This is a genomic window from Prevotella sp. TF12-30, assembly GCF_003436715.1.
Classification (GTDB): Bacteria; Bacteroidota; Bacteroidia; order Bacteroidales; family Bacteroidaceae; genus Prevotella; species Prevotella copri_A.
In genome coordinates this window covers 1-95,470 of sequence record NZ_QSQJ01000009.1, presented here as the reverse complement: position 1 = coordinate 95,470, position 95,470 = coordinate 1, and the positions used below count along the sequence as shown (strand labels likewise).

Annotated in this window: 78 protein-coding genes, 2 pseudogenes and 1 riboswitch; of the genes and pseudogenes, 39 read left to right on the top strand and 41 right to left on the bottom strand. The window is 45.4% G+C overall.

Going from position 1 to position 95,470, the window contains the following annotated elements; genetic code table 11:
• Positions 1-466: 466 nt before the first annotated feature.
• Both DXD25_RS05585 and DXD25_RS05580 read right to left on the bottom strand, forming a co-directional pair.
• Positions 467-2,422, bottom strand: a complete 1,956-nt coding sequence (locus tag DXD25_RS05585; RefSeq protein WP_158556302.1) for an ATP-binding protein — start codon at positions 2,420-2,422, stop codon at positions 467-469.
• On the bottom strand, positions 2,419-3,189 hold the full coding sequence (locus DXD25_RS05580; RefSeq protein WP_117662155.1) for a two-component regulator propeller domain-containing protein: 771 nt from the start codon (positions 3,187-3,189) through the stop codon (positions 2,419-2,421). The genes DXD25_RS05585 and DXD25_RS05580 overlap by 4 nt, the downstream gene beginning before the upstream one ends.
• 296 nt (positions 3,190-3,485) lie before the next feature.
• Here DXD25_RS05580 and DXD25_RS05575 point away from each other — a divergent pair, with 296 nt between their 5' ends.
• The 6 genes from DXD25_RS05575 to DXD25_RS05550 all read left to right on the top strand — a co-directional run bounded on the left by DXD25_RS05575 (position 3,486) and on the right by DXD25_RS05550 (position 16,456).
• Positions 3,486-6,551: a SusC/RagA family TonB-linked outer membrane protein gene (locus DXD25_RS05575; RefSeq protein ID WP_370453403.1), complete on the top strand. Its 3,066-nt coding sequence runs from the start codon at positions 3,486-3,488 to the stop codon at positions 6,549-6,551.
• Between the two features lie 13 nt (positions 6,552-6,564).
• Positions 6,565-8,748, top strand: a complete 2,184-nt coding sequence (locus tag DXD25_RS05570; protein ID WP_117662161.1) for a RagB/SusD family nutrient uptake outer membrane protein — start codon at positions 6,565-6,567, stop codon at positions 8,746-8,748.
• 95 nt (positions 8,749-8,843) lie between these two features.
• Positions 8,844-10,958: a rhamnogalacturonan lyase gene (locus DXD25_RS05565; protein ID WP_233522203.1), complete on the top strand. Its 2,115-nt coding sequence runs from the start codon at positions 8,844-8,846 to the stop codon at positions 10,956-10,958.
• A 106-nt stretch (positions 10,959-11,064) separates the two neighbouring features.
• Positions 11,065-12,681: a rhamnogalacturonan acetylesterase gene (locus DXD25_RS05560; RefSeq protein ID WP_370453401.1), complete on the top strand. Its 1,617-nt coding sequence runs from the start codon at positions 11,065-11,067 to the stop codon at positions 12,679-12,681.
• 34 nt (positions 12,682-12,715) lie between these two features.
• A complete protein-coding gene (locus tag DXD25_RS05555; RefSeq protein WP_117662152.1) occupies positions 12,716-13,972 on the top strand; it encodes a rhamnogalacturonan acetylesterase in 1,257 nt (418 codons plus the stop codon).
• Between the two features lie 15 nt (positions 13,973-13,987).
• Entirely contained in the window at positions 13,988-16,456 is a 2,469-nt protein-coding gene (locus DXD25_RS05550; protein ID WP_117662151.1) for a glycoside hydrolase family 2 TIM barrel-domain containing protein, read from the top strand.
• Positions 16,457-16,600: 144 nt separating this feature from the next.
• Here DXD25_RS05550 and DXD25_RS05545 read toward each other — a convergent pair.
• The 5 genes and pseudogenes from DXD25_RS05545 to DXD25_RS05530 all read right to left on the bottom strand — a co-directional run.
• Positions 16,601-17,356 (bottom strand): annotated as a pseudogene (locus DXD25_RS05545) (ATP-binding protein); the annotation flags it as partial.
• A 63-nt stretch (positions 17,357-17,419) separates the two neighbouring features.
• Positions 17,420-17,590, bottom strand: coding sequence for a hypothetical protein (locus tag DXD25_RS16645; RefSeq protein WP_158556301.1), 171 nt, complete (start codon positions 17,588-17,590; stop codon positions 17,420-17,422).
• 234 nt (positions 17,591-17,824) lie between these two features.
• Complete coding sequence (locus DXD25_RS05540) at positions 17,825-20,302, bottom strand: leucine-rich repeat protein (protein WP_147327860.1); 2,478 nt, start codon at positions 20,300-20,302, stop codon at positions 17,825-17,827.
• Positions 20,303-20,340: 38 nt separating this feature from the next.
• Positions 20,341-20,925, bottom strand: a complete 585-nt coding sequence (locus tag DXD25_RS05535; protein WP_233522204.1) for a UpxY family transcription antiterminator — start codon at positions 20,923-20,925, stop codon at positions 20,341-20,343.
• A gap of 313 nt (positions 20,926-21,238) precedes the next feature.
• The gene (locus DXD25_RS05530; protein WP_117662159.1) at positions 21,239-21,838 is read right to left on the bottom strand and encodes a hypothetical protein; all 600 of its coding nucleotides are present in this window, start codon (positions 21,836-21,838) and stop codon (positions 21,239-21,241) included.
• Positions 21,839-21,978: 140 nt separating this feature from the next.
• Between DXD25_RS05530 and ftsZ the strand changes: the two genes are divergently transcribed.
• Complete coding sequence (gene ftsZ, locus DXD25_RS05525) at positions 21,979-23,382, top strand: cell division protein FtsZ (RefSeq protein ID WP_117662147.1); 1,404 nt, start codon at positions 21,979-21,981, stop codon at positions 23,380-23,382.
• Positions 23,383-23,510: 128 nt separating this feature from the next.
• Here ftsZ and DXD25_RS05520 read toward each other — a convergent pair whose 3' ends face one another.
• Positions 23,511-25,643, bottom strand: coding sequence for a cation:proton antiporter (locus DXD25_RS05520; protein WP_117662158.1), 2,133 nt, complete (start codon positions 25,641-25,643; stop codon positions 23,511-23,513).
• Between the two features lie 201 nt (positions 25,644-25,844).
• On the opposite strand from DXD25_RS05520, the gene DXD25_RS05515 reads away from it, so the two are divergent.
• Entirely contained in the window at positions 25,845-26,996 is a 1,152-nt protein-coding gene (locus tag DXD25_RS05515) for an MFS transporter (protein ID WP_117662146.1), read from the top strand.
• A gap of 512 nt (positions 26,997-27,508) precedes the next feature.
• A pseudogene (locus DXD25_RS05510) lies at positions 27,509-28,022 on the top strand (PD-(D/E)XK nuclease domain-containing protein); the annotation flags it as partial.
• Between the two features lie 253 nt (positions 28,023-28,275).
• Here the strand turns inward: DXD25_RS05510 and DXD25_RS16640 are convergent.
• Entirely contained in the window at positions 28,276-28,416 is a 141-nt protein-coding gene (locus tag DXD25_RS16640) for a hypothetical protein (RefSeq protein WP_158556299.1), read from the bottom strand.
• Positions 28,417-29,021: 605 nt separating this feature from the next.
• Here DXD25_RS16640 and DXD25_RS05505 point away from each other — a divergent pair.
• From DXD25_RS05505 to DXD25_RS05465, 10 genes are all read left to right on the top strand, one after another.
• Positions 29,022-29,168: a HepT-like ribonuclease domain-containing protein gene (locus DXD25_RS05505; protein ID WP_233522202.1), complete on the top strand. Its 147-nt coding sequence runs from the start codon at positions 29,022-29,024 to the stop codon at positions 29,166-29,168.
• Positions 29,169-29,348: 180 nt separating this feature from the next.
• Positions 29,349-29,690 carry a hypothetical protein gene (locus DXD25_RS05500; protein ID WP_147327859.1) on the top strand — a complete coding sequence of 114 codons (342 nt, stop codon included), beginning with the start codon at positions 29,349-29,351 and terminating at the stop codon, positions 29,688-29,690.
• A gap of 520 nt (positions 29,691-30,210) precedes the next feature.
• On the top strand, positions 30,211-31,059 hold the full coding sequence (locus tag DXD25_RS05495; protein ID WP_117662143.1) for a VWA domain-containing protein: 849 nt from the start codon (positions 30,211-30,213) through the stop codon (positions 31,057-31,059).
• 2 nt (positions 31,060-31,061) lie between these two features.
• Positions 31,062-32,012 (top strand): hypothetical protein, encoded by a 951-nt coding sequence (locus tag DXD25_RS05490; RefSeq protein WP_117662142.1) that lies wholly within the window; start codon positions 31,062-31,064, stop codon positions 32,010-32,012.
• A 4-nt stretch (positions 32,013-32,016) separates the two neighbouring features.
• Positions 32,017-33,084 (top strand): AarF/UbiB family protein, encoded by a 1,068-nt coding sequence (locus tag DXD25_RS05485; RefSeq protein WP_117662141.1) that lies wholly within the window; start codon positions 32,017-32,019, stop codon positions 33,082-33,084.
• Between the two features lie 3 nt (positions 33,085-33,087).
• A complete protein-coding gene (locus DXD25_RS05480; RefSeq protein ID WP_117662140.1) occupies positions 33,088-34,998 on the top strand; it encodes a hypothetical protein in 1,911 nt (636 codons plus the stop codon).
• The gene (locus tag DXD25_RS05475) at positions 34,988-36,217 is read left to right on the top strand and encodes a DUF4407 domain-containing protein (RefSeq protein ID WP_117662139.1); all 1,230 of its coding nucleotides are present in this window, start codon (positions 34,988-34,990) and stop codon (positions 36,215-36,217) included. Before DXD25_RS05480 ends, DXD25_RS05475 begins: the two co-directional genes overlap by 11 nt.
• A 6-nt stretch (positions 36,218-36,223) precedes the next feature.
• The gene (locus DXD25_RS16935; RefSeq protein ID WP_182000894.1) at positions 36,224-36,394 is read left to right on the top strand and encodes a hypothetical protein; all 171 of its coding nucleotides are present in this window, start codon (positions 36,224-36,226) and stop codon (positions 36,392-36,394) included.
• 6 nt (positions 36,395-36,400) lie between these two features.
• Entirely contained in the window at positions 36,401-37,186 is a 786-nt protein-coding gene (locus tag DXD25_RS05470; protein WP_117662138.1) for a hypothetical protein, read from the top strand.
• A 162-nt stretch (positions 37,187-37,348) separates the two neighbouring features.
• Entirely contained in the window at positions 37,349-37,780 is a 432-nt protein-coding gene (locus DXD25_RS05465; RefSeq protein ID WP_233522201.1) for a DUF1810 domain-containing protein, read from the top strand.
• A 479-nt stretch (positions 37,781-38,259) separates the two neighbouring features.
• Here DXD25_RS05465 and DXD25_RS05455 read toward each other — a convergent pair whose 3' ends face one another.
• Complete coding sequence (locus DXD25_RS05455; RefSeq protein WP_147327858.1) at positions 38,260-38,538, bottom strand: hypothetical protein; 279 nt, start codon at positions 38,536-38,538, stop codon at positions 38,260-38,262.
• Between the two features lie 222 nt (positions 38,539-38,760).
• Between DXD25_RS05455 and DXD25_RS17430 the strand changes: the two genes are divergently transcribed.
• Both DXD25_RS17430 and DXD25_RS05450 read left to right on the top strand, forming a co-directional pair.
• The gene (locus tag DXD25_RS17430) at positions 38,761-38,883 is read left to right on the top strand and encodes a hypothetical protein (protein ID WP_255415682.1); all 123 of its coding nucleotides are present in this window, start codon (positions 38,761-38,763) and stop codon (positions 38,881-38,883) included.
• Complete coding sequence (locus DXD25_RS05450; protein ID WP_117662134.1) at positions 38,868-39,131, top strand: GH25 family lysozyme; 264 nt, start codon at positions 38,868-38,870, stop codon at positions 39,129-39,131. The genes DXD25_RS17430 and DXD25_RS05450 overlap by 16 nt, the downstream gene beginning before the upstream one ends.
• 199 nt (positions 39,132-39,330) lie before the next feature.
• Here the strand turns inward: DXD25_RS05450 and DXD25_RS05445 are convergent, their stop codons facing one another.
• From DXD25_RS05445 to DXD25_RS17125, 4 genes are read right to left on the bottom strand one after another with little or no spacing between them, the layout of a single operon-like run.
• On the bottom strand, positions 39,331-39,810 hold the full coding sequence (locus DXD25_RS05445) for a DUF4186 domain-containing protein (protein WP_117662133.1): 480 nt from the start codon (positions 39,808-39,810) through the stop codon (positions 39,331-39,333).
• A gap of 38 nt (positions 39,811-39,848) precedes the next feature.
• The gene (locus DXD25_RS05440; RefSeq protein WP_117662132.1) at positions 39,849-41,381 is read right to left on the bottom strand and encodes a Na+/H+ antiporter NhaC family protein; all 1,533 of its coding nucleotides are present in this window, start codon (positions 41,379-41,381) and stop codon (positions 39,849-39,851) included.
• A 33-nt stretch (positions 41,382-41,414) separates the two neighbouring features.
• Positions 41,415-41,936 (bottom strand): methylated-DNA--[protein]-cysteine S-methyltransferase, encoded by a 522-nt coding sequence (locus tag DXD25_RS05435; RefSeq protein WP_117662131.1) that lies wholly within the window; start codon positions 41,934-41,936, stop codon positions 41,415-41,417.
• A gap of 47 nt (positions 41,937-41,983) precedes the next feature.
• Positions 41,984-42,184, bottom strand: a complete 201-nt coding sequence (locus DXD25_RS17125) for a helix-turn-helix domain-containing protein (protein WP_040553377.1) — start codon at positions 42,182-42,184, stop codon at positions 41,984-41,986.
• A 513-nt stretch (positions 42,185-42,697) separates the two neighbouring features.
• Between DXD25_RS17125 and DXD25_RS05425 the strand changes: the two genes are divergently transcribed.
• Genes DXD25_RS05425 through DXD25_RS05410 form a run of 4 tightly spaced genes read left to right on the top strand, consistent with a single transcriptional unit; the run spans position 42,698 to position 47,216 of the window.
• Positions 42,698-43,711: an aspartate-semialdehyde dehydrogenase gene (locus DXD25_RS05425; RefSeq protein WP_117662130.1), complete on the top strand. Its 1,014-nt coding sequence runs from the start codon at positions 42,698-42,700 to the stop codon at positions 43,709-43,711.
• A 4-nt stretch (positions 43,712-43,715) separates the two neighbouring features.
• On the top strand, positions 43,716-45,032 hold the full coding sequence (locus DXD25_RS05420; protein WP_117662129.1) for an AAA family ATPase: 1,317 nt from the start codon (positions 43,716-43,718) through the stop codon (positions 45,030-45,032).
• Positions 45,033-45,078: 46 nt separating this feature from the next.
• Positions 45,079-45,579, top strand: a complete 501-nt coding sequence (locus DXD25_RS05415) for a C-GCAxxG-C-C family protein (RefSeq protein ID WP_117662128.1) — start codon at positions 45,079-45,081, stop codon at positions 45,577-45,579.
• A 56-nt stretch (positions 45,580-45,635) separates the two neighbouring features.
• The gene (locus DXD25_RS05410) at positions 45,636-47,216 is read left to right on the top strand and encodes a kinase (RefSeq protein ID WP_117662127.1); all 1,581 of its coding nucleotides are present in this window, start codon (positions 45,636-45,638) and stop codon (positions 47,214-47,216) included.
• Between the two features lie 98 nt (positions 47,217-47,314).
• Here DXD25_RS05410 and DXD25_RS05405 read toward each other — a convergent pair whose 3' ends face one another.
• Positions 47,315-48,304, bottom strand: a complete 990-nt coding sequence (locus tag DXD25_RS05405) for a TerC family protein (RefSeq protein ID WP_117662126.1) — start codon at positions 48,302-48,304, stop codon at positions 47,315-47,317.
• A 421-nt stretch (positions 48,305-48,725) separates the two neighbouring features.
• Between DXD25_RS05405 and DXD25_RS05400 the strand changes: the two genes are divergently transcribed.
• Positions 48,726-49,568 carry a family 16 glycosylhydrolase gene (locus DXD25_RS05400; protein ID WP_370453402.1) on the top strand — a complete coding sequence of 281 codons (843 nt, stop codon included), beginning with the start codon at positions 48,726-48,728 and terminating at the stop codon, positions 49,566-49,568.
• A gap of 102 nt (positions 49,569-49,670) precedes the next feature.
• Here DXD25_RS05400 and DXD25_RS05395 read toward each other — a convergent pair whose 3' ends face one another.
• From DXD25_RS05395 to DXD25_RS05385, 3 genes are all read right to left on the bottom strand, one after another.
• Positions 49,671-50,135 carry a copper resistance protein NlpE gene (locus tag DXD25_RS05395; protein ID WP_117662124.1) on the bottom strand — a complete coding sequence of 155 codons (465 nt, stop codon included), beginning with the start codon at positions 50,133-50,135 and terminating at the stop codon, positions 49,671-49,673.
• Positions 50,136-50,235: 100 nt separating this feature from the next.
• A complete protein-coding gene (locus tag DXD25_RS05390) occupies positions 50,236-50,529 on the bottom strand; it encodes a hypothetical protein (RefSeq protein WP_117662123.1) in 294 nt (97 codons plus the stop codon).
• A 2-nt stretch (positions 50,530-50,531) separates the two neighbouring features.
• A complete protein-coding gene (locus DXD25_RS05385; RefSeq protein ID WP_187360437.1) occupies positions 50,532-52,187 on the bottom strand; it encodes a carboxylesterase/lipase family protein in 1,656 nt (551 codons plus the stop codon).
• 239 nt (positions 52,188-52,426) lie between these two features.
• Here DXD25_RS05385 and DXD25_RS05380 point away from each other — a divergent pair, with 239 nt between their 5' ends.
• From DXD25_RS05380 to DXD25_RS05370, 3 genes are all read left to right on the top strand, one after another.
• Entirely contained in the window at positions 52,427-52,810 is a 384-nt protein-coding gene (locus tag DXD25_RS05380) for an L-rhamnose mutarotase (protein ID WP_187360439.1), read from the top strand.
• Positions 52,811-52,821: 11 nt separating this feature from the next.
• Positions 52,822-54,858 (top strand): family 20 glycosylhydrolase, encoded by a 2,037-nt coding sequence (locus DXD25_RS05375; protein ID WP_117662121.1) that lies wholly within the window; start codon positions 52,822-52,824, stop codon positions 54,856-54,858.
• A gap of 212 nt (positions 54,859-55,070) precedes the next feature.
• Complete coding sequence (locus DXD25_RS05370; RefSeq protein WP_158556298.1) at positions 55,071-56,045, top strand: FimB/Mfa2 family fimbrial subunit; 975 nt, start codon at positions 55,071-55,073, stop codon at positions 56,043-56,045.
• 58 nt (positions 56,046-56,103) lie between these two features.
• Here the strand turns inward: DXD25_RS05370 and DXD25_RS05365 are convergent, their stop codons facing one another.
• The 4 genes from DXD25_RS05365 to DXD25_RS05350 all read right to left on the bottom strand — a co-directional run bounded on the left by DXD25_RS05365 (position 56,104) and on the right by DXD25_RS05350 (position 62,363).
• The gene (locus DXD25_RS05365) at positions 56,104-57,144 is read right to left on the bottom strand and encodes a carbohydrate porin (protein WP_117662119.1); all 1,041 of its coding nucleotides are present in this window, start codon (positions 57,142-57,144) and stop codon (positions 56,104-56,106) included.
• A gap of 273 nt (positions 57,145-57,417) precedes the next feature.
• Complete coding sequence (gene mgtA, locus DXD25_RS05360; RefSeq protein ID WP_187360438.1) at positions 57,418-60,087, bottom strand: magnesium-translocating P-type ATPase; 2,670 nt, start codon at positions 60,085-60,087, stop codon at positions 57,418-57,420.
• A gap of 160 nt (positions 60,088-60,247) precedes the next feature.
• Positions 60,248-61,624 carry an ATP-binding protein gene (locus DXD25_RS05355; RefSeq protein ID WP_117662117.1) on the bottom strand — a complete coding sequence of 459 codons (1,377 nt, stop codon included), beginning with the start codon at positions 61,622-61,624 and terminating at the stop codon, positions 60,248-60,250.
• Positions 61,625-61,676: 52 nt separating this feature from the next.
• Complete coding sequence (locus tag DXD25_RS05350; protein WP_117662116.1) at positions 61,677-62,363, bottom strand: response regulator transcription factor; 687 nt, start codon at positions 62,361-62,363, stop codon at positions 61,677-61,679.
• A gap of 188 nt (positions 62,364-62,551) precedes the next feature.
• Here DXD25_RS05350 and DXD25_RS05345 point away from each other — a divergent pair, with 188 nt between their 5' ends.
• A complete protein-coding gene (locus DXD25_RS05345) occupies positions 62,552-63,025 on the top strand; it encodes a PaaI family thioesterase (RefSeq protein ID WP_117662115.1) in 474 nt (157 codons plus the stop codon).
• A gap of 69 nt (positions 63,026-63,094) precedes the next feature.
• Here DXD25_RS05345 and DXD25_RS05340 read toward each other — a convergent pair whose 3' ends face one another.
• From DXD25_RS05340 to DXD25_RS05295, 10 genes are all read right to left on the bottom strand, one after another.
• Complete coding sequence (locus tag DXD25_RS05340; protein ID WP_158556297.1) at positions 63,095-63,931, bottom strand: CPBP family intramembrane glutamic endopeptidase; 837 nt, start codon at positions 63,929-63,931, stop codon at positions 63,095-63,097.
• Positions 63,932-65,227: 1,296 nt separating this feature from the next.
• Complete coding sequence (locus DXD25_RS05330; RefSeq protein WP_117662112.1) at positions 65,228-66,103, bottom strand: Rpn family recombination-promoting nuclease/putative transposase; 876 nt, start codon at positions 66,101-66,103, stop codon at positions 65,228-65,230.
• A gap of 87 nt (positions 66,104-66,190) precedes the next feature.
• Positions 66,191-68,176, bottom strand: a complete 1,986-nt coding sequence (locus DXD25_RS05325) for a cation-translocating P-type ATPase (RefSeq protein ID WP_117662111.1) — start codon at positions 68,174-68,176, stop codon at positions 66,191-66,193.
• 37 nt (positions 68,177-68,213) lie between these two features.
• Entirely contained in the window at positions 68,214-69,029 is an 816-nt protein-coding gene (locus tag DXD25_RS05320) for a Fic family protein (RefSeq protein ID WP_117662110.1), read from the bottom strand.
• The gene (locus DXD25_RS05315) at positions 69,022-69,702 is read right to left on the bottom strand and encodes a hypothetical protein (protein ID WP_117662109.1); all 681 of its coding nucleotides are present in this window, start codon (positions 69,700-69,702) and stop codon (positions 69,022-69,024) included. The genes DXD25_RS05320 and DXD25_RS05315 overlap by 8 nt, the downstream gene beginning before the upstream one ends.
• A gap of 21 nt (positions 69,703-69,723) precedes the next feature.
• Positions 69,724-70,023, bottom strand: a complete 300-nt coding sequence (locus DXD25_RS17120; RefSeq protein WP_233522199.1) for a hypothetical protein — start codon at positions 70,021-70,023, stop codon at positions 69,724-69,726.
• 42 nt (positions 70,024-70,065) lie between these two features.
• Complete coding sequence (locus tag DXD25_RS17115) at positions 70,066-70,608, bottom strand: hypothetical protein (RefSeq protein ID WP_233522197.1); 543 nt, start codon at positions 70,606-70,608, stop codon at positions 70,066-70,068.
• 136 nt (positions 70,609-70,744) lie between these two features.
• Positions 70,745-71,638: an AraC family transcriptional regulator gene (locus DXD25_RS05305; RefSeq protein WP_117662108.1), complete on the bottom strand. Its 894-nt coding sequence runs from the start codon at positions 71,636-71,638 to the stop codon at positions 70,745-70,747.
• Positions 71,639-71,962: 324 nt separating this feature from the next.
• Complete coding sequence (locus tag DXD25_RS05300) at positions 71,963-72,400, bottom strand: Hsp20/alpha crystallin family protein (RefSeq protein ID WP_089544284.1); 438 nt, start codon at positions 72,398-72,400, stop codon at positions 71,963-71,965.
• Positions 72,401-72,678: 278 nt separating this feature from the next.
• Positions 72,679-74,727 (bottom strand): outer membrane beta-barrel protein, encoded by a 2,049-nt coding sequence (locus DXD25_RS05295; protein ID WP_117662107.1) that lies wholly within the window; start codon positions 74,725-74,727, stop codon positions 72,679-72,681.
• Between the two features lie 194 nt (positions 74,728-74,921).
• Here DXD25_RS05295 and DXD25_RS05290 point away from each other — a divergent pair, with 194 nt between their 5' ends.
• From DXD25_RS05290 to DXD25_RS05255, 8 genes are all read left to right on the top strand, one after another.
• Entirely contained in the window at positions 74,922-75,665 is a 744-nt protein-coding gene (locus DXD25_RS05290) for a hypothetical protein (RefSeq protein WP_147327857.1), read from the top strand.
• Between the two features lie 40 nt (positions 75,666-75,705).
• Positions 75,706-77,226 (top strand): sensor histidine kinase KdpD, encoded by a 1,521-nt coding sequence (locus tag DXD25_RS05285; protein WP_117662105.1) that lies wholly within the window; start codon positions 75,706-75,708, stop codon positions 77,224-77,226.
• Between the two features lie 16 nt (positions 77,227-77,242).
• Positions 77,243-77,974 carry a response regulator transcription factor gene (locus DXD25_RS05280; RefSeq protein ID WP_117662104.1) on the top strand — a complete coding sequence of 244 codons (732 nt, stop codon included), beginning with the start codon at positions 77,243-77,245 and terminating at the stop codon, positions 77,972-77,974.
• 20 nt (positions 77,975-77,994) lie between these two features.
• Complete coding sequence (locus DXD25_RS05275; RefSeq protein ID WP_117662103.1) at positions 77,995-79,164, top strand: glycerate kinase; 1,170 nt, start codon at positions 77,995-77,997, stop codon at positions 79,162-79,164.
• A 64-nt stretch (positions 79,165-79,228) separates the two neighbouring features.
• Entirely contained in the window at positions 79,229-79,867 is a 639-nt protein-coding gene (locus DXD25_RS05270) for an HAD family hydrolase (RefSeq protein WP_117662102.1), read from the top strand.
• An 85-nt stretch (positions 79,868-79,952) separates the two neighbouring features.
• Positions 79,953-80,209, top strand: a riboswitch (cobalamin riboswitch).
• A 74-nt stretch (positions 80,210-80,283) separates the two neighbouring features.
• Positions 80,284-82,275, top strand: a complete 1,992-nt coding sequence (locus DXD25_RS05265; RefSeq protein WP_117662101.1) for a TonB-dependent siderophore receptor — start codon at positions 80,284-80,286, stop codon at positions 82,273-82,275.
• 5 nt (positions 82,276-82,280) lie between these two features.
• Positions 82,281-84,341, top strand: coding sequence for a YncE family protein (locus DXD25_RS05260; protein ID WP_117662100.1), 2,061 nt, complete (start codon positions 82,281-82,283; stop codon positions 84,339-84,341).
• A 38-nt stretch (positions 84,342-84,379) separates the two neighbouring features.
• The gene (locus DXD25_RS05255) at positions 84,380-85,171 is read left to right on the top strand and encodes a DUF4465 domain-containing protein (protein WP_117662099.1); all 792 of its coding nucleotides are present in this window, start codon (positions 84,380-84,382) and stop codon (positions 85,169-85,171) included.
• A gap of 155 nt (positions 85,172-85,326) precedes the next feature.
• Here DXD25_RS05255 and ettA read toward each other — a convergent pair whose 3' ends face one another.
• On the bottom strand, positions 85,327-87,024 hold the full coding sequence (gene ettA, locus DXD25_RS05250) for an energy-dependent translational throttle protein EttA (protein ID WP_117662098.1): 1,698 nt from the start codon (positions 87,022-87,024) through the stop codon (positions 85,327-85,329).
• Positions 87,025-87,197: 173 nt separating this feature from the next.
• Here ettA and DXD25_RS05245 point away from each other — a divergent pair, with 173 nt between their 5' ends.
• Positions 87,198-87,851: an MgtC/SapB family protein gene (locus tag DXD25_RS05245; RefSeq protein WP_089544999.1), complete on the top strand. Its 654-nt coding sequence runs from the start codon at positions 87,198-87,200 to the stop codon at positions 87,849-87,851.
• Between the two features lie 200 nt (positions 87,852-88,051).
• On the opposite strand, the gene DXD25_RS05240 is transcribed toward DXD25_RS05245, so the two are convergent.
• The 8 genes from DXD25_RS05240 to DXD25_RS05210 all read right to left on the bottom strand — a co-directional run.
• Entirely contained in the window at positions 88,052-88,777 is a 726-nt protein-coding gene (locus DXD25_RS05240; RefSeq protein ID WP_117662097.1) for a bifunctional 2-polyprenyl-6-hydroxyphenol methylase/3-demethylubiquinol 3-O-methyltransferase UbiG, read from the bottom strand.
• Between the two features lie 148 nt (positions 88,778-88,925).
• The gene (locus DXD25_RS05235) at positions 88,926-90,164 is read right to left on the bottom strand and encodes an ABC transporter permease (RefSeq protein WP_117662096.1); all 1,239 of its coding nucleotides are present in this window, start codon (positions 90,162-90,164) and stop codon (positions 88,926-88,928) included.
• An 11-nt stretch (positions 90,165-90,175) separates the two neighbouring features.
• Positions 90,176-90,949, bottom strand: a complete 774-nt coding sequence (locus tag DXD25_RS05230) for an ABC transporter ATP-binding protein (RefSeq protein WP_117662095.1) — start codon at positions 90,947-90,949, stop codon at positions 90,176-90,178.
• 24 nt (positions 90,950-90,973) lie between these two features.
• Positions 90,974-92,155 (bottom strand): efflux RND transporter periplasmic adaptor subunit, encoded by a 1,182-nt coding sequence (locus DXD25_RS05225; RefSeq protein WP_117662094.1) that lies wholly within the window; start codon positions 92,153-92,155, stop codon positions 90,974-90,976.
• Between the two features lie 87 nt (positions 92,156-92,242).
• Positions 92,243-93,577 (bottom strand): TolC family protein, encoded by a 1,335-nt coding sequence (locus DXD25_RS05220; RefSeq protein ID WP_117662093.1) that lies wholly within the window; start codon positions 93,575-93,577, stop codon positions 92,243-92,245.
• Between the two features lie 210 nt (positions 93,578-93,787).
• Positions 93,788-94,453, bottom strand: a complete 666-nt coding sequence (locus DXD25_RS05215; RefSeq protein ID WP_117662092.1) for a DUF4476 domain-containing protein — start codon at positions 94,451-94,453, stop codon at positions 93,788-93,790.
• A 312-nt stretch (positions 94,454-94,765) separates the two neighbouring features.
• Positions 94,766-94,861, bottom strand: coding sequence for a smalltalk protein (locus DXD25_RS16635; protein WP_153090088.1), 96 nt, complete (start codon positions 94,859-94,861; stop codon positions 94,766-94,768).
• Between the two features lie 132 nt (positions 94,862-94,993).
• Positions 94,994-95,470, bottom strand: a 477-nt coding sequence (locus DXD25_RS05210) for a DNA-binding protein (protein WP_117662091.1), incomplete at its 5' end; no start/stop codon positions are given.

Below are 95,470 nucleotides of genomic sequence, written 5' to 3'. Positions count from 1 at the left end.
ATAGCGCAAAGTTACGACTTTATTTTCAAACCTGCAAGAGAATTCTGTGAAAAGTTTCAGAAAAAGTTAGGATCCCATATTTTTAAGGTAAAGATCTGTGTAAATCTGATATGCCCGTCCTCCGTTAGGCGTCCCCGCAGATATGTTATCTTATACTATCTCGGAGAGCCGGATGGAGTGGGGCTATAGTATTGGTAGTGGTAAATAACTTTACAAGTTAAATGAGGCGGGAAAAACTCTTAAAAGAAGCTGTCATTTTCCTTAAGGAAAAATATATTTTCCCTTAAGGAAAAAAATAAAAATCCTTAAGGGAAAATTCTCCATCTCTTTTTTCCCCATTTTCCGGGCGTTTCTTCCTGATTCTCTCTTTTGGGAATTTTATTTACATAGGTCAATTCCCTCACTTGCGAAACTATCGGCAGACCATCTGGGGCACTGAAGAATACAAATCACTTGCCTGCAGACTTTACTTGCCATACTTGCTCGGTGCGATTCCAAACTTGTTCTTGAAGCACTTATAAAAATAGGTGGAATCGGAGAAACCGACCTTTTCGCTGATTTCGCTTACGGTGTATTCGCCTTCCAGCAGGAGCTTGGCGGCAATACGCAGACGCTCGTTCTGGATATAGATGTTTGGCGAAACACCCATGATGCTCTTGGTGCGGTTATATACCGTGGTACGGCCCAGACTGAGCAGCTCGGCAAGGCGATCTACATTGAAGTTGTTGTCGCCGATATGCTGTGCCACGATCGCCTCCAGCTTATCCTTGAACTTCTTGTCGAGGGTGGACATCAGGAGGGTAGGCTCATTCTTCTTGAGCTCCTTCACTGGCTTGACCAGGATTACTTCTCCGCAGGAAGACTGCTCTGCTTTCTCTAGTGGAGCATTTTCCTTAAGAGTCGTTTCCTGACCAAGTGCTTTCTCCTGCTGCGCCTTCTCTTCAGCCTGCTGCTTCGCTTTCAGTTCCATAGCCACAAATTGTAGGGCTCGGGCGATCATCTCCGGCAACTGGATGTCGCTGATGAGCAGGGCTGGCTTGATTTTCCGGATGTTCTCGTACCCCGTCTTGCCATTCATGAATGTTTCTACATGGAAATAGACAGACAGCTCCGACTTGATCTGATCCAGCATGTCCGGATCATCTTCTATCACCATCACGGTAACGTTGTTGATGGCTTTCGGAGTCATCTCCTTTACAATCATCTCTATCTCGTCCTTGTCGATGCTGTGGTCATCCAGCGCCTTCTTTTCGATGATATCCTCCGGCTGATACTTGCCGGCATCATTTGGCAGGGCAAGGCAGAAACGGCTGCCTCCGAGATCCAGGGAACGCTCATAGGTGAGCGAACCCTTGTGGATTTCCGCCATCTGATGCGCCGTATAGAGACCGATACCCATACCGCCCTTGGAAGCATAGCCGTGCATGAATGGCTTGAAGAGATCAGCCTCTCTTTCCGGCTTGATACCCGGACCATTGTCTTCTACCGAGAAGAACACGATGTTGTTCTCCAGATAGAGTTTCACGCTGATAATACCCTTGTCTGGGGTATATTTCACGGCATTGCTCAGCAGGTTATACACGATGGTTTCCACCTTTTCCTGGTCGAAGAGCATCTCGTGGTTGCTGGTCCAAGGAGTGAAATTCATGGTGACGTCCTTCTGCTTGGCCACGGTATAGAGATCATTGAAGATGGCGCGCACGAAACCGATGATTTCGCCCTTTTCTACATTCAGCTTCATATTGCCCGTATTGATCTTGCGGAACTCCATCAGCTGGTTGATGAGTCGCTGCAGTCGCTTGGTTCCTCTGGAGAGGGTATTGATGTTGTTCTTGGAAGCATAGCCTTCTCCCTTGGTCATCATCTTTTCCACGGCACTCTGGATGATGGCGAGCGGGGTGCGGAACTCATGAGAGATATGGGTGAAGAAGTTGATTCGGAAATCAGACATCTGTTTCTCCAAAGCAATCTGCTGGTTCAGCTCGAAGTTTCTCAGCCATGAACGGTAGTAGAGTACTCCTGCTCCGCAGATGATGCGCAGATAGATGCACCACGCCCATACCGTATTGTACCAAGGCTGGCAGATGGTGATGTGCAGCAAGGTTTCCTCGCTCCACTGGTTGCTGCCTATACGGGTACGGATATGTAGGGTGTAGCTGCCTGGGTTCAGGTCGCTGAACTCGGTATGGTTGATGCTGGTCATCGGGCGCCAGGTATTGTCTATTCCCTCCAGATAGTATTGGTACATCGCATTCTGGATGTGCGGATAATCGAAGTTGGAGAAGTGGATGTTGAGCGAATTCTTGTCGTGTGGCAGGCTGATTTCCCGTGTATAGTTCAGCGCCTTGGTCAGGAATTGCTCATTTTCTGCTTCGTATATCGAGATACCATTGATGGCGAGGTCGGTGATGACTGCTCTCATGTGGGCTGGTGGCATGCCCGGACGAGTTTGCCCGAGTTGTCATAAAGGAAGGCATCGCCCTTGTCGGTCAGTACGGCGATATGATTGCCGTCAGTAGTCAGGGTGATGATATGCTGGTTCTTGAGCATCAGATGGCTCTTGCCATCAGGGGTGATGCGGTTAAGACCTTTATCGGATGCGATCCATACATTCAGTTTGGCATCTTCTGTCATCTGTAGCTGACGGTCGCCTATCAGCTTGCCGTTCTTTGTAGTATAGTCTGTGGCGTGAAACTTTCCGTTGCTATAGGTCAGGTATCTGGCTCCGAAATCCCCGGAAAAGAGCCACATGCCATTCTGGCTCTTGAATCGGTTTTTCAAGAGCGTAGCATTCTCCTTATCGAAATAATTGGAGAAATGAGCTGTTTCCAGGTCGAAGCAGCAGAGGATGTTGGATGGATTGTAGCCCCAGATGAGTCCGTGTTTCTCGTCGTTGATGAGCTGTGAGATGGAGTGGTGGGTCTTTTGTCCGGAGTTCTTGCTGAGATTGGTGAAGTTGATAAATTGATAGCCGTCATATCTGCTCACTCCGTTCGGCGTTCCGAGCCAGATGAATCCGTCTCTGTCCTGGATGATGTCGTTCACCGTATTGCACGACAGGCCGTCCTTAGCCGAGAGTCGTTTCCCGTTCAGTTTGATGCTGCCGGATGCCTGTAGAGGCATCAGCCAAAAACAGATGAATCCTACTATATATAATAAGGTGTAGAATGTCTTTATGTTTCTTTTCATTGATAGGTCTTTTATTTTTCTGCAAAAATACGATAAAATCCTTAGAATACAAAACAAAAAGAAAGAGAAAATGTAATGTGAAAAACAAAAAATGGGCAAAAGTCAAAAAATAAAGGTGAATGGTCAAAATATAAAGTATAGTCGGCAAGAATAAGTGTATTTTTGCACCCGAAACAATAAACATATAAACCAAAACGTAATAAGACATGGACAACAAACTATTTTTTAAGGAGTCTGTTTTGCCTGTTACTCTTTTTTGCTCAGCATTGATGTTTTCTCCTAGCGGAATAGCTCAGATGAATGCAGCAACGAATGTAGTACAGCAAGCTAAAACAGTAAAAGGTACAGTTGTAGATAACATGGGCGAGCCAGTCATTGGCGCCAGTGTTAAAGTAGTAGGCACAACCAATGGTGCCGTAACTGATCTTGATGGAAACTTTGTTTTGACCAACGTGCCAAAGAATGCTACCGTGGAAATCTCATATATCGGTTATACAACCCAGAAATTGAGTGTAGCCGGAAAGAGCGATCTGAAGGTAACATTGCAGGAAGATAACAAGGCTTTGGATGAAGTCGTGGTAGTAGGTTATGGTGTACAGCGCAAGAGCGATGTGACCGGTGCCTTGGCTCACCTGGATTCAAAGGACCTGACAGCGATGCCTGTAAAGGATGCCCTGGAGGGTATGCAGGGTAAGACTGCCGGTGTGGATATTACCAACTCACAGCGTCCTGGTACTGTAGGTAGCATCACCATCCGTGGTCAGCGTTCCATCGGTGCCAGCAGTGCTCCGCTCTATGTAGTGGATGGTATGATTATCCAGAACGGTGGTATCGAGAATATCAACCCTCAGGATATCGAGAGCATCGAGGTGTTGAAGGATGCTTCTGCTACCGCTATTTATGGTGCCCGAGGTGCCAACGGTGTTGTGCTCGTTACTACCAAGAAGGGTAAGGAAGGCAAGGTTACCTTGAACTATGCAGGTACAGTTACTTTCTCTACGCTCCATGATGTAACCAAGATGATGAACGCTGCACAGTGGATAGACTATGCCCGTCTGGCAGCATATAACCAAGGCAATTATGGCGATAAGACACAAGACTTTGCTCCTAATTATGAGAGAGATGTGAAGCTTTTCGGAGGTCAGGCAGACAGCTGGGCTAATATCAATCAGGCTTGGGTAGATGGTACTTATCATCCGGAATTAGTGGGTTCTTACGACTGGGCTTCTCATGGTAAGCAGACTGGTATTACTCATGAGCATACACTCAGTGCTTCTGGTGGTTCAGACAGATTCAAGGGTTATGGTTCTTTTGGTTATTTAAATCAGAAGGGTGTACAGCCTGGTCAGAGCTATCAGCGTTTTACCTTGAATACTTCTTTCGAGGCAAGACCTGTTGATCCATTGACATTGGGCTTCACCATGAATGCTTCATACGGTACCCAGAACTATGGTTATAACTTCTCTAAGTCTGTAACGGGACCTGGTGATTATTATAATGCATTGAACTCCATGATTCCATGGACCGTTCCTTACGATTCTGACGGCAACTATATACGTAATCCTTGGGATTACAATGTGAACATCATCAATCCTATTGATGAACTGAAGTATAATACCAACAAGCGTACCAATTTCCGAATCAATGGCAGCGCATATGCCCAATTTGACTTTGGCAAGGTGTGGAAGCCATTGGAGGGTCTGCAGTATCGCATTCAGTTTGGTCCGGAACTCCAGTATTATCGCCTGGGTATTGCCAATGCAGCCGATGGTATCAATGGAGATGGCAGAAACATAGCTCAATACAATCCATCCAATAAGGTGTCTTGGACGCTCGATAATCTGGTTTACTACAACAAGACCATTGCCAAGAACCATCGTATTGGTGTTACCCTCCTGCAGAGTGCATCTAGCTATCATTCAGAGAATGGTAATATCAAGGCTTTTGTAGCGAGTGCAGATGAACTTTGGTGGAACACAAGTTCATTGGGAAATCCACAGGCTTATTCTACTGGCCTGACAGAAACTTCGCTTGCTTCCTACATGGCTCGTGTGAATTATACTTATGCAGACAGGTATATGTTGACAGCCAGTGTTCGTTCCGATGGTGCTTCTCAGTTGTCTGATGGTCATAAGTGGGCATCATTCCCATCTGTAGCTCTTGGTTGGCGTATTGATCAGGAGAAGTTTATGCAGAAGGCTGATTTCATAAGCAATTTGAAACTTCGTCTGGGTTATGGTATTTCCGGTAACTATGCAGTTAGTGCTTATGCCACACAGGGTGCTGTACAGAGCAACTACTATGCATGGGGTAGCATGGATCCTACAGTGGGTTACTTGCCTTCTGATGCTTCTGCCAAGAATCCGAACAAGATGGCGAACCTCGACCTCGGTTGGGAGAAGACCAAGCAGTGGAACGTAGGTCTCGACTTCGGCTTCATCAACAACCGTATCAGCGGTAGTGTTGACTACTATCACAACAAGACTACCGATCTGATTCTGGCTACTACCATACCTTCACTTACAGGTTATACCAGCACATTTGCCAATGTAGGTGAGACTTCCGGTTGGGGTGTTGATTTGCAGTTGAATGCCATTCCTGTGAAGACTAAGGATTTCGAATGGAACACCAGTTTGACCTGGACCATCGACCGCAACCGCGTGGATAAGTTGAATAATGGTGTAGAAAAGAATGTAAACGACCGTCTCTTCGTAGGTGAGGAAATTGGTGTTTACTACGACTATGTATATGATGGAATCTGGAAGTCTTCGGAGGCTGATGAAGCTGCCAAGTTTGGTCGTAAACCTGGTCAGATCAAGGTGAAGGATGTAAATCCTGATGGTAAGATTGATGCAAATGACCGTCAGATTGTAGGTAAGGTTCGTCCTCGTTGGTCTGGTGGTTGGCATAACACATTCAGCTACAAGAACTTTGAACTTTCCTGCTTCATCTATGCACGATGGAAGTTTACTGTAGCCAAGGGTGCTGAGACTCTTGGAGGTATGTATGCTATGCGTGATGTGGATTATTGGATTAAGGACATCAATGAGGATGCTGAGTATTACTCTCCTGGCTCTCAGGGTCAGAACGCTGATACTTTTTCTGGCTCAATGAATTATCAGGATGGTTCTTACATCAAGATGCGTAATATCTCTCTGGGTTATACATTCCCTAAGAAGATCACAAGCAAAATGGGTATGAGTAACCTAAAGGTTTATGTTCAGGCCATGAACCCATTCACCATTTACAAGAAGTGCAAGTGGCTTGATACCGACCTCTTGAGTTATGATAACAACTCAACTTCTTACGGTTCAGGTACAACCATCAAGAGCTGGGTTATCGGATTAAACATTGGATTCTAAATACAGATACATCATGAAGACAAACAAAATATTATATGCAGCACTGATTGCCGGTGCAACTTTAGGAACAGTCACTTCTTGCAGCGATTCGTTCCTTGACGAGAAGCTGATTACAGAGAAGGGTACGGCATATTTTCAGACCAAGGAAGGTATTGACGACTTGGTTAAAGGTGCTTACCAGAAGTTGAAGTTTAAGTATAACTATATCTGGGGTATTTATCTCTATGGTATGGGTATCGATGAGTTTACCAGTGGTGCCAACAACATCACCTCTTATAATGCATACAGCACCGACCTGAACTCGGGTGAAACTGCTGCCAACCAGCCATTGTGGGACAATATGTATGGTCTTGTAGAACCAGCCAATCTTGTCATCCAGAATACTCCATTATATTATGGTGAGAAGGTGAGCACTTACAACAACCGTTTGGGTGAGGGGTACTTCCTCCGTGCTTTTGCTTATTTCGAACTGGTAAAGCAGTATGGAGGTGTGCCTTTGAAGCTGGAGCCAAGCAATGGTAAGATTAATTATACTTATACTCGTAATAGCGAGGAAGAGTGTTTTGCCCAGATTATTTCTGATTTTCAGAAGGCATACGAATTGTTGCCTGAATCTCCTGAAGGAAAGCAGGTTGGTCGCCTTACTAAGTCGGCTGCTGCCCATTTCCTGGCAAAGGCTCATCTGTATCGTGCCTCTGAATTGCATGATGGCTGGAATGCTCAGTACAAGGATGCCGACCTGGATGCTGTCATCAAGTATGGTAAGGAAGTAATTGCTGCCCACCCATTGTGCCAGAACTTCCAGGAACTGTGGGATTATACAGAGCCTAATGGTGCCAATGAGCAAGTTAGCGAGGTGGTTCTTGCTGCACAGTTCTCCAACGATGGTGCCAGCACACGAGGTCGCTTTGGCAACCAGTTCCACCTCTACTATCCATCCATTTATCAGAATATGGCTGGTTGTAAGCGTGACATTTCTGGAGGTCGTGAGTTCTCATACGTCAGTGCTACAGAATATTCTATGCAGGTATTTGACCGTGTGAATGATTCCCGTTTCTGGAAGTCATTCATCACCAAGTATGGCGCTAATTATACAGATGGTGCTCCTTACTGGATTACCACCAAGAAGAATAAGGAAACTGGTAAGTTGGAGATTACAGATGATATATACAAGGCACACCCTGAGTATTATCCTGACGATGTGAAGGTTCCTACTGAATCAGATCCTGGTGAGCATCGTTTCAAGGGAGGTGAGATTGGTATCAAGTATATCGTCAATAATCCTGGTGACACTCGTTTCACTCCTGCATTGAATGCTGATGGCACAGAGAATAAGTCTGAGGATTATGTATTGAAGAATGGCAAACTCACCCCACAGCATACCTTCGTACGTTATTATGCCGGTCAGCCTTTTAGCTTCAATACACAGAGCAATGCTGCCGAACGTTCAGGCAACTATTACACTTTGGGTAGTATTCATAACAGAAGTGTGGCTTTGAGCAAGTTCCGTGACGGTGCACGTGAATCTATCGCGTCACAGTTCGGAACCCGTGATGCCATCATTGCCCGTTCTGCCGACGATGTCCTGATGGTAGCTGAGGCTTATATCCGCAAGAAGGATTATGGAAATGCCATCACTTACCTGAATATGGTACGTGACCGTGCTGGTTACAAGGCTGGCGAGGACCGCTCTATCAGCCGTGATGGTGGACAGGCTTATAAGAAGAACTCTGCTTGTACAGGAAAGGGTGGTGGATTCTCTGCCGAGGGTTCTATCTATACAGAGGAAAATACTTATTATGAGTCAAACAACATTGCCGAGACTACTGCTTCTACTGAGAGTAATATGCATCTGAATGGTATTGAGGATGTGCTCAACTCTAAGGTTGAACAGCCAATCTACGAAGCTTTGAAATTGACATCCGACTATGATAAGTTCATGTGTTTCCTCTTGGATGAGCGTACACGAGAGTTGATAGGTGAAGGTCAGCGTTGGGAAGATTTGGCTCGTACCAAGACTTTGGAGGCTCGTTGGAATGCGTTTAGTGATGCTTCCACTGGCGGACAGGGCAAGTTTGATCCTGCCAAGCATTATTATCGTCCAATTCCTCAGTCATTCCTCGACGGTATCACCAATGCGAATGGTGCTTCCCTGAGCAATGAGGAGAAGGAGAAGATGCAGAATCCTGGTTACTAATCGAATATCTATAGGATAGGTTAATGATTATATGTTGAAGAGCGGTATCTTTCTCTCGGTAGAAGGTATCGCTCTTTTTTTTAACAACTATCATCATGCAAATCAAACAAATGTTATTTCCGATGATGAGTATGGCGCTGACGATGGCTCCCTGCTCTCATCTCCATGCACAAGGACAGACTCCGGTATCGCAGATGGAGAAGCTGGACCGTGGCTTGGTGGCTTTGCCTGCCCAGAACCAGGGAATCTTCCTCAGTTGGCGATTGCTGGGTACGGATAGCAAACACGTATGCTTCGATGTGGAGAGGGATGGAAAGATTATCGCCCATCAGGTGAAGCTGACCAATTATACAGACCGGAAAGGTTCTGCTGCCAGTAGCTATCGGATCATCACTTATCAGAAAGAACCCAGGATGGATGCTCCGGCAGAAAGAGAAGTTTCGAAGGCGGTGAAGCCATGGAATGATCTCTATCGCTCCCTGCCCATCAACCGTCCTGCCGGCGGTGTCACTCCCGATGAAAAATCCTACGAATATACCCCCAACGACTGTAGCGTGGGCGATGTGGATGGGGATGGAGAATACGAAATCATCCTGAAATGGGACCCAACCAATTCGCATGACAATTCGCATGACGGCTATACGGGAGAGGTCATCTTCGACTGCTATAAGCTGAATGGAACCCAACTCTGGCGCATCAATCTGGGTAAGAATATCCGTGCCGGTGCTCACTATACCCAGTTCCTGGTCTATGATTTCGATGGCGATGGCAAGGCGGAGATGATCTGCAAGACATCGACGGGATCGGTAGATGCCAAGGGAAAGTTTGTGAGCGATGCGGCTACGGATGCCGGAATCCGAGAACTGGACAATGCTGCCGATTATCGCAATTCGAGAGGTCGCATTATGGCAGGTCCCGAACTGCTTACAGTCTTTAATGGCGAAACCGGAAAGGCGATGCATACCATCTGGTATCAGCCCAACCGAGCCTTCGGTACAGGCCGGCAGGTGGAAGAGGGAGAGCTTCTGGAGAACGGATTTCCTGCCTATTCTTCAGTCTGGGGCGATAAGAACAACTATGGCAACCGTGGCGAGCGATACCTTGCCGGTGTGGCTTTCCTGGAGGGTGCCGACAAGCAGCCAAGTGCCGTGATGTGCCGTGGCTATTATACCCGCTCTTATCTCTGGGCGGTAGATTTCGACGGAAAGGAACTCAAGACCAAATGGCTCCATGCTTCGCTGACTCCCAACGACTGGAAGGTAACCGATGCCGATGGAAAGGTACTGAAGGAGGCTCATGGATGTAAGAATACGGCTTATGCCCAGGGTGCTCACAGTCTGGCTGTGGGCGATGTGGATGGGGATGGATGTGACGAGATTACCTACGGATCTGCAGCCATCAACCATGATGGAACCTTGTTGTATTCTACCGGATTGGGACATGGCGATGCGCAGCATCTTGCTGATCTGGATCCCGACCGACCGGGATTGGAATATTATATGGTACACGAAGAATATCCCTACGGTTCTGATCTTCGGGATGCACGAACAGGCGAAATCCTGTTCCGTACACTCGATAAGGATGATACCGGAAGAGGATTGGCTGCTGATATCGATGCCCAGCATCGGGGATATGAACTTTGGTGTTCGGATGCTCCTGTTGTAAGAGACATCAAGGGTAAGACTGTTTCGGCAGAAACATCTTTATCCTATAAGAAGAATCATGAAGCTGATCATTTCGGAAGTAATGAGAAAACGAGTTTCAGAGCTGTTTCCAGAATGCCGGCAATGAACTTCCGGATCTATTGGGATGGCGACTTGCAGGATGAACTTCTGGCAAACGGCCGTCCTCCTCATTTCCCTCCTTATCTCCAGAAATGGAACGGAAAGGAAGCGGTGGCGTTACCTTTGAGCAATGGCAAGCAACTGTATGAGATGGGCAACTCGGTGAGTTGCAACTGGTCGAAGGCGACTCCTAATCTACAGGCTGATCTCTTCGGCGACTGGCGAGAGGAAGTCATCTATTGGGATAAGAGCGATGCCTCGCATCTCAATATCTTCACCACCAATATCCCTACGGACTATCGGGTTCCAACCCTGATGCACGACCATATCTATCGGATGGGAGTGGCCTGGCAGAATGTAGGCTATAACCAGCCTCCGCATCTGGGGTATTATCTGCCCGATCATGCAGAGAAGATTCAGAAATAAGAATTAGAAATAAAAAAAGAGATTCTGACAAAATAGATATGTATCTGATACGTTTATTAAGATATAAGGAAATACAGAGAATATAAGATATAAAGCGATAAAGGATATGAAAAGAATATTATTCGCCTTCTCATTGATGGCGGCAACTACAGCTTCCTTTGCCCAGGTGGCAAAGCCGATGGAAGATGTCAATAAGGTTATCGACAATACCGTAGATAGCCTGAACAAGGCGATGACCGCCCGAATCCAACCGGGAACCAGTCGCAAGGGCAATAATCCGGTACTCTTCCTGATAGGTAACTCTACGATGCGCAATGGCACGCTGGGTAATGGTAACAACGGCCAGTGGGGCTGGGGATACTACGAGCACGAGTTCTTCGATGCCAACAAGATTACGGTAGAAAACCAGGCGCTCGGAGGAATGAGCAGCCGTACCTTCTACAATCGTCTTTGGCCGGATGTGCGAAAGGGCATTAAGGCTGGCGACTGGGTGATCATCTCCATCGGTCATAACGATAATGGACCATACGATAGCGGCAGGGCACGTGCCAGCATCCCTGGCATCGGCAAGGATTCGCTCAATGTCACCATCAAGGAGACTGGTGTGAAGGAAACCGTTTATACTTATGGCGAATACATGCGCAAATACATCAACGACTGCAAGGCGCTGGGTGCTCATCCTATCCTGATGTCGCTGACTCCACGTGATGCCTACGATGAAAACGATAAGATTGTCCGTGTGAACAAGACTTTCGGATTGTGGGCAAAGCAGGTGGCTGAGCAGGAAGGAGTTCCTTTCGTAGATCTGAATGAGATTTCTGCAGCCAAGCTCGATAGCTATGGTCATTGGAAGGAGAAATATCATTTCTTTACCGACCATATCCATACCTCCCGTTTCGGAGCGATGATGAATGCCCGTTCGGCTGCAGAGGGATTGGCAGAGAGCAAGGACCCAAGTCTGGCTCCTTTGCAGGCGATGATGATCAATGTGGCTTTGCCGGTAGAGAATTTCAAGCGCGAACCGGGCAAACCTGTTGTCTTCTTCACAGGCGACAGTACTGTGAAGAATGCCGATAAGGACGAAGACGGCATGTGGGGCTGGGGATCTCAGGCTTACACCATCTTCAATCCTAAGAAGATTACCTGTGTGAATGCTGCCAAGGCAGGTCGCAGTTCCCGTTCTTATCTCAATGAGGGAAGATGGGATAAGGTATATAACAGTCTTCAGCCGGGCGACTACGTGCTCATCGAGTTCGGACACAACGACATCTGTTCCTTGACCGATAAGAAGATGCGTGGTTCCATTCCTTGTGCCAAGGATACCTGTCATGTTTATCAGATGGAAGAGAGCAAGCAGTATGAGGTGGTTTATTCCTTCGGCTGGTATCTGAAGAAGTTTATCCAGGATGTGCGAGAGAAGGGAGCTACCCCAATTCTCGTTTCCCTGACTCCTCGCAACGAGTGGCCTGACGGAAAGATGGAGCGCCGAAATGATAGCTACGGAAAGTGGTATCGTGAGGTGGTAGCCGAGACGGGCGTTGCCTTCCTCGACCTCCACAACATCGCTGCCGATTCATACGATAAGATAGGCAAGGAAAAGGTGAAGGCATATTACAAGAAGGATCATACCCACACCAGTCTGAAGGGTGCCCAGCACAATGCCAAGTGCGTGGCGAAGGGTTTGAAGAAGATAAAGAGCCCATTGGCTAAGTATCTGAAGTAAAATGATAATTTACAATCAATAAAGATATCATCAGATGAAGACAAAATATATTTTAGTAACAGCTCTTTTGGCTCTGGCCTCTATGGTTGGAGCCAATGCCCAGAGTTTTGATATTGATATGACCAAGGTGCAGCCTGTCTATTCCGCAGAGAAGGGGCTGGGATATGACATCGTGGCTGCTCCAAAGGCAAAGAGCAATGCGCCTTTCTTTTATTCCGTGAAGGTGGCGGATGGCAACTATAAGGTAACCGTGGTGCTTGGTTCCAAAAAGAAGGCGGGCAAGACTGTGGTTCGTGCCGAGAACCGAAGACTGATGCTCGATGAGGTGAGTACCAGGAAGGGGGAGTTCAAGACTTTCTCCTTCATCGTGAACAAGCGTTCTCCTTATATTACCGATAAAATGAACGTAAAAATCAAACCTCGCGAGAAGGAGACGTTTACCTGGGATGAGAAGCTGACCTTGGAGTTTACGGGTGCTGCCCCAGCAGTAAAGAGCATCAAGGTGGAACCGGCTCCTGCTGAAACCACCACCGTTTTCCTCTGCGGCAACTCTACGGTAGTAGATCAGTTTACAGAGCCATACGCTTCCTGGGGGCAGATGGTTACCCGTTGGTTCGGTCCGGAGGTGGCTATCTCAAACCATGCCGAAAGCGGATTGACAGCAGGTTCCTTCCTTGCTTCCAACCGTCAGGACAAGGTGCTGGCGATGATGAAGAAGGGCGACTACGTGATTTGTGAGTTCGGACATAACGACCAGAAGGAGAAGTCTGCAGGCAGTGGTGCCTGGTATAACTTCTCTTATAATCTGAAGAAGTTCATCGATGAGGTCCGCAAGAAGGGGGGCAACATCATCTTCGTAACTCCTACTCAGCGTCGCTTCTTCGATGAGGCTACCCATAGCAAGATTCAGGAGACTCATCAGGATTATCCTGATGCCATGAGAGCTGTGGCTAAGAGAGAGGATGTTCCTGTCATTGAACTCCACGATATGACCCGCACTTTCTTCGAGACTTTGGGTTATGAGAACAGCAAGAAGTCGCTGGTTCACTATCCGGCAAATACTTATCCCAACCAGACTAAGGCTCTGGAGGATAACACCCACTTCAATCCATACGGAGCCTACGAGGTGGCAAAGATGGTGGTAATGGGAATGAAGCAGCTCAATCTGCCTATCGTGAAGTATCTACGCAGTGACTGGAAGGACTACAATCCTGCCCAGCCAGATGATTTCAATCAATTCGTGTGGTATCCATCCGTGAATCAGGATGTAACCAAGCCGGATGGAAATTAATAAAATGAATTTGAAATGAATAAAAAGACAATACTTTTCGCCTCGTTGCTATTGGGCGGTTTGCCTTTGATGGGAACCCTTTCGGCTGATGCAGCGGTGCGCGATACAATCAGTATCAACCAGGGATGGCAGTTCCATCGCGGTGATGTGAAGAATATCTCTGAGTTGAAAGCTACTCAGAGCGGTGATGAGGTGGTGAATCTTCCCCACGACTTCCTGATCGGTCAGGACTGGGTGGCTCCTGATGCCAGCGAGCGACCAGATAACAGTGATGCCGGAAGCAACGTGCGCAGCCGATTGAGTCCGCGTGGATTCAAGGAGATGGGCATTGGCTGGTATCGCTATCAGTTGACTCCGAAAGATGAATGGAAGGGAAAGCGCATCGTGCTCGACTTCCAGGGTATCATGCTGGTAGGAGATGTTTATCTCAATGGTCAGCGTATCGGAGGTACCGATTATGGTTACCTCGGTTTTGATATCGACCTCAGTAAACTCCTGAAATGGGGCGAGGCTAACGAGATTACCGTCAAGGCAGATACCCGCAATCCTAATAATTCCCGCTGGTTTACGGGTGCCGGTCTCTATCGTGATGTCAATCTCATCATCACCGACAAGGATCTGTACTTCCCTCGCCATCCGCTCTTTATCCGCACCCAGGAAAACAAAGAGGTGAAAATCAAGGCAGAGATTATCAACCAGCAGAAGCTGGCAAAAGGACAGGGAAAGGCTATTATTCCTGTAGAGGTTCGTATTCTCGATGCCGATGGCAAGGTGGTGGCTCAACAGAAGAATAACATCGACTTCAATGCCAAATGGCGTGATAGAGAATATGAATTGCCTGCCATCTCTCTGGAGAACGCCCAACTGTGGTCGCCAGATACACCTTATTTATATACTGCCGAGGTGACACTCTATAATCAGGAGGGAAAGGTGGCTGATCAGATTAAAGAACAGTTTGGCGTGCGCACCATCGAAATCGTTCCGCAGAAGGGCTTGCTGGTGAATGGCAAGAAGGTCTTGCTGAAGGGCTATGCCAACCATCATACCCTCGGTGCCCTGGGTGCAGCTGCCTATCCTCGTGCCATCGAGAAGCGACTCAAGCTGATCAAGGAGTTCGGTATGAACCATATCCGCTCTTCTCATAATCCATATAGCGAGGATTTCCTGAAGCTTTGCGATAAGTATGGCATCCTGGTGGTGGATGAACTTTACGACAAATGGCTTACCCAGTATGCCGGCGGCAGAGTGGAGTGGGAGAGCCTTTGGCAGAAAGACATTCCGGAATGGGTAAAGCGAGATAGAAACCATCCGTCGGTTATCCTTTGGAGTCTGGGTAACGAGTTGCAGCAATATAGCAATCTGCCTTTCAATGATTGGGGCGTTACCGCCTATAAAATCCAGAAGGAGTTGCTGCACCGATATGATGATACTCGACTGACTACCGTGGCGATGCATCCCCGCTACCGCAACATCGAGACCGATTCCATTCCAGCCGATCTGGCGGTGGCTACCGAGGTAAACTCCTACAACTATCGCTATATGTACTTCCCAGGTGATATGAAGCGTTATCCTGAAAAGACCTTCTATCAGAGCGAGGCGAGTGTGGCTGCCATGGGGCCAAACTTCTACGAGATGGACCGTGACAAGGTGTTGGGCCTGGCTTATTGGGGAGCCATCGATTACCTGGGCGAGAGTATGGGATGGCCTGTCAAGGGATGGAATCAGGGTGTGTTCGATCTTTCTCTCCAGCCAAAGCCGGATGCTTATTTCGTGAAGAGCATGTTTACTGACGAGCCAACCGTTCATATCGGTGTCATCGAGAAGTCGGGTGGCAACATCCAGTGGAATGGCATCAATGTTTCTGCCGGAAAGCTCTCAGAAAACTGGAACCGTGAGGCAGGCGAGCAGGTTTCGCTCTATACCTATACCAATGGCGACGAGGTGGAACTCTTCCTCAATGGCAAGAGTCTGGGTGTGAAGAAGAACAGTAACGACCCTAAGCTCCGTGCCCGAATCAAGTGGGACAACATCGTCTATGCTCCAGGCACTCTGGTGGCTGTGGCTAAGAAGAACGGCAAGGTGGTGGCTCGCCATCAGATAGAGACCACGGGCGAGGCCGTGGCTCTGAAACTGGTTCCGGATGTGGAGACCTGGCATGCTGATGGTAAGGATCTGATGCACGTCCGCATCTATGCCGTGGATAAGAAGGGCAGAAGAGTACTGAACATGAAGGATGCCAAGGCATTCGACAAGTTGACATTCACCGTGAAGGGCGATGCGAATATCGTGGCGGTGGATAATGGAAACATCTCATCGGACGAGCTTCATATCGGAAAGACCCAGTTGGAGAAGACCATCCAGAGAAATCTCTTCCAGGGGTCTGCTCTCGTGATATTGAGAGCAGGCGATAAGCCAGGAAAGATAGAGCTTTCGGTGGCTGGCGAAAAGATAAAAGCCAAGAAGCTGGTTTTGAATACGAAGTAAATATGATACTAAAAAGGTCGCCAAAATGCTGGCGACCTTTTTTAGTTGATTTACTTCGCTATATCCGTCGAATTTCGACGTTTTTTCCGCTATAAGAATGCCGAATTCGCTATAATTCCGCTATAATCCGCTATAATATGTCCTCTATGATTGAGGCATGACATACCAAGTTCGTCCTTCCGCTTTTATTAAATATTCTTTGCTCATATTTTTGAGCAAATCTCCGAGCATACGAATTTTTTGTTCTTCCGTCTTGTTTTGCGGAAGAACATCCTTCAGATATTCGTATATACTATCTCGCTTGGCACCTTCACTTCCTGCATTGCTGAGATATTGGAGAACCATTTGACGCAATCTCTCCTTATCCAATCCTTTGGTTTTGGTGTAAGAAGGCAGTTGGTGAGTGTTCTTGGCAATGCTAAGAGAAATGCTGTAATGCGGGACCTCACCTTCTATCAGTCCACGTTTGAGTAAGTTTTGCGCTATATCCTCATGAATAGTTCTGCCTTTTTGTACTGCGTCAAGAGAGATGCAATCCCAGAGAGATAGAGTGTCGTTTGTCTTCAACAAATCAGTGTATCGTTTATTGATTTCATTGCCATAGATGCGGACAACTACTTTCTTCTTGATCTGGTCAATCTCATAGTCAGGCATAGGGAAGTGTCTGCGCCATTGCTCATTGAACATTTTCTTGATACCACGGCTTACGGTATCTATCATGTTGAAATCTACCATCGCCCTACATAAACATTCATTGCGGAAATGCGTCTGAGGCTCTTCGTTCCTCAAAACATTCTCCAAAGTGCCAGGAATGAATGTGCCAGCATTGGAATAATACAGATATCCTGGATTCTCCATGAAATTGATGCGTTGCTGAAGAGTGTAGTCTTGATGGCCAATATAACTGCCTGCGGCTGATTTATATTCTATTTCGGAGTTTTCCTTTAGTTGATTAGAGCCATTTTACCAAATAGGCATCCTTTCAAATGGATAGTCTTTTTTATTCTGCATTAGAGTATTTGCCTTTTTAAAATTTTCTTTGATTTGACTTTTCAACTCGCAATTAATTTCTTCCAAATCTTTATTCTTTTCTTCAAGAGAAATTATAAGTTTTTTATTTTCTTGTGATTTCATAGCTTTGCAATCTAATTCAAATTATTGTTATGTTCAATGACAAATATGTTACGTGAACAGAACTGTTCTATGGAGATGCCCTTAGGCATTGCCTCCGTCCAGTACTGGAAATATTTTTTCAAATCTTTACTGTTGTACATAATTTAATGTTATAAATTTAGCAGCGAAGATGCTCCTTTCTAAATAAAGCTCTATTTGAGTGCTCATACACCTCTTTTTAACTAGTATTGCATATCAAAAAGGCAAATTGTCATTATCATCAGACATATCAATAACACCTTTCTTTTTTAGCTCTTTAAAACATTCAATGGTTGCTAAAACATCCGAGAAGGCATTATGGGCATTTTCAAAATTTCTATGGAATAATTTATAATATAACTCATTCAGCTTGGGATATTTATAGCCATACATACCTATTATTTTGCAAAAATTAACAGATGATTTCATAGTACAAATGCTATTGAATTTATTCCAATCAATATTCATATTCATTCTATAAAGCTGTGCTGATAAGATATTTTGGTCAAATTTGATGTTGTGCCCAACAACATATTTACAAAGACTCAGGTCTTTTAGGAATTTCTCTATGACTTCAGCTATGTCAACGCCATTTTTCATTGCATAATCAAAGGTTATTCCATGGATATCAACTGAACTACTGGGTATATCAAATCCATCAGGTTTAATAACAAAATCATTTTTTGTGACGACCTTGTTAGATTCGTCCATAACAACCCAAGCAATTTGTATAATATGAGGCCAATTGTCCGTTTTGCTTATAGGGGCATTATAGTCTGCTGGGAGGCCGGTTGTCTCTGTATCGAAAAAGAAGAACAAATCTGTTTTATTTATAAAATTGCTAGCATTTTCTTCGATTAAAGATATGCTATCTTCGTTAAAACCATTTCTATCTAACTGATCAAGTAGATTTTTGTACTGGTAATATGTGCATGGTATAGCTCCCACAGAATAAAGACTTAATAAGTTGAACATTGCCGATTGAGTGTTTGATTTGTTAAGCAGATCAATGCCCTTTTCTATACAAGGAGCTATACCATCCCCTAAGAGATAGTGTATAGCTAATGAGTTTTGTCCTTCTGGCGTTATAATATCCGAGAGATATTCAATAGAATCTAGACAATGTTCATGAGGTGATAAGTAACTGTCATGCCTGCTAGTGATTTTCTCTACTTGCGTTAGCGTTAATTGTCGCCCCTTATATTGAGCCTGCTGGTAGATTCTGTCACCGCAGTATTTATACAACATGGGTTCTATACAGTCAAGTGTTAGTTCTACGGGGTTTATTGTAGGAAGTTTTTTATTTCTAAAATAGTATTGATTGCCTGAAGCATGGATTGAGGGTGGTAATACGAGGTGGTCGCACCAGCGAAGTTCTATACGTGAAAACAATTGAGGATCACTATATCTATCAGAAGGGGCAAATGAAATGGAATCCAATTCGGATGTGGAAGGAATGTTTTCGCATCTAAAAATGATGTGAAAACCATATCCATTGCCACTTCTGACGACCCATTGATAATCCAATGGTAGATTTAACAATCTAAGGACATCATCAATAAAGTCATCAACTGTGCCATCATTATACTCTAATTTTATGGCAAAATCCCCGTTAATATCAAAATCTAAGGCTCTGAAATTATTGTAGCCTAAGACAAGGCCTAAACCTGCTGAATAATCCCAGTTTATGGAGAACAGTTCTTCTATTGATTGCTCGATAGTTTTATATGCTTCCCAACTAGTATTGATGGGCTCCTTGAAAGATTTGGCGTTTTTCAAACTTTCAGACCATTTCATTTGGGTAATATTCATCCCCATATATTTGTAGAAAAGTGCCATGTATTTAAGGTTTGTAGCATGGGTCTTGTATAAATCTTCAGCAGAAGTTGAGGCAGATGACTTTATTCTGTCATAGTCTGATATTGGCGAAATGATTTTAATAGCTACGCTATCTCCGAATGAGGAAATCACAACGTTGGGATTGTTGTTTGCCAAATATAACCTGGATATATTGGAACACTGAAGAAAGGCAGTTGGGTCGATTTTAATATGATTGGATTGAATCGCGACAATACTCATATTTTCACACCCGCCAAATGCTTCGGATCCAATAATTGCTACATTCTTTGGTATCCAAATTTTATTCAAAAGTTCACATCCTCGAAATGTATTATAATTTATGTATTTGATTTTTTGAGATAAATTTATAGATTCTAGGCTTCTACATCCCTCAAAAGCTGACGGTCCTATTTCTATTACAGAATCAGGAATTTGTATTTTGCATAAATTCGAACAGTTATGAAATGCAGATGAGCCTATTTCTGTTACTACGTCAGAGATGAGAATATCAATCAAATTGCAGCAATTACTGAATGCGTCATTTGAAATTTTTGTAATGGTTGATGGTAATTCAACTTTGGTCAATTCAATGCAACCGTTAAAGCATCCTGCGGGAATGATATTGACGGAATCGGGTATGGAGATTGTTTTAAGATTAATACAACCCTTAAAAGCATTCTCTTCTATCTTTTTTACGCTAGATGGTATCACAACGCTTTCTATGTCGCAGCAACTTTCAAAAGCATTACATTTTATAGTTTCAATTCCTTCGGGAATTTCGATTAATCCTATCGCTTGTGTTGGGCATTTTAGAAGTTCCTTATTATCTTCTGACATTCTAAAAATCTTTTCCATATTATAGTATGTATTTGGGTTAGACTTTACGTATAGTGTTATATTTTGCAATATTTGAAAGTGTTCATCATCTCCTTCGGCACATAAGCCGTAGCCACCAAACAGCCATCAAACAATTCTACAACCACACGCTGCTGGCCTGCCATGCGGGCAACACGACCACGGATTCCTTTGAACTCTCCTTCTGTCACTATCACATGGTCACCCAGTTTGAACTGGATGTTATTAGAGGTGACATGAATGATGTGAGGATTCTTGATGGATGTAAGGCGGACAAAGTTATTCATAGCTTCATCTTGGATTGTGAGCGGAGGATTTTTGTTGGGATAGTCTTGGCGATGTATGGTGTGATCAAAGTAGTAGCTGAGCAAAGCTCTACTTTCATTTGTCACAACCTTATTGTCGTGAATCAAGGTTTCAACTTGCTCTGCTGATGCATGAACAAACACAAAAGAAGAAATAAGAGGCTCCGTGATGATTCGCTTCTTTCCTTGCTTTCTTACCTCTTTATACCGCAAAGGTACATAACATTCGAGTCCTTTAGCCTCTATAAATGCTTTTGCCTTGATAATACGCCAATACGTAACTCGCAGAACGAACCATTGCTTGTTTTGTGAAGGCACATTCTCTACCGACACCCCACCTTTGTTCTTTGAGATGGAGGGCGTACAAGAGGTAAGTCTTGCACTTGGACACGATGAACCAGTGTCAGTAGGTTGCCCATTATACAATGAAGCATTAGCCGTTAAAGGCTGTTTGATTTTATCTTCCAATGTTATATCCAGAGGTTAGATGAAAAACCGATTGACTTTTCTTTTTAAGAATTGCCAAATGTTGACCACAAAGGTAAGGAAAAATACCGATATTAAAGACTTTTGTTGCGGAAAACTTTGTGCTTAGGGCGTTTTTTAACATTTTACTTATGAATAATTCTGGCTAAAAATCATCAACTTTGTAGATGACAAGTTCCCTCGGAAGGTTGATGATCTTCAACCTCTCGAACCAGAGCTTCATGGAAGAGCCTTGGTGGCGCTTTATATGGCTATTGATGATATAATAGTCGGCCTGGTATTCGTCCATCAGGTCAGAGAAAGCTGCCTTGATGCGTGAACACTTCTCGTTGAGGGCATTATCAAGAGGGTTCGTCAGGCGATTCACTGTTTCTGTGATTTTATCGGGGTCGATTCTGTTGCCGATTTTTCGGTAGAGGGCAAACAGTTCCTCACGATGATCCACCAGGTTCTTGAACTCTATTCCTTCCGGGTGATTCAGAAAGAGCAGATAGAGGGCCTTATGGATGGGACTGAGCAGCACCTCCCTGTTTCCATAGTCAGGGAGCAAAAAACGATAATCTTCCGTGATGACCAGAGGACTGAGGGTTGCCCTTGCTGCCTCAATACGGAGCTGTTCCAATACGGGCACACTGATGGCTTTTAACAAAAGATCGGTTCTACCTTCTGCTAAAAGCTGGGTGGAAAGCGTCTTTACCAGAGCGGCTTTCTCCTCTGGGGTCATATTTCTTGTTTCTTCTTGCATACTGGTTGCAAAAGTACAAAAAGAATGAGAAAAATCGTTTCTCATCAAGAAAAATTCTTCTTTTGCAAGGCTTGCGTTTGATTTTTTATCGGGAATCTGATTCTTTATATGTATCTTTGTGTCCAAATTGAAATTTAGAAATGATGAAAGAAGATTGGACTCCTATAGATTTCGGGCAGACAGAAGACACTACCAAGAACATCATCAAGGTGATTGGTGTGGGTGGTGGCGGATGCAATGCCGTTAAGAATATGTATGCAGAGGGGATCGTGAACGTGAGTTTCGCTGTCTGCAATACGGATAGTCAATCACTATCCAAGTCGCCTGTGCCGGTAAAGATCATGCTCGGAAAGAGTGGTTTGGGTGCAGGGGCAAATCCCGAAGTGGGAAGAAGTGAGGCTCAGAATACCCAGGAAGACATCAAGAAACTGCTGGACGACGGAACCAAGATGGTTTTTGTTACTGCCGGAATGGGTGGTGGAACGGGTACGGGTGCCGCACCTGTCATTGCCGGTATTGCCAAAGGGATGGGCATCCTTACCGTTGGCATCATCACCATACCTTTCTACTTCGAGAAGCGAAAGAAAATTGTCAAGGCTCTGCAGGGTGTAGAAGAAATGCGCAAGAACGTGGATGCCTTGCTTATCGTCAACAACGAGCGTCTCTGCGATGTTTATGCCGACTCCGAGATTACCGTAAAGGATGCCTTCAAACTGGCAGACAAGGTACTGAGCGATGCCACCAAGAGTATCTCGGAACTCATCACCGTGGAGGGAACCATCAATCTTGACTTCCGTGACATCGAGACTACCATCAAGAGCGGTGGCGGTGCTATCATGGCCATGGGTAGAGCCAGTGGTGAGGGAAGGGTTCAGAGTGCCATCAAGAATGCGTTAGACTCTCCTCTGCTCTATGGCAGCGATATCAGTAATGCCCAGCGCATCCTTTTCAATATCTACACTTCCAGCAAGCACCCTATCTTTGTGAGGGAGATGAGAGAAATTGATGCCTTCTTTGATGAACTGAACCCTGACATCAAGGTGATTTGGGGTCTTTCTGATGATGATAGTTTGGATGAGGATGCCAAAGTCACCATTCTTGCAACAGGTCTCAACAATGAGTTGGCCGAGGATATTCCTGAAAGTTCTTCTGTATCGAAGGATGAGGAAGACTATCAGAGAATCATTGACAAGCTCTATCATCCTATCAGAGACAACTTCCAGACGCTAGCAAACAAAACTGGGCAAAAGCAAGAAGCAGAATCTATAGATAACATTAATCATGATGCTACCGAGAAGGAGGCCGCTATCGCCTATCAAGAAGAAGTGTCAGGAAAAGAGTCTGGCAATGAGTCTGGAGAAGAGCCAGCTAAGGTTTGGGTGGAAGACAATCCTCCTACAGCAGAAAACTCAAGAGAAGTTCCTGCTGAACCGCCTGTCAATAAGCCAAAGGCATGGACACTAGGCGGAAGAATCAAAAATGGGCTGAAGAAAATAGCAGAAGATCTGGACATCATCACCTACGATGACGAAAACTACAAGTAGTTGATCTCCCAATAGTCGTTGTTGTTCTTCTGTCTTGGTTTGATTAATCCAAATCGTTTTGATTGTTTATATACTAAAAAAGGTCGCCAGCATTTTGGCGACCTTTTTTAGTATCCTTTGTTTTCTCTTTATTTTCTGAACTTCTTCTTGAACCATTGATTGAATGCCACGTAGGCACTGATTTCCTCCTGGTGCTGAGGCTCGGCAAATGTCAGTACATTGCCCGATGAATCTCCGTGCTGGTCAGGGAAGATAATCATCAGGTTCGTGCCCGAGAAGAAGCGGGTTAGCTCTTCCGGCAATCGCTCCAATGCAGACTTGTGGGAAACGGTTCCCTTGCGGGCTGTCACCACCACAAAGAGATGGTTCTTGCTCATGTGGGAGGCAAGCTGAGGCATCTCGTTCCAATGCTGCATCAGGGTGTATTCGGCACGTACTTCCTGATGGCGGTTGGTGATGTACTCATTGATGAGCGCCAGGGTCTCCTCCCTGCCGTGGAACTGGATGCGGCAATCCAGATTGCCTGACAGGCGCGCCAATCTCTCTACCCAGCGGTAGAAACCCGGTTCAAACTCAGCCCTCGATGGTACTGCCACCTGTATTCGGCGAATGGTATTGAGCGGCTGCTTGATGCGTGCCATGATAATCTGGCGGCTCAGACCATTGAAGAGACTCTGATGGAACTCTCCCCAGAACTTAGGCGAAACCTCCGGATGCATGTGCATACCGATGATGATTTCGGAACACTGGAACTCGTTGAAGGCATGCTTGATGCCGTTGGCGATATTGGCTGCGATGCGGACCTGCGTCTGCGTCATCACATCCGTGGCTGCGGCAAGCTGACTGCAATGATCCAGCAGCTGTCGGCCCTGTTCCTGCTTGTATCGCATATCCTTGTCATCATACACTACGTTCAGGCAGACCAGTCCTCTGTTCAGCTTCTGGTTTCTCACCAGGAAGGCGAGACTCATCAGATTATCGGCATATTCCGGATACTTCACCGGTATGAGAATCTTCTCATCGCTTGCCTTTTTGGTATCTTCGGCATCAGGCAACTCCTTGTCGCGGAGGATAATCTTTCTGGAACTCCAGTCGGTGAGCATCGAAGAGATGACGCAGGTGCAGAGAATCATCATTACCACACCATTCAGCATATCATCGTTGACCAGATAGGTATTCGGTCCCACCAGGAGGTTCATACCAACCATCACCATGGCGATACTGCCGGCGGCATGGGCAGAAGTCAAACCGAACATCATGTGACCCGATGACAGCGGCAACCGGAATCCGAAGCAGGCGGCATAGGCTGCGATGGCTTTTCCCAAGGTTCCGAAGAACACGATGCAGAAGATGACCCAAAGGATATGACTGCCCTGGAAAAGCAGTCCCACGTTGATGAGCATGCCCACACCTATCAAAAAGTAAGGGATGAAGAGCGCATTGCCCGTAAACTCCAGTCGGTTCATCAGCGGAGACACGTGCGGGATATACCTATTTAAAATAAGACCAGCGAAGAAAGCACCGAACACGCCCTCGATGCCCACCATCTGCGAGAGAGCCGCACTCATGAAGAGCATCGCCATCACGAAGATAAACTGCATCACCGAATCGCTGTACCGGCGCAGAAACCATCTTGTGAGTCGCGGTATTAGGAATATCATTACTCCGCAGTATGCGGCAAACTTGGCGGTGAAGAGTACCCAGAAGAGCAGACCATCGTGACTGGAGAACGAGGCGACGAGACCCGCCAGCATGATGAGGGCTATCAGCAGCGAAAGCATGCTGGAACCCACACTTAGGGTTACACTTGGCTTCTGCTGCAGACCATATCTGGAAACAATAGGATAGGCTATCAGGGTATTGGAAGCCATGATGCAGCTCAGCAGAAACGATGCCCTGGTGGAATAGTGCAGCAGCCAGATGCTCATGCCGAAGGTGAGGAAGAAGGGAACGAAGCAGGTGAGCAGACCATAGATGATGAGCCGCGATTTGTTTTTCTTCATACCCTCCATGTCCATCTCCAGGGCGGCGAGGAACATAATGTAGTAGAGTCCCACCTTGCCGAACAGCTCGAAAGATGCATCTCGTTCCAGAATGTTCAGTCCGTATTTGCCCACGAGGATACCCGCCAGCACCATTCCGATGATATGGGGGATTCGGAGCTTACCCATGATGATAGGGGCAAAGAGGATGATGAGGAGCACTACGAAGAAGATCAGCGTAGGGTCGGTAATTGGAAAATATTCTGCAATATTCAGCATAGGCATTCTACTTATTGTTGATGATGAAAGAGGGATTCAGCATCTGCTTCATCCCTCTTCTTTTTATTTTTGAGTGCAAAATTACTAATAAATCTTGAAAGGGCAAAGTTTTTGCCCTCTTATCATTTATATGTGTAGAGATTTTTGTAATTTTGCACCCTGAAAACAAACTTAGGATAAAAAGATAAGGATAATTAACGTATGAAAAAAGGATTGTTTGCACTCGCCTTGGGTACATTTACCCTGGGCATCGCAGAATTTATTATCGAGGGAATTCTCACCGATGTGGCGCACAACATGAATGTGTCCATCCCTCAGGCTGGTCATCTCATTTCTATCTATGCACTGGGTGTATGTGCCGGTGCTTTCTCGCTGATATTGATGCATAAGTATCGCCCCAAGAATATACTCTTGTTTCTTACTTCGCTGGTGATTCTGGGAGCCATCATCGCTACGATAGCCCCTAGTTACGGGCTTCTGCTTTGTGCCCGCTTCATCCAGGGACTTCCTCATGGTGCCTATTTCGGTACGGCTACCATCGTGGCGGTGAAGATGGCGAAGGAGGGAAAGGGTACCAAGGCGGTGGCGATGATGTGTGCCGGTATGCCGTTTGCCAATCTGCTTGGTGTTCCGCTGGGCACCTTCCTGAGTCATACCATCTCCTGGCGAGTGCCTTTTCTCATGTCGGTGGCGTTGGGCGTCATCACGCTCTATATGATTTACAAGTGGGTTCCTGACGTAGAGGCTCTGCCTAACAAGGGTATGAAGGCGCAGTTCCGGTTTATGCGCCATCTGGCTCCCTGGCTTATCATCGCTGCTACTTTCCTGGGCAACGGCGGTATTCTCTGCTGGTTCAGTTATATCTCTCCGCTTTTGCAGATGAACGGCGGTTTCCATGCGGCAAGTATTTCTGTGCTGATGATTCTTGCCGGTTTGGGAATGGTGGTAGGAAATCAGGTGAGTGCCTTGCTGGCAGACAGATTTAAGCCGGGCCGCTTTACATGCTATCTGCAGTTCCTGGCTGCCGCAGCCTTGCTGGCTACCTTCTTTCTGTCGCATATCGGTTGGGTATCGGCAGCGATGATGTTTATCAGTTGTGCCTGCCTTTTCGGTATAGGTTCGCCTGAGCAGTTTCTCATTGTGAAGCACAGCGAGGGTGGTGAAATGCTGGGTGGTTGCTGCATCCAGGCAGCCTTCAACCTGGGCAATGCCCTGGGTGCCTTCTTGGGCGGAATCCCCGTGGCAATGGGCTTGGGCTATCACTATCCTGCGCTCATCGGTGTACCGATGGCATTGGCTGGAGCCTTCTGTCTCCTGGTGTTTCATCGTAAATACGAGTGTTCTAAAGATTGAGAAAACCTGGATTGACATGTCATTTTGCCCTGTTTCCTATGACAGAATTTGATGAAAATCAAGAAAACGGCCCTTTTTTGAAGTTTTTCCCAAAAACATTGTGTGCGTACACAAAAAGGCATTACCTTTGCACTCGAAAAGATAGATAACGAATAATTAAAGTAAAGAAAGGATAACTATTATGATGGTATTAGTAATGACAATGGCAGTTGTAGCTGCTCTTTTTGCAGAGGTTGTAAATGTCAACAAGAAGATTAGCCTCGGCAAGTAATCAGACAAAAATAGAGAAAGGATAAAAGTTATGATGGTATTAGGTATGATTTTGGCAATGATCGTTGCCGGATGCGCTGAGTATGGCGCAAGAACTAATATGAAGAAATTCGCTTAACAAGCGGTTCTTCTTTCAATTTGAGAGAATTTAAACAGTAGTTGCATAGATAAATAAAGGAAAGGCAGTTGTTGGCATTAGAAGGATGCCAGCAGCTGCCTTTTCGTTTTTTCTCAGCTGAACTTTTTCAGTCTCGCTATTTTTTTTCGGGCTATTCCTGGCGGATTATTGGTTCCGCACGGGTTCGCCAACCTGTCTTGTTCGCTTGTTGTCTCATTTTGATGAGAACATCAATGAGATGGTGAACAGGTTTTATCCTACGAGTAGTTTTATCGACTACAAGGCAGATGTGGAATCACCGTTGCCTATGATTTATCAGAGCGGTTATCTTACCATCAAAGACTGGAATATGGATACCGATTCCTATCTCCTGGATTTCCCGAATGATGAAGTGCGAAGCGGGTTCCTGATGCTGGTCAAAGCAGCAAAGCGAAGGTAGGGTAGATTGTGTGGTAGAGACTCCGAACTATATCTACATCTTCGAATTCAAGCGTGATGGTTCGGCTGAAGAAGCCCTGAAGCAGATAGAGGATATGGGCTATGTCAGGGAATATGCAGCAGATGGCAGAAAGATTTATCAGATAGGCTGCAACTTCTCATCGAAGACGGGAACCATTGATGGATGGAAAATGAAGTAGGTGATTTGCTAAACGGATGCTTGATGAATGATGTCAAGCATCCGTTATATCCAATAACTCATCGCCCACCAGCTGATTTCCGCTTGCACAACAGGTGGTGGGCGAGCGCATATCAGCTGTTATGCAAGCGCCCAACAGCTGTTGTGCGGCTGAAGATATAGGCTTCTCCGGCTTATAATATTAATTCTTCCGGCAACAAGTAAAGGTTACTCCGAAGACTTTTTACGTAAAACCGATGCAACAATGATAGTACTTACAAGGCACGATGATAGTACTTACAAGCAACAGCGATAGTACTTGCAAGGCGCAAAGACGTTACAGAGAGGTCTCCATGATAGTACTGACGATGCGTAAAACGGCTTGTAGCGCTTATTGCCTCACTATGGCATAACATTGCCCTTTACCAGGGCAATAACCTGCCATTGCCAGGCACAAAACGATACGTCGGGAGCTGGTAAAACAACCACTCGCTTTTTTACTCTTCACTCTTCACCAAATCGGCTGAAACCCCGATAAACACTGGGGTTGCGAGAGGTGAAGAGTTACGCATCACTCTTCACCACTCTTCACCTTAGGGTTACGCACGAAATTGAAATGGAAGCTCGCCCTGTTCGGTCTTAGAAGAAAGTCACGCAGATTTCGCAGATGATGCAGATTTTTTGGGGGTGAAGAGAGGTGAAGAGTAGCGCACTACTCTTCACCCGTACAAATTCCTTATATACAAATACTTATACCATATTTGTGAAGAGTGAAGAGTGTTTTTGAAAGTGGCTTATTATTACGACGGATTGCAAAGACGGAGCAATTCCTTTGCTTGTATCGTTCAAGGGGCTTGCTATCGACAAGCTGGATAAGAAGTGGAAGCTGTATCCTGTGTTGATATTCTCCTTTCACACTTAATAAGTTGATTATCAGAGATGAAGATTAAATATGTAGCATTGGATATACTTAACTAATGGAGAACTTCTTACAACTCATCCTGAAATTGATTGGAAAAATGTGAAAGGGTTACGTGATATCATAGCTCATCATTATTTTGAGGTTGATGCCGATCAGATTTGGTGGATTATAGAAAATGAGTTGCAACCTTTGAGAAAGGCAATTCTAGAAATGATAGAATTTTTAAAACGGATGCTTGATGAGTAATGTCAAGCATCCGTTTTGTCATTTGGTACATTCAGTCCGGCATTTCATACAAGGTAGGTTTAGATATTTGGCTGATAGAAATAATCTTCTTACTTTTGCGCTCGTAATCGGGAAGCGGTAGAAAAGAAAAAATCGTGGAACGGGGAACATGAAGTATAACCCTTTAATATATAATAAGGTATGAAGAAGATTATGATTTCGTTGATGATGGTAGTAGCTGCCACCACAACCAGTTTTGCAAAGAGTAACAACACCAATCTGGCAAATGCCGTAAAGAGCGTAGCCGAGCAGGTAAAGCAGACTCCATCCGGCACAGTGTATGGTGTGGTTGAGAATACCAAGCATCACATCATCGTAGCTACTCCTTTCGGAAAGTACACCATAGAGAAGAAGGACGGCGGCGTCAACTTTATGGGAATATCGGCAAAGCTGGTATCATCAAAGAATGGCGTTTATAAAGTCAAGACATCTCTTGGTAATTTCTCGGTGAATATGAGAAAAGGAACGATAACTAAAAAATAATCGTAACTGGTTGTTTACCTTTTCGTAAGGGATGGTATATAGGTATAGGGCATTGAATTGTTGCCATGGAATAGAAATGTGGAAGTATTTTTCTCTCGGCAATGACAGCGTTCAATGCCTTTTTTGTCCTTCGGGATAAAAAACATCGCTAAAAGTTTGGCAGTATCAGGAATAATGCTTACTTTTGCGGTCAGAGTTGGAGCAGACGGAAAAGAACGGCTGCGATGAAGACTCAAATGAATGAGCGTATTGAACGTTATCCTAGAATAGAAATGTGGAAGTTTCGAAATCTGCTTGGATAGTGAACAGTATTCTCACGCCTTTAGGATTATTGTATCCTTTTCAAAATGGGAAAGGAATAATATACCCTTTTGGCGTGGGCTATTGTCCTATGCTAGCAGATAGGTCCTTCCACAACCTCTATTCTGGCGTAAAGGCAATAGTCCCACGCCAATTCATAAAAACTTTAATAACTAATGCAACTTCTGGGAACAAGTTTGCGATATGATTTTTCTTGATTATGGCAAAAAATGACAAACAATGGAGTTCTGCAACTCCTGGTCTTTTAATTATCTTAGTTGATAAATCAGGTTCTATGATGCTTAAATATAAGAATGAGCCTGTTTCAAGAACCGAGTTTGCAACTCGTGTTATAAATCGTGTTATAAATGATATTATAAAGAAGAATTTCAACGGAAAGGAACCTAAGAACCGTTGCTTTATTTCTGTAATTAGTTATTGTGCAGAAGTAAAAGAAGAGTGCTCTGGTTTCTTGACAGATTTGTATAAGTCTCCCAAAAGAATAGAGACCGTGACAAAAAAGGTAAGCGATGGGGCTGGTAGTTTGGTTGATAAAATTGTAAAAATGCCTATTTGGGTTGAGCCAACTGATACTGATACTTGGACTGATATGCGTGGTGCTTTTGTTATGGCTAAGAAGTTGGTGGAGAGCTGGATGGCAGATAAACCAGATAATCCTGCTCCTGTGATAATTAATATATCGGATGGAGTTCCTTATTATGATCATAAGTCGAATAGTGTCTGTGTAGAAGAAACCAAAGCTGTTGCAAATGAAATTATGAATATTTCTAATTCTGATGGTAATGTTTTGATTTTTAATGCAGAAATTGGAGATACTTCAAAAGAGATTATTACTCCTTGTGATGATAATGATGTAAAAAATGGTGGACAGGGAGCCGAGTTCCTTTATGAAATTTCTAGTGTGATTCCAGAGGGATACATTGATGCTGCTCATAAAAACGAACTTCCTGTTAAACCAAATTCTCGTGGTTGTGTTTTTAGTGCAGATGCTGTTAGTTTGATAAAGTTAATTGATTTTGGATCAAGTAAAGGTCTGGGGGATAAGTAAATATGAAAGTAAGAGCTTATATAACTCATAAATTAGAAGAAAGCAATGCTGACTGTCAGGATTACTTTCGTTTAAACTCTGGTAAAAAAAAGATTGCGATATCTGATGGGGTATCGCAGTCTATTTTTTCAGCAAAGTGGGCAGAACTGTTAGTTAAGGAGTATACGGACACTGATGTTGATGATATTTCGGAAAGTATTCCTAAATTGCAAAAAAAATGGCAGGCTTATGCAAGGCAGCAACTTACCGAATTAGAGAGTATAGGTCAGTCAACATGGATGTTGGAGAATTGTTTGATGGAGAGTCAAGGCGCAGGCGCAACTTTTTGTGGCGTTCATTTTGACAAGGATGGAAGTTGGGATGGATATGTATTAGGAGATTCTTGTTTGTTGGAAGTATCTAACGAGAATAAAATTTTGACATTTTACCCATCCATAGAAAATGGCTTTGGTAATAGTCCTGATTATTTTGATAGCTTTAGTAAAGGAAGAGGTGGAATCTTACCAATAAATGGTAAGTTAACTGAAGGAAATAAGTTGCTGCTTGTAACTGACCCATTGGGAGAGTTCTTATATAAAAAAAAGATTGAAAATAAAGAACAAGCCTATATAGAGCAACTTTTAGCATTATCTTCTTATAATGATTTTTTAGATGTGGTGGATAGGTTACGTGCTTCTGAAGCAATGCATAATGATGATAGTACACTTATAATTGTGGAGAATGATGGAAGAGAAGAACTTTCAGTTGTAGATTCTAAGACGATAGAAGATTTGCTTACAAGTGAAAAGTTGAAGTATGGGGAAGAAACAATACAAGAAAACAAGCAAATTGCTTTGGAAAAACTTAATTCTTTAACAGATAAAGATTTACCAAAAAAATGCAGAAAATGTAAAAGAAGTAGAGAACTATTAAATGCTTTAAATAAAAAAATAAAGAAATTCTTTAATATGTAGAAATATGAAATTACCAAGTTTGGAAGATTATGAAATTGCAATAGATACGGAGCAATTGATAAAAGCGGCAGAATTAAAGGGAGGACATCCCGAGAAGCATAACGACGAACTTGTTCGTTATGTGGGGGGATTTTGTGTGGTTTTTCCATTTTGTACTTTGATGAAGAAGTATGCCGTAAGATGTTGGTTTGTTAATGTTTCTGATGCAAAAGAAAGGACAAAACTTATTGCTGATGAACTGCAAAGAATCCAACTTCCATATTTTGTTGGTTTTCATTATTTGGAACAGGGATTGGCTACAAATGAAGGAATCCAACCTGTTGTTCTCATGGATTGGGTAGACGCAATGCCATTTAAGGATTATATTTCACAGCATATTAATGATTCTGTTACGCTAATTCAACTTGCTGCAAGTTTTAAAACGATGGTTGAAGATTTGCATCATTTTGGAATTTCACATGGTGATTTGCAACATGGAAATATTATGGTGAAATCTGATGGTAGTTTGGTGTTGGTAGATTATGACTCTATGTATGTGCCAGGACTCGAAGACTTTGATGATGAAATCAAGGGGTTGGAAGGTTATCAACATCCATCGAGATGGAAGATGAAGAAAATGTCAAGAAAAGCGGACTATTTTTCAGAGTTAATAATATATACGAGCCTGATGACTTTTGCGGAGATACCTTCTCTTTGGAAAGATAAAAATATAAAGGATACCGAGACTATGCTGTTTTCTGCTGATGATATAAAATCAAGGGGAAAAAGTTCAATATTTGCAATTTTAGACTCAAATACTCATCTTGCCCAATATTCTTCTGCCATAAAGAAGGAACTGATGATTGATAATATTGAGGATTTGCAGCCATTGGAAGATGTAGTTGTCTCAAATGAACAAAAAATAGTTTCTTCAGCACAAGAAAAATGGAAAAATAATGGTTATGTACCAGAAATCGTAGATTATTCTAATTCTATCTATTCGATACAAGAAAAATGGAAAGATAATGGTTATTCTGCTTGTAATAAAGAATATGATATTGATACTGATGAAATATCTCAAAAATGGAAATAAGCTATGTTCAAGTTAGATATAGAAGACATTATAACTTCGGTGACTACACCAAAATTAGTGCTTGATGGTTTAATCAAAAATGGAAGTTTTTATACTCTTCCTACTGGTGATGTAGAAATGTATACAGGAGGATTTACATTGGTGTTCCCTGTAGACGTTAAAAGAGAAAAATGGGCTTTTCGTTGTTGGTATGTTGATTTAGGGAATCTAAGAGGGCATTTTCAAATACTTTCACAAGTGTTGTCAAAGTTTGCTCTCCCATATTTCTGTAGCTTTACATATGTTGATGAAGGTATCGTAGTTGAAGGTAAGAAATATCCAACTACCAGAATGAAATGGATAGATGGGAAAAATCTTAAGGAGTATATCTGTATTCATAAGAATGACAAAAACAAACTAAAGAACTTGGCAAATAATTTTGTCAAGATGATAACTACGTTACATAAATATCATATATCTCATGGGGATTTACAGCATGGTAATATCTTGGTCGATGATAATGATAACTTATTTTTGATTGACTATGATTCTGTTTATGTTCCAGAATTGCAAGGTGAGGCTGATATTATTAAAGGTTTGAAAGGGTATCAACATCCTAAACGTGGTGACAATTTGTTGGCAAATGAAAAAGTTGATTATTTTTCAGAACTGATAATCTATCTTTCTATATTGGCGATAGCGGAAAAATCATCTTTAGTTGAAAAGTATCAAGTTGAAGATTCTGAGCAGTTGTTGTTTTCTTTTGAAGATTTCAAGGACTTAGAGAATAGTCAAGTTTATGTAGACTTAATGCAGTTGGGAGGTTTGTTTCCTATTTTGCTCAAGATATTGTCGGATTATCTTGATGAAGATGACATCTGTAATTTGGAACCATTTACGACACTGGTTGACAAATATGCAAAAGAGCCAAAGATAAAATCATTTAAAACCCCTGCAGATTGTTTTGTTGTAGGACAATCTTATATATTGATGTGGGAAGTTGATGATGCTTCTAATATATATATGAATGGAAAGAAAGTTCCTGCAACGATGCGTGAATATAAAGTACATCCATTGAATATAGGAAATGAAAGCTATGAGTTGAAAGTCGAAAATGGATTGAAAACGGCAGTAGCTCAGCTCTCAGTAAATGTTGTGGAGAACGTGAGGATTGAAGTCGGATTGAGCTTGAAAAAACTCAGAAAGAGTCAATCGCAAGCGTCTTTATTGCATTGGGATGTTCAAAATGCAAAGAAAGTCACTTTAGAAACAACAGATGGTGATTCAGAACTTATCCCCTTGAATGGTGAGAAAAAGTGTTCACCAGATGTTTCTACGACTTACACAATAAAGGCAATGGCTCTTGATGGCATAACGGAAGTTTCTAAGTCAGTTTCTATTGGTGTTTTTGCTGAAAGTGAAGTGTTATTTAAGGCAGATAAGACATTTACGTTTAAGGAAGTGCCAGTTACTTTGAGTTGGAATGTAAAAAATGCAAAGTCTGTAAGCTTGGAAAATGAAACTGTTCCTCTTGTTGGAAAGAAAGTTGTAACAACGGATAAGGAAAAACGTTATGTATTGGAGGTGGAGGATGAATTTGGGACAAAACAAGTTCCTTTGACAATAAAGACTATACCTTTGCCTCAGATTAAGACGGTCTTGCTTCCTTTGCCAAAACTTGAGAAAACAATACAAGTGCAGCACAACATACCTGCTCCTAAAGTAGAGCTAAATGTACAAATGCAAGAATTATCAGTTGATATGCAAGGAGTAAATGTGAATTTGAATCCAGCAGCAATCAAATTTGCTAAATTAAATTCTTTGCATCCATTATCAATAAAAATAGGAAGTAGTTTGCGCTCTCGTATTAAGACTGCAATAGATATAATTACGAATAAAGTTGAACATTTAAAATTTGAAAGCGATGAAAAGTAATAACGAGGAGTTGGAAAATATAAAATGGGGAGGCTTTCTTAATGAGTTTCTTTGGATATGTTGTGGTGTAAACCGAAAAGTTTTGCGTCAATGTCCTACAGACTATGCTAAATATGCAGGTATGGGAGGAACAATCTTGTTTACGGCATTAATGGCTTGTTTGTCGGGTAGTTATGCTTTGTATACGGTGTTTGAGAGTAAGGCTACGGCTATAGCCTTCGGAATATTTTGGGGAGCGTTAATTTTCAATTTAGATAGGTTTATTGTTAATACGATGTATTCTGATGGTAAGGTTACCATTAGTTGGCGGGAGTTTACTTCTGGTTTGCCAAGAATTATTATGGCAATTTTTTTGGGTATTGTAATATCAACACCTCTTGAGATGAAAATTTTTGAGGATAGAATCGATTCTCAACTGGTAAAGGATAATATTATGCGAACAAATGCAACTCGTCAAGAAGTGACTAAAGGTAATACTTCGTTGATTCAACGACGAGACAAACTAGAAAGTGAACATAAGGCAATAGAACAAAGATTGGCTGTTGCGAATGAAGAATTGAAAAAGGAAGGAGAAGGCTCAGCGTTGAGTGGAAAAGCTGGTCATGGTTTGATTTATAAAGATAAGGAACGTAATTTGTCCGCAATTGAAAAGGAGTTGCAAACATGGGAAACAACTCATGCGGTAGAATTGAAGGAAATTAGAGAGCAAATTGCTATAAATACAGATAAGGCGAATAGGGACATAGAGAAAGGTAATGAAGAAAAAGGCTTTTGTGTTCGTTATGAGGCTTTTTCACATTTGAAGTCTGAGTCTACTGAGTTATCAATAGTATCATTGGTAATTATGTTGTTGTTTATTATAATAGAGACGGCTCCAACATTCTTTAAAATGATGATTGCTTCTGGTCCATATGATGATATGCTTAGGGCGGAAATGTATCGAGTGCGTGTGCTTGCCGATAAGCAAATTTCGGATTTAAATGATGATATTAATACGGAGGTGACAATTTCAACAGAAAGGAATAGGCACAAGCTAGAGGCTGAAATGAAAGCAAATGAAGATCTGATGAGTAAAATTGCTTTGGCTCAATCTGAAATTCTAAATGTTGCTATTGATGAATGGAGAAAGAATGAATTAAAAAAAGTAGAGGAAAATCCATCTGCTTATATTCAATCTAATGTTCCTGACAATGAGGAAGGTGTAACAATTAATGCTTAATATACAATGAAACAGTTTAAGATTCCCGGAGTATCATTCTCCTTAAATCGGGCACTCGGTATCACGCAGGCTAAACAGAAGTTTGCACGTGAGACGGGGATTCCAACCTCTAAGGCTGGATTAGAAAGAAAAGTGGGTAAGATGGTGTTGAATGCCATCTTCGGAAAAAGAAAATGATTTGAAATGAGAAAGTTGAATCTTCTATCAATGTGTTTTGTGCTTATGGTTATGCTATCTTGTAACCATAAGCCTAAACCTTCTGTGATAGAGGTAAATGCTGACAGCCTATCTGAAACAATAATGAATACAGCGCCAAGTTCCAATGCTAGAACTTTTGTCAATCGGAAAGACACTGGGGAATTGATAGTCTTTACACCGATTTATAATACTGTAGATCTTGTTTGCGGTAAGCGACCAAGCAAAGACACGGATATGTCTGTGAGCTATTGTGCTGAGGCTGCATTTACAGGGGAATGCTTGGATTCTTTTGCGCATCGCAATGTAGCAGGAAATCATGTGTCTGGTGGTATTTTTTATAGAGGCTATGTGGCTAAAACGAATACGGGGGCTTTTGTTTGGTATCAAGGCAAATGGAAGTTCCTGTATGATAGTTACGCTAGTGAACTTAGGAAAGCGGAAAAGCATAGAGGTATGGGCTTTGGACAGAATATGATTATTTATAATGGGCGAGTTATGCCTAGATTTAGAAAGGATAAGCCATTGAATATTTATCGGGCATTATGCGAGCTAGATGGCAAGCTGTGCATTGTTGAGGCTAAGCAAGCGTTGGCTTATAGCGAATTTGTGGAAAAGTTGGCAAACTTGAAGGTCAAATATGCTCTGTACTTAGATATGGGATCAGGATGGAATTATTCGTGGTATCGTGATTCTGTAGGAACTGTCCATGAAATACATCCAATAAAGCCATGGTCTAAATATCAAACGAATTGGATAGTATTTAAAAAGTAAACAATATAGTATGTGCCGTTTCTTATAATTTAATAAAACGTTAAAACGAGGATGAATTTTTTGAAATTAAGTGTCACTTTTGTGAAGTCTTTGAGTGCTTTATTCGTTCCCGGTAAATGCCCCAAACGAATTGATAATGAGAAAATTGTCGCTGGTGAAAGCTTGGCGTCCGATTCTACACCTTCAGACATTATCGGATATCTAAAGGCTCAGCAGCCACACTATGATCTCTTGCGTTTCCTGGATGCACAGGAGGTTGCCTATACACAGGCTTTAAGTGAACTGAAAGGAGGTAGAAAACAAAGCCATTGGATATGGTATATCTTCCCGCAACAGAAGGGACTCGGACATAGTTACAATTCAAAATACTATGGCTTGGATGGCGAGGGTGAAGCCAGAGCCTATGTTGAACATGAAATTCTGGGTGACAGACTCCGTGAATGCTGCAAGGCGCTCTTGCTCCACAAGGATAAGGACATCAAATATATCATGGGAAGCGGAATTGACGTGCTGAAGCTCAAAACTTCTATGTGTCTCTTCAATAAAGTGAGTCCTAATGATGTGTTTGGGGAAGTATTGGATGTTTTCTTTTAAAAACGTTCAGAAAAGTCTTTATCAGGGAACAATAATGTAAAGTAATATATGCAACTATATTTTCCCCATCGACGATAAGGATTATGGTGGTGGTGAAATGGTAGAAGATAAAAATATAGCGAGCAAAAGGAAGTAATCCTTCTGCTCGCTAAGTTTTTATAGTTTCCTTTTGAATTGTCTCAATAATGCTTGTAGAGAACGTTTGGTGTACCAAATGTCAACAATGACGATTTCGTCACGCTCTTTGTCGTAGCGATAAATGAGCTTGAAGTTGTCCATAAGCAGTGCGCTACGATAATCTCGATGAAAATCTTTCAGAATAGGCTCTGGAGAATATGACAAAGGGAACATAATGAGACGAGCGTATATGGCCTCAAGTTCCTTTTTCCATCTCAAAACGCATTTCCTTCCAAACTCATCCCTAGCATATTCGATACAATAGCGTATGTCTTCTTGGGTTGGTGGTAATACACGTATCTTTACCATTCGAATTCGTTTTTGAAATCGGCCATCATTTCTAGAAAGTCAACGGCGTTGCCTGTTCTAGCATATTCTTCTTCACGAGCTAAGACATGATTCGCCAACTCGTCATTATTGCATGATGTCATAAAAGGATATTCTTCGGATTCGTTATGAGCCTCTGTTGCATAATCGTGACGATAGGCAACTGTTGGTTCTTGAACGGTACAGCTATCCTCGAAAAAGCGTTGGGCTTTATCGTTTAGTCGTTCTTTTGAGTTTGACATTATTTTAGTCATATAATAATCCTCCTTAATTTTGGTTACTCTATTTTGTTGCAAAATTACGATTAATATTTGAAAGTACCAAAGTTTTTTTCGCTTTTCTTATGAATAATCCTAAAGAATTTGAGTTTCGTACTTTCAGCCCCCCATTTCATACAATTATCCCCTTACTTTCTATGCCGTTTCAAATAAATTCATTACTTTTGTCCCCTGAAAACAACTAAAAAATAAAATGTAATGAAGAAAGGATTAAAATATACTTTGATTTGCTTAGGCTGCCTGGTTGTATTGGCTGGTGTTGGTCTGGGGATTATGTATGTGGTGTCGCCATATAAGGTGAAGCGATGGGTGGGTTGGTGAAGAAACACTATGGCAAGTATCCTATCATCTATAGCAACGAGAGCTTTTATAATAAGGAGATGGGGGCGAAGTTCAATCGCTATTATCTCTTCATCGCCAATTATAACTCCCGACAACCCTCTATCGACGGCAGAGGAAAGTGCAATATCTGGCAGTATTCCGAAACCGGACATTTGCATGGTATTGGAGAAAGGGTAGATTTAAGCAGATTCATGAATGGTACAACCATCAAGGATTTGATGCTATAGGCAATGATGATTTCATACACGTCACTACAGATCCTCCATTGGGTTATGTCATAGAGTTAAAGCCTTTGGGAAATCTGCATGGTGTCATAGATGTCAAGTTCTTCCTATTTAGACTTACTAACATCTATGCCTAAACACAGGATTATGCAGGTGCCCCAAGGAGGAGCACCGGCATTGTATAGGAAAAAGAAATTCCTTTTCAAACTTGTTTTTCTATCCAAGTCATAAGTACCGACACTGCATATTGCTGTTCTTCTTCTGTCAACTGTCTTCCGGCAGGTATATGATGCCATTTGAAGAAACAACCACGGCAGCAGCAGCCTGTAGCATGCTGGGCAATGAATACAGGATGACCTCTCATCGGCGTCTGCTTGCCGTCATTGGGAATCACTGCAGGAGCAAGGCGTTTGGCAACGAAATCCTCCGCATGCTTACGGATGGTAGCCAAACCCTTTTCTGCAATATAATCCTTATCCTTCTTCGAGAGATGGAAACGGCTGCGGAAAGCTGATTGGGAAAGTCTTTCAAACAGATCTGTCAAATCATACTCTTTGTCTGAAGAAGTATGCTTTTCCTTGCTTTCTGAAGAGATAGAGTCTTTCTGATGATCCTCTATCTCCTCAGGAAACAAATTGAGTTCTACATATTTTGCTTGGTTTACTTTTGAATCTTTTTTCATTTTTAAGAGTCTCCTATATCTATGAATCTCCTATATATTTAATGAATATCAGACTCTTCTGCTACAGATGCTTTGTTTTCCTTGGGTTGTGGGTTGGGTACGAAGCCCAGAATGGCAACCAGACAACTCATCAAAGGACTGATGATGTTGAAGAAGCAGAAGGGAAGATAGACCAGGGTCGGGATGCCAAGGACTGTACTCTGCGTCATACCGCAGGCTGTCCATGGAACCAGCACGCTCGTCACGGTAGCACTATCCTCTGTACTTCGGCTCAAGAGTTCAGGTTGGTAACCTCGTTCGGCATACTCATCCTTGTAGATAGATGCATTCATGATGATACTCAGGAACTGGTCACCCATTACGAGATTGAGCAAGACGCCTGATGTCACGGTACTGCAGACAAGCGAGATGGTACTGTGGATGCTTTTCAGGAGCATGTGGGTGATGGCGTGGAGCATGCCGCTGGCTACCATACATGATCCGAAGCACATGGCACAGAGGATGAGCCAGATGGTATTGAGCATGCCAGCCATGCCTCGGGTGGCAACAAGATCATTGATGTTCGCCATACCGCAATCTACCTGGGTATGGGTATAGCAGGTGGTCATGATTCCTTGAAAGAGGCTTTTGGCAGAAATACAGTCTTCGCCTGCTATCCCTACAAGTACTTCCGGCTGGAGAATGAGGGCACAGATGCATGCTGAAAGGGCTGAAAGCAGAAGGGTGATGAGGGATGGCGTCTTTCGGTAGATGAGCCATCCGGTAAAAGCCGGAACGAGCATGGTAAACAGGGAAATATTGAATCCATGGGTCAGACCGGTAAGATACTGGCTGATATCCACTGGCTTGGAATCATAGCAGAGACCGATGATAAGATAGAGTACCAGTGAGAGCAGGATGCTTGGTATGGTGGTGTAGAGCATATAGCGGATATGTGAGAAGAGATCCGCTCCAGCTATACTCGAAGCCAGGACGGTGGTATCGCTCATTGGCGAGAGTTTATCACCAAAATAGGCACCGGAGATAATAGCTCCAGCCGTGTAAGGGGCTGGTATTCCCAGGGCATCTCCGATTCCCATCAGGGCAATGCCAATGGTGGCAATAGTGGTCCATGAGGTTCCCGTCATCACAGAAATGATACTGGAGATGATGCATGCGCAGGGAAGGAAAAAGGTTGGTGACATAATCTGTACGCCATAATATATCAATGTAGGTACTACGCCACTGATCATCCAGGTTGCTGACATCATTCCGATGAGCAGCAGGATCAGGATAGATACTCCGGCATCGCCCACCGTCTTTTTGATCATCTCTTCAAAGATATTCCATTTCATCCTATAGATGCCCATGCCGAGTGCCACACATACGGCAGTGGCTATCATAAGGGCCACCTGGGAGGCACCGGCCAGGGCATCGTCAGGGAAGAGTTTGACAACCAGGACGATGAGGGCGATAAGTACTGCCAGTGGTATGACAGAAATGAAAGGATGTGGACTAGCTGGCTGCTGAGGTGAGCAGGATGCCTGATTCTCAGCAGCTTGAGTTTTCTGATTATTTTCTTTTTGTTCCATATGTTAATACTCTCTTATACAATTATTTAAAATCTACGTTTTATGTTGTTTTTGTTCTGCTTCAATCTCTAATAACCTTCTCTTTGCATCCAATCCTCCGGCAAAACCTGTAAGGAGATGATTGCTTCCGATAACACGATGGCAGGGAATGAAAATGCTGATGCCATTAGCGCCGATGGCACCTGCCACGGCTCTTGTGCCATTGGAATTACCCAAACTTATGGCTATTTCCTTATAGCTTCTTGTTTCTCCGTAGGGGATGTTGAGCAATGCACGCCATACTTTTTTCTGAAAATCGGTTCCTATAGGGTGCAACGGAATATCGAATGTCCTGCGGCTGCCGGTGAAATATTCATTCAGTTGCTTCTTGGCCAGTTCCAGGATAGGGGATGTTTCTATCTTGAACTCAGCCTTCATATACCGCGAAAGCCGAAGCTTATTGCGCTCTGAACATGGCATTTCATTCCAATCACAAAGGCACAATTCATCGTCCACCGATGCCAGGATGATTTCTCCACAAGGCGAACTGTAATATTGGATGCTTACTTGCTGCATTATATCAGATACGATTGAACAGATTCTTATTTTTCATACAATTTATTTTAAACGGTTTGACGAATCTCATATTTAACCTCCATGCCAAGGATATCCATGATTTTTTCAACCGTCGATAGGGAAGGGTTGCCTTTACCGCTCTCTATTTTCTTGATGGTTGAAATGGCTATCTCAGACATGTCGGCGAGGTCTTGCTGGGTAATCCCCAAGGCCTTACGCTGCAATTTCATTACTTCTTGAATTTTCATACCAAGTAGTGTATTATATTGTACTTTTCCTGCAAAGGTAGCAAAAAAAATCCTAGATTACGCAAGAAAAGGTATAATATATTGTTCTTTTATAAAAAATTATAAGTTCCTGGGATTTTTCTTGGTTATTTGCCATTGAATATTGTTTTTTTCTTAACTTTGCATACACAATTCATTATAGAAGTTATGTGAACGGATGATTTCGCTGTTTTTCTTTTGAACTACTAAACGTAATTGCAACTATTTTTCTCCGTTTTTATGCAAATTCTTGCAGAAAAGTAAGCAAAAAAGATAAAATTGCAGCAAAAAGCAATAATTTTTGGGATTTTATGCTTGATATTGTAGAAAAAGTCTTAACTTTGCAGCGGATTTGAGAGGATAAGCGGTTTTTGGCTGACAAAACGGTGAAAGATCATCGGGCTGGAAGATGAGAAATCATCGGGCTGGAAAGGAGCATCCCTTCTTTTCCATAAGATTCACTTATAACAACTTTATAAATTAAAAGATTCGATTATGAAAGTAGCAATTGTTGGTGCAAGTGGCGCTGTAGGACAGGAATTCCTGCGTATCCTTGCTGAGAGAAATTTCCCTATGGATGATTTGGTGTTGTTTGGTTCTGAGCGTTCTGCCGGACGAAAATACAACTTCAAGGGAAAGGACTATGAGGTCAAACTTTTGCAGCATAACGATGACTTTAAAGATGTCGATATTGCTTTCACATCTGCTGGTGGCGGCACTTCTGAGGAGTTTGCCGAGACTATCACTAAGTATGGTGCCGTGATGATTGATAACTCTAGCGCATTCCGTATGTGCGACGACGTGCCTCTGGTTGTGCCTGAGGTTAATGCTGAGGATGCCTTGAACCGCCCTCGCAACATCATCGCCAACCCTAACTGTACCACCATCATGATGGTTGTAGTGTTGAAGCCTATCGATGACTTAAGCCATATCAAGAAGATCCATATCTCTTCTTATCAGAGTGCTTCGGGTGCTGGTGCTGCTGCCATGGCTGAACTTGAGCAGCAGTATAAGGATATCATCGAGACTGGTAAGACTGAGCATATCAATAAGTTCCCTCATCAGTTGGCATATAATGTCATTCCACAGATTGACAAGATGACTCCTAACGATTACACCAAGGAGGAGATGAAGATGTATAACGAGACCCGCAAGATCATGCACTCTGATGTTCGCACCAGTGCTACCTGCGTTCGCGTTTCTTCACTTCGTTCTCACTCAGAGAGTGTTTGGTTCGAGACAGAGAAGCCATTGGCTGTAGAGGACATCCGCAAGGCTTTGGAGGCTGCTCCAGGCGTAACTGTAAAGGATGATGCCCAGAACTACGTTTATCCAATGCCATTGGAGAGTGCCGGTAAGGACGATGTATATGTAGGTCGTATCCGCAAGGATTTGGCTGATGACAATGGTAACACATTGTGGTTGACCGGCGACCAGATTCGTAAGGGTGCTGCCCTGAACGCAGTTCAGATTGCTGAGTACTTGATTAAGGTGGGCAACGTAAAGTAATTACATGCTGGAAAGATTCAAACTTTTGCTCCAGGAGATGAACCGGGGCATTTATGAAAAAAATACTGAAATTTCGCTCTCGCTTCTTGCCGCTTTGGCAGGCGAGAGCGTTATTCTTTTAGGACCTCCGGGTGTGGCGAAGAGTATGGTGGCCAGACAGTTGAAGACGGCGTTCTGGGATGCTCAGAGCTTTGAGTATCTGATGTCTCGATTCTCTACGCCCGATGAAATCTTCGGTCCGGTGAGCATTCAAAAACTGAAGATTTCGGATACTTACGAGCGTGCGGTGGAGGGTTATCTGCCTACTGCCGATGTGGTTTTCCTGGATGAAATCTGGAAGGCGGGTCCTGCTATCCAGAACACGCTCCTCACGGTGATTAATGAGAAAATCTTCAGAAATGGCAATCGCGAAATGCATCTCCCTCTGAAACTTCTCGTGGCGGCTAGTAATGAGCTGCCGGCTAAGGGAGAAGGACTGGAGGCGCTTTGGGACCGATTCGTGATTAGAATAGAGAGCCGACCGATTAAGCTGGAGAAGAATTTCCGTGCAATGCTGCTGGAATCTAATGAGTCTCACACGGATCTCACAGATTCCACGGATGAGGCTAATGTTATGTCCAAGAAGTCTTCTGTAAAGCAAACACTAATGGGAGTAGAAATATCAGAAAGAGATTTGTTTATTTCTGAGGATACAAAGAAAAAATCTGTGAGATCTGTGAAATCCGTGTGCGATATAAGAATATCCCCTGAGGAGTATGCTGAATGGGCGGAGAAAATCTGTAAGATTGGCGTGAAGGAGGAGGTGCTTGATGCAATTTCCGCCATCCGTAAATCTCTGAGAGCCGTGAATGTGGATGAGGCTGCCGAGCGCAGAAATATCTATGTGAGCGACCGCCGATGGAAAAATATCGTTCGTCTGCTTCGCACTTCTGCCTTTATGCAGGATAGGGAAGAGGTGGATATCTGCGACCTGCTTCCTATCTACCATTGTCTGTGGCAGGAACCGGAAGAGCGGGATGCAATCCGAAGCATCGTGATTCGTGCACTCTTTTCTCCTTTCGCAGAAAAACTCGTGGAGATGAAGAATGCGCTTGCCGAGGATATCAAGTATCATCGGGTTCGCAGAAATCCTGATGATGGCAGAGATTATGAGGGGGAAATCGAAACCCTTTCGGATGGCTTGACTTCGCTGGAAAGGCAGTTGGGCGAGAATCTCTTTGTGTCTTCGGATGATAAGGCTGAAATTTCGGCCTATCTCCGTGATTTCTATAAGGAGTTGGCGTTTACCCGACAGGATACGATGAAACTTTATGAGGTTTAATCGCCTCCAGTTACTTATACATTATTATATTTAGAAGAACAAAAACATGATGAACGAACAGATAACTTTATCTCCAGAGTTGGAGGCTCGTGTTCACCAGGCGGTGGAGAATTTTATGCAGGGCTATGGCTGCTGCCAGTCGGTGGTGGCTGCCTTTGCCGATTTGTATGGTCTTGATGATGAGATGGCAAAGCGCATTGGTGCCGGCTTCGGTGGTGGAGTTGGCAGAATGAGAATGATGTGTGGAGCTGTTTCGGGCATTGTGGTGCTCGTTGGCTTGGATTGCGGACAGACTGAGGGGGATGACCGCGAGGGAAAGTCGGCCTGCTACAAGGTGGTGCAGGATTTGTTAGCCAAATCGAAGGAGCAGAATGGCAGTATCATCTGTGCCGAGATTCTGGGCTTGAAGGGCCATGAGAAGGCGCAATCCAGCTATGTGGCTTCGGCAAGAACGGCAGAATACTACAAGTCTCGTCCTTGCGCTGCCAAAGTGGAGAGTGCTGCAAGAATCTTCGCAGAATATCTGATGGAGAAAGAGAAGGCTTAGTCTTCCTATAATATATAAGAAGCTTTTTACCGATTTGGTGAAAAATATCGAATAAGATGAAATACCAGAATAACAAGGATTTGGCGGAAGCGCAGTATTACTTGAAGATGCTGGACGACTTCTGCAAGTCGGGGCAGGTGAAGATTCCTGATCCGACTGGCGCAGCCATGCCTTGGAATTTGAAGGAAGACCCGCTGAAGGATTATCTCATTCATCTCTTTACCCTGAAAGTGACGATTCCGGAAACTGGTGAAGAGGTGCAGAAATTCGTGCGCCAGGTGGTGAACAGCAAGATCAAGAGCAAGGTATTCTATGATTGTGTGGGAAAGTTCATCGTGGAATGTGTTCATCACATGCGATTCCAACGCCAACGTGCCTGGACCGAAAGTCATCGGGCTGATGATGTGCTCGACTGGACTCCCTTTAAGAGAATGGATGAGCAGGTGTGGCTTCCGCTCATCGACCAGTTGGAGCAGGAACACCGGGAGGATGGATTCGATAAGTCTTTCTTCCTGAAACTGATGGCTGGCTATGGTGCTTCGAAACCGGAAAACTGGGAGCGACTGGTAAGAGACTGGAAGGTGTGCATCGACCATCAGGTATTGAACAAACTGAAGGATTTTATTTCTCTCCGTCAGAATAACTTCGAAACGGGATTGGTTCGCATGATGGACCAGATAACCCGCAACATGAAGACGAAGGGCGTTTCGGAGCAGCGAGCCGTGCAAGCCTGGGAACTGATGACGAACGGATGGACGGAAACGGAGTTTGAACGTCGCCTGAACCAGGTGAAGATTCAGGATAAATATCCGGAAATCAAGGAGATTGTAGCGAAGATGGGTCGTGTGGCAGATGCCAACGGCAAAGATAGGCTCACCATCGCCTCGGGGGTGGAGATGAAGATGGAGCATTCCGCAGGAAGCGACATCGAGGGCATTACCGTGGGCGATGATCTCAATTCGCTTCTTCCGCTGGAGTTGGCGCAATACAGCGATGAGGATATGGAGGGGCTTTTTATCTATAAGTATCGAACCCGCAGGCTCCAGACTTTCCGTTATAAGAGCGAAATGTCGAAGCCTTCCCGCAAACTCGGCTTTACCCATGCTTCCCGAAAGGGTCCGATGATAGTCTGCCTGGATACTTCGGCAAGTATGTATGGAACGCCTGAAAGGATTTCTTCTACGCTGATTTCCCTGTTGGAAGAAACGGCAGAGGATTTGGAGCGGGATTGCTTTCTGATAGATTTCTCCGTGAGCACTCGTGCCATTGATTTGATGGCAAAGCGGAAGGCGGAGCGGTTGAAGAGGATTGGAATCACGGTTGTGGAAGCTCATGAATCAACCCATCTGCCTTTTATAGGCGGTGGAACTTCGGCAAAGAAGATGATGAACCAGATGTTTGATTTGCTCGATAACGATGGTCTGCATTATGTGAATGCCGATGTGCTTTGGATTACGGATTTCCTGATTCCGAATCCGCCGCAGCAGATGTTGGCGAGGTTCAAGGAGTATAAGGAAACGGGCACCAGGTTTTATGGTATTCGGATTGTTCGGGATGATGACAAGGAGCCGAATGAATGGAAGGATTATTTCAACCGGATTTATACCATTAAGTATAGACCGTTGAGGAGGTATTAGAAATATAAACAGTTCGCCCTATAAAGGCAAAAACTTTGTACTTTCCAGGTACTTAAAAGCTTTTGCCCTTGCAGGGCGTATTACTGCGTTTTGTGTTTTTAAGCTTCCTTTTTCTGCGGAATCACCACCGAAGCTCCGATGCTGACGAGTAAGACGAGGATGATGAATACCAGCGAACTTACTGCATCAATCTCGAAGAAATCGTGGATGAGCATCTTCACACCGATGAACACCAGCAGCACGCTCACACCCACCTTCAAGTAGCGGAACTTATCGGCTATTGCTGCCAGCAGGAAGAAGAGGGCACGCAAGCCCAGGATGGCGAAGATGTTGGAGAAGAACACCACGAACGGGTCGAGCGAAACCGAGAATACGGCAGGGATACTGTCGAAAGCGAAAATCAGATCGCAGAACTCGATGAACACCACCGTCATTACCAGCGGTCCCAGATGCAGGCGTCGCTGCATGAACTTCACCACCGGATGATCCAGGGCATTGATCTCTTCCTTTTTGTTCCTGTTCAAGAACATCTTGGCGCCACTGAAAACCAGGAATCCTCCGAATACGAGCAATATCCAGGCGAATCGGCTGATGAGGGCTGCACCCGCAAAGATGAAGATGAAGCGAAGCACGATGGCTCCCAGAATACCCCAGTTCAATACGTGCTGGTAATCTTTCTTATCCACTCCAAACGAACTGAAGATCATCATCATCACGAAGAGATTATCCACCGAGAGCGTCTTCTCTATCAGATAACCCGAGATGTAAGAGATGGTCATGTAGTGGCGATATTGCTGCAGACTCCCTTCATAATCGTTCGGATCCAGTTTGAGATGAGAAGCATAACGCGAGGCTATCAGCTTCAGGTCGTCGAAGTTCTCTATGCCGTGCACCATGTCTCCATGAAAGTAGATGAACACGGCGAAGGCGAGAGCGAGAATAATCCATACTGCCGTCCAGGAGCCAGCTTCCTTGATGGAAACCACATGCGCCTTTCGGTCGATGACCAGCATGTCTAATACGAGTATGGCGGCGATAAATATCACAAAGCCCACCAAAAACATCGATTCAGTAAAAACATGTTCCATTTTTCTTTTTTCCTTTTTCCTTGTCTATTTTATATAATACCTAATTTTATAATCTAATCTTAATATTCATTTCATCCGTTGGAAACGTGGACGCAAAATTAGGAAAAATATCTGAAATAGCGAAAGTTATGAGGTAAAACTTAATTGAATTTAACGTGAAAGATGAGAATGTAATGGGTTTGTAATATGTTGGAATGTAGAATATAACTTTTGATTTCTCGAAAAATACTCCTGATTTCTCGAAAAGTACTCTTCTTTCTTATCGTAATTTTGTATTTTTGCATCATCTTTGGTAATCATAAGCATCATTAATTCAGTAATCATCAGTATTATTGATTCTATGATTATACGTAAAACTGACAATCATTGGAAATTAATAACAAAACAATCAATCAATATGAATGTAAAGCAGAAAATGGGAATGGCGTTCGGAGTGTTGACGATGGCTTTGTCTCCATCTGCCATGATGGCTCAGAACGACTGGAAACTGGTATGGAGCGATGAGTTCAATACCGATGGACTTCTCGATTCCAAGGTGTGGAACTACGAGGAGGGATTCAAGCGCAACCATGAGGCGCAATGGTATCAGAAAGCCAATGCCTATTGCAAGGATGGCAATCTCGTAATCGAGGCCCGTAAGGAGAAGAAGGCTCGCAGAAATCCCGGTTTCAGGAAGAACAGCAGCCGATGGCCTGAGAACATCGAGAAGATTCATTATACCTCTGCTTCGGTGAATACGGCAGAGAAGAAGGAGTTTCTCTATGGCAGGGTAGAGGTAAGGGCGAAGATTCCTACGGCTGGCGGATCCTGGCCTGCCATCTGGCTTCTGGGGCGTGGCATGGACTGGCCGTCGAATGGAGAAATCGACATGATGGAGTATTATCGCAGGCAGGGAGTGCCTCATATCCTTGCCAATGCCTGCTGGGGTACCGATAAGCCTTGGACGGCGAAATGGAACAGTAAGGCTATCCCTTTCACCCATTTCACAGATCGTGATGCGCAATGGGCTGATAAGTTCCACGTTTGGCGTATGGATTGGGATGAGCAGAGCATCCGTCTTTATCTGGACGATGAACTTCTTAACGAGATTAGTCAGGCTGAGGCGGTGAATGGCAAGCTGGGCAATGGCGAGCAGCCTTTCAAGAAGCCGCAGTATCTCCTGCTCAATCTTGCCCTGGGCGGTGATAATGGTGGCGAAATAGATGATTCCGCTCTTCCGATGAAGTATTTCATCGATTATGTAAGGGTGTATCAGAAGAAATAATTCCGCCAACTGCCACAACGCAAAGCACCCATCTCGTATTTCGGAAGCAGAAAAAGATGCTTTCTTGATATGAGATGGGTGCTCTTTTTAGATGTGAATAGCTTACTTCTTCTTGGTCAGCACATAGTGCTTAGCCATGGCGCCTTCAGGCTCAGTACCGAGCGAGTCGGTCATGATGAGGCTGTTGGCATCCTTCACCTTGAAGTAAGTTGCCTCGCCACTGGATGGGCGGATGATTTCTACTACGTTGTTAGCCAAGACCTTGAAGATACCGCTTGCTTCGTCGTGACCATCCTTGCGCTCCAGATAGTCGGCTGAGTACTGGTAGGTACTGTCGGCATTGAGCGTCAATACTGTCTTGATTCCTGGGCAATCGGCAGCAGGGAGAGTTCCCTCATAGGTGCCGGCGATGGAATCGAGCACGATATCGTTAGAATTGAGCGAATCATTTCCTGCATAGCTGAGGCTATCCTGATCAGCTCCCTGGCTATTTGTCTTCTTGCTATTGCAAGAGACAACTGACAATGCAGCGATAACGGCTGCAGTCAAAACTAATTTCTTTTTCATACTATACTGCTTTTTAAGTGAATTCTTTTCGCAAAAGTACGCTTTTATCTGTTAAGAGCAAACTTTTTGCATAGAATTTATAGAATATTATACTATTTTCTCAATTGATGATGATAGGCACAATCTCTTCCTCGTTAGGCCAATGCGGCAGATAGAGCAGCGGGCGAGGGGTTCCCCCCAAGCCCGTCCAGTCTATCTGTTTCACAAAGTCGAAATCGGGAGGACCGAAGTCGAAACTCCTTCCATAGAGCACGATGGCTCCCCTGCCTTCATCAATTTTCCATAAACCTCCGCCGTAGGTGCATTGCTCACCCGGGGCCAGCATGTCACGGTGAAGATAGACGTGGCCGAACTTCAGCACTCCGTCTCTATTGATGATGAATTTCTGAAACATCTCTATTTCTTCTCCCAGAACATTTTGTCGATGAAATCATAGCGCTTCTCCATCTGGGCATCAGACTTCACTTCTGTCTTTACATCTATCTGAAGCACAGGGGCAACGGCCTTGCCATTGGTGGATGGCCACTCCGGCAGACCCAGACCGTTTGGATTTCCGGTCTTCACGAAGTTTACATAATACTGGCTGAAGATGTCGCTGATCATGTAATCCTCCGGTTGCCAGTTGAACACGCGGTTGGTTGGCAAGGTGCCCATTGCATATTCTATGTCGGCAGAGTGAACGGCACCCTTATCCTGTGGAGCAGGAGCTGCATCTTCTTTCGCATCTACCACGCCGCCAGCCAAAGCTGCCACCTTGCCCTTGATGGCCATTGCTGGGCGAGGATGGCAATAGCGATAGCGGTAAACTGGCTGTCCGCCAGTCAGCTTGTGCATGTTGCCCCACTTCCAGGTAGAATAATCCAGGAAGATATCCGAAGCCAGATTCACACCCGGCTGCTCCAGTACATCCTTGTCGCTGTTGATTCCGTAAAGGCGGAAGAGTTCATCGATGTTCTCTGACCCGAAGGTGGCCTTGGCGCCAGCCTTCAGATTCTCAACGGTAGGCTGTTTGCCCATCAATACCGCCCATGGTGTCATCTCCTGGTTGTTGCCACCAATGAGCAGAGGCACCTTGGTCTGCTCGCCCTTGGCGAAGACATCTACAGGCTGTTCTTTCATAAAATATCCGTCGATATTATAGACAGGAACCGCTCTTACTCCCGCCAGCTTCATCAGTTCCTCGGCAGGAAGGGCACGAAGCTCGTTGAGATTCTTCATTCCTATGTTTTTTTTCACTTTCTTGCCCGTTTCCTTGCCCATCTTCTCTGCGATTTTCTGGGCAAGCTGCACGCCTTTCTCCTCGGCTTCCTTCTGGGTGGCAATCTTCTTGAATCCCATCACCGAACCGCTGGAACCCATAGCCTGGGCAAAGAGTCCCTGGCAAAGAGGGGAAGCCATCAGGGCGCTTACTGACATGGAACCAGCCGATTCACCTACGATGGTGATGCGGTTAGGGTCTCCGCCGAAAGCCTCGATGTTATCCTTCACCCATTGGATGGCTGCCACCTGGTCCATGAATCCATAGTTGCCGGAACCCTTGTAGGATGTTTCCTTGGAGAGCTGTGGATGAGCGAAGAATCCGAAGATGCCCTCACGATAGTTGGCTGTGATGGAGATGATGCCCTTGCGCGCCATTGCATCGCCCGCATATCTAGGTTCGCTTCCGCTGCCAGCCATCAGTCCTCCGCCGTTGAAATAAATCAAAACCGGCAGATGCTCCTTCATGGTCTTTGCAGGAGTCCATATATTAAGGTATAGGCAATCCTCGCTGTTTGTCTTCGTGCCGAAGTTCATGTCTCCGAAGATAGGTTCCTGCATCGGGTTCGGTCCGAACTCCTTTGCCTCGCGGACGCCCTGCCATTTCTGGGCTGGCTGAGGAGCCTTCCAGCGGAGATTGCCCACAGGAGGGGCTGCAAATGGAATACCCTTGAAAACTGTGATGCCTGAGAGGTCTTTTCCTTCGAGAATACCTTCGGCAGTCTTTACCTGAGTCTGCGCCATCATTCCCATAGCAGGGAGCAGGAAGGCGATGGATAAAAGTAGTTTCTTCATATCGTAAATCTTTAGTTTCTTTTAATCTTATAGAATTGTTTTGTAAATCATAACTTGCATTTCTGCAATGATAATGCAAAAATAAACAAAATATCGGTAACTTGGCTTGTTTACCTCAATTTTTTTTCATATTTTTGCAGAAAATAAGCTGCGCTCGGCAATTTGTAAGCAAGCTTACATTGCGCTCGCTTGCATTATTTTTGCAGATAATATAATGTTTAATCTTTAAAACCCTAATGATTATGATGAAAGGTTATGAACAGAAGAAGTATCCTGTAGCCACCAAACGCTACGTGCAGTGGCTGGAGTTGGAATCTGATGAAGAGGCTATCCGCGAGTATCGCCGCCTGCATTCAGAGGGAGTGCAGTGGAAGGAGATCCGTGAAGGAATCCGACAGGTAGGTATCCTGGAGATGGAGATTTACATCTTCGGCAACCGCCTGGTGATGGTTGTGGATGCTCCCGTAGATTTCGATTGGGACAAGAAAATGGCAGAACTCGCTACCCTCCCTAGACAGGCAGAGTGGGAGGAAGTGGTAGGCAAGTTCCAGAAGTGCGGCAAGGGTGCTACGAGCGATGAGAAGTGGCACATGATGGAGCGCATTTTTTATCTTTACGATTAAAACAGTAAAATATGAAGAAAAACCTAAATGATTTCAAACGTCTCTTGCTGACGGCTTGCTGCACCTTGGTGCTTTCGTGTGGCTGGGCAACAGTCAACGAAAAACCTTTTGTAATCCCTGAACTCAAGCAATGGAGCGGGGCAGAGGGAATGTTTACCCCATCGGGCAAATACGTGGTGAAGGGAGGAAAGAACGTCCAGGAGGTGGCGAAACTCTTTGCTGCCGATTATCATGACCTGGTAGGAAAACCGCTCACGCCTAAGACGGGAAAGCCCTCTGCCGGCGACATCGTGCTGGTGCTCCAGTCTGATAAGAAATCAGCCCGACTGCTCGGCAAGGAAGGCTATCGCCTCACCATCGGCGACGTAACTACCATCACGGCTTCTTCGGTAGAAGGACTGGTATGGGGTACCCGCACCGTGCTGCAGCTTTCTGAGCAGCAGCGATCGGCTGGTTTCGTGCTGCCTAAAGGCTCTACTCAGGATAAGCCTGCCTACGGGCTGCGAGGCTTCATGATGGATTGCGGAAGAAAGTTCATCCCGATGTCTTATCTGCGTTCGCTCGTCAAGATGATGTCTTATTACAAGATGAATACCCTGCAGATTCATCTGAATGATAACGGATTCCGACAGTATTTCGGTAACGACTGGGCGAAGACCCCGGCAGCCTTCCGACTGGAATGCGACACCTATCCTGGACTCACGGCAAAGGATGGCAGCTATTCCAAGGCTGAGTTTATCGAACTCCAGAAGCTGGCAGAGCAGTATGGCGTCAACATCATCCCCGAGATAGATGTGCCTGCCCATTCGCTCGCCTTCACCCATTACAAGCCGGAAATCGGTTCCAAGGAATATGGCATGGATCATCTCGACCTCTTCAATCCCGAGACCTACAAGTTTGTGGATGGGCTCTTCAAGGAGTATCTGGAGGGCAAGAACCCCGTGTTCCGTGGTAAGGTAGTGCACATCGGAACCGATGAGTATTCCAACGCCAAGAAGGAGGTGGTGGAGAAATTCCGCTACTTCACCGACCATTATATTAAATATGTGGAGTCGTTTGGCAAGCAGGCTGCCGTTTGGGGTGCGCTTACTCATGCCAAGGGCGATACCAAGGTGAAGTCGGAGAACGTGATGATGCATTGCTGGTACAATGGTTATGCTGACCCGAAGGAGATGAAGCGCCAGGGCTACAAACTGGTGAGCATTCCTGACGGATTGGTTTACATCGTTCCGGCAGCGGGCTATTATTACGATTACCTGAATTGCCAGTATCTTTATGATTCATGGACTCCGGCACAGATTGGCAACGAGAAGTTCGAGGAGAACGACCCAGCCATTCTCGGCGGTATGTTTGCCGTATGGAACGACCATGCGGGCAACGGCATTACGGTGAAGGATATTCACGACCGATTGTTCCCTGCCCTGCAGACGCTGTCGGCAAAATGTTGGACGGGTGCTGCAACATCTTTCTCCTTTGAAGATTTCAATCGTCTTCGTCTTGCGCTCAGCGAGGCTCCTGCGGTAAACGAGGCAGCACGCTGGCAGAAGGGTAAGCAGCTAAGAATAGAGACATTGAACCCTGGTCAGACCACGGGTGAGAAGGAAGTGGGCTATGGCTATCGGGTGGAGTTCACCATCGAGGGAGCCGATGAGCCGAAGGGTACGGTGTTGTTCTCATCAGATAACGCCACCTTCTATCTTGCCGACCCTGAAAGCGGTCAGCTTGGTTTTGCCCACGAGGGTTATCTCAACAAGTTCAACTACAGGGTAGAGAAGGGCAAGAAGGTAACTCTGGCGATTACGGGCGACAACAGGAAGACCTGTCTTTATGTGGATGGCAAATTGCGCGAGGAGCTGGGTCCGGTTACTCTTTATGCGATGCTGCCGAAAGACCTGGCTACATTCCAGAAGAGTGATGCTACTGCCACTCAGCCTATCGTGTATAATCCTTCTGCCAAGATGCACTATCAGCGCACGCTGGTGTTCCCACTCCAGAAGGCTGGCGATTTCAAGAGCCGGATTACGGGAATGAAGGTGGAGCAGGAGTAATCTATAAGTGCCCATAAAAGCCCCCTATTTGTTTAATCAGGTGAAAACTTCGTTAAGATAGTTAAAAAATAGGGGGCGAGGAGTACAGCGTATTCAAAATTTTAGTAATTTCGCATCAATACTATCACAGAAAAACAGCTAGCTGTATCAACTAGATGGGTAATAGCAGACAATACCAGATATTCTGGCGTATTTCTTCAAATTTAAAACCTATGAAGAAATATTTCACTAAAAGCCTATGGCTTATTATTGCAGCCTTACTTGTAGTAAGTTGTAGTAAAGAGGATGGCGTGATGGATTCTTCATCACGAAGTGACAAACTGGAAGTTAGCTTCAACTTCTTCGAGAAATCAATCTCAGAAATTGAATCCAGAGCAGGTACTGCTGACGTAGCTCAGGCAGCATCTCCTTGGATTACCCGTGCAGACACTGATGGGAAGAAGAACTTGAGTGAGTGCAAGCAGATTACTGAGTTGGAGATAGCCCTGTTTCCGGAAGATAGAGATACGATGTATTTGGTAACCCAATTCTCTACCGACAAGAATTTCGGACAGGTGAAACTGTATGTGCCTAGAGGTAATTACAAGATGGTGGCTATCGCCGCTGCCACCGATACCCCTTCAAAAGACAACAAGGTCAGCATCAAATCAAAGACTGAGGTCGTCTTTCCGAAAAATGTGGTCACAGATATGTTTTATACCTATCAGGATATTGCTGTAAAAGATAGAGAAGAAAGCCAGAACTACGACTGCATCCTGAAACGTGGAGTAACCGTATTGCAGCTCAACTGCCGTCAGGAACCTTGCCCGGACTACATGAAGTCGTTCAAATATACGATTACCGGCAACTGCGGTAATGTCTTCAATCCATCTACGGGCCATTGTCTCCAGAAGACCACCCTGACTAGGATATACGATATCTCGGGCGATCAGCTCACGGGAAAAAGATTCTTTTTCAGCATCTATTTCTTTCTGGGCAAGGATGATGTTACGGATATTCAGCTGACTACCCAGTCTATTGATACTGAAGATAAAGTGGTGAAAAACCTGTCGTTTGAAAACGTCCACATGGTGAAGGGAAAGAGGACCACCTATAAAGGTCCGTTTCTCACCACCCATTCTTCCGCATCATTCATCATCGATTCTCCAACCATTCCAGATTCCGGTTTCAGTACCGAATTTGAATAAAAAAGCAAAAACGAAAAAGATGACTAGACGTCTTGGCGAGTCATCTTTTTCGTTTATTCTAGAAACTGACATAGAGTCGGGCACTGAGAGCCGTGAAATCTCCATTGTCGTTTTTGATGTACTGGAACGATGGCTGAAGGGAAATGGATTCCGTCAGCTGTCTTTTCCACGTTACTTCCAGCGAATATTCTGAACCCTGCTGGAAACGGGCGTACTGGCCTGACAGGCCACACTCGTTCTTCTCATCCTGATAGGCACCGCCCAGTTCAGCGTATCGGTAGCAGGCATTCTGATGACTGGTGTTCTCGGAATACTGTACCATGCACGAAATGTTCCTGTCGCCAGCCTTCCAAACGCTCTGCTCTCCGTAAATCCACCAGCCACAGGTTGTTTTGCCCTTGGAATCATCGGCAGAAACCATTTCGCCATCCTCGTTGATTGGATATTGACGGGTATGGACGGCAGCACCCGCAAAATACTTTCCACCTTTATGTTCATACTCCAACTGCGACATGTTGAAGATTCCATCCTTCTTCGGGCGAACCAGGAAAGGATTGTCGTGGGCTTTCCAGCCATTATATCCCGCACCATTATACAGACTGTTTCTGAAAGTCCATCCTCCCTTGGTTACATCAAAGTAAAGGGTCAAGCCTGAATACGGATAGTTGGCTATCGGATAGCTGGATGCAACGGTTGGGAAGATTCCCTCAGAACTGTTCTGGAAAAGTGCCGTAACATCAGAGGTGAAGAAATCCTCGTTCACGTTTCTCACACCCACAAACAGATGGCCCGAATTCCACTCGTGCATGTAGCCCAGCACGGCAAGCATGGCGAAGTTGTTGTCTGCATCTATGTTCGAAAATTCCTGCCAGTCATCAATAATGCCATCGTTGGTCTTTGCCACATGCAGTGTAGCCGCCTCGAACGAATCCTTTCCTTTTCCTATCGGAACACTCAGTTCCAATCTCAGCTGATTGATCAGATTGGTATTCTTGTTCATGTCCCATTGCCATTCAGAAATATATTGTCCGTTAAAGCTCTGTGCATAAGCAAGGCAAATATTGATGCTGCCTAAAATAATAAAAATAATTCTCTTCATTTCTTTATGTTTTTGTATAATCTTCATGTTTTGTATCATTTCTTGTTCACTTACTCGCCGCCTGCGAGCATCTCGCTAATTCATGCAGCAAAGGTACTGGGTATTTGAAAATCCTGCAATACTTAATAATCGGTATTTTTATTTCTTCTAAATAGCAGAGTGGCTATCTTTATCCCCATTTCTAGGTATTTTTGTTTATTCTAAATAGTTGTGGTTCCGCCTAATCCCTATTTATAGGTAATTAGACGGAACTAACAATAAACATTTTTTGTATTATAGCCAGCGTTTGAAAGCTCGGATGTAAAGAGTTTTAAGCCATTGTGTCAATACGCAGTAAGACAGCAGAATGCCTGCCAGCCATGGAAAGTAAGTCCATGGAAGAGGACTTAAGCCTATCGAACTGCCGAATGAACTGAACGGAATGCAGATGCCGACAGCTATGATGGAGAAGGTCATCAGCATCACAGGCCATGAGGCAGAACTCTGGATGAACGGAACCTTGCGGGTACGGATCATGTGAACGATGAGGGTCTGGGAAAGCAAGCCCTCGATAAACCAACCCGACTGGAAGAGGGATTCCATGTCCGGCCCCTGGCACTTGAACACCCACCACATCACCATGTAGGTGGCAATATCGAATATCGAACTGATAGGTCCAATCCAAATCATGAATCTGCTCAGGTCGCCCGAGTCCCACACGCATGGTTTGGCGAGGTATTCCCTGTCCATTCGGTCGAAAGGAATGGTGGTCTGCGAAATATCATAAAGCAGATTCTGAATGAGCAGATGAATCGGAAGCATCGGCAGGAAAGGCAGGAAGGAACTCGCTGCCAGTACGCTGAACATGTTTCCGAAGTTGGAACTAGCCGTCATCTTCACGTATTTCACGATGTTTCCGAAGGTCTTTCTGCCTTCCAGTACGCCGTTCTCCAAAACCATCAGGTCTTTCTCCAGCAGGATGATGTCGGCACTCTCCTTGGCAATATCTACAGCTGAATCTACCGAGATTCCGATATCTGATTCTCGCAAGGCTGCTGCGTCATTGATTCCGTCGCCCAGGAAGCCCACGGTGTTGTTCTTCTTCTGCAGGAGCTGGATGATTTCCGACTTCTGCATCGGTGTAAGCTTCGAGAAGATGCTGCATTTTACCACCGCTTTCTGTTTCGCCTCCTGACTCATGTTTTCGAGTTCCGGCCCCGTAACGGAATCAGAAGTATTGATTCCTACCTGTCGGGAAATCGCCTTTACCACCGCCTCGTTGTCTCCCGAAAGTACTTTTACTTCCACGCCGTGCTCGTGCAACTGCTTGATGGCCTGGGAAGCTGATTCCTTTGGAGGATCGAGAAAGGCAAGATAGCCAATGAGAACCATCTCCTTTTCATCTTCGATGGCAAAGTTGTTTTCCTTACTCAGGAAACTCTTCTGCGCCAGGGCCAGCACTCTCATACCTTGTGCATTCATCTCCTTCACGAATCTCTGTGCCTTGCTTCGCATGCTGTCTGATAAAGGCTGAACCTTTCCGCCGAATTCCGCAAAGCTGCAAACCGTCAGCATTTCTTCTACGGCTCCCTTGGTGATAATCTGTCGCTTGCCATTTCTGTCTTCTACCACCACCGACATACGTCTTCTGGTGAAATCGAACGGAATCTCATCCACCTTTTTATATGAGCTGCTCAGCGATTCCAGTCCCAGTTCCTTGACGTGCGAGAGGATGGCGCGATCCATCAGGTTCTTAAGTCCCGTCTGGAAATAACTGTTGAAATAAGCGTGGCGCAGAATGCGGTTTTCCTTATCCTCGGTTCCATCCACGTTCACGTGGCGCTCCAATACGATGTGGTCCTGCGTCAGGGTGCCCGTCTTGTCGGTACAGAGAATGTTCATGGCACCGAAATTTTGAATGGCGTTCAAATCCTTTACGATGGTCTTCTTGCGCGACATTACCATCGCTCCTTTCGAAAGGTTGGCGGTTACAATCATCGGCAGCATCTCGGGGGTAAGTCCCACGGCCACGGAGATGGCGAAGATGAAAGCCTCCAACCAGTCGCCCTTCGTAATTCCGTTGACCAGGAATACTATAGGAACCATTATGAGCATGAAGCGGATGAGCAGCAGACTCACCTTGGTGATTCCCTTGTCGAAAGCCGTAGCGGCACGATGGCCCGCCACGTTCTTGGCAATGGTTCCCAGATAGGTGTGGCTGCCGGTGGCGAAGACAATGCCTTTTGCCGATCCGCTCACCACGTTGGATCCCATAAAGCAGATGTTGTCGAGGTCAACGATGCTGCCCGTATGGTTGCGGGCTTCCGAAAGATTCGGGAATTTTTCGATGGAATCTGATTCGCCTGTCAAACTGGATTGGCTGACGAACAAATCCTTGGATTCGATGATGCGGACATCGGCAGGAATCATGTCGCCGGCAGAGAGCATGATGAGGTCGCCAGGTACCAGTTCCTCGTTGCTGATTTCATCGCCTGGCGAACCGCCACGGGTGCTTGTGCCGAGACGCATTACATAGCAGGTGTTGGTCACCATCTTCTGTAGAGCTTCGCTGGAGCGGTTGGCTTTCCATTCCTGCACAAAGCGGAGGATGGTGCTCAGAATAATCATGGTCGAGACTACGATGATGGAAGTCCAGTCCTGGTCGCCAGGATCTGCCATCCACACATCCATCACGTAAGAGATGGCTACCAGTACGGTGAGCACTCCTACGAAAGGATTGATAAAAGCCTTGGCAAGCATTACGAGCGGCTTTTTCTTCTGCTCGTGTACAATCTCGTTCTTGCCATAGAGTCCCTGTCTCTTCTCTACTTCTTCATCGGTGAGTCCCAATGAGGTAGTCTGGAAGTAAGTAAGCACCGTGTTGAGTGGTGCCTTGGCAGCCATCAATACCGTCTCGGTATTGAAAGCCATTTTTCTGATGTTCTTTTTCTTCTTCCACATAATTGCTTTACTTTTACTTGATGTGAATTATTGTTTTGCGGTTGCAAAGGTAAGCAAACTATGTGGAAGAAGCCGTTAGAAAAGAATTAGAACGGTATTAGAAAACTATTAGAGAATCAGTAAGTCGTTTATTAATAGTGAGATGTATATTGTGAGGATTATGCTAGATATGTGGAATCTCCACAATGAAGAGGGTTCCCTTGCCCTGCTCCGAATGCACGGCGATGTTGCCATCATGCAGATGGATAATCTTATGGGCCAGTGTCATCCCGATGCCGTAGCCTTCTACTTTCTTTTTCTCATCTCCGCCTCCTCTATAAAATAAGGTGAAGAGATTCTCTTTATCCTTTGCCGACATTCCAAAACCGGTGTCTGCCATGCGGACGATGCTCCATTTATCTCTGAAGGAAATCTGGACGATGGAAGAATGATTCTCCGAATACTTGCAGTTGTTCTCTATCAGATTGGAGAAGGCAATGTTCAGCAGATAAGGATTGCCGAGGACGGTAATCAGACTGTCATCGTCTTCTTCCTCGTTGCAGAAGAGTAGGTCGATGCTGTATTCCGGATGTGCCCGCAGGATGAGTTCTCTTGCATCTAATAAAAGTTCATCCAGGCGAACCTCTCGCATGCTGATTTCTTCCTTGCCGTAATCCGCCTTTGCCAGGTTCAGCAAACCATCTATCAGTCGGGTCATTCGCTTGGCGTCCTGCTGCATATTCTGCATGGCGAGCTGGTACTGCTCGTTGGTTCGCTCTTTCTGCAGCGAAACATCGATTTCGGCTGTTAGGGCAGCCAGAGGAGTACGCAGTTCGTGAGACACGTTGCTCACAAACTGCTTCTGTGAATTGAATGAAATCTCCAGTCGCTTGAGCAGTTCATTGAAAGCGATGGTCAGTTCGCCCAACTCATCTTTTTCGTTCTTCACGGGGATGCGGCGGTCGATGTGGGAGGCTGTAATAGTTTCAGCCTCATTCACGATGTTTCTTATCGGTTTGAGGGAGAGTTTTGCCAGAACATAGCCGGCGATAAAGAGCAGCGACAATCCGATGATGAAGAGGCAGATGAGGGTTTCCTGCAGTCCCACAAGGTTGTCGTAGCCGTAGCCGTCATAAGCGGCAGCTGTAACAATATAATCCTTTCCCTTGTATTGGAAAACCATTCCGATGCCCTGGTATTTTCCGATGTGGAATTCAATCTCTTTTTTCTGAATGATTTCCTTGATCATCCCTTCGGTTTCCTTCACGATGTCGTTGTGGATGGCATCGTGGTAGAGCATGTGGAAATCGGTGGTATAGACGGCAACCTCTACCTCGTTGATAAACTTCCTATTGTTCAGATAAACCGACTGCATGGTCTTGGCATCTACCTGTCCGGCCAGGAAGAGATTGGCCTTGGTGATTCCTTCGCTTTTCAGGTTTCTGAAGAAAGTCTGGTCGCGGGTATGTTCGCTGACCAGGTAAATGAGCACCATGCAAAGCAGAAATATGGTTGCCGTAATGCAGGTGTATTTAAGTGTAAGGGCTGTTCTGATTTTCATGATTTCTATCTGATTTTAATGAATTTCTTGTTCGGCTTATCTGTTGGGGGCATTACATTTTATCCGTTAAGATAAAGCCTACTCCCGGTTTGGTATGAATCAGTTTTACCTCGAAGTTCTTATCCATTTTCTTTCTTAGATAGTTAATATAGACATCGATGAAATTGGTTCCCGTATCAAAATGGGTGTTCCAGACCTTTTCGGCGATTTCCACTCGGCTCACCACCCTTTCGGCATTCTCCACCAGATAAACCAGCAGGTTGTATTCCTTAGGCGAAAGCTTGATGGGTTCGCCGTTTCGGGTCACTTCCTGTCGTTCCAGATTGATGTACAGATCCGCGTATGAAATCTCCTTCACCACATCAACCTTAGCCACGGCTCTTCTTTTCAGCAGCACTCTCACTCTCGCCAGCAGTTCTCTGAAATCGAATGGCTTCACCATGTAGTCATCGGCTCCCACATCAAAGCCTTCCAGCTTATCATCGGCGGTTCCCAGAGCCGTGAGCATCAGAATAGGGATTTCTTCATCCGCCTTTCTGATTTTCTGGCAGAGTTCGAAACCATTGAGCTTCGGCAGGATGATGTCTGAGATAATCAGTTGGAAATCATTCGATTGAAACAGTCTCCATCCCATCTCACCATCGTAAGCCACCAGAACCTGATAGCCGTTCTCTTCCAGACCGATTTTCAATAAATCAGCCACTCGCTTTTCGTCTTCTATCACTAAAATCTTAATCATACTTATAATCGTCTTTTTGTAGCTTGCAAAAGTACATCAATTTTAAAGATTCCCACGCTTCTTCACTTTTTATTATGGAAAATTAACCGTAATATCTTAAAAAAACTTTGCCTTGTCAGATATTATTCGTACCTTTGCCTTGTTTTAAAAAGTTTAATCAGTTAGAAATCAGTTTAATCAATTAGAAAATGAAGAAGATATTAAATCCATATTTGAACAAGGAGGGTTACAACTGCGTTTGCTGTGCCCCCAACAATCCTGTAGGTTTGCATCTTGAGTTTTGGGAAGAGGGTGAGGATGTGCTTACCATCTGGAATCCCGGCGAGAATTACCAGGGCTGGATCAATACCCTGCATGGCGGAATCATCAGTATGCTGATGGATGAAGTGGCAGGCTGGGTTATCAACCGCAAACTGCAGACCACGGGTGTGACGATGCAGCTCAACGTGAAGTACAAGAAGCCTGTGATGACCACTGATTCTCAGATTACGGTGCGTGGTCACATCGCCAGTCAGCGCCGCAACATCGTCACCATCCACCTGACTCTCGAAAACTCCCAAGGCGAGGTTTGTGATGAGGGCGAAGCTATCTACTTCACCTTTGGTCCTGATAAAGCCAAGGAGATGGGATTCGACAGCTGCAAGGTAGAGGGGGAGGAATAACTCTCCCCTTATGGAGAGGAATTTGATAAGGAAGCCTTTCTTATGAAGACTTCCTTTTATGAAGTCTCTTTACGATGCAGCAGCAGTCTTCTTGTTGAAGAGCCAAATCGACAGAATGACGATTGCGATGCTTATCAGGTTGAGGCTTGCTTCCATCATCGGAGTGCTGGCGATGTAAGTATCGTAGCATTCTTCAGGAATCAGGCAGAGCGTATTGTTGGTGATGTGGATGATGATGCCCGGAATCAAACTCCTGGTTCGGTAACACATCCACGCCATGACGATTCCCAGAATGATGGGTCCAGGAATCTGTGCCGGGTTGAGATGGATGAGCCCGAACATGATGCTTGAGCCGATGATAGCATACCAGGGACTGATGTTCCATCTCAGCATCTTTCGCATCATCAATCCGCGGAAGAGGTATTCTTCGGCTATAGGAGCAATGATGCAGAGCACCAGAATTCCAATCGGATTATGTGCCAGGTTAACAAAATCCTGCTCCATGTAATCAGGCAAATCCATGAATCTTTCTAAAACACTCATAGGAATGGCCTGGAACAGTCCCACCAAGAAAACCAGCAAGAAGATGATGGTCTTAGGCATCTGCTGAATCTTTTCCAGGCGAACACGCAGATGGAATTTCTTTCGGCATTTATGAATCATATATAGCTCTGCTGCCAGCATATAAATTGCCGGGATCCATGCACTATTGATGGTTGTCTTCGTCAGAAATTCGATAAATTCGCAGCTAAAAGCTGCTGCAATGCCAACCGGAAAGGCTGCAAGCATGGACATCAGATAGACGTAGATGGCACTTCTGGTGCCAGGCCATGCACGATACAGAAACCATCCCTTGGTTCCGTTTCTTCCCTTTGACAGGATTGCTGAAAGTTTTTCTTTTTCCATAAAGCTGTAGTTTTGTTTGTTTATGCAAAGATATAATAAAATCCTGGCTTGTTGGGTTAAGTGCATGTTATTTTTATGTTAACATATCGCCACCCTCGAAGAAGTTAAGTTTTGTTTGTCATGCTCAGTCTGCGTTTAAGAGTTTCTTGAATCACAATTCCCCAGAAAGCCGTTTCCTGCCCATTTTGTGGTCTTCATTGATGATCGGCGCCTGCCATCTATTAAGACCAGCCTCGGTCTTCATAGATGACCGACTTTTGGCACAAGAAGACTGTTCTTTCGATTGCCGGTGCAAAGATACAAAAAATCGAAGCAGAAAGCAAGCATTTTCCCGTAGAATGTTGAGAAATAGTTCGTAAGTAATTGATGTGTAGAGGTATAAGTGTTTTCGGTTTTTGCATCTGATTGCAAAAGTCGCCTTTTGAATCGTTTTTTGATATTTGAAAAAGCGGTCATTTTCGGTCACGGTCATTTTCGGTCATTTTCAAAAATGATTCGGTCATTTGGGTCTATAGTATATATAAATAATATTTATATAATACTATAGGGGAGATTTGCGCCCCCGAAAACGAAAATGACCGAAAATGACCGTGACCGAAAATGACCGGATTAGGCTTCTGAAAGTTATTCGGAAAGAAACTGTGGACAGTCGTAATATAATGATAATCAGTAAATTAGCTTATGTTGTAGTTTCGGCTTGTACCATGTTTTGTATTGTAGGAACAGCACATATTCCTCTTCTCTCTACTCCAGTTTTCTTGCTCTTTTTACGAGAATCTTGACAAAATATATCGAGAAATTCCTCGTTTTACCCCTTTCATCCTACCTTTTCCCTCTCTTATATTTGCCTTCTGAGGAGGTGAAAAGTGCCATCGGAGCCACTTTTTCTTGCTCTTAAGAGCATTTTTCTCCTCCCATTTCATCGAAAAACCAATCCAGCCTTTCTTGCCATTTTTGCTTGAATAATGTGATTTTCTGTTAACAATTGAGCCAGCCTATTTAGGGGATAAGGTTATTAAAATCAAGGTCATTATCGGTTATTAAGTTTTTTCAATCCATTAAAAGTTCTTTACGATTTGCCATGAAAATCGCCTTTACTAAAAGGGGTAGTTTATGGGGTAAAATCCATGTTTTATAAGGCTAAAATCCAGCTTTTTTAGGAAAAATGTAGTTTTGATTTCTGTGGGCATTACTTATTTACCTATTTATTATATAATGTGTATAGAGCTGAAGGAGATTTCTGCCTGGTGCTTTGCCGGATTTAAATCCAGCAAAGCACCAGGCAGAAATCTAACACTACGACTGAAGTTGCTTTAATTGTTCTTCTGTCAATCCTGTTGCCTGCATGATTTGAGACCAAGAAATACCCATTGCCAACAAGTTGCGGGCTACTTCCAAACCTTTAGACAGTTCACCTTCCGCTCTACCCTTTTCCTCGCCTTCAACATAAGAGCCATAAAGACCGGAGTAGTAATCGTCAACAGCCTTAATACTTTCATCGTATTTTTCCTGCTCCTCACTACTCAAGCAACGAATATCTGCCAATTTAGCAAGATGATCGAATATCTTCTTCTGCGCCGTAAAAGGCAATCTTTCCAATACTTCCATATACTTCAATACATAAATCCATTTTTCAAAACCTGTCTCGCATTCTTCCTCACTCTTGTCAAAGAAGGGAAGAGAAAGATAGATGAAACGAAGCTTATCAGAAAATATGGAGTCGCTAGACTTCTCTCTTAAAGCCACGTCTGTCCTAAACTTTGTCACCTCATGCTCCCTTGGCATAAAATTCATGATGCAAACCACATAAACCGGCACAAACTGGTATAAAACAGCAGTGCGGATACCAGCTTCATCAAACTTCTTGCGCTGGGCAACAAAAGCCTTACTAGCATAATAGATGGAACGGTTCACAAAGAAAGGTACCCATCTGTTCTGCATCTCGACGATGAAATGCTTATCATCGTCGGTAACACAATAGATATCAAAGATGCAGCCACGGAGATCATTAGTATCTCCAAGCTGTTCCTTATCCTTGAATGTTACGTCCTTGATTTGAAACTCGCCTTCAAACAAGTCGTTCAAAAAATTTATCAGCAAGTCCTTGCTGAACTCTTGACCGAAGAGACGTTTGAAGCCCCAGTCGGTAAAGGGGTTGATGTATCTACCCATAAATTATCAGTTTAGATTCTATAAATCTGCTGCGAAGATACACTTTTTTATTGAAACTGCCAAGGATTTCTGCCATTTTCTATCATTTTACGCCAATCTCAACCTCAGCGAATTAAGCACTACGCTTACGCTGGAGAAGGCCATCAGGGCACTTGCCCACATCGGGGTTATCTGGAAATCAATGCCGAAGATATGAAGGGCGCCGGCTGCCAACGGGATGCAGATGATGTTGTAGATGAACGCCCAGAAGAGATTCTGCCAAATCATGTGAACCGTCTTCTGGCTCAGTTTTACGGCTTCCGGAAGCGCCAAGAGGTCGTCGCTCATCAGCGTAATCTGCGCCACATCCATCGCCACATCCGTTCCCTTTCCTATCGCCATACTCACGTTGGCAAGGGCCAGGGCCTGGGTGTCGTTGATTCCGTCGCCCACCATCGCTACCTGCTTGCCTTCGTCCTGAAGTTTCTTTACCAATGCCTGCTTGTCGCCAGGCAGCACCTTGCTCTGGTAATGCTTGATGCCGGCTTTATCAGCCCAGTAGTGAGCCGCTTCCTCCTTGTCTCCACTCATCATATACACCTCTATTCCCTTTTCCTGCAACTGCTTCATCGCTTCCTGGGCATGAGGCTTGAGGGTCTCTCTCGTCTCCAGATCCAAATCCTCCTGCTTGGTGAAATCGATGTTCTGGTTAGGAATGGTGAGAGTGCCGGTCTTGTCGATGACGAGGGCGTTGATCTTGTGGAGATTCTCCAGCGCCGACGCATCCTTGATAAGGATTTGCTTCTGCGCCGCCTTGCCGATGCCCACCATCAGAGCGGTAGGAGTAGCTAAGCCCATGGCGCATGGACAGGCAATGACCAAAACGGCTACGGCTGAAAGGATTGCCTGCGGAAGAGCAGCGTTGCCGCCTATCAGCCACCATGTTAAAAAGGTGATGAGGGCGATGGCTGCCACGGCTGGAACGAAGATAAGAGCCGCCTTATCCACGATGCGCTGCACGGGCGCCTTACTGCCCTGCGCCTCCTGAACCATGCGGATGATGTGCGCCAGGGCGGTGTTCTCGCCAATCTGCTTGGCTCTCATGCGGAGCTTTCCCTGACTCGGAATGGTGCCAGCCAGCACGTTGTCGCCTGCCTTTTTCATCGCCGGAGTCGGTTCGCCGCTGATCATCGCTTCATCTACATAGGCAGCATCGGGAGTCATGAAACTCTCTGCCTGGGTAACCACGCCATCCACCGGAATCTTCTCGCCGGCTCTTACTTCTATCATGTCGCCTATCTGAATGGTGGAAATCGGAACTTCCTCCATCTTGTAGTCGTTGGTGCCTTCTATCTTCTCGTAAGTTACCAGTCGGGCGGTTTTCGGCTGCATTCCCATCAACTGGCGAATGCTGCTCGCCGTACTGTCCTTTGCCTTTTCTTCCAGGCTTCTGCCGGTCAGCACGAAGGTGATGATCATCACGGAAGCATCGAAATAAGTGTGCCATTCTATGCCTCTCGCTCCCCATACCATTTCTCCGAAGAAGGTGTTGAAGGTGCTGAAGAGGAAGGCGATGAGGGTGCTGAGCGCCACGAGCGAATCCATGTTTGCCGTATGATGCAGGAGCTGCTTCCAGGCGGAAACATAAAACTGTTTGCCGCAGTAGAGCAGGTTGGCGAGTGCCAGGAGCAGACAAATCTGATTGGCGAAGGAACTCGAATGATGAGTCGAGGCAACGCCATCTGAAATCATATTCTGTTCCATGCCCAGTGAAATCCAGCCCATGGAGAAACACATGGTCAGGATGGCGAAGAGCCAGGAAGCGAGGGTTCGGCGGCGCAGGAGGGTGAACTCACGGCGGTTGATTTCCTCCACGCTTCTGTCGCTTTCGATAACGAGGTCGTAGCCGGCATTGCTGATTTCCCGTTTCATATCTTCCAGAGAGATGATGTCGGGGTCATAATCTACCAGGGCAGTTCGGCTCGCCAAGGAAACCGAGGCGGAGTTGATGCCTTCTAGCGACTGCAGCTTCTTTTCGACATTGGCAGAGCATACGCTGCAAGCCATGCCTATTACTGGAATTGTTTTCTTCATTTCTATTCTATTCTAATCTAAATTCTATTCTTATTTCTTACAATTGTTGTAGAAAATACTTCACCCATTTTTCGTATGTTCCATATACTTCAACAGAAGCAATGCCGGTGAAGTATTTGAAAGAACTGCTCATCAGATTTTTTGAAAGCGAGAGCACAGGTTGCTGGATGACATTTCTATCCATCAAAAAGAGCAGGGTTAGCAACCTTCCTATTCTTCCATTTCCATCGATGAATGGATGAATCATTTCAAATTGATAATGAATGAGCGCTGCCATGATGAGGGCGTCAGTCTGTTCCTCGTAATGGATATAGTTTTCTAAGTCGGCAATAGACTTTGCCATATCCTCATAGACAGGTGAAATGAAGGGAGCAGTTGCCAGCGTGTCATCTTTTATTCCAAGCCAGATGGGTGAGGTGCGCATCTCACCAGGGTATTTCCTTTCATTGTGTTCACCTTGCATCATCACCCAGTGTACATCCTTGAGCAATCGGCTGCTGATAGGCAGTTTCTGCATACGTTCTACGGCAAATCTTGTGGCTTGAAGAAGGTTTTGTTCATCTAATTTGCGTTTCTTGTCTTCCTTATCTTCCTTATCATCTGTTTCAAAGAAAGCTAAGGATATAGGCTTCTTTTCGCCATATACCAGATTCACGGAATTCTCAACTTCTTCCTTCTGCAGCGCATCAATATCAGAGAGGTTGCGATTCTTCAATCTTTCATGTGCTTGAGCAAGCAGTGTTTGCATTTCTTCATCCATTTCCAGGTGAATATCCTGTAAAGGGGTTGGGACGAAAGAGCGGTATGCTCCCTCGTCCCTTCCTATTGTTCTGTAATATCCTTGTCTATCCATTTGTATTCAATTCTTTGAGCGACTGGGCTATATCGCCAGAAATACCCACGCTCTTTTCTGCTATCTCCTGTGGAATATAGAGTTCCTGAGGCATGTTGAGCGTGATATATTTAGCATTCGGCTCACGATAAGCCAGCTGCATAATTGGTAGCTTGATGAGTCGGTTGCGCGAACCGATACCCAACTCTAATATAACGAGATTTTTGCCAGAATATTTTGCTAGAAATTGATGAAAGAGTAATTTTTTCTTGGGGTCTGGCGCTGCCGAAAGGTCGGTCATGACACCTTCTATCTCGAAGATGCGATTTTCATCAAACCCTGATTTCTCCAGATGCAAGTCGCCATTGCTGGTAAGGATGAAGTAATCCTTCTGGCCAATCACTTTCATGAGGTTATGCATTACCTGTGAAGGTTTGTAATCTTCTACCCAAAACTTCACCAATCGTCTGTGGAACTCTAAGCGTGCTTCAACAGTAGGATACTGAAAGTAAAGACCTTCCACAACATTTCTGAAACCATATTGCTGCTGCATGTCGCCAAACTGCCTTCGAAACATCTCGTTGTTGGCAAAGATATGATAGCCCTCGGCGATAGAGAGTCCGTTGCTGGCTCCTATGAGAATGGCATCTGCCTGGGCAATCCATTCTTGGGCTAGAGTGATATTTACATTCATATTTAATATATCCTTCCTGGTTTAATATATTCTTCCTGGTTCGAAATTTGTATCTGATACGATATGATCTGCCGGTTTGCCCAACAGTTTCTTTAATGTCACAGCGATATCTTCCTTAATGGCAATACTCTTTTGGGCAATCTCCCTTGGAACATAAGCATCCTTTGGATTGATTACAGCATAAGTGGCATTGGGCCAGCGATATACCATGTTCATAAATGGCTCCTTGATAAACATTGGAGTCATCATACCCACACCAAGTTCGAGGAAAAGCACTTTCTTGTTCATGTTCTCCTTGAGAAAATCCAGATAACGTTGCATTTCTTTTCGGTAATAGCTACCCTCCAGAAACTCGCGACTGCGCTACCATGGAATCATCTCCGTACCGCAATGTGGACAACGGGGAATCAGGTCGTCGGGCAGTCTGTCACCTTCTATCTTGTCCAGCAACTCATACACCTTTTCCTTGTTGGGATAGATCTCGTCTGTACAAGTATGCTTACACTGCCAGTAGCGGAAATCGCCCTGAATACGAGTAATCTTCTCGGCAGGGAAGGTGCGGAAAAACTGCGCATCCTGATTGGTGGTGGCAATATAATAGTTCTTGCCTTTGAGTAGTTCAGCCAGATCCTCGTATGGCTCACCCGTATGACACTCATACAAGTATTTGTACTCGCGGAGCAATGCTGCCCATAGCTCCCCTTTCTTGATTTGCGGATGATACGCCAGCGGGAAAAAACCATCAGCATGATATTTCTCGCCCAACTGTCCGGCTATCTGTTTGAATGTGGCATCGTTCATATAATAAAAGCGGAAACCTGCCGCTGCCGATATTCCAGAGGCGCCACCCACGATGATGGCTTCTGCCTCCTGAATCTTTTTTTTCAGTATTTCTATCTGTGTCATAATTTCTAGCATACTTATGCGAATCTTAATTTCATTATATATTTACCTTCATTATTCCGACTGCAAAAGTATGAAAAAATACAGATGTATCAGATACCAGAAAACCACCAAAAACTACCAAAATGATAAATCAGTCTCATTCATACACACCATTCTTATAGTCCTCTTGGAATTTTCTACATGTCTTGCCCGTCTGCTGCTTGAAAAAACGCATCAGGTGGGGTGGTTCGGGGAAACTGAAAGTATAGGCTATCTCACTTATAGACTTGCTGGTGAACAGAAGTTCGTTTTTGATTTCTGCCAACAGTCGCTGTTTCAGCAGATAGGTAGCCGACACTCCATACTGCGCCATCACGCTATGGTTCAGTGTGATGCGGCTAATCTTGAGCAGCGAGGCGTAGTCTTGCACACGCTGCAATTTCCGGATGTGGGTTTCCATCAATTCCACAAACTGAAAGGCATAATAATTCTTAGGAGCAGCCAGAGGCAAGTGATGCTCACGGACATAATGGCGATTCATAATTGCCAGCAGATAGTAGAGTACGCTGACGATGATGTTGTAGCTGTCGGCTTGAGGCTGCCGAAGCTCTGTCCGTATTTTCTTGAGCAGCTGATGATATTCTTCGCATTCATTTCCTGAACACATCAAATAGGGCGGTGTTTCGGTCTGCTGGCAGTATTGCAGTCGATAGACAAAGAATTTGTCGGCAATGAAGGTTCGCATGAAATCTTCACGGAATATCAAAAATTCGTAGTCGAGAGCCGCCTCATCAATGTGCCATTCCTGCTGCTGGTGTGGCTTCACAAAGAGCACCATGCCGTCTTTCAGGTTTATCTTTCTATAGTCTATCAGCACGTAGCCATTAGCTTTCTTGATGAAAAATATTTCGAAGAAGTCGGTCTTGAACACTTCATGCTCCGTAAGCACCCAAAGGCACTCGCTGCCATAAGCTGTGTTGATGTAGAAATCTACGCCGCAATCCGTCTTGTTGAACGGCACTTCTACCAGACGCTGTCTTTGCTTTGCCATAATCCTAATCTTTAATCTGAAGTTTCGCAAGTGAATAAATATCAACTTGCTTGGTTATATATGTTATGTGTCGTATGGGCAACAGGCAATGATAGCCCATATCTTGTCCGTTACGGATAAGCAGAAGCTTTGATATCTGCTCTTCAGCCTGCAAAATTACATATTAATTATGACCCCCGCAAGATTTATGGAAGAAATATCCCGATGGATTGATGAAAATCATGATAATAAGGTAGATGAAAAATGTGATGGTTCAGGTAAGGGCACAAAAAAGGCAGGTTCCAAATTGCCTTGGAATCTGCCTCGATCATTTATGGGAGATGATTATTTGACTTCGATATTCTTGGTAGCCTTAGCCTCCTCCTTAGGAGCAAGCTTTGGAATCTCAACCTCAAGAACACCATCAGCTACCTTTGCTGAAATCTTCTCACGGTCAGCGTCTTCAGGGAGTGTGTAGCTCTGCTGATAGTTGCTGTAAGAGAACTCGCGGCGCAGATAGTGCTCGTGCTTATCTTCATCCTTATGTTCCATCTTGTTCTCGATAGCCACATTCAGATTGCCATCGTTATCGATGTTGATGCGAACCCATTCCTTCTTCAGTCCAGGGGCTGCAATCTCCATCTGGTAAGCTTTCTCGGTCTCCTTTACGTTAATGGCTGGAGCGGTAGCATTCATACGTGGCATCATGTCGGTGTTGAAGAATGCATCATCAAAGAAGTTACTCAACCAATCTGAATTATTATTTCTACGTGCTAACAACATAATTAAAACCTCCAATTTTATTTTACTCATCCTCTCGGTTCCTTGCGGCCCCGTCGGGATTTCTGTTTGTTCTTTATTTATCTGTTCTTTTCGATTGCCTCCGCCTCGAAACTCCGTTGTCCTTTCGAACTTCTTCATCTTTTAGCTTCAGCTTTCACTCTTATGTTGAGCAACTTGCGTGCCAGCGTCGGATTGATGACAATATTGGCAGCAAAGTATAATTAATTTAAACTTTGCTGCCAAAATGGGAGGCTTTTCTTAAACTAGGTGCTCTCGTTTTATTTCCCAAATCTGGAAGTATCTACTTCTTCATGCTGCTTGGCCTTGTAGCCGCCGAAACGATAGGTGAGGGAGAGGCCGATGATTCTGCCAAAGTACATTTTGTTGATGACGTGCTGACCTCGGTAGGTGTCGTGCAGATGGTTGTCGCCTGTCTCGAAGATGTCGTTGCAGTAGGCTTTCAGCTGGAGCTTGTCATCCTTGAGAGGCTTCCAGGTGAGGGCAGCGTTGAGATAGCCTGAGGCTGGGATGTCGATGATTCCCTGGATGGCGTCGGTATGGACGGAAGCATCGAGGTTGAGAAGTACATGTTTGCCAAAGAGAAAAGTGCCGTTCCACTGGGCTTGACAGAACCATTTGCTGCGGTCGAATGGAAGATCATAGAAGTGGGAATTCTTGTCGTTCTGATATACGCCAGTGAAGGTAAGGCGATTCTGCCACCAGTTGCCTATGTTGATTGGGGTTGTGAGCATCAAGCCTACCTGGTTTACATGGTCGAAGTTGACATACTTGTATTCCATCTCCTTCTTCTTGTCGCTCTGGTAAGGAAGCTGACGGAATTCATCTTTCGAATTGTTGAAGAAGAGACTTGCCACGTATCTGCTGTGCAGAATGTAGGTAAGCGAGAGGCTGAGGTCTCGTGATGGCTTCAACGTCGGGTTTCCAACAATCTTTCCATATCCGCCCACATTATAGGTGGTGAAGTTCTTCACCGACCAATAGGTAGGGTAGTCTCTGTCGCAATCCAAGTCGAATTGGATGATGTGTCCAGCTTTTGGAAGATAGGTGATGGAGAGTGTAGGGAAGAGGTTCCACTCATCCCAGATTGGGGTGTGGTAATATTCTTCCATGAGCGATGCTTCCATCGTGAGTTTTTGGCCGAACGACTTGCTGGCTCCGATGTAGAAACACATTTGATCTTCGGTTTGAATGGTGTTGCCAGCAGAAGACTTGTTGTTGTTTTCCTGCGAACTCTTGTCTCTTGATGTGGTGTAATTGATGCCGTAGTTCAAGCCCCAGTCTTTTCCTAAGTCGTGCTCCTGCTTGAGGTATGCGTGCCATTTGTCGATCCGCTGCTGGCTTGTGATGTCGTAAATCTCGTCGTAGAGACTGCTTTTCAGCCATTGTTCATCCGGTGAATTATAATAGGTGTATTCTGCTCCTGCCGAGAAGCCGAATGGTGTGGAGTAATCCAGGCGGAAATTGTGAAACTGACTCTTGGCATGGATTCTGAGAAGGGATGTGAAATCGCCATCATCCTCTGAAGTTCCTCTCGTGTTATTGAGTTGTGAGGTGTAGGCAAAGCTGAGCTGATGATCCTTTGCCAGATGATAGTTGATTCCCAGTCGGATGTTGTGGTTGAGATGGCGTTTGATATTGTCGCTATGTGTAGAGAAGGCATAGGAAGTGCCATCAGTCAAGGTGTGGGCAAACTCATTTTCATAGTAATAATATCTCTTGCCATGACTGAAGGAATAGAGCATGTCTATTTCCCATTTCTTGTTGGTGAAGAGCAAGGAGGCGCGCTCTGTGTAACTGTTGCGGTTCTGGTGGGTGTAGCCGCCGAAGAACTCGCCTTGCAGGGAGTGAAAGCCTGTGTTGTGCTTCAGCAGGAGGTTGATGACTTGTCCCTTTACCTGATAGCGGGCTGGGGCTGAATAGACAACTTCAGCGTTGGCGATGCGGCTGGTAGGAATCGTTTTCAGAAGCGAATAGAGCTGCTCGCTCGTCATGGTGGTAGCCTTGCCGTCTATCATCACGGTTACGGATTGGGCGTTGAGAGTCAAGGCATCATCTTGTTCGCTCACGCCAGGCAGTTGCTTGATGGCTTCATAGGCATTATCCACCGGATGGTTTTTGATGAGTTGAGGCAGGTCATAGGTCAATGCTGCTCCTTTTACCTTTACGATAGGTCGGTTGCCTTTTACCATCACATCGGGGAGGGAATGGATGATGCTGTCCATTCTCAGGGAATCATTTATGTTTCCTTGTGCCCAGCCGGCAAGACTGATGGCCAGGCAAGCGCTTAATATAACCAATCTTTTCATATTCTTCTTATCTTTTTATCGTTCTTTCGGAAGGAACCCTCCCGATTTCGGTTGCAAAAGTACTGTAAAAATCTCGTGTCAGCAAGGAATTTTGATTATCAAGTCTTATCAGAAGTGTTATTTAGTCTTATCAAATCAGAAATAATTCCCTGAAAAGTATCTTACTTATCTTCTTTTTTATTACTTTTGCAAGCATGAAAGAGAAACGAAGAATATTCATATTGGCAGTTGTGGCTTGCTTTTGTACATTGGTAATGCAAGCACAGGAAGTGAAGAGTGTTTCTTTGGATTCCATTCCGAAGGCATCTTTACCTAAGGAAGGTATGTCGTTTAAGGAAGGTATGTCGTTGGAATATTCTCGTCCTTCGCTCGGTGGATTTCCTGTACTTCAAGGCAAATCTTATTACTCTGAATCGAATGCACCTTGGATGTCGGAAGAAGGAAAACCTTTAGAGATTGCGCCGAATGCAATACCTCATATTTCTCTTCCTTCCCCGAATTTGGGTACGATGGCGGTATATTCTTCGGGTATTGAAGTTCCAGGACTGATGAACAGTCAGACTGCAGGGGTTGTTTATCAACAAAATTTCGGGCGTTTTGTTTTTTTTCCTTATGTCGGGATAGAAAAGATAAACACGGGAGTATATGGATTGGGCAATCTCACCAAAGCTTCTTTTGGCGGACGAATGGCTTATCAGGTAAACGACTGGCTCACAGTGGGATTCTATGGACAATATGTTCCAACGAAAACCTCTGACCCTCGAAGCGTCATCATGTCTCCTTTCAATCCCAAGAGCAGCTATGGTGGCTTCATGGAAGTGATGTTCAATCAACATTGGGGGATAGGAGCCAAGATGGGACGAGAGTTTGCGCCACAAAAGAATGGTAAATGGGGATGGAAGAATACCACGGAGGTTTATCCGATTTTCAGAAAATGAGTATTTAATTCATCTGGAAAAATCTTTAATAAAGGAAAGAATGAAGTTACATCTTAAATACATAGTTACGCTCGTCATCACGGCTCTGGTCTGCATCTTCGCATATCAGACCTATTGGCTCGTGGGGCTTTATCAGTCTCAGGAAAAAGAGGTTGAAGCAAAAATCAAGGGTGGAATGGAGTACGCTCACTTCATGGAGATGAAGAAGCGAATTGAACGATTGCGCAATGATGATAAAGGACCTCATAGACAACTGACGGGTGCTGTTGCTTTTTCTATGGATGAAGACGATGATATTGATCAAAAGGTAAAGGTGAAAAAGGTTCGTGGAGGAAAGGTAGTTCAGTCTGTTCAAACAACTTTTACCAAGCAAGAAAAGCGTCGTGAAGATGACAAGGACCAGGAATTGATGATGATGATGTCGGGCAAGCTGGCAACTATGGTTCAACAGGCGCTGTTTGGCAAATTGAATGAAATCGCCAAACCAGACATCAATGACTATGACAGTGCATGGGTTGCCAAGATGCTTTCAGACAGTTTGCTGGTGGGCGATAATGCTCATCCCCTTCCGCATCAGATTCAGCTTTTAGCAGGAAAGAAGGTTTTGGCGAAAGTGACAACGGAGGGGTATGTGCCTTCCGCCAATGCCAAGCAATACCAATATGTGGTTTGTAATGAGGGGGAGGCGAATGAGGAGAAATATGTCCTCACTCTAGAGCCGCTTACGATGACTGTGCTCAGCCAGATGGCAGGCATCCTTGCCACATCGCTCTTCATCATGCTCATCCTGGCTTTCGTTTTCTGGTTCCTGATTCATACGATGCTCAAGCAGAAGACGCTTGATGAGATGAAGAGTGATTTTACCAATAATATCACGCACGAATTAAAGACTCCGATAGCCGTAGCCTATGCTGCCACTGATTCACTGCTGAACTACGGAATGCTCCAGCATCCTGATAAGGCGCGCAAGTATCTCACCATCGCCCAGGAGCAGTTGCAGACGCTCAGCGGATTGGTGGAACAGATTCTGTCGATGAGTATGGAACGACGGAAATCGATGCTTCTCAATATCGTAGAAGTTCCAATGAAGGAGGTGATTGAACCATTAATCTCCCAGCATCAGCTGAAAGTGAAATCAGGAGAAAGAATGGATAAAAAGGTGAGAATTTCATTGTCCGTAGAACCGGAAAATCTGATGGTTTATGCCGACCGGATGCATTTCTCAAACATCGTGAGCAATCTCATAGACAATGCTATCAAGTATTCTGAAGATAGCGTGAATATAGAAATCAAGGCTTTCCAAAAAGCCGAGGATGAAGTGCTGGTTTCCGTATCAGATAATGGAATCGGTATTGCCCACGATAAATTGCCTTATATTTTCGACAAGTTCTATCGTGTGACGGATGGCAATAAATATACGGTCAAGGGCTATGGTCTCGGCCTTTTCTATGTCAAGAGCCTGATGGATAAAATGGGCGGTTCAGTTTCCGTAGAAAGCGAACCGGGAAAAGGAAGCTGCTTTACTTTGCATTTTCTTAAAGGTAAAAGGGTAAAAGGGTAAAAAGGTAAAAGAAACAATGAATAAGATAAAAGTATTACTGGTAGAAGACGAAACATCCTTGGCGATGATTCTGAGCGACACCTTGGAGGCGCAGGGCTTCGAGATGCGCACGGCGCATGATGGCGAAGAGGGGCTTCGTATGTTTGATGAACAGAAGCCTGATGTGCTGGTAGCGGATGTGATGATGCCCAAAATGGATGGTTTCGAGATGGTGCGCCGTATCCGCAAGACGGATTCCCGTACTCCTGTGCTTTTTCTCACGGCTCGTTCGGCGGTGAATGATGTGGTAGAGGGATTTGAATTGGGTGGCAATGATTATCTGAAGAAGCCGTTTGCCATCCAGGAGCTCATTGTCCGCATCAAGTCGCTTTGTCATCGGGCTTCTGCAGGAAATATTTCTTCTGAAGAACAGGAAGGGGGGAATGTTTCTCCTGATAATCCGAATGCTGCTGATCCATGGCTCTCCATCGGTCGTTATCGCCTGAATGTTACCTGTCAGATTCTGCAGTTGGATGGTAAAGATGCAGAACTGTCACATCGTGAATCCGAAATCCTTCGCATGCTTGTGGAGAGCAAGAATCAAGTGGTAGAAAGTAAGGATATTCTCCTGCAACTCTGGGGCGATGACAGCTTTTTCAATTCCCGCAGTCTCCATGTTTTCATCACCAAGCTCCGTCACAAGTTATCTGCCGATGAAAATATCAGAATCATCAATGTGAGGGGAATTGGGTATAAAATGATTTATTAGAGAAAAATGAAAAAGGTTAAATGAAAAAGGTTAAAAAGAAGAAGATAATAATAGCTTGCGACTCTTATAAGGGTTGCCTTACGAGCAGAGAGGTGAATGAGGCGATTGCTTCGGGATTAAAGGAATGGAATGCGGAAGATGCTTCTCCCGAAAAGAAGAATTTGCATTCAGAAGATGCTTCTCCCGAAATCATTACCCTGGAAATGAGTGATGGGGGAGAGGGTATGCTCGATGCTTTTCTCTCGGCGATGAAGGGAGAGCGAGTGAGGATTCATGCCCATGATGCGCTGATGAGATGGATTGAGGCGGAATACGGAATCGTGGATGATACCGCGATTATCGAGATTGCGCAGACCGCCGGACTGGCTCTGATTGAGCCTGAACAGCGTAACCCGATGAAGGCTACTTCCTGGGGCGTGGGCGAGATGATAATGAATGCTTATCGCCGGGGCGTGCGCCATTTCATCGTGGGATTGGGTGGAAGCGCCACATCCGATTGCGGCATCGGAATGCTCAAGGCGATGGGCGACGATTGGAAGAAAATCCGCCGGGAATGCAGTTTCGTGCTGGCTTCGGATGTTACCAATCCGCTCTGTGGTGAAAACGGGGCGGCTTATGTTTTTGCGCCTCAGAAGGGAGCTGATGCTAAGATGGTGCAGATGCTGGATGATAGGGCGAGGAAGTTTGCCGAGGTAAGCGCCAAGCATTTCGGATATGATAGGAGTGAGGCTCCTGGGGCTGGTGCAGCCGGAGGTTTGGGCTATGCTTTCCTGCAATATTTCAATGCAGAGGCTCGTCCTGGGGCTGAGCTTCTCTTGGATGAGATAGGTTTTGATGCGCTCATTCAGAATGCTGATCTCGTGATTACGGGCGAGGGACATAGTGATAAACAGACCTTGATGGGGAAACTGCCGCAAAGGATTCTGGAGCATGTTCTGAAGTGTAAGGAATCGGATAAAAGCCATGTGGCTTGCTCGCAGCTTGCCGGGGATTATAAATCCCCGGAATCTTCGTTCCCCCTTGTATGGCTTGTTTCGGGTGGTGTGAGCGACAGGCAGGTGATGTTGGATGCAGGATTCGATAGGGTTATTCAGGTTACTCCGGAAGAAATGCCGCTGGATGAGGCGATGAAGCCGGATGTGGCCCGTAACAATATCATCAAGGCGATTCGTAGGCAATTTGCTTTGTAGTTTCAGTTATTATCCGTATCTTTGCGCCCGATTATCAAAATAGGGTAAAAAGAACAAGAAAATAATGAAGTATATAATTTTTGATTTTGATGGAACCATCGGAGATTCGCAGAGCTTGATTGTGAAGACCTTGCAGGATACGATGCGTGCAAGAAAACTGGAAGTGAAATCGGATGAGGCTTGTGCCAAGACCATCGGTCTTCGATTGGATGAGGCCTTCGTCTCGCTCTTCGGAATGAGCGATGAGGAGGGAATGGAATGTGCGGCAACCTATCGCGAAATCTTTCTGGATAACAAGAAGACGATGATCGTGCAGCCCTTCCCTCATGTGATAGAAACCCTGAGAGCGTTGCACCGTCAGGGCTATGTTCTGGGAATGGCCAGCAGTCGAAACCATTGCTCGCTGGATGGATATGTGAAGCAGATGCAGCTGGAAGATATTTTCTCTTCTGTCGTGGCAGGCGATGATGTGAAGCACGTGAAGCCGGCACCCGATATGGTCTTCAAGGCATTGAAGGAGATGAAGGGAACGGCAGATGAAACCCTTGTAGTGGGCGATATGACCTTCGATGTAGATATGGCGCATCATGCCGGCTGCAAGGCCTGTGCCGTGACTTATGGCAACGGAACCCGCCAACAGCTCGCCTCTGCCGAATGGATCATCGATGATTTCGCAGAACTTCTGGAAATCGTAAAAGAATAAACTGAACTCTGAATAAAAAGATAATTTTATCCTTGCTGGAATAAAAAAGCGGATAAAGTTATCTTTTTATTCATTTTTTTATAGTACCTTTGCACCCGCAATTGGTTCGCTGCCACCTTCTGCCGCCTCAGGCAGGATGAGTGCGTAGTGATTAAAAGGGAATCGGGTGAGAAGCCCGGACAGTCCCGCTGCTGTAAGCGTCTTATTGCGGCAAGCATCATGGTCACTGACATTTTTTCGGGAAGACCGCTTGCCATGAGTTTTGCATCTTTTTATGTTTACATAGAGTGAGATGCGGGGAGGACGCAAGTCAGAAGACCTGCCGTTGCCATCTCTACCATCAGGAAGTGATGGAGGATGAAATCATTGAGCCTCGTGGGTTAGGCTTTTGAATGAAGATAAAAACATAATTGTAGATGAAAAGATTGTTTGCAATAGCCATGCTGGGTGTTGTTGCAAGGTCTGCCTTTGCCAATGGCGAAATGCAGGACTCTGTACGAGTGCATCACATCCAAGAGGTGGTGGTTACCTCACGATTGATATCCAGGGAAACTATTCCTTCACAGACATTGGGAGGTGAGGAACTCAAAAAGTTGAATTCCTTGTCGGTGGCCGATGCCTTGCGTTATTTCTCGGGTCTGCAGCTCAAGGATTATGGAGGCGTGGGTGGCATCAAGACTGTCAACATTCGCAGTATGGGTACCAATCACTTGGGTATCTTCTATGACGGCATCGAATTGGGCAATGCACAGAATGGGCAGATAGACTTGGGGCAGTTCTCGCTCGACAATGTGGAGGAGATTTCGCTCTACAACGGTCAGCGTAGTGCCATCTTCCAACCAGCGAGCGACTTTGGTAATGCTGGCTCCGTCTATATCCGTACCAAGGCTCCCCGCTTCATGCTGGGCAGGCGATACAACTTGTTGGTGAGGGCTAAGTATGGGTCGAGCGATACCTTCCGGTTTTCATCGCTTTGGGAGCAGAAACTCTCCGATCATATATCTTCCTCGTTAAGTACAGGTGTGCTGACGTCGAGCGGACGCTATAAGTTTCGTTATAGGCGAGTGACCGAAGACAATACGGTGGCTTATGATACCACCGCCGTGCGCCACAATGGTGACATTTGGGCTTTCCGTATCGAGGAAAACGTGAGGGGAGGCATTGCCGATGGATATTGGAACGTGAAGGCATATACCTACCATTCGGAAAGGGGAATACCTGGTGCCATCGTCAACAATGTGTGGCGACGAGGCGAACGCCAGTGGGACCACAATACCTTCGGACAGGCTGTATTCCAAAAGTCATTTGGTGACAAATTCTCTACCAAGGCATTGGCTAAGTATGCCTATTATGTGACGCGCTATGTCAATAATGATGAGACGCAGATACATGTAGACAATACCTATCGTCAGCAGGAGATGTATTTCTCCACTTCGAATGTCTATGAGATATTGTCAAAGTGGAGTGTCTCAATGAGCTATGACTTCAAGTGGAACAAGTTGAATGCCAATATGGTGGACTTTGCTTTCCCTCATCGTTACTCCAACTTTGTGTCGTTAGCCACGGCATTGACGCTGTCACGCATCCAGGCACAAGCCTCGTTGGTGGAGCAGGTGGTCAAGGACCATGTGAAGTATGGGGCGTCTTCGTCATCTCGCAGCACACTGACGCCAGCATTCTTTGTAAATGTCTATCCGTTCGAATCCAAGTTGCTGGCAGTGAAGGCCTTCGCTAAGAAAAGCTTCCGCATGCCGACCTTCAACGACCTCTACTATGCCGACATGGGTAACAGTAAGTTGAATCCAGAGTCGGCGTTGCAATATGACCTGGGATTTGTGCTGAACAAGGATTGGAAGCAAGGCATCGTTGACCATTTCCGCTTACAGGTGGATGGCTATTACAATACGGTGTACGACAAAATTGTAGCTTATCCCAAGGGACAGCAATTCCGTTGGACGATGCTCAACTTGGGCAAGGTACACATCAAGGGCGTCGATGCTATGGCAGAAGTGGGACTGGAGCCAGCCAAGGATTGGAAAGTTACGGCCCGCTTGCAGTACACTTATCAGGATGCCCGCGACGTGACCGATCCCAATACCTCTTATTATAAGGACCAGATACCTTATATCCCATGGCACAGTGGGTCTGCTATCTTGGGCCTGTCATGGCGAGAGTTGGACTTGGCGTATAGCTTCATCTATTCCGGTGAACGTTATTCGCAGCAAGAGAACATCCTCTACAACCATCTCCAGCCCTGGTATACGCACGATATGAGCGTGGTTTATCATGCCAGGAGATGGTCGACAAGACTGGATGTCAACAACATCTTCAGTCAGGATTATGACGTGATACTTAACTATCCGATGCCGAAGCGCAATTATATGCTGACATTGGAATATAACTTTTGAAAAAAATGAAGGATAAGATATATCATCAACCCAATCTGGCAAAGTCTTGGTTCTTAGCCTTGCTTTGTTTTCTGGCTCTATGTATGCAGTCGTGTCGGGATAGCGACACCGTCATCTCTTCTGAGCCTGAGGATACAGGCAGTAAGGCTGAGAAGGGCGATGTCATGGGACTCTACTTGCTCAACCAGGGCAATATGGGCAGCAACAAGGCTACCCTCGACTATCTGGACTTGTCGGGTAATAATAGTGAAAACGTCATTTATCATCGCAACATCTACTCTGAACGCAATCCTAACGAGATTAAGGAACTGGGTGATGTTGGCAATGATATCAAGATATATGGCTCCAAACTGTGGATGGTCATCAACTGCTCCAACAAGGTGGAGGTGGCAGATGCCTATACTTGCAAAAAAGTAGCGAAGATAGACATCCCCAACTGTCGATACCTTGCCTTTGATGGGGGATTTGCCTATGTGAGTGCCTATGTGGCTCCTGTGAATATGCGCCAGGATGCCGAAGTGGGAGCTGTTTATAAGGTGGACACGCTGACCATGAAGGTAGTGGACAAGGTGATGGTGGGCTATCAGCCCGATGAATTGGCTGTTGTGCATGGCAAACTGTATGTTGCCAACAGTGGCGGTTATCGCAATCCCAACTACGATCGTACGGTGAGCGTCATCGACCTCAAGACCTTTAAGGAGGAGCGGAAGATTGATGTGGCAATCAACTTGCATCGCTGTCGTGCCGATAAGTATGGGCAGCTATGGGTGAGTTCCCGAGGCGACTACAAGGAGGTGCCTTCACGATTGTATTGGCTCAAGCCTAATGCTGCAGGGCAGATGGAAAAGGGAGGTGAACTGGAAGTGCCGGTCTCCAACATGTGTATCGTGGGTGATTCACTATATTATATAGGTGTGCAGTGGAATGAGACTTCACAGAAGAATTCGATAGAGTATGGCATCGTGAATGTCAGCCAACACAAGGTAATTGCTCATTCCTTGTCTAGTGCTCCTGAGATACAATCCATCGAAATGCCATACGGCATCATCGTCAATCCTCAGAAGAAAGATTTCTATCTGATGGATGCTAAAAATTACGTGTCAAGTGGTGAGTTGTTTCACTTCAAGGCGGATGGCACCTTCGATTGGCGAGTGTGGACGGGCGATATTCCGGCAGAGGCAGCGTTTGTTTATCGCAAACCTCAGTTGCCATCGTCGGATCCGAGCCAACCAGCCGAGAAGTATAGCAAGTATATCTTGGCGGTGGATGAGTATGTGCCGGCTCCAGGACAATTCGTCAATACAATGCCTCAATATGAGGAGGGTGACGATGCTAAGACGATGGCAAGAAAATGTACAGAAGCCATCGGTGGAGACAAGGGCGGTTTGGTGAGTCTGGGTGCCTATGGTGGTTACATCACCTTTCATTTCGATCATTCTATAGCGAATGTGAAAGGTGAGAAAGACCTTTACATCAAGGGCAATGCTTTCAAGGACAATAGCGAGCCTGGCATCGTGATGGTATCGCAGGATGTGAATGGCAATGGGGTGCCCGACGATCCTTGGTATGAACTTTCCGGCAGTGCTGATGTTGACAGTGTGGGCAAAGTGGTATATGGCTATGAGATAACCTATACCAAGGATGCCATGCATGATATTCCATGGACAGACAATCAGGGAAGGAGTGGAGTTATCAATCGCAATACCTTCCATGCCCAGGAATATTTCCCTTTGTGGTTGTCAAGTCCATTACGCTTCGAGGGTACCCTTTTGCCGCGTAATGGCTATGATACCAGCGGCAATGGAACCCATTGGGTTTGTGATGCCTTCCGGTATGGATATGTTGACAATGTGAGCAATAGCGACATTGATGGATGTAGTTTCGATATCTCTTGGGCGGTAGATAAGAATCGAAAGCCAGTGGCGCTCGACCACATCGACTTCGTGAGAGTGTATAGCGCACAGAATCAAATGTGTGGTTGGCTAGGTGAGACTTCCACAGAGGTGAGTGGGGCTGAGGACCTGCATCTCCAAAAGTCAATCAGTGCCAAGAGTAGAAAGAGATAATAAATAATAAGATAATTTTAGTAATAAACAAAACAACAATGATGAAAAAGTATTTTTATTTATTGGCACTTGTGTGTGCCACTAGTTTCTTCACAGCATGTAGTGACGACGACGATGACAACACTCCTAAGTATGAGACCATCACTTTCGAGGGTAGTAACTGGAATGCATTGATAGATAATGCTCAGTATGGTGGAAAGATGCTCTATGGAGAGAGTGGTATGGGTTTCACTGAAGATAATGGAGTTTATGAGTGGACTGATGCTACAACATCTTTGCATTCAAAGATAAATAATGGCTATGGCTCATGGGCTTATTGGAATGGCGGTGCTGCTGTTTCTAACTATCATAGTACCATTGCTGAAGGTACATCTAATACACAGCTTTCTATTCCTGCAGATCTTGCAGCTCACTCTGGCAGCAACTTCTTGATGATTTATGGTTCAATAGATGGATATAATGCTCCTGTTCTTGACTTTAAGGATGGTAAGGCTCACACCATGAAAGGCCTTTGGATTACCAATGGTACTTACTTCCTCAATGTGATGGCTAATGGCAATGACTTCTGTGCAAAGGCTAAAAGTTCTACCCAAATCTCTGTCGTGTTCGAAGGCTTCAAGGCTGATGGTACTACATCTACAGGTACAGTTAAGTACACAGTTCAGGATGGTACAAACTCTTTGAAGAGCTGGCAGTATGTTGATCTCTCTTCTCTTGGCGAGATTAGCAGCTTGAAGGTAAACTATGAGGCTTCAGAAGATATGAAGGGGAAGTATGGTTATAATGCGCCTGCTTATATAGCTGTAGATGACGTAGAAATCTATAAGTAAATCTGATACAGCGATAGTTTCTTATGAAAACGGCTGCATAGAAACAAAAAAGAGGGTGCGTCTTGTACTTATGACACACCCTCTCTTTTGTTTTTTATTGTTTCCGAAACGATTATTCTTATCGTTTCCAAGTCCTTCTTTTCTTTTTCGAATCTTTATTCCTCCATCAACTTGCGATAGCGACCCTTCTTGATCTCTGTATCGCCCAGGCGGCGAGCCTTGTTGATTTCATATTCTGAATAGCTGCCCTCGAAGAAGAATACCTCACCATTGCCCTCGAAGGCAAGAATGTGGGTACAGATTCGGTCGAGGAACCAGCGGTCGTGGCTGATAACCACCGCACAACCGGCAAATGCCTCCAAACCTTCCTCCAAGGCACGCAGCGTGTTTACGTCGATGTCGTTGGTAGGCTCATCGAGGAGCAATACGTTGCCTTCCTGCTTCAATGCCAATGCCAACTGCAGGCGGTTGCGCTCACCACCCGAGAGAACACTGCAGAGCTTGCTCTGGTCGGTGCCCGAGAAGTTGAAGCGGCTGATGTAAGCACGTGCATTCACATCTCTGCCACCCAGACGCAAGGTCTCATTGCCCTGGGAAATCACCTCGTAAACAGTCTTCTGAGGGTCGATGTCCTTGTGCTGCTGGTCAACATAAGCCAGCTTCACGGTCTCACCCACCTCGAATGTGCCGCCATCAGCCTGTTCCAATCCCATGATGAGGCGGAAGAGGGTAGTCTTGCCGGCTCCGTTAGGACCGATAACACCCACAATACCGTTAGGAGGAAGCATGAAGTTGAGGTCGTTGAAGAGAACCTTTTCGCCGAATGCCTTCTTTACATGCTGAGCTTCGATAACCTTGTTACCCAGACGAGGACCGTTAGGGATGAAGATTTCCAGCTTCTCCTCGCGCTCCTTCTGCTCCTGGTTGAGCATCTGCTCGTAAGAGTTCAGACGAGCCTTACCCTTAGCCTGACGGGCCTTAGGTGCCATGCGAACCCATTCCAACTCGCGCTCCAAAGTCTTGCGGCGCTTAGAGGCAGTCTTCTCCTCCTGAATCATTCGCTTGGTCTTCTGGTCGAGCCATGAAGAGTAGTTGCCCTTCCATGGAATACCCTCGCCACGGTCCAACTCCAGAATCCACTCGCTCACGTCGTCGAGGAAGTAGCGGTCGTGGGTAACGGCGATGACGGTACCCTCATACTGCTGCAGGTGCTGCTCCAGCCAGTCGATGCTCTCAGCATCCAGGTGGTTGGTAGGCTCATCGAGCAGGAGTACGTCCGGCTTCTGCAGGAGCAGGCGGCAGAGAGCCACACGGCGGCGCTCACCACCCGAGAGATTGGTAACAGGCCAATCGCCAGGAGGACAGTGAAGGGCAGCCATCGCACGCTCCAGCTTGGAGTCGATGTTCCAGGCATCGGTAGCATCAATGATATCCTGCACCTCAGCCTGGCGCTGCATCAGCTTGTCCATCTTATCAGGGTCTCCGTAGTATTCTTCGAGACCGAACTTGTTGTTGATGTCCTCGTATTCAGCGAGTGCATCATAGATTTTCTGCACACCCTCCATCACGTTTTCCTTCACGGTCTTGTTCTCGTCGAGTGGAGGATCCTGAGGCAAGTAGCCCACAGAGTAGCCTGGGCTCCAAACCACCTCACCTTGGGTAGGTTGCTCAAGTCCTGCGATGATTTTCATCAACGTAGATTTACCGGCACCGTTCAAACCGATGATGCCGATTTTTGCTCCGTAGAAGAACGATAGGTAGATGTTCTTCAGAATCTGCTTCTGGTTTTGTGGGATAATCTTGGATACGCCCACCATTGAAAAGATGATCTTCTTGTCGTCAACTGTTGCCATATATATTATTAAATAATGTGTATTTGTGAATAAATAGAGTAAATTGCCAAAAATGGCACTAACAGTTGCAAAGATACATTATTTTTTTGAAATTCTCGCCTTTCTTTCCAAGAAAAGTTGTATATTTGCAATTAAATGATTTTTTGTTGATTAATTAAAGAAAGGACAATAATATGGATGCAACTTATATTGACCTGACCATCCGCCTTTCTCTCGCCCTGCTTTTGGGAGGAGCGATAGGCATTGAGCGAGAATATCGTGCCAAGGAGGCTGGTTTCCGCACCCACTTCCTGGTGGCTTTGGGAAGTGCGCTCTTCTGTGTGGTTTCGCAGTTTGGATTCGGAGTGGATCTGAAGGATTCCTCGCGTGTGGCGGCGCAGGTGGTTTCGGGCATCGGATTCCTGGGCGCCGGTACCATCATCTTCCAGAAGAATGTGGTGCGTGGTCTTACTACGGCGGCTGGCTTGTGGGTGACGGCGGCCATCGGATTGGCGTGCGGTACGGGAATGTATGTTGCGGCGGCTCTTACCACGGTGATGGTGCTGCTGGGACTGGAGGTGCTGAACTATTGGATTCCGCCATTGGGAACCACTACCGTTGAGCTGAATTTCTCTGCCCCGTCTCGTGAGAGCGTGAAGGAATTCATCAGTCAAATCAAGCAGAAGGGAATGGAGGTGCATTCCTACGAACTGAAAGAGCGCCGGTTATCCAAGGAGGAATTCCTGGAGGCGAATATTGAAGTGAAGGCGAAGAAGGATTTCCATACCCTGGAGATTCTTGACCTGATGAACGATTTCTCGGATGTCACGATTTCTGCGATAAAATAGAGCTTTTGCCCTTACAGGGCGACAGGTTTACGTCCATACATACCCAGGGCGATGCTATGGGCTAAGAGCTTTTGGGCCTTCAGCCCGTACTTGAACCGCATGCGAAACTTCAGTAAAATATAAAGAAAAAAGGAGTTAAGATGATGGCCTTAACTCCTTTTTTCTTTATATACTGTAAAATCTTATCGCCTTTTAGATGCTTAGAAGATCCTCGCCAGATAGTCGTAGTGTTCGCCTTCTGCCACGAGTTCACCATGCAACCCGCAGGTTTCGGCGATGGATTTCAATAATGGGAAATCCACGTAGAGCCAGTCGAAGCGGTTGCCCTTTACATCCTTGTAGATCATCTGATAATCTACTTCTCCGTAATAGGCTCCGTTCAGATTGATATCGAAACTTCCATCCTCATTCTCGTAGATGTATTTCAGGTCGGAGGAATCGATGAGAATCTGACCGCCCGGATTCAGCAACGCCTTCAAGCGCTGGAAGAGGGCAGGGAGATGTTCTATCTTCCCGGCAATTCCCGTTCCGTTCATCAGGAGGAGAATCGTATCGAAACCCGTTCCCAGATGATCGTCGAAGAGATTGATGCATTCCGCATCCTTCACCCCTCTCAACTTCATTGCTTCGCAACTCAAGGGCGAAATATCAATCGCCTTCACCGTAAATCCCTTCTCCTGCAGGGCGAGCGTATGGCAACCGCTTCCGGCTCCGATATCCAGCACCCGTCCCTTGGCTAGCTGCAAGGCTTTCTGCTCCAGAAGCGGCATTTCCAGAACGCTTCTGAAGAGATGTCTCACTGGCATTTCGTCTTCCTCGAACATCGAAGAGAGCACTCTCAGTCGGGCTGCCTTCCCCTGCTTCTGGAAGTCGAGAATAGCTGCGCCCATCGGGTCTTTATCTGCTGATAATATTTCTGTATTCATTTTTCTTTTTTTCTATCTGTTTTATCTCAAGTATATTTCTATTTTATCCAGATGAACTCAATTGAGTTTGAGTTTCTTGAATTCTTCTGCAAAAATACAATAAAGTTTTGATAAAACAGATATATTTCAGAAAAAACTGATCAGATTTTTACTCGTATCTGATTGCCTCGATAGGGTCGAGTCTTGCTGCCTTCTTTGCCGGATACCATCCGAAGAACACGCCGGTGAAGGTACAGACGGCGAAACTCATGATGATGCTCCAAGGCTCTATCTGAGTGGCTATGTGCAGGAAGGCATTCAGACTCAGCGACAGACTCACTCCCAATATCACTCCGATGATTCCACCCGTTACAGAGAGCAGAATCGCCTCGATGAGGAACTGGTTCAGAATATCGATTCCCCTGGCTCCCACACTCATTCGAAGACCGATTTCACGGGTTCGCTCGGTAACGGAAACGTACATGATGTTCATGATTCCAATACCGCCCACCAGCAGGGAGATTCCTGCCACACTACCCAGAAGGATGGTGATGGTGGACATGGTGGAATTCATCATGCTGGAGATTTCCTCCTGCGAACGGATGTTGAAATCATCCTCATCTGCCTCGGTGGTCTCGGTGGCATCCTTCAGTTTGTGGTTGCGGCGGAGGATTTCCGAAATCTGATCCTGCGCAGGCTGCGATGCTTCCTCAGTAATGGCAGAACATACGATTCCGCCCAGATAGGTCTGTGCCAGGATTCGCTTCATCACGGTGGTGTATGGGGCGAGCACGAGGTCATCCTGGTCCATTCCCATGGAGTTGTAACCCTTCTTCTGAAGCACACCTATCACACGGAACGGGATGCTGTTGAAACGTACTACCTTGCCGATCGGGTCGCTGCCGTCGGGAAAAAGATAATCCACTACGGTCTGACCCAGGATGCAGACCTTGGCAGCTGCCTTGATGTCGGTATCGGTAAACATTTCTCCATCTGCCACCTTCAGCTGGCGGATGCTCAGGTAGTCCTGGTTCACGCCATAGATGGAACTCTGCGTATTGTTGTTGCCGTAGATCCACTGTCCCGAACTGTTTACGGTAGGCGAAATGGCACTGATGTAATTACAATCCTCCTTGATGCTCTGGTAGTCTGCCTGCTTCAGGGTCTCCATCGAGGAAGCATCCTGTCGCACACCGCCTCTCATGTCGGCACCCGGCGAAATCATAATCATATTACTACCCATCTCGGCGATGTTCGCCTTGATGCTCGCCTTACTTCCCTGTCCGATGGCAAGCATCGTAATCACGGCTGCAATACCGATGATGATGCCCAGGGCTGTGAGGAAGGAGCGCATCTTGTTGGCTGCTATCGCCCGGATGGCTATCTTAAAAAGATTCTGATAATTCATATTCTATACTGTTATTCGTCCGTATTGGCTGGCAGGGCGGCAAGGCCTTCTGCTGCCGAAAGGATGTTGTCATTATAGGTATCGCTGATGATGTGTCCGTCGCGCAATTCGATGTTGCGGCTGGAATACTTGGCGATATCCGGGTTGTGGGTTACGAAGATGATGGTTCTGCCCTCAGCGTAGAGTTTCTGGAAAAGGACAAGAATCTCGAAACTGGTTCTCGTGTCCAGGTTACCCGTTGCCTCGTCGGCGAGAATCACGGCAGGATTGTTCACCAGTGCCCGGGCGATGGCTACACGCTGCATCTGTCCACCCGACATCTGATTGCTCTTATGATAGAGTCTCTCGCCCAATCCTACAGCCTTCAGAGCTTCGATGGCACGCTGCTTGCGCTCTTCTGCGCTGATGGCAGGATTGTACATCAGCGGCAGCTCTACATTCTCTACGCTCGTGGTCTTCGGCAGGAGATTGTAGTTCTGGAAGATGAAGCCAATCTTGCGGTTGCGCAGGATGGCTCTGTCGTTGCGGCTCATCTTGCGCACACTCACGCCATCCAGGTAATATTCACCCTTGGAAGGGGTGTCGAGACAGCCCAGCTGGTTGAGCAGGGTGGATTTGCCGGAACCCGACTTACCCATGATGGTAACGAACTCGCCCTCGTAGATCTTGAAGCTTACGCCTTTCAGGGCGTGGACGGTTTCATCACCCACAAGAAAGTCGCGACGCACGTTGTCGAGCTCTATCACCACCTTCTTGTTCTCGTTGTTATTTGATGTTTCAGACATAATGATTCTTTTTTACTTCTCCCCTTACTTCTTCTTTCCTCTAGGACCCGGACCGCTGATCAGTCCCTGACTCTGCTGTGGAGCATCCTCTTCTTCCGGAACATTCACCACAATTTCCGTAACAATCTTATCGCCCTGCTTCAATCCCTTGGTGATTTCTGTATTGATTCCATCACTCTGACCGATGGTTACAGGATGAGCGGTGAGGGTGTTGCCATTCAATGTCCAGACCTTGTTTTTACCCTTGCAGTCCACGATCTTCATATCCTTGCCCACGGTTTCCTTGGTAGGGGTAAAGCGGAGAGCCTTGTTGGCTACGGCGAGCACGCCGCTGCGCTCCTGGGTGTAAATGGTAACGTTGGCTGTAAGACCCGGTTTCAATTTCAAATCAGCATTTGAAGCAGAAATCACTACCTCGTAAGTTACTACGTTGTTGGTAGTTGTAGCTTCCAGGCGCACCTGCTTCACGGTTCCCTCGAAGGTATCATCCGGATAGGCATCTACGGTGAAGGTTACTCGGTCGCCTTCCTTTACACCGCCGATATCAGCCTCGTCAACATTGGCAACTACCTGCATATTGGTCAAATCCTTGGCAATGGTGAAGAGCTCTGGGGTGTTGAAGCTGGCTGCTACGGTCTGACCTTCTTCTACGCTCTTCGAAATCACGGTACCATCGATAGGAGAAGTGATGGTAGCATAGCCGAGGTTGGTTTGCGCTCTCTGTACGTTTTCCTTGGAAGAGGCAACCTGCTCCTTAGCCTGGCGATAGGTGAGGAGGGCATTCTCGTATTCATCGGCGCTGACAAGTCCCTTCTTGTAAAGGGTTTTGTAGCGCTCCATATTGGCTGCCTGATAGTTCAGACTGCTCTGTGCGCTGGCTAGGTTTGCCTTCGCGGTATTCAGTTCGCTCAAGAGATTGGTCTTGTCGAGTTCTGCGATGACCTGTCCCTTCTTTACCTGGGAGTTGTAGTCCACATAGAGTTTGTTGACAATACCACTCACCTGTGTACCTACGGTTACTGAGGTTACAGCCTCGATAGTACCCGTAGCGGTTACGCTGTTCTGCAAGGTTTTCAGCGCCACCTTTTCCTCCTTGAAGTTAATATCTTCCTCCTTTTTTCCGCCCGACATCGCCCATGCCGCCACGGCAACGATTACTATCACCACGACAGCAATCCAGATTTTGCTAATTCTCAACTTTTTCATTTTTTATAATCAGATTAATTTAATTCGAAATAATAAAACTTTGTTAGGGAGGGGGAGTTAAGGAGCTCCTTAACTCCTTCACTCTCCTTAAATATGTCCCTCCTTATAGAATTTCAACATATTGATGTTGAGGATGGCAAGGTATTTGGCCTGGAGCTCGTCCTGCTTCGCCTTGAGCAGGTTATCCTTTCCTGTTCGGAGCTCAACGATGTTCTTCAATCCCAGCTTAAACTGCTCGCTCAGCAGATTGTAACTGGTCTGGGCACTCTCGCTGCTAACCTTTGCTGCCTTAAACTGGCTCTGGTTGGTGGTAGCCTGCAACCAGTAATTCTCTATGGTAGAGTAGAGCTGAGTCTGCTGGTTCTTCAGGTCGAGCTGGATGCTTTCGCGCTGAATCAAAGCCTTGTTCACCTGAGTTTTGGTGGTTCGGTTTTCAAAGAGAGGGATGCTCACTCCTACGCCGCCTCCAACGCTGAAGTTGGTCTTCAACTGCTTGCCCAAGCTTGTACTGTTCATGGAAGTATTGCTGGTAGAAATACCACCGTTGGCGCTGATGGTAGGCAGCTTGCCCGCCTTCGCAATCTTGATGTTCAAGTCGTTCTGAGCCAACTGATTCTTGATGGTCTTGAACTCCGGACGGTTTTCGAGAGCCGCAGCATAGACTCCGTTCATTGCCGGAACAGCCACGAGAGCCATCTCATCGGTGGTATTCGGAATCTCGATGTCAAAAGCTTCATCGCTTGTAATCTGAAGCAGTTCCTTCAACTGTCGCTTATAGTTCTTCACATTGCTTTCAGCCTGCACGATGTTGAATTCATCCTGAGCCCGCTGAGCGGTGAGCTGTGCCAGGTCAGCCTGACTCATCTTGCCTATCTTCACCATCTCCTTGCCCCGTTCCTCGTTCTGCTGGCTCGAGAGATAGCTCTCCTTGTTCACCTGGATAGCCTCTGTAGAGTAGAGAATCTGCACGTAGAGCTGTGCAATCTGTTCCTGCAGTTTGATAGCCTGGGTAGCCGAATCAAGATCGGCAGCTTCAGCAGCAAGTTTGTTCAGTTTAATCTGGTTATGATTCTTGTTTCCGTTCCAGATGGTATAGTTTCCCGCTACTGAATAACTTCCGTTGTAATATACTTTATCCACACTTGCTCTCGAGAAACCGTCTCCGCTGATTCCGCTAGCCACCCACGGCGTATAGTTCACGCTTTGGTTGGTGCTGGCGCTGAGCGACGGAAGCAGAGCCGCTTTCGACTGCAGATAATCTTCTTGGGCGCTGGCCTTGGTAAGTTGCGTCTTCTGAAGAGAAATGTTGTTGGCAAGCGCATAGTCGATACAGTCTTTCAGCGACCATTGTTTTGCCTGCGTAGCCAATGGTGCCGCCACGAGGAGCAGAGCAGCCATTGTGTTTTTTACTTTTCCGTTCATAATCTTCTTCTATTTTCTTTTTATCCCGTTTTATTTATTTCAGAAAGATATTAATCTGATTGCATTTAGACGGAAAAGTTTAGCATAAAGTTTCAATTTTAACAATCCTTGTGATTTTTGTGAAAAAATGGAAAGGGAAGGGGAAAGAAAAATCCGTGAGCAAGATGCGCATCTTGCTCACGGATTTGCAATCCGCATCAATCATCTTATTTATTTGCTATTTCTGATGATTTCCTCAGCCTTATCCTTTTCGCTGTCAAAGCTGAATACTTTATAGATGAGGCCTGTATTCTGAAGATCCACGATATGTGGCGCCATCATTTTGAGCGCTTTCAGCTGTTCGTCGTCGAAAGGGAATATCTTCATGATGCGGACCACCTGGGCGCAGGAATAATAGCAGCCGAGGCTTGCCACTTCTATCAGGTCGAACTTGTTGTCGTCGAAGCTTGCTTTCTTCACCTTATTATATAGTTTGGAGAAGGAAGCATCATCGAGGCTGTAGCCGTAATCCATTCTGCCATCGGGATCACATCTTCCATCGTAGAGGGGTGGAGTAGGGTGTTGTGGTTGCTGTACATTTGATGTCTGGCTGTTGGGGTCTATGATTCTTGTATCGTACTGCACAACCTTTCCGTTTCTGTCGAAGAAGACCGTGATGTACTTGGAATCTCCAAACAGATTATTATATTTAGCATATTCCCATTTGTCCCCATACATGTCGAAACTGGTGAGCTTAGGTTCTCCGAGAATGGCAATCACTTCCTGCTTGGTCATTCCCCGCTCCACGTTTCTTTTTCCCTTAGCCGAAGCCGAGAGGCATACGGCAAACATCAATATGGCTGTGGCGATGAGTGCCATTACTTCATTTCTTTTCATAAGCGATACTGTTTTTGAAAGTTATTATCTTGAGCCCCTTTAAAAAAGAGTGCTCGGTCATTATCTTGTTTACGTCTGCAAAAGTACTACTTTCTTCCGAAAAGAAACGAGAAGGATTCCCTAAAGTAGAAGGGGGAAATCCCTATTCCTGATTAGGGTGAAAGGTACCAAGATAAAGCAACAAAGGTACCAAGCTCCTTGGTACCTTTGAATAGAGTGAAAATTATGGCCCCCTAGTGTGGATGATATAAGAATAGAAAAGTGCCGACAAGATTTAACTTGCCGGCACTTCTTGTTAGTGTTCGTGTTGTTCTACGACATGCAACTCGTCACACCCAGCGAGGCGGCAATGGCGGTCAAGATAGATAGTACTATCTGAAATACAGTTTTCCAGGTTTCTTTCTTCATAAGCAGTTTTTTTTAGTGATTAATGATTAGTGATAAATTCCGTTAGGTGTTTCGGCGGATTTGCAATCCGCCGTTAAAAAACGTCCTAACCTATTTTGGCTCTGCGGATTTGCAATCCGCATCAACCTAGATTTAAAAATTTACGTTGTCGCCGCCGCCGTCAGTTCCGCTGTCGGTTCCGCCGCCAGTGCCCTGGCTGGTACCACCACCGCCCTGCGATGTTCCGCCGTTATCCTTATTAGTCTCCCCGCCAGCGCCCTGGTTGGTGTTGCCTCCGCTCGGCGTGTTCTCAGTTCCACCGCCGTCCTCAGCCCCGGTGGTATAGTCATCGTATGCCACGATCTTGGTGAGCTTCTTCAGCTCGGCGTTGCTCCATGATTTTGTGTTTCTTACAATAAGATGCACGCCCAGCACGCTAGCTGCCGTCACCTTCTCCTTGCTCACCTCGCCACGTGAAGTCATGCCGATGGAGAACAATCCGAGGTCGGAGAAACGAACGCTCTTGCCGTCCAGAATCAGATGCTTCAGGCAGTCGAGGGCATCCATCAGCACACCGTGAATGGTGCCTCGGCTGTATGGAGAGTTGTGCTCAGAGATATGAGTCACGAA

Bases quoted from the DNA above. Each gene is read 5' to 3' on its own strand.
- DXD25_RS05585 (WP_158556302.1), bottom strand. From the start codon at position 2,422: ATGAGAGCAGTCATCACCGACCTCGCCATCAATGGTATCTCGATATAC.
- DXD25_RS05580 (WP_117662155.1), bottom strand. From the start codon at position 3,189: ATGAAAAGAAACATAAAGACATTCTACACCTTATTATATATAGTAGGA.
- DXD25_RS05575 (WP_370453403.1), top strand. From the start codon at position 3,486: ATGAATGCAGCAACGAATGTAGTACAGCAAGCTAAAACAGTAAAAGGT.
- DXD25_RS05570 (WP_117662161.1), top strand. From the start codon at position 6,565: ATGAAGACAAACAAAATATTATATGCAGCACTGATTGCCGGTGCAACT.
- DXD25_RS05565 (WP_233522203.1), top strand. From the start codon at position 8,844: ATGCAAATCAAACAAATGTTATTTCCGATGATGAGTATGGCGCTGACG.
- DXD25_RS05560 (WP_370453401.1), top strand. From the start codon at position 11,065: ATGAAAAGAATATTATTCGCCTTCTCATTGATGGCGGCAACTACAGCT.
- DXD25_RS05555 (WP_117662152.1), top strand. From the start codon at position 12,716: ATGAAGACAAAATATATTTTAGTAACAGCTCTTTTGGCTCTGGCCTCT.
- DXD25_RS05550 (WP_117662151.1), top strand. From the start codon at position 13,988: ATGAATAAAAAGACAATACTTTTCGCCTCGTTGCTATTGGGCGGTTTG.
- DXD25_RS16645 (WP_158556301.1), bottom strand. From the start codon at position 17,590: ATGAAATCACAAGAAAATAAAAAACTTATAATTTCTCTTGAAGAAAAG.
- DXD25_RS05540 (WP_147327860.1), bottom strand. From the start codon at position 20,302: ATGGAAAAGATTTTTAGAATGTCAGAAGATAATAAGGAACTTCTAAAA.
- DXD25_RS05530 (WP_117662159.1), bottom strand. From the start codon at position 21,838: ATGCAAGAAGAAACAAGAAATATGACCCCAGAGGAGAAAGCCGCTCTG.
- ftsZ (WP_117662147.1), top strand. From the start codon at position 21,979: ATGATGAAAGAAGATTGGACTCCTATAGATTTCGGGCAGACAGAAGAC.
- DXD25_RS05520 (WP_117662158.1), bottom strand. From the start codon at position 25,643: ATGCTGAATATTGCAGAATATTTTCCAATTACCGACCCTACGCTGATC.
- DXD25_RS05515 (WP_117662146.1), top strand. From the start codon at position 25,845: ATGAAAAAAGGATTGTTTGCACTCGCCTTGGGTACATTTACCCTGGGC.
- DXD25_RS16640 (WP_158556299.1), bottom strand. From the start codon at position 28,416: ATGTTATGCCATAGTGAGGCAATAAGCGCTACAAGCCGTTTTACGCAT.
- DXD25_RS05500 (WP_147327859.1), top strand. From the start codon at position 29,349: ATGAAGAAGATTATGATTTCGTTGATGATGGTAGTAGCTGCCACCACA.
- DXD25_RS05495 (WP_117662143.1), top strand. From the start codon at position 30,211: ATGGCAAAAAATGACAAACAATGGAGTTCTGCAACTCCTGGTCTTTTA.
- DXD25_RS05490 (WP_117662142.1), top strand. From the start codon at position 31,062: ATGAAAGTAAGAGCTTATATAACTCATAAATTAGAAGAAAGCAATGCT.
- DXD25_RS05485 (WP_117662141.1), top strand. From the start codon at position 32,017: ATGAAATTACCAAGTTTGGAAGATTATGAAATTGCAATAGATACGGAG.
- DXD25_RS05480 (WP_117662140.1), top strand. From the start codon at position 33,088: ATGTTCAAGTTAGATATAGAAGACATTATAACTTCGGTGACTACACCA.
- DXD25_RS05475 (WP_117662139.1), top strand. From the start codon at position 34,988: ATGAAAAGTAATAACGAGGAGTTGGAAAATATAAAATGGGGAGGCTTT.
- DXD25_RS16935 (WP_182000894.1), top strand. From the start codon at position 36,224: ATGAAACAGTTTAAGATTCCCGGAGTATCATTCTCCTTAAATCGGGCA.
- DXD25_RS05470 (WP_117662138.1), top strand. From the start codon at position 36,401: ATGAGAAAGTTGAATCTTCTATCAATGTGTTTTGTGCTTATGGTTATG.
- DXD25_RS05455 (WP_147327858.1), bottom strand. From the start codon at position 38,538: ATGACTAAAATAATGTCAAACTCAAAAGAACGACTAAACGATAAAGCC.
- DXD25_RS17430 (WP_255415682.1), top strand. From the start codon at position 38,761: ATGAAGAAAGGATTAAAATATACTTTGATTTGCTTAGGCTGCCTGGTT.
- DXD25_RS05450 (WP_117662134.1), top strand. From the start codon at position 38,868: ATGGGTGGGTTGGTGAAGAAACACTATGGCAAGTATCCTATCATCTAT.
- DXD25_RS05445 (WP_117662133.1), bottom strand. From the start codon at position 39,810: ATGAAAAAAGATTCAAAAGTAAACCAAGCAAAATATGTAGAACTCAAT.
- DXD25_RS05440 (WP_117662132.1), bottom strand. From the start codon at position 41,381: ATGGAACAAAAAGAAAATAATCAGAAAACTCAAGCTGCTGAGAATCAG.
- DXD25_RS05435 (WP_117662131.1), bottom strand. From the start codon at position 41,936: ATGCAGCAAGTAAGCATCCAATATTACAGTTCGCCTTGTGGAGAAATC.
- DXD25_RS17125 (WP_040553377.1), bottom strand. From the start codon at position 42,184: ATGAAAATTCAAGAAGTAATGAAATTGCAGCGTAAGGCCTTGGGGATT.
- DXD25_RS05425 (WP_117662130.1), top strand. From the start codon at position 42,698: ATGAAAGTAGCAATTGTTGGTGCAAGTGGCGCTGTAGGACAGGAATTC.
- DXD25_RS05420 (WP_117662129.1), top strand. From the start codon at position 43,716: ATGCTGGAAAGATTCAAACTTTTGCTCCAGGAGATGAACCGGGGCATT.
- DXD25_RS05415 (WP_117662128.1), top strand. From the start codon at position 45,079: ATGATGAACGAACAGATAACTTTATCTCCAGAGTTGGAGGCTCGTGTT.
- DXD25_RS05410 (WP_117662127.1), top strand. From the start codon at position 45,636: ATGAAATACCAGAATAACAAGGATTTGGCGGAAGCGCAGTATTACTTG.
- DXD25_RS05405 (WP_117662126.1), bottom strand. From the start codon at position 48,304: ATGGAACATGTTTTTACTGAATCGATGTTTTTGGTGGGCTTTGTGATA.
- DXD25_RS05400 (WP_370453402.1), top strand. From the start codon at position 48,726: ATGGCGTTCGGAGTGTTGACGATGGCTTTGTCTCCATCTGCCATGATG.
- DXD25_RS05395 (WP_117662124.1), bottom strand. From the start codon at position 50,135: ATGAAAAAGAAATTAGTTTTGACTGCAGCCGTTATCGCTGCATTGTCA.
- DXD25_RS05390 (WP_117662123.1), bottom strand. From the start codon at position 50,529: ATGTTTCAGAAATTCATCATCAATAGAGACGGAGTGCTGAAGTTCGGC.
- DXD25_RS05385 (WP_187360437.1), bottom strand. From the start codon at position 52,187: ATGAAGAAACTACTTTTATCCATCGCCTTCCTGCTCCCTGCTATGGGA.
- DXD25_RS05375 (WP_117662121.1), top strand. From the start codon at position 52,822: ATGAAGAAAAACCTAAATGATTTCAAACGTCTCTTGCTGACGGCTTGC.
- DXD25_RS05370 (WP_158556298.1), top strand. From the start codon at position 55,071: ATGAAGAAATATTTCACTAAAAGCCTATGGCTTATTATTGCAGCCTTA.
- DXD25_RS05365 (WP_117662119.1), bottom strand. From the start codon at position 57,144: ATGAAGAGAATTATTTTTATTATTTTAGGCAGCATCAATATTTGCCTT.
- DXD25_RS05355 (WP_117662117.1), bottom strand. From the start codon at position 61,624: ATGAAAATCAGAACAGCCCTTACACTTAAATACACCTGCATTACGGCA.
- DXD25_RS05350 (WP_117662116.1), bottom strand. From the start codon at position 62,363: ATGATTAAGATTTTAGTGATAGAAGACGAAAAGCGAGTGGCTGATTTA.
- DXD25_RS05345 (WP_117662115.1), top strand. From the start codon at position 62,552: ATGAAGAAGATATTAAATCCATATTTGAACAAGGAGGGTTACAACTGC.
- DXD25_RS05340 (WP_158556297.1), bottom strand. From the start codon at position 63,931: ATGGAAAAAGAAAAACTTTCAGCAATCCTGTCAAAGGGAAGAAACGGA.
- DXD25_RS05330 (WP_117662112.1), bottom strand. From the start codon at position 66,103: ATGGGTAGATACATCAACCCCTTTACCGACTGGGGCTTCAAACGTCTC.
- DXD25_RS05325 (WP_117662111.1), bottom strand. From the start codon at position 68,176: ATGAAGAAAACAATTCCAGTAATAGGCATGGCTTGCAGCGTATGCTCT.
- DXD25_RS05320 (WP_117662110.1), bottom strand. From the start codon at position 69,029: ATGGATAGACAAGGATATTACAGAACAATAGGAAGGGACGAGGGAGCA.
- DXD25_RS05315 (WP_117662109.1), bottom strand. From the start codon at position 69,702: ATGAATGTAAATATCACTCTAGCCCAAGAATGGATTGCCCAGGCAGAT.
- DXD25_RS17120 (WP_233522199.1), bottom strand. From the start codon at position 70,023: ATGCAACGTTATCTGGATTTTCTCAAGGAGAACATGAACAAGAAAGTG.
- DXD25_RS17115 (WP_233522197.1), bottom strand. From the start codon at position 70,608: ATGACACAGATAGAAATACTGAAAAAAAAGATTCAGGAGGCAGAAGCC.
- DXD25_RS05305 (WP_117662108.1), bottom strand. From the start codon at position 71,638: ATGGCAAAGCAAAGACAGCGTCTGGTAGAAGTGCCGTTCAACAAGACG.
- DXD25_RS05300 (WP_089544284.1), bottom strand. From the start codon at position 72,400: ATGTTGTTAGCACGTAGAAATAATAATTCAGATTGGTTGAGTAACTTC.
- DXD25_RS05295 (WP_117662107.1), bottom strand. From the start codon at position 74,727: ATGAAAAGATTGGTTATATTAAGCGCTTGCCTGGCCATCAGTCTTGCC.
- DXD25_RS05290 (WP_147327857.1), top strand. From the start codon at position 74,922: ATGAAAGAGAAACGAAGAATATTCATATTGGCAGTTGTGGCTTGCTTT.
- DXD25_RS05285 (WP_117662105.1), top strand. From the start codon at position 75,706: ATGAAGTTACATCTTAAATACATAGTTACGCTCGTCATCACGGCTCTG.
- DXD25_RS05280 (WP_117662104.1), top strand. From the start codon at position 77,243: ATGAATAAGATAAAAGTATTACTGGTAGAAGACGAAACATCCTTGGCG.
- DXD25_RS05275 (WP_117662103.1), top strand. From the start codon at position 77,995: ATGAAAAAGGTTAAAAAGAAGAAGATAATAATAGCTTGCGACTCTTAT.
- DXD25_RS05270 (WP_117662102.1), top strand. From the start codon at position 79,229: ATGAAGTATATAATTTTTGATTTTGATGGAACCATCGGAGATTCGCAG.
- DXD25_RS05265 (WP_117662101.1), top strand. From the start codon at position 80,284: ATGAAAAGATTGTTTGCAATAGCCATGCTGGGTGTTGTTGCAAGGTCT.
- DXD25_RS05260 (WP_117662100.1), top strand. From the start codon at position 82,281: ATGAAGGATAAGATATATCATCAACCCAATCTGGCAAAGTCTTGGTTC.
- DXD25_RS05255 (WP_117662099.1), top strand. From the start codon at position 84,380: ATGATGAAAAAGTATTTTTATTTATTGGCACTTGTGTGTGCCACTAGT.
- ettA (WP_117662098.1), bottom strand. From the start codon at position 87,024: ATGGCAACAGTTGACGACAAGAAGATCATCTTTTCAATGGTGGGCGTA.
- DXD25_RS05245 (WP_089544999.1), top strand. From the start codon at position 87,198: ATGGATGCAACTTATATTGACCTGACCATCCGCCTTTCTCTCGCCCTG.
- DXD25_RS05240 (WP_117662097.1), bottom strand. From the start codon at position 88,777: ATGAATACAGAAATATTATCAGCAGATAAAGACCCGATGGGCGCAGCT.
- DXD25_RS05235 (WP_117662096.1), bottom strand. From the start codon at position 90,164: ATGAATTATCAGAATCTTTTTAAGATAGCCATCCGGGCGATAGCAGCC.
- DXD25_RS05230 (WP_117662095.1), bottom strand. From the start codon at position 90,949: ATGTCTGAAACATCAAATAACAACGAGAACAAGAAGGTGGTGATAGAG.
- DXD25_RS05225 (WP_117662094.1), bottom strand. From the start codon at position 92,155: ATGAAAAAGTTGAGAATTAGCAAAATCTGGATTGCTGTCGTGGTGATA.
- DXD25_RS05220 (WP_117662093.1), bottom strand. From the start codon at position 93,577: ATGAACGGAAAAGTAAAAAACACAATGGCTGCTCTGCTCCTCGTGGCG.
- DXD25_RS05215 (WP_117662092.1), bottom strand. From the start codon at position 94,453: ATGAAAAGAAATGAAGTAATGGCACTCATCGCCACAGCCATATTGATG.
- DXD25_RS16635 (WP_153090088.1), bottom strand. From the start codon at position 94,861: ATGAAGAAAGAAACCTGGAAAACTGTATTTCAGATAGTACTATCTATC.